The organism is Kitasatospora sp. NPDC058063 (assembly GCF_042885395.1).
Classification (GTDB): Bacteria; Actinomycetota; Actinomycetes; order Streptomycetales; family Streptomycetaceae; genus Kitasatospora; species Kitasatospora lactacystinica.
Map to the genome: position 1 here is coordinate 58,811 of NZ_JBHVSD010000011.1, position 113,216 is coordinate 172,026.

The 113,216-nt window shown below is 73.9% G+C and carries 101 protein-coding genes, 3 pseudogenes and 1 riboswitch (1 of these 105 cut by a window edge); of the genes and pseudogenes, 61 read left to right on the forward strand and 43 right to left on the reverse strand.

What is annotated here, in order from left to right; translation table 11 throughout:
• The 7 genes from ACFVUY_RS20495 to ACFVUY_RS20525 form a co-directional block, all read left to right on the forward strand.
• Positions 1-428 carry the 3' portion of a shikimate kinase gene (locus ACFVUY_RS20495; protein WP_387731707.1) on the forward strand. The gene continues 94 nt to the left of window position 1, outside the view, so 428 of the gene's 522 nt are visible here — the last part of the coding sequence; its start codon lies off the left edge, out of view; its stop codon occupies positions 426-428.
• A complete protein-coding gene (aroB, locus tag ACFVUY_RS20500; RefSeq protein WP_387691954.1) occupies positions 421-1,512 on the forward strand; it encodes a 3-dehydroquinate synthase in 1,092 nt (363 codons plus the stop codon). Before ACFVUY_RS20495 ends, aroB begins: the two co-directional genes overlap by 8 nt.
• Positions 1,513-1,520: 8 nt before the next feature.
• Positions 1,521-1,949, forward strand: coding sequence for a type II 3-dehydroquinate dehydratase (aroQ, locus tag ACFVUY_RS20505; protein ID WP_049653999.1), 429 nt, complete (start codon positions 1,521-1,523; stop codon positions 1,947-1,949).
• Between the two features lie 70 nt (positions 1,950-2,019).
• On the forward strand, positions 2,020-2,889 hold the full coding sequence (locus ACFVUY_RS20510) for an AAA family ATPase (protein ID WP_387731709.1): 870 nt from the start codon (positions 2,020-2,022) through the stop codon (positions 2,887-2,889).
• 132 nt (positions 2,890-3,021) lie between these two features.
• Positions 3,022-3,831: an Fpg/Nei family DNA glycosylase gene (locus ACFVUY_RS20515; RefSeq protein ID WP_387731711.1), complete on the forward strand. Its 810-nt coding sequence runs from the start codon at positions 3,022-3,024 to the stop codon at positions 3,829-3,831.
• Positions 3,832-3,968: 137 nt separating this feature from the next.
• Positions 3,969-4,295: a putative quinol monooxygenase gene (locus tag ACFVUY_RS20520; protein ID WP_387731714.1), complete on the forward strand. Its 327-nt coding sequence runs from the start codon at positions 3,969-3,971 to the stop codon at positions 4,293-4,295.
• Positions 4,296-4,365: 70 nt separating this feature from the next.
• A complete protein-coding gene (locus ACFVUY_RS20525; RefSeq protein WP_387731717.1) occupies positions 4,366-6,372 on the forward strand; it encodes an AAA family ATPase in 2,007 nt (668 codons plus the stop codon).
• Between the two features lie 8 nt (positions 6,373-6,380).
• On the opposite strand, the gene ACFVUY_RS20530 is transcribed toward ACFVUY_RS20525, so the two are convergent.
• On the reverse strand, positions 6,381-8,054 hold the full coding sequence (locus ACFVUY_RS20530) for a hypothetical protein (RefSeq protein ID WP_387731720.1): 1,674 nt from the start codon (positions 8,052-8,054) through the stop codon (positions 6,381-6,383).
• A gap of 58 nt (positions 8,055-8,112) precedes the next feature.
• Positions 8,113-8,496: a metalloregulator ArsR/SmtB family transcription factor gene (locus ACFVUY_RS20535; protein ID WP_359897441.1), complete on the reverse strand. Its 384-nt coding sequence runs from the start codon at positions 8,494-8,496 to the stop codon at positions 8,113-8,115.
• Between the two features lie 82 nt (positions 8,497-8,578).
• A riboswitch (cobalamin riboswitch) is annotated at positions 8,579-8,792 on the forward strand.
• A 30-nt stretch (positions 8,793-8,822) separates the two neighbouring features.
• On the opposite strand from ACFVUY_RS20535, the gene ACFVUY_RS20540 reads away from it, so the two are divergent.
• The 6 genes from ACFVUY_RS20540 to ACFVUY_RS20565 all read left to right on the forward strand — a co-directional run bounded on the left by ACFVUY_RS20540 (position 8,823) and on the right by ACFVUY_RS20565 (position 14,538).
• On the forward strand, positions 8,823-9,938 hold the full coding sequence (locus ACFVUY_RS20540) for a HoxN/HupN/NixA family nickel/cobalt transporter (protein WP_387691963.1): 1,116 nt from the start codon (positions 8,823-8,825) through the stop codon (positions 9,936-9,938).
• A gap of 392 nt (positions 9,939-10,330) precedes the next feature.
• Entirely contained in the window at positions 10,331-11,437 is a 1,107-nt protein-coding gene (locus tag ACFVUY_RS20545; protein WP_387731722.1) for a M24 family metallopeptidase, read from the forward strand.
• A 77-nt stretch (positions 11,438-11,514) separates the two neighbouring features.
• On the forward strand, positions 11,515-12,078 hold the full coding sequence (efp, locus tag ACFVUY_RS20550) for an elongation factor P (RefSeq protein WP_359897438.1): 564 nt from the start codon (positions 11,515-11,517) through the stop codon (positions 12,076-12,078).
• Between the two features lie 4 nt (positions 12,079-12,082).
• Positions 12,083-12,520 (forward strand): transcription antitermination factor NusB, encoded by a 438-nt coding sequence (gene nusB / locus ACFVUY_RS20555; protein WP_359897437.1) that lies wholly within the window; start codon positions 12,083-12,085, stop codon positions 12,518-12,520.
• A gap of 142 nt (positions 12,521-12,662) precedes the next feature.
• Positions 12,663-13,487, forward strand: a complete 825-nt coding sequence (locus tag ACFVUY_RS20560) for a thioesterase family protein (RefSeq protein ID WP_387731727.1) — start codon at positions 12,663-12,665, stop codon at positions 13,485-13,487.
• Positions 13,488-13,620: 133 nt separating this feature from the next.
• Positions 13,621-14,538, forward strand: a complete 918-nt coding sequence (locus ACFVUY_RS20565) for a hypothetical protein (protein WP_387691968.1) — start codon at positions 13,621-13,623, stop codon at positions 14,536-14,538.
• A 154-nt stretch (positions 14,539-14,692) separates the two neighbouring features.
• On the opposite strand, the gene ACFVUY_RS20570 is transcribed toward ACFVUY_RS20565, so the two are convergent.
• Positions 14,693-15,196 (reverse strand): transcriptional regulator, encoded by a 504-nt coding sequence (locus ACFVUY_RS20570; protein WP_030056198.1) that lies wholly within the window; start codon positions 15,194-15,196, stop codon positions 14,693-14,695.
• A 330-nt stretch (positions 15,197-15,526) separates the two neighbouring features.
• On the opposite strand from ACFVUY_RS20570, the gene pyrR reads away from it, so the two are divergent.
• The 14 genes from pyrR to ACFVUY_RS20640 all read left to right on the forward strand — a co-directional run bounded on the left by pyrR (position 15,527) and on the right by ACFVUY_RS20640 (position 32,215).
• Complete coding sequence (gene pyrR, locus ACFVUY_RS20575; RefSeq protein ID WP_359897432.1) at positions 15,527-16,150, forward strand: bifunctional pyr operon transcriptional regulator/uracil phosphoribosyltransferase PyrR; 624 nt, start codon at positions 15,527-15,529, stop codon at positions 16,148-16,150.
• A 5-nt stretch (positions 16,151-16,155) separates the two neighbouring features.
• Entirely contained in the window at positions 16,156-17,133 is a 978-nt protein-coding gene (locus ACFVUY_RS20580; protein ID WP_387691970.1) for an aspartate carbamoyltransferase catalytic subunit, read from the forward strand.
• Positions 17,130-18,434, forward strand: coding sequence for a dihydroorotase (locus ACFVUY_RS20585; protein WP_380542689.1), 1,305 nt, complete (start codon positions 17,130-17,132; stop codon positions 18,432-18,434). Before ACFVUY_RS20580 ends, ACFVUY_RS20585 begins: the two co-directional genes overlap by 4 nt.
• Positions 18,434-18,997, forward strand: coding sequence for a hypothetical protein (locus tag ACFVUY_RS20590; protein ID WP_387691973.1), 564 nt, complete (start codon positions 18,434-18,436; stop codon positions 18,995-18,997). The genes ACFVUY_RS20585 and ACFVUY_RS20590 overlap by 1 nt, the downstream gene beginning before the upstream one ends.
• Positions 18,994-20,151: a glutamine-hydrolyzing carbamoyl-phosphate synthase small subunit gene (gene carA / locus ACFVUY_RS20595; RefSeq protein WP_387691975.1), complete on the forward strand. Its 1,158-nt coding sequence runs from the start codon at positions 18,994-18,996 to the stop codon at positions 20,149-20,151. The genes ACFVUY_RS20590 and carA overlap by 4 nt, the downstream gene beginning before the upstream one ends.
• Entirely contained in the window at positions 20,144-23,452 is a 3,309-nt protein-coding gene (gene carB / locus ACFVUY_RS20600) for a carbamoyl-phosphate synthase large subunit (RefSeq protein ID WP_387731731.1), read from the forward strand. Before carA ends, carB begins: the two co-directional genes overlap by 8 nt.
• A 141-nt stretch (positions 23,453-23,593) precedes the next feature.
• Positions 23,594-24,697 (forward strand): quinone-dependent dihydroorotate dehydrogenase, encoded by a 1,104-nt coding sequence (locus ACFVUY_RS20605; protein ID WP_359897420.1) that lies wholly within the window; start codon positions 23,594-23,596, stop codon positions 24,695-24,697.
• A 32-nt stretch (positions 24,698-24,729) separates the two neighbouring features.
• On the forward strand, positions 24,730-25,563 hold the full coding sequence (gene pyrF, locus ACFVUY_RS20610; protein WP_380453397.1) for an orotidine-5'-phosphate decarboxylase: 834 nt from the start codon (positions 24,730-24,732) through the stop codon (positions 25,561-25,563).
• 349 nt (positions 25,564-25,912) lie between these two features.
• Positions 25,913-26,239 (forward strand): integration host factor, actinobacterial type, encoded by a 327-nt coding sequence (gene mihF / locus ACFVUY_RS20615; RefSeq protein WP_030056187.1) that lies wholly within the window; start codon positions 25,913-25,915, stop codon positions 26,237-26,239.
• 49 nt (positions 26,240-26,288) lie between these two features.
• Positions 26,289-26,846 (forward strand): guanylate kinase, encoded by a 558-nt coding sequence (gene gmk, locus ACFVUY_RS20620; protein WP_359897418.1) that lies wholly within the window; start codon positions 26,289-26,291, stop codon positions 26,844-26,846.
• Positions 26,847-26,883: 37 nt separating this feature from the next.
• The gene (gene rpoZ / locus ACFVUY_RS20625; RefSeq protein WP_030240625.1) at positions 26,884-27,150 is read left to right on the forward strand and encodes a DNA-directed RNA polymerase subunit omega; all 267 of its coding nucleotides are present in this window, start codon (positions 26,884-26,886) and stop codon (positions 27,148-27,150) included.
• 241 nt (positions 27,151-27,391) lie between these two features.
• A complete protein-coding gene (gene coaBC, locus ACFVUY_RS20630) occupies positions 27,392-28,621 on the forward strand; it encodes a bifunctional phosphopantothenoylcysteine decarboxylase/phosphopantothenate--cysteine ligase CoaBC (RefSeq protein ID WP_387691981.1) in 1,230 nt (409 codons plus the stop codon).
• 152 nt (positions 28,622-28,773) lie between these two features.
• Positions 28,774-29,982, forward strand: a complete 1,209-nt coding sequence (gene metK / locus ACFVUY_RS20635; RefSeq protein WP_359897416.1) for a methionine adenosyltransferase — start codon at positions 28,774-28,776, stop codon at positions 29,980-29,982.
• A 148-nt stretch (positions 29,983-30,130) separates the two neighbouring features.
• Positions 30,131-32,215 carry a primosomal protein N' gene (locus ACFVUY_RS20640; protein ID WP_387731735.1) on the forward strand — a complete coding sequence of 695 codons (2,085 nt, stop codon included), beginning with the start codon at positions 30,131-30,133 and terminating at the stop codon, positions 32,213-32,215.
• A 491-nt stretch (positions 32,216-32,706) separates the two neighbouring features.
• Here the strand turns inward: ACFVUY_RS20640 and ACFVUY_RS20645 are convergent.
• Positions 32,707-33,052 (reverse strand): annotated as a pseudogene (locus ACFVUY_RS20645) (hypothetical protein); the annotation flags it as partial.
• 254 nt (positions 33,053-33,306) lie between these two features.
• On the opposite strand from ACFVUY_RS20645, the gene def reads away from it, so the two are divergent.
• The 5 genes from def to ACFVUY_RS20670 all read left to right on the forward strand — a co-directional run bounded on the left by def (position 33,307) and on the right by ACFVUY_RS20670 (position 38,106).
• Positions 33,307-33,852 (forward strand): peptide deformylase, encoded by a 546-nt coding sequence (def, locus tag ACFVUY_RS20650; protein WP_359897412.1) that lies wholly within the window; start codon positions 33,307-33,309, stop codon positions 33,850-33,852.
• Between the two features lie 124 nt (positions 33,853-33,976).
• Positions 33,977-34,915: a methionyl-tRNA formyltransferase gene (gene fmt, locus ACFVUY_RS20655; protein ID WP_387731738.1), complete on the forward strand. Its 939-nt coding sequence runs from the start codon at positions 33,977-33,979 to the stop codon at positions 34,913-34,915.
• A gap of 113 nt (positions 34,916-35,028) precedes the next feature.
• Positions 35,029-36,462 carry an RsmB/NOP family class I SAM-dependent RNA methyltransferase gene (locus tag ACFVUY_RS20660; protein ID WP_387731741.1) on the forward strand — a complete coding sequence of 478 codons (1,434 nt, stop codon included), beginning with the start codon at positions 35,029-35,031 and terminating at the stop codon, positions 36,460-36,462.
• Positions 36,463-36,824: 362 nt separating this feature from the next.
• Positions 36,825-37,088 (forward strand): hypothetical protein, encoded by a 264-nt coding sequence (locus tag ACFVUY_RS20665; protein WP_387731744.1) that lies wholly within the window; start codon positions 36,825-36,827, stop codon positions 37,086-37,088.
• Positions 37,089-37,131: 43 nt separating this feature from the next.
• Complete coding sequence (locus ACFVUY_RS20670; RefSeq protein WP_387731747.1) at positions 37,132-38,106, forward strand: MerR family transcriptional regulator; 975 nt, start codon at positions 37,132-37,134, stop codon at positions 38,104-38,106.
• A 71-nt stretch (positions 38,107-38,177) separates the two neighbouring features.
• On the opposite strand, the gene ACFVUY_RS20675 is transcribed toward ACFVUY_RS20670, so the two are convergent.
• The 11 genes from ACFVUY_RS20675 to ACFVUY_RS20725 all read right to left on the reverse strand — a co-directional run bounded on the left by ACFVUY_RS20675 (position 38,178) and on the right by ACFVUY_RS20725 (position 46,777).
• Positions 38,178-38,624 carry a hypothetical protein gene (locus ACFVUY_RS20675; protein WP_387731750.1) on the reverse strand — a complete coding sequence of 149 codons (447 nt, stop codon included), beginning with the start codon at positions 38,622-38,624 and terminating at the stop codon, positions 38,178-38,180.
• Between the two features lie 41 nt (positions 38,625-38,665).
• On the reverse strand, positions 38,666-39,649 hold the full coding sequence (locus tag ACFVUY_RS20680) for a ChbG/HpnK family deacetylase (RefSeq protein ID WP_387731752.1): 984 nt from the start codon (positions 39,647-39,649) through the stop codon (positions 38,666-38,668).
• 140 nt (positions 39,650-39,789) lie between these two features.
• Positions 39,790-40,113, reverse strand: coding sequence for a sulfurtransferase TusA family protein (locus tag ACFVUY_RS20685; protein ID WP_387731754.1), 324 nt, complete (start codon positions 40,111-40,113; stop codon positions 39,790-39,792).
• On the reverse strand, positions 40,110-40,796 hold the full coding sequence (locus tag ACFVUY_RS20690; RefSeq protein ID WP_387731756.1) for a class I SAM-dependent methyltransferase: 687 nt from the start codon (positions 40,794-40,796) through the stop codon (positions 40,110-40,112). Before ACFVUY_RS20690 ends, ACFVUY_RS20685 begins: the two co-directional genes overlap by 4 nt.
• 185 nt (positions 40,797-40,981) lie before the next feature.
• The gene (locus ACFVUY_RS20695; protein ID WP_387731759.1) at positions 40,982-41,527 is read right to left on the reverse strand and encodes a MarR family winged helix-turn-helix transcriptional regulator; all 546 of its coding nucleotides are present in this window, start codon (positions 41,525-41,527) and stop codon (positions 40,982-40,984) included.
• Between the two features lie 74 nt (positions 41,528-41,601).
• The gene (locus ACFVUY_RS20700; protein ID WP_387731764.1) at positions 41,602-41,958 is read right to left on the reverse strand and encodes a DUF6204 family protein; all 357 of its coding nucleotides are present in this window, start codon (positions 41,956-41,958) and stop codon (positions 41,602-41,604) included.
• 141 nt (positions 41,959-42,099) lie between these two features.
• A complete protein-coding gene (locus ACFVUY_RS20705) occupies positions 42,100-43,029 on the reverse strand; it encodes an aminoglycoside phosphotransferase family protein (protein ID WP_387731767.1) in 930 nt (309 codons plus the stop codon).
• A 66-nt stretch (positions 43,030-43,095) separates the two neighbouring features.
• Positions 43,096-44,283 carry a serine hydrolase domain-containing protein gene (locus tag ACFVUY_RS20710; RefSeq protein ID WP_387731770.1) on the reverse strand — a complete coding sequence of 396 codons (1,188 nt, stop codon included), beginning with the start codon at positions 44,281-44,283 and terminating at the stop codon, positions 43,096-43,098.
• Between the two features lie 319 nt (positions 44,284-44,602).
• Positions 44,603-45,292, reverse strand: a complete 690-nt coding sequence (locus tag ACFVUY_RS20715) for an alpha/beta hydrolase (protein ID WP_387731773.1) — start codon at positions 45,290-45,292, stop codon at positions 44,603-44,605.
• A 32-nt stretch (positions 45,293-45,324) separates the two neighbouring features.
• On the reverse strand, positions 45,325-45,654 hold the full coding sequence (locus ACFVUY_RS20720) for a hypothetical protein (protein WP_387692014.1): 330 nt from the start codon (positions 45,652-45,654) through the stop codon (positions 45,325-45,327).
• 325 nt (positions 45,655-45,979) lie between these two features.
• The gene (locus tag ACFVUY_RS20725; protein ID WP_387731776.1) at positions 45,980-46,777 is read right to left on the reverse strand and encodes a hypothetical protein; all 798 of its coding nucleotides are present in this window, start codon (positions 46,775-46,777) and stop codon (positions 45,980-45,982) included.
• A 128-nt stretch (positions 46,778-46,905) separates the two neighbouring features.
• Between ACFVUY_RS20725 and ACFVUY_RS20730 the strand changes: the two genes are divergently transcribed.
• Together ACFVUY_RS20730 and ACFVUY_RS20735 are read left to right on the forward strand one after the other, a co-directional pair.
• The gene (locus ACFVUY_RS20730; protein WP_387731779.1) at positions 46,906-47,538 is read left to right on the forward strand and encodes a TetR/AcrR family transcriptional regulator; all 633 of its coding nucleotides are present in this window, start codon (positions 46,906-46,908) and stop codon (positions 47,536-47,538) included.
• Entirely contained in the window at positions 47,535-48,938 is a 1,404-nt protein-coding gene (locus tag ACFVUY_RS20735; protein WP_387731782.1) for a carotenoid oxygenase family protein, read from the forward strand. The genes ACFVUY_RS20730 and ACFVUY_RS20735 overlap by 4 nt, the downstream gene beginning before the upstream one ends.
• 118 nt (positions 48,939-49,056) lie before the next feature.
• On the opposite strand, the gene ACFVUY_RS20740 is transcribed toward ACFVUY_RS20735, so the two are convergent.
• On the reverse strand, positions 49,057-49,833 hold the full coding sequence (locus ACFVUY_RS20740) for a class I SAM-dependent methyltransferase (RefSeq protein WP_387731785.1): 777 nt from the start codon (positions 49,831-49,833) through the stop codon (positions 49,057-49,059).
• 316 nt (positions 49,834-50,149) lie between these two features.
• Between ACFVUY_RS20740 and ACFVUY_RS20745 the strand changes: the two genes are divergently transcribed.
• Together ACFVUY_RS20745 and ACFVUY_RS20750 are read left to right on the forward strand one after the other, a co-directional pair.
• Positions 50,150-51,661 (forward strand): PQQ-binding-like beta-propeller repeat protein, encoded by a 1,512-nt coding sequence (locus ACFVUY_RS20745; RefSeq protein ID WP_387692024.1) that lies wholly within the window; start codon positions 50,150-50,152, stop codon positions 51,659-51,661.
• 310 nt (positions 51,662-51,971) lie between these two features.
• The gene (locus ACFVUY_RS20750; RefSeq protein ID WP_387692026.1) at positions 51,972-52,781 is read left to right on the forward strand and encodes an alpha/beta fold hydrolase; all 810 of its coding nucleotides are present in this window, start codon (positions 51,972-51,974) and stop codon (positions 52,779-52,781) included.
• Positions 52,782-52,943: 162 nt separating this feature from the next.
• On the opposite strand, the gene ACFVUY_RS20755 is transcribed toward ACFVUY_RS20750, so the two are convergent.
• Complete coding sequence (locus ACFVUY_RS20755; protein WP_387731787.1) at positions 52,944-53,510, reverse strand: hypothetical protein; 567 nt, start codon at positions 53,508-53,510, stop codon at positions 52,944-52,946.
• Complete coding sequence (locus tag ACFVUY_RS20760; RefSeq protein WP_387731790.1) at positions 53,498-54,640, reverse strand: serine hydrolase domain-containing protein; 1,143 nt, start codon at positions 54,638-54,640, stop codon at positions 53,498-53,500. The genes ACFVUY_RS20755 and ACFVUY_RS20760 overlap by 13 nt, the downstream gene beginning before the upstream one ends.
• Before the next feature lie 141 nt (positions 54,641-54,781).
• Here ACFVUY_RS20760 and ACFVUY_RS20765 point away from each other — a divergent pair, with 141 nt between their 5' ends.
• The 3 genes and pseudogenes from ACFVUY_RS20765 to ACFVUY_RS20775 all read left to right on the forward strand — a co-directional run bounded on the left by ACFVUY_RS20765 (position 54,782) and on the right by ACFVUY_RS20775 (position 57,972).
• Entirely contained in the window at positions 54,782-55,342 is a 561-nt protein-coding gene (locus tag ACFVUY_RS20765; protein WP_387692032.1) for a hypothetical protein, read from the forward strand.
• Between the two features lie 118 nt (positions 55,343-55,460).
• Positions 55,461-56,171: pseudogene (locus ACFVUY_RS20770) on the forward strand (vWA domain-containing protein); the annotation flags it as partial.
• Between the two features lie 421 nt (positions 56,172-56,592).
• On the forward strand, positions 56,593-57,972 hold the full coding sequence (locus ACFVUY_RS20775) for a pyridoxal-phosphate dependent enzyme (protein WP_387731791.1): 1,380 nt from the start codon (positions 56,593-56,595) through the stop codon (positions 57,970-57,972).
• 7 nt (positions 57,973-57,979) lie between these two features.
• Here the strand turns inward: ACFVUY_RS20775 and ACFVUY_RS20780 are convergent, their stop codons facing one another.
• Positions 57,980-58,762, reverse strand: a complete 783-nt coding sequence (locus tag ACFVUY_RS20780; RefSeq protein WP_387731794.1) for a TetR/AcrR family transcriptional regulator C-terminal domain-containing protein — start codon at positions 58,760-58,762, stop codon at positions 57,980-57,982.
• Between the two features lie 104 nt (positions 58,763-58,866).
• Between ACFVUY_RS20780 and ACFVUY_RS20785 the strand changes: the two genes are divergently transcribed.
• From ACFVUY_RS20785 to ACFVUY_RS20805, 5 genes and pseudogenes are all read left to right on the forward strand, one after another.
• Positions 58,867-59,838: an ATP-binding cassette domain-containing protein gene (locus ACFVUY_RS20785; protein WP_387731797.1), complete on the forward strand. Its 972-nt coding sequence runs from the start codon at positions 58,867-58,869 to the stop codon at positions 59,836-59,838.
• Positions 59,835-60,656, forward strand: coding sequence for an ABC transporter permease (locus tag ACFVUY_RS20790; protein WP_387692041.1), 822 nt, complete (start codon positions 59,835-59,837; stop codon positions 60,654-60,656). Before ACFVUY_RS20785 ends, ACFVUY_RS20790 begins: the two co-directional genes overlap by 4 nt.
• Before the next feature lie 70 nt (positions 60,657-60,726).
• The gene (locus ACFVUY_RS20795; protein ID WP_387692043.1) at positions 60,727-61,713 is read left to right on the forward strand and encodes an aldo/keto reductase; all 987 of its coding nucleotides are present in this window, start codon (positions 60,727-60,729) and stop codon (positions 61,711-61,713) included.
• A 212-nt stretch (positions 61,714-61,925) separates the two neighbouring features.
• Positions 61,926-62,435, forward strand: a pseudogene (locus ACFVUY_RS20800) (DUF4188 domain-containing protein); the annotation flags it as partial.
• A gap of 202 nt (positions 62,436-62,637) precedes the next feature.
• Positions 62,638-63,312, forward strand: coding sequence for a C39 family peptidase (locus ACFVUY_RS20805; RefSeq protein WP_387731800.1), 675 nt, complete (start codon positions 62,638-62,640; stop codon positions 63,310-63,312).
• 13 nt (positions 63,313-63,325) lie between these two features.
• Here the strand turns inward: ACFVUY_RS20805 and ACFVUY_RS20810 are convergent, their stop codons facing one another.
• Entirely contained in the window at positions 63,326-64,177 is an 852-nt protein-coding gene (locus ACFVUY_RS20810; protein WP_387731803.1) for a hypothetical protein, read from the reverse strand.
• A 265-nt stretch (positions 64,178-64,442) separates the two neighbouring features.
• On the opposite strand from ACFVUY_RS20810, the gene rpe reads away from it, so the two are divergent.
• Together rpe and ACFVUY_RS20820 are read left to right on the forward strand one after the other, a co-directional pair.
• The gene (gene rpe / locus ACFVUY_RS20815; protein WP_359897365.1) at positions 64,443-65,126 is read left to right on the forward strand and encodes a ribulose-phosphate 3-epimerase; all 684 of its coding nucleotides are present in this window, start codon (positions 64,443-64,445) and stop codon (positions 65,124-65,126) included.
• A gap of 167 nt (positions 65,127-65,293) precedes the next feature.
• Positions 65,294-66,253 carry a pirin family protein gene (locus tag ACFVUY_RS20820; RefSeq protein WP_387731806.1) on the forward strand — a complete coding sequence of 320 codons (960 nt, stop codon included), beginning with the start codon at positions 65,294-65,296 and terminating at the stop codon, positions 66,251-66,253.
• A gap of 54 nt (positions 66,254-66,307) precedes the next feature.
• On the opposite strand, the gene ACFVUY_RS20825 is transcribed toward ACFVUY_RS20820, so the two are convergent.
• From ACFVUY_RS20825 to ACFVUY_RS20845, 5 genes are read right to left on the reverse strand one after another with little or no spacing between them, the layout of a single operon-like run.
• A complete protein-coding gene (locus ACFVUY_RS20825; protein WP_387731809.1) occupies positions 66,308-67,714 on the reverse strand; it encodes an MATE family efflux transporter in 1,407 nt (468 codons plus the stop codon).
• A 24-nt stretch (positions 67,715-67,738) separates the two neighbouring features.
• Entirely contained in the window at positions 67,739-68,770 is a 1,032-nt protein-coding gene (locus tag ACFVUY_RS20830) for a cysteine synthase family protein (protein WP_380542783.1), read from the reverse strand.
• 46 nt (positions 68,771-68,816) lie between these two features.
• Entirely contained in the window at positions 68,817-70,148 is a 1,332-nt protein-coding gene (locus tag ACFVUY_RS20835; RefSeq protein ID WP_387731812.1) for a Y4yA family PLP-dependent enzyme, read from the reverse strand.
• Complete coding sequence (locus ACFVUY_RS20840) at positions 70,139-71,128, reverse strand: ornithine cyclodeaminase family protein (RefSeq protein ID WP_387731814.1); 990 nt, start codon at positions 71,126-71,128, stop codon at positions 70,139-70,141. Before ACFVUY_RS20840 ends, ACFVUY_RS20835 begins: the two co-directional genes overlap by 10 nt.
• 43 nt (positions 71,129-71,171) lie before the next feature.
• The gene (locus ACFVUY_RS20845; protein WP_387731817.1) at positions 71,172-72,161 is read right to left on the reverse strand and encodes a TauD/TfdA family dioxygenase; all 990 of its coding nucleotides are present in this window, start codon (positions 72,159-72,161) and stop codon (positions 71,172-71,174) included.
• Positions 72,162-72,544: 383 nt separating this feature from the next.
• On the opposite strand from ACFVUY_RS20845, the gene ACFVUY_RS20850 reads away from it, so the two are divergent.
• The 4 genes from ACFVUY_RS20850 to ACFVUY_RS20865 are packed head-to-tail and all read left to right on the forward strand — an operon-like array spanning position 72,545 to position 77,437.
• The gene (locus ACFVUY_RS20850; RefSeq protein ID WP_387692059.1) at positions 72,545-74,104 is read left to right on the forward strand and encodes an ABC transporter substrate-binding protein; all 1,560 of its coding nucleotides are present in this window, start codon (positions 72,545-72,547) and stop codon (positions 74,102-74,104) included.
• 14 nt (positions 74,105-74,118) lie between these two features.
• Entirely contained in the window at positions 74,119-75,099 is a 981-nt protein-coding gene (locus ACFVUY_RS20855) for an ABC transporter permease (protein WP_387731819.1), read from the forward strand.
• Positions 75,096-75,944 (forward strand): ABC transporter permease, encoded by an 849-nt coding sequence (locus ACFVUY_RS20860; protein ID WP_387731822.1) that lies wholly within the window; start codon positions 75,096-75,098, stop codon positions 75,942-75,944. Before ACFVUY_RS20855 ends, ACFVUY_RS20860 begins: the two co-directional genes overlap by 4 nt.
• On the forward strand, positions 75,941-77,437 hold the full coding sequence (locus tag ACFVUY_RS20865; protein WP_387731825.1) for an ABC transporter ATP-binding protein: 1,497 nt from the start codon (positions 75,941-75,943) through the stop codon (positions 77,435-77,437). Before ACFVUY_RS20860 ends, ACFVUY_RS20865 begins: the two co-directional genes overlap by 4 nt.
• A gap of 19 nt (positions 77,438-77,456) precedes the next feature.
• On the opposite strand, the gene ACFVUY_RS20870 is transcribed toward ACFVUY_RS20865, so the two are convergent.
• The 4 genes from ACFVUY_RS20870 to ACFVUY_RS20885 form a co-directional block, all read right to left on the reverse strand.
• Positions 77,457-78,032 carry a MarR family winged helix-turn-helix transcriptional regulator gene (locus ACFVUY_RS20870; protein WP_387731828.1) on the reverse strand — a complete coding sequence of 192 codons (576 nt, stop codon included), beginning with the start codon at positions 78,030-78,032 and terminating at the stop codon, positions 77,457-77,459.
• Positions 78,033-78,145: 113 nt separating this feature from the next.
• Positions 78,146-79,087 carry a M48 family metalloprotease gene (locus tag ACFVUY_RS20875; protein WP_387731831.1) on the reverse strand — a complete coding sequence of 314 codons (942 nt, stop codon included), beginning with the start codon at positions 79,085-79,087 and terminating at the stop codon, positions 78,146-78,148.
• A complete protein-coding gene (locus ACFVUY_RS20880; protein ID WP_380542813.1) occupies positions 79,084-79,503 on the reverse strand; it encodes a BlaI/MecI/CopY family transcriptional regulator in 420 nt (139 codons plus the stop codon). The genes ACFVUY_RS20875 and ACFVUY_RS20880 overlap by 4 nt, the downstream gene beginning before the upstream one ends.
• A 161-nt stretch (positions 79,504-79,664) precedes the next feature.
• Positions 79,665-80,120 carry an SsgA family sporulation/cell division regulator gene (locus tag ACFVUY_RS20885; protein ID WP_387731834.1) on the reverse strand — a complete coding sequence of 152 codons (456 nt, stop codon included), beginning with the start codon at positions 80,118-80,120 and terminating at the stop codon, positions 79,665-79,667.
• A gap of 565 nt (positions 80,121-80,685) precedes the next feature.
• Between ACFVUY_RS20885 and ACFVUY_RS20890 the strand changes: the two genes are divergently transcribed.
• The 3 genes from ACFVUY_RS20890 (at position 80,686) to ACFVUY_RS20900 (ending at position 83,987) form a co-directional block, all read left to right on the forward strand.
• On the forward strand, positions 80,686-81,969 hold the full coding sequence (locus ACFVUY_RS20890; RefSeq protein ID WP_387731836.1) for a PucR family transcriptional regulator: 1,284 nt from the start codon (positions 80,686-80,688) through the stop codon (positions 81,967-81,969).
• Between the two features lie 227 nt (positions 81,970-82,196).
• Positions 82,197-83,027 carry an alpha/beta fold hydrolase gene (locus ACFVUY_RS20895; protein WP_387731838.1) on the forward strand — a complete coding sequence of 277 codons (831 nt, stop codon included), beginning with the start codon at positions 82,197-82,199 and terminating at the stop codon, positions 83,025-83,027.
• Between the two features lie 99 nt (positions 83,028-83,126).
• Positions 83,127-83,987, forward strand: a complete 861-nt coding sequence (locus ACFVUY_RS20900; RefSeq protein WP_387731840.1) for a helix-turn-helix domain-containing protein — start codon at positions 83,127-83,129, stop codon at positions 83,985-83,987.
• 83 nt (positions 83,988-84,070) lie between these two features.
• Here ACFVUY_RS20900 and ACFVUY_RS20905 read toward each other — a convergent pair whose 3' ends face one another.
• Together ACFVUY_RS20905 and ACFVUY_RS20910 are read right to left on the reverse strand one after the other, a co-directional pair.
• A complete protein-coding gene (locus ACFVUY_RS20905; RefSeq protein ID WP_387731842.1) occupies positions 84,071-85,027 on the reverse strand; it encodes a VOC family protein in 957 nt (318 codons plus the stop codon).
• A gap of 170 nt (positions 85,028-85,197) precedes the next feature.
• Entirely contained in the window at positions 85,198-86,034 is an 837-nt protein-coding gene (locus ACFVUY_RS20910; RefSeq protein ID WP_387692083.1) for an alpha/beta fold hydrolase, read from the reverse strand.
• Between the two features lie 297 nt (positions 86,035-86,331).
• On the opposite strand from ACFVUY_RS20910, the gene ACFVUY_RS20915 reads away from it, so the two are divergent.
• Positions 86,332-86,886 (forward strand): Dps family protein, encoded by a 555-nt coding sequence (locus ACFVUY_RS20915; RefSeq protein WP_387692085.1) that lies wholly within the window; start codon positions 86,332-86,334, stop codon positions 86,884-86,886.
• Positions 86,887-87,100: 214 nt separating this feature from the next.
• Here ACFVUY_RS20915 and ACFVUY_RS20920 read toward each other — a convergent pair whose 3' ends face one another.
• Positions 87,101-87,583 carry a DoxX family protein gene (locus ACFVUY_RS20920; protein WP_387690947.1) on the reverse strand — a complete coding sequence of 161 codons (483 nt, stop codon included), beginning with the start codon at positions 87,581-87,583 and terminating at the stop codon, positions 87,101-87,103.
• Between the two features lie 25 nt (positions 87,584-87,608).
• Positions 87,609-88,271, reverse strand: coding sequence for a hydrolase (locus ACFVUY_RS20925; RefSeq protein ID WP_387690949.1), 663 nt, complete (start codon positions 88,269-88,271; stop codon positions 87,609-87,611).
• 320 nt (positions 88,272-88,591) lie between these two features.
• Between ACFVUY_RS20925 and ACFVUY_RS20930 the strand changes: the two genes are divergently transcribed.
• The 5 genes from ACFVUY_RS20930 to ACFVUY_RS20950 all read left to right on the forward strand — a co-directional run bounded on the left by ACFVUY_RS20930 (position 88,592) and on the right by ACFVUY_RS20950 (position 96,411).
• Complete coding sequence (locus ACFVUY_RS20930) at positions 88,592-90,472, forward strand: amidohydrolase (protein ID WP_387732156.1); 1,881 nt, start codon at positions 88,592-88,594, stop codon at positions 90,470-90,472.
• Positions 90,473-90,578: 106 nt separating this feature from the next.
• Positions 90,579-91,265: a YoaK family protein gene (locus ACFVUY_RS20935; RefSeq protein WP_387690951.1), complete on the forward strand. Its 687-nt coding sequence runs from the start codon at positions 90,579-90,581 to the stop codon at positions 91,263-91,265.
• A gap of 183 nt (positions 91,266-91,448) precedes the next feature.
• On the forward strand, positions 91,449-94,175 hold the full coding sequence (locus tag ACFVUY_RS20940; RefSeq protein WP_387731844.1) for an AAA family ATPase: 2,727 nt from the start codon (positions 91,449-91,451) through the stop codon (positions 94,173-94,175).
• Between the two features lie 152 nt (positions 94,176-94,327).
• Entirely contained in the window at positions 94,328-95,299 is a 972-nt protein-coding gene (locus tag ACFVUY_RS20945) for a helix-turn-helix domain-containing protein (RefSeq protein WP_387690955.1), read from the forward strand.
• 95 nt (positions 95,300-95,394) lie between these two features.
• The gene (locus ACFVUY_RS20950) at positions 95,395-96,411 is read left to right on the forward strand and encodes an alpha/beta hydrolase (RefSeq protein ID WP_387731846.1); all 1,017 of its coding nucleotides are present in this window, start codon (positions 95,395-95,397) and stop codon (positions 96,409-96,411) included.
• Between the two features lie 50 nt (positions 96,412-96,461).
• On the opposite strand, the gene ACFVUY_RS20955 is transcribed toward ACFVUY_RS20950, so the two are convergent.
• Together ACFVUY_RS20955 and ACFVUY_RS20960 are read right to left on the reverse strand one after the other, a co-directional pair.
• Positions 96,462-96,638, reverse strand: coding sequence for a hypothetical protein (locus ACFVUY_RS20955; protein WP_387731847.1), 177 nt, complete (start codon positions 96,636-96,638; stop codon positions 96,462-96,464).
• A 68-nt stretch (positions 96,639-96,706) separates the two neighbouring features.
• Complete coding sequence (locus tag ACFVUY_RS20960) at positions 96,707-99,886, reverse strand: BTAD domain-containing putative transcriptional regulator (protein ID WP_387731849.1); 3,180 nt, start codon at positions 99,884-99,886, stop codon at positions 96,707-96,709.
• Positions 99,887-100,317: 431 nt separating this feature from the next.
• Here ACFVUY_RS20960 and ACFVUY_RS20965 point away from each other — a divergent pair, with 431 nt between their 5' ends.
• Positions 100,318-100,746 (forward strand): Ohr family peroxiredoxin, encoded by a 429-nt coding sequence (locus ACFVUY_RS20965; RefSeq protein ID WP_387731852.1) that lies wholly within the window; start codon positions 100,318-100,320, stop codon positions 100,744-100,746.
• 318 nt (positions 100,747-101,064) lie between these two features.
• Here ACFVUY_RS20965 and ACFVUY_RS20970 read toward each other — a convergent pair whose 3' ends face one another.
• The 5 genes from ACFVUY_RS20970 to ACFVUY_RS20990 form a co-directional block, all read right to left on the reverse strand.
• Entirely contained in the window at positions 101,065-101,628 is a 564-nt protein-coding gene (locus ACFVUY_RS20970; protein ID WP_359897339.1) for a CGNR zinc finger domain-containing protein, read from the reverse strand.
• Positions 101,625-103,340, reverse strand: a complete 1,716-nt coding sequence (locus tag ACFVUY_RS20975; RefSeq protein WP_387731854.1) for an ABC-F family ATP-binding cassette domain-containing protein — start codon at positions 103,338-103,340, stop codon at positions 101,625-101,627. Before ACFVUY_RS20975 ends, ACFVUY_RS20970 begins: the two co-directional genes overlap by 4 nt.
• A gap of 76 nt (positions 103,341-103,416) precedes the next feature.
• The gene (abc-f, locus tag ACFVUY_RS20980) at positions 103,417-105,051 is read right to left on the reverse strand and encodes a ribosomal protection-like ABC-F family protein (RefSeq protein ID WP_387731856.1); all 1,635 of its coding nucleotides are present in this window, start codon (positions 105,049-105,051) and stop codon (positions 103,417-103,419) included.
• 360 nt (positions 105,052-105,411) lie between these two features.
• Positions 105,412-105,840, reverse strand: a complete 429-nt coding sequence (locus tag ACFVUY_RS20985) for a hypothetical protein (RefSeq protein ID WP_387731859.1) — start codon at positions 105,838-105,840, stop codon at positions 105,412-105,414.
• Positions 105,841-105,965: 125 nt separating this feature from the next.
• The gene (locus ACFVUY_RS20990; protein ID WP_387731862.1) at positions 105,966-108,764 is read right to left on the reverse strand and encodes an ATP-binding protein; all 2,799 of its coding nucleotides are present in this window, start codon (positions 108,762-108,764) and stop codon (positions 105,966-105,968) included.
• Between the two features lie 553 nt (positions 108,765-109,317).
• Between ACFVUY_RS20990 and ACFVUY_RS20995 the strand changes: the two genes are divergently transcribed.
• Positions 109,318-109,512 (forward strand): hypothetical protein, encoded by a 195-nt coding sequence (locus ACFVUY_RS20995; RefSeq protein ID WP_387690970.1) that lies wholly within the window; start codon positions 109,318-109,320, stop codon positions 109,510-109,512.
• Between the two features lie 183 nt (positions 109,513-109,695).
• On the opposite strand, the gene ACFVUY_RS21000 is transcribed toward ACFVUY_RS20995, so the two are convergent.
• The 3 genes from ACFVUY_RS21000 to ACFVUY_RS21010 form a co-directional block, all read right to left on the reverse strand.
• Positions 109,696-110,424 carry a DUF4097 domain-containing protein gene (locus ACFVUY_RS21000; RefSeq protein ID WP_387731865.1) on the reverse strand — a complete coding sequence of 243 codons (729 nt, stop codon included), beginning with the start codon at positions 110,422-110,424 and terminating at the stop codon, positions 109,696-109,698.
• Between the two features lie 515 nt (positions 110,425-110,939).
• Positions 110,940-111,566 (reverse strand): hypothetical protein, encoded by a 627-nt coding sequence (locus ACFVUY_RS21005; RefSeq protein ID WP_387731867.1) that lies wholly within the window; start codon positions 111,564-111,566, stop codon positions 110,940-110,942.
• Between the two features lie 127 nt (positions 111,567-111,693).
• Positions 111,694-112,992, reverse strand: coding sequence for an MFS transporter (locus tag ACFVUY_RS21010; RefSeq protein ID WP_387690976.1), 1,299 nt, complete (start codon positions 112,990-112,992; stop codon positions 111,694-111,696).
• Between the last annotated feature and the right edge of the window lie 224 nt (positions 112,993-113,216).

A 113,216-nucleotide genomic window follows, 5' to 3' on the forward strand; every position in this document is an offset into this window, starting at 1 on the left:
GGGACACCGACGCCGACATCGAGGCGACCGTCGGAAAGCCCATCCCGGACATCTTCGTCGACGAGGGCGAGCCGCACTTCCGCGCGCTGGAGGCGGCGGCCGTGCGCGCGGCCGCCGAGGGGCACGACGGGGTCCTGGCGCTCGGCGGCGGCGCGGTGCTGGCCGAGGCCACCCGCGCGCTGCTGCACGAGCTGCCGGTGGTCCTCCTGGAGGTGCCGCTCGCCGACGCCGTCAAGCGGGTCGGCCTGGACGCCCCGCGCCCGCTGCTGGCCGTCAATCCGCGGGCCCGCTGGCGCGAGCTGATGGAGGCCCGCCGCCCCCTCTACCTGGAGGTGGCCACCGCCGTGGTCGACACCGCCGGGCGCACCCCGGAGCAGGTCGCGGACGCCGTACTGGAAGCACTGGAGCTGAAGACCCCCCATGACTGACACCACCGTCAGGATCCACGTCGGCGGCAGCGCCGGCCACGACCCGTACGACGTGCTGATCGGGCACCAGCTGCTCGGTGAGCTGGCGCCGCTGATCGGTACCCGGGCCAAGCGGGTCGCGATCATCCACCCGGAGGCGCTGGCCGCCACCGCCGACGCGATCCGCGACGACCTGGTCGGCGAGGGCTACGAGGCCATCGCGCTGCAGGTGCCCAACGCCGAGGAAGCCAAGAGCGTCGAGGTCGCCGCGTACTGCTGGTCGGTGCTCGGGCAGACCGGCTTCACCCGCAGCGACGTGGTCGTCGGCCTCGGCGGCGGGGCCACCACGGACCTGGCCGGCTTCGTCGCCGCCACCTGGCTGCGCGGGGTGCGCTGGATCTCCATGCCCACCACGCTGCTCGGCATGGTCGACGCGGCCGTCGGCGGCAAGACCGGCATCAACATCGCCGAGGGCAAGAACATGGTCGGCGCCTTCCACCCGCCGGTGGGCGTGCTGGCCGACCTCGGCACCCTGGAGACCGTGCCCAAGCACGACTACGTCTCCGGCCTGGCCGAGGTCATCAAGTGCGGCTTCATCGCCGACCCGGCCATCCTCGACCTGATCGAGGCCGACCCGGAGGGCGCGAGGACGCCGGCCGGGCCGCACACCGTCGAGCTGATCCGCCGGGCCATCCAGGTCAAGGCCGACGTGGTCTCCGGGGACCTCAAGGAGTCCGGCCGCCGCGAGATCCTCAACTACGGCCACACCCTCGGCCACGCCATCGAGCGCAACGAGCGGTACAAGTGGCGGCACGGCGCCGCGATCTCCATCGGCATGGTCTTCGCCGCCGAACTCGGCCGCCTGGCCGGGCGGTTGGACGACGAGACGGCCGACCGGCACCGCACCGTGCTGGCCTCGGTCGGCCTGCCGCTGAGCTACCGGGCGGACGCCTGGCCGAAGCTGCTGGACGCGATGAAGATCGACAAGAAGTCGCGCGGCGACCTGATCCGCTTCATCGTGCTGGACGGCCTGGGCAAGACCTCGGTGCTGGAGGGCCCCGACCCGTCGCTGCTGGTCGCCGCGTACGCGGAGGTCTCGGCGTGACCAGGGTGATGGTGCTCAACGGCCCCAACCTGGGCCGGCTGGGCAGCCGGGAGCCGGACGTCTACGGCGCCACCTCGTACGCCGGACTGGTCGAGCGCTGCACCGCGCTGGGCAAGGAGTTCGGCTTCGAGGTCGAGGTGCACGAGACCAACTCCGAGCAGCAGATGGTGGAGTGGCTGCACGAGGCGGCCGACGGGCAGGTGCCGGTGGTGATCAACCCCGGCGCGTTCACCCACTACTCGTACGCGATGCGGGACGCCGCGGCCCAGCGCACCGCGCCGCTGATCGAGGTGCACATCTCCAACCCGTACGCCCGGGAGACCTTCCGGCACACCTCGGTGATCGCCGCGGTCGCCTCCGGCACCATCGCCGGCTTCGGGCTCGGCTCCTACGAGCTGGCGCTGCGCGCGCTGGCCGAGCGGCTCACCACCCGCTGAGGGTACGGGCGGTGGCCCGGCGGCGGACTGTGCCCGCCGCCGGGCCGCCGTGTAGTGTCCCCGCTGAGAGGTGTCGGGAGGTGCCGTGACGCAGTACGCCGGAGGTGGGCAGGTCCCGCCGCGTCCCGTCGCTCCACCGGTGCCGCCGGGGGGCGGGACACGGGGGACGTCGCCGGGGGCGCCGCTCGCCCCTCCGTCCCCGCCGGTCCGGCCGGCACCCGCGGCCCCCGCCGCTCCCGGGCCCGTCGCCCGTTCCGCTCCGGCCCCCGCGGCCGCACCCGTGCCGAGCGCCCCGGTGCCCGCCGGCGGCACCGGGCACTTCGTGCTGCCGTCCGGCGCGCCCGTCCAACTGCCCACCCACCCGCCGCGGCAGCACGCGGCCACCGGGCCGATCGCCGTCCTGCTGATCGGACCGGCCGGGGCCGGCAAGACCACCGTCGCCCGCCACTGGGCCGAGCGGCGGCCCACCCCGACCGCGCACATCAGCCTGGACGACGTCCGCGAGTGGGTGCAGTCCGGCTTCGCCAACCCGCAGTCCGGCTGGAACAACGCCTCCGAGGCGCAGTACCGGCTGGCCCGCCGCACCTGCGGCTTCGCCTGCCGCAACTACCTGGCCAACGGCATCTCCTGCATCATCGACGACGCCGTCTTCCCGGACCGCCCGGCGATCGGCCTCGGCGGCTGGAAGCGGCACATCGGCCCCGGCATGATCCCGGTCGTCCTGCTGCCCAGCCTGGACTCCGTCCTGCACCGCAACGCCCGGCGCAGCGGCAACCGCCGCCTCGGGGACGAGGAGGTCGCCCGCATCCACGGGCGGATGGCCGGCTGGTACAACTCCGGGCTGCCGATCATCGACAACTCCTCCCTGGACGTGGCCGGGACGGCCGCCGAGCTGGACCGCGTCATCCTGGCCCGGCTGATGGGCATCCCGGTCCGCTGAACCGCCGCCCCGGCCCGCGGAGCCGCGCCCTTCCCGGCCCGCCGGGCCGCCGGCCTGCGGCGTCGCGGAGCTGTCGGAGCCGGCTGCGATGATGGACGGGTCATGTCGCCGCGCCCGGAGGAGCCGACGCCCGTGCCCGAAGGCCACATCATCCACCGCCTCGCCACCGAGAACCGGAAGGCCTTCGGCGGCCGCCCGGTGCGGGTCTCCAGCCCGCAGGGCCGGTTCGCCGACGAGGCCAAGGTGATCGACGGGCAGCTGCTCACCGGCGCGGCGGCCACCGGCAAGCACCTCTTCCTCGGCTTCGAGGAGGGCGCCTGGGTGCACGTCCACCTCGGCCTCTACGGCGGCTTCACCTTCGGCACCGGCCCGGCGCCCGAGCCGGTCTGGCTGATCCGGCTGCGGCTGGAGAGCGAGGACGGCTACGCCGACCTGCGCGGTCCCAACACCTGCGCGCTCGTCACCGAGGGGCAGAAGGCCGCCGTCGCCGCCCGGCTGGGCCCCGACCCGCTGCGCGCCGACGCCGACCCGGAGGCCGCCTGGCGCCGGATATCGGGCAGCCGGACGACCGTCGCGGCGCTGCTGATGGACCAGAAGGTGCTGGCCGGGGTGGGCAACGTCTACCGGGCCGAGGTGCTGTTCCGCCACGGCATCGACCCGCACCGGGCCGGGCGCGACCTCACCCGCCGGGAGTGGGACGCGGTCTGGGCCGACCTGGTCGCCCTGATGCGCGAGGGCGTCACCGCCGGCCGGATCGACACCGTCCGCCCGGAGCACACCCCCGAGGCGATGGGCCGCCCGCCCCGGGTGGACGACCACGGCGGCGAGGTGTACGTCTACCGGCGGGCCGCCATGCCCTGCCTGGTCTGCGGCACCGACGTGCGGACGGAGGAGCACGCCGCCCGCAACCTCTTCTGGTGCCCGGGCTGCCAGTCGGCGTGACGGGCGCCCGGTCGTGACGCGTGTTGCCCCCGTGTCGTGGACAGCCCTTCTGAGCTGCGACGATGGACGTCGAGCGCGCCGCGTCGCGCGCCCCTGTCCGCACGGCCACGTGTGAACGTGGAGCGAAAGGAAGTCCCATGATCTTCATCACGGTCAAGTTCCCGGTCCGCCCCGAGCGCGCCGAGGAGTGGCTGGGCCTGGTCGACGAGTTCACCCGGGCCACCCGCCAGGAGCCCGGCAACCTCTTCTTCGAGTGGTCCCGCAGCGTCGACGACCCCAACGAGTTCGTCCTGGTCGAGGCGTTCCGCGACGGCGACGCGGGCAAGGAGCACGTGGAGTCCGCGCACTTCGCCAAGGCCATGGAGGACCTGTCGTACGCGGTGGCCGCCAAGCCCCGGATCGTCTCGACCGAGATCCCCGGCCTGGACGGCTGGGCGGAGATGGGCGAGATCACCCCCCGGTGACGTCCGAGTGCCCCTCCGGCCGGGTGCCCAGCCCGTAGGCTGGGGCCGACCGGCCGGAGGGAGCAGGCGGATGGAGCGGCACGAGGTGGCCAACACCGTGTCGGGGGCCACGGTGGGCGGCCACGTGGTGCAGGCCGGGAGCATCGGGGCGCTGCACCTGCACCAGCCGCGGGCGGTGCCGAGGCCGCATCAGATCCGGTCCCCGCACGGCCCGTTCGTCAATCGGGAGCCGGAACTCGCCGCGCTGACCGAGGCCTTGGGCCGGGTCGTGGAGGGCGGACTCGGGGTCGTGGTGTTCACCGGCCTCGGCGGGGTCGGGAAGACCGAGCTGATCGCGAGGTTCACCGAGGAGCACCGGGAGCACTTCCCGGGCGGGGACCTCTACGCCGACCTGAAGGCCTACCGGCACCAGGGCGGGGTGGACCTCCCCGAGCTGCTGGCCGGATTCCTGCGCGCCCTCGGCACCGAGCCCCCGGCCGCGGAGGCCGAGCGGTTCACGGCGTTCCGCACCGCCACCGCCGAGCGCCGGTGCCTGTTCTTCCTGGACAACGTCGAGCACGCCGCGGAGGTCCGTGCGCTGCTCCCGGCCTGTGGGCTGGTGGTGGTCGCGAGCCGGCGGCGGCTGCCGGCGCTGCGGACGGACGGCGCCGTGGTGCGCCGGCTCGGCCCGCTGAGCGCGAGGGCGGGTGCCGAGCTGGTGCGCGGCTGGGTGGGCCCGGGGCGGGGCACCGACGGGGAACTGGCGGAACTGGTCGAGCTGTGCGGCGGGCTGCCCCTCGCGCTGAACGCGGTCGGGAGCCAGCTGCTGGACCGGGACCACCTGCCGGTCGGCCGGGTGGTGGCCGAACTGCACGACCGGGAGGGCAGGTTGGCGATGCTGGAGGACGAGGAGAGCGATCTCGGCGCGACCTACGACCTGGTCTACGAGCGGCTGTCGGCGCCGGGCCGGGCGCTCTACCACCTGATCGGCGTGCACCCCGGCCCCTTCGTCTCCGCCGAACTGGCGCGTGCGGTCGGCGTCGAGCGGGCCGGGCAGGCGATCGGGGAGCTGCGGGGCGTCCACGTGCTGGACGAGGTGGTGGACGGCGACCGCGAGGACCGCTTCCGGGCCCACGACGTGGTGCGGCTGCACGCCTACGGCCGGACCCGGGAACTGGCCGACCGCGGGGAACTCCTCGCCGCCGTCGTGGCGTACTACCGGGGCCGGGCCTCGGTCGCCGACCGTGCGATGGCCGGGAGCAGGCTCCGCCTGCAGGACCCGAGCGGCGACGAGCTGCCCCGCTTCGCCTCCGACACCGCGGCCCTGGAGTGGCTGTACGCGGAACGGGCCAACTTCCGCGCGGTGGTGGAGGAGGCGGCCCGGCAGGGGTGGCACGGCGAGGTGTGGCGGCTGTGCGAGTCGCTCTGGCTGCTGTACCACGACCGGAGGCTCTACCAGGACTGGATCGCCACCCACCGGCTCGGCATCGAGTCGGCCCAGTGGGACAACCAGCCGGCCGCCGTGGTCCGGATGCGCAACCAGCTCGCCCGGGCCCACTTCGACCGCAAGGAATACCGGCTCGCCGCCGAGCAGTTGGCGCTCGCCGCGGAGCAGGTCCCGCTGGTGACCGACCGTCGGGTGGTGGGTGTGCTCCACGAGACGGACGGTCTGCTCTGCCTGGCCGACGGCCGCCCGGGCGACGCGGTGCGGCGGTTCACGCTGGCCCTGGCGGCGAACCGGGGCGACGAGCACGGTGAGATCGTCCAGAGCTACAACCTGGCGCAGGCGCTGATCGCCGACGGCCGCGCGCAGGAGGCGCTGGCCCGGCTGGCCGAGGCCACCGCGCAGGCCGAGCGGACACGGGACGAGGACATGCTGATGAAGCTGCCGCTGGTCCGCGCCCGGGCCCACCGGGCGCTCGGGCAGCCGGAGCTCGCCGCCGCCCACGCGGGCGATTGCGCCCGGCGGGCCGAGGAGCGCGGCCAGTACGCGAAGGAGGCGCAGGCCCACACCCTGCTGCTCGCCCTCGCCGAGGAGCTGGACGACGCGGAGCTCGCGGAGCGCAGCCGGGCGCGGCTGCGGGAGCTGCCGGAGTAGCGCCCTTCTCAGGGGCCGGTGCGGAAGGACACCCGGGTGCGGTGCTCGCCGGTGCGGACGGTGAGGCCGTGCCGGGGGAGGCCGGCCGGGTCGCCGCCGTCGGCGAGCCAGCAGGCCACGGCGGAGCCGAGCAGCAGCGGGTCGACGGCGGGGTCGGGGCAGGTCCAGTCCGGTTCGGCGCGGGCCTCCAGCAGCAGGCCGGTGCGCAGTCGGAGCAGGTGGCGGGCCGGGCCGAGGGCGGCCACCGCGACGGCGAGGCCGGGGAGTTCGGCGGCGGAGTCGGCGAGCCAGCGGGCGGCGGGGAGTTCGGCGTGCACCTCGGTGCGGGCCAGGACCTCGGCGGTGTAGCGCAGGGCGTCGCCCGGGTGCTCGTCGGTGAGGGCGTGGAAGCCGCGCGGAGCGTGGTCGTGCGGGTCGAAGGGGTAGCGCCGCAGGCCGACCTCGGTGCCCTCGCTCCGGCCCTCGACGTCGTACGCGGTGGGCCGGTCGACGGTGCCGGGGCACGGGGCCGGCCTGGGGTAGGGCGGCAGGGCCGGTTCGTCCCCGGGCTCGTCCAGCCCGGCCAGGAAGGAGTGCAGCAGCGGGCGCAGCAGCCGGGCGGATTCGCCGCGGTGGGCGAGCGAGCGGTCGGTGATCGCGCTCAGGTCGGCCGGGTCCCGGGCGAGGGCCTGTTCGACCTGGGCGGCGAGGTCCCCGTCCGGGTCGAGGACGGGCGCTGCCTGGCCGAAGGCGTAGCCGGGGGAGCGGGGGTCGAGTTCGGCGGCGCCGGTGGCGACGAGCAGGGTGCGGTGGTTCAGGGCGGCGCCGTAGACGGTGACCGAGCCGTGGTCGCCGATCACGCAGTCGGCGGCGACGAGCGCGGCCTGCCAGCCCTGGTGGGGCGGGATCAGGCGCAGGCCCATCCGGCGGGCGTCGTCGAGCAGCGCCTCGGGGTCGTGGCGGCTCCACACGTTGGGGTGCAGGACGACGGCCACCGTGTACTCGTCGGCGGGGAGCCGGCGGACCAGCCGCCGGGGGAGGTCCGGGCGGCGGCCGAACAAGGAGTGCTCGCTCCAGGTGGAGCTGACGACGACGAGCCGTCGGCCGCCGGTGGCACCGAGCGCGGCGCGGTAGCCGTCGCGGGAGCGCCGGCTGCCGAGCATCCGGTCGAAGCAGGGGTCGCCGACCACCCGGGCGACGTCCAGCGCCTCGGGGCAGGAGACCCGCAGCCGGTCCAGCTGCTCGGGGTGGGAGAGGCCGAGGACGTCCACGAATACCCGTCCGCGGTGGGTGAGTTCGTTGCGGGAAAGGCCCGCGGCGGTGACCGTGTCGCCGGTGGACTCGGTGACCAGCCGGTTGTAGCCGACGCCGTGCGGGAGGACGACGAGGCGGGCGTCCAGCCGGTGCATGGAGGAGTGGACGGCGCAGGCGACGGCCAGGTCGAAGCGGCGGCTGACGGCGTCCTCCCAGTCCAGCACGGTGAAGCCGGGCAGGCCGTGCAGGTACTCGTCCAGGGCGCGGTCGGCGAAGGCGGAGCCGGGGTTGACGGTGAAGTACCGCTCGATGCCGTCCGGGTTCAGCAGGGTCAGGACGTCCAGGACCCGGGTGGCCGAGGTGAGGGTGCGGGCGACCGCCAGCACGCGGGCCCTGACCGGTCGGGTGTTCCACCGGTCGGCGGGCCAGGCGTGGGGGCGGGACGGCACGTCATGATCGTACTCATCCGCTCCGGCCGCGGCGCGGTTCCGGGGCCGGGCCGGTGGGTCAGCCCGTGGCCGCGGTGGGCTCGTGGTGTTCGCCGGCGGCGCACTCGTCGAGGAGGGGGCGCATGGCCTCGTCCACGAGCTGGTAGCGCACCACGCGTCCGTCCCGGTCGCCGGTGACCACGCCGGCCGTGCGGAGCAGCCGCAGGGCCTGGGAGACGGCGGGGTCGCGCATGCCGGTGGCGACCGCGAGGTCGGTGACGGCGAGCGGCCCGGCCCGGTGGAGGGCGAGCAGCAGGGCGAGCCGGCCGGGGTCGGCGAGCAGGGAGAACCGCTCGGCCCAGGACCGGACGTGGGCCGGGTCGCCGATCGCGGCGATGGCCTCGCAGACCCGGTGCCCGTCGATGGTGCGGTGGCCCGCGCGGTCGGCCGGTACGAGATGCATGCGGACATTCTCGCAGGCGGCGGTCTGTGATCCTGGACACCTGCGCAGGTGCGCAACCTTGCACGGGTCGGGGCGTGGCCCCTACGGTGTTCCCCGCCGTGGTGCTCGGGAAGACCGGTGACGGACCCTCAGGGGTCCCAGCCCGGAGCGGCCCTCGCCACTGTGATCGGGTCGTTCCTCCGTCCGCGGAGGAACGTCGTCCGTACCCATGGAGCCACTGGGCGCCTCGCGCGCTTGGGAAGGCGGGTACGGGCGTCCCGTCAGCCAGGAGACCGGCCACGGCATCTCACGAGGTTTTCCACGAGGTGCTGGAGCGTGATCCGCAGATGACCCTGCCCGAAACCGTTGCCGCCGGGGCCGAACCGGCCCCCTCCGCGCTGCCCAGCTTCCAGTGGCGGCGCGAGGACACCGTCCGTACCGCCGGGCTGATGGCGGTGATCGTGGCCATGCACGTGGTGGCCTTCGGCACGCTGATCTTCCTGGTCGCACCCGAGAAGTACGCGGTCGGTACCCAGGTCTTCGGGGTGGGCCTGGGTATCACCGCGTACACCCTCGGGATGCGGCACGCCTTCGACGCCGACCACATCGCGGTGATCGACAACACCACCCGCAAGCTGATGGCGGACGGCAAGCGCCCGGTCTCGGTGGGCTTCTGGTTCGCCCTCGGGCACTCCTCGATGGTGGTGGTGATGGCCGCCCTGGTGGCGGGCGGCGCGCAGCTGGCGAACACCCTGATGGACGACGAGTCGACCACCCACAAGTGGCTCGGCGTGATCGGGACGACCACCTCCGGCGTGTTCCTCTACCTGATCGGCGCGCTCAACCTGGCGGCGCTGCTCGGCATCCTCAGGGTGTTCCGCTCGATGCGGGCCGGAAAGTTCGACGAGAAGGAGCTGGAGGCGCACCTCGACTCGCGCGGCTTCATGGCCCGGGTGCTGAACCGGGCGACCCGTTCGATCACCCGGCCCGGGCAGATGTTCCCGGTGGGCATGGTGCTGGGGCTGGGCTTCGACACCGCGACCGAGGTCACCCTGATGGTGATGGCCGGCTCGGGCGCCGCCTCCGGGCTGCCCTGGTACGCGATCGTCTGCCTGCCGCTGCTGTTCGCGGCCGGGATGAGCCTGTTCGACACCCTGGACGGGACGTTCATGAACTTCGCGTACCAGTGGGCCTTCGCCAACCCGGTGCGGAAGGTGTACTACAACCTGACCATCACCGGTCTGTCGATCGCGGTGGCCTTCGTCATCGGCACCATCGAGCTGGTCGGGGTGCTGCACGAGAAGCTCGATCTGACCGACCCGGTCACCGGCTTCATCGCCGACATCTCGCTGGACAACGTCGGCTACGCCATCGCCGGGCTGTTCGTGGTCGTCTGGGCGATCGCGATCGGGTACTGGAAGCTCGCCGGGGTCGAGAAGCGCTGGACACCCGAGGGCTCCTGAGCCGCCCGGCCGCGAGCAGCGGCCTGCCCGCGCACGCCGGAACGGCGCCTCCCCGCGGTGGGGAGGCGCCGTTCGCGTTCCGGGGGCCGGGTGCGCCCCGGGTCGGCGCTCCTCGCGGAAGTCGACGTGCCGGCCGGCGACCGGGTCGCACTCGCACAGGACCGGCAGTGACAGATTCGTGACGGAGCGTAGCGGTCGGTCGGGTCCGAGGGGCCGCCGGGGGGTGCGGGGCCCCTCGGCGGCACGCTGCGTGGGCGGCGGGCGGCGGGCGGCGGGGCGTGGGTCCGAGGGGACGGTGCCGCGGTCGCGCAGGGGGGCGTGCAAGGGGTATTGGGGGTTCTGCCGGGGGTGCTCGGCGGGCGCTTCGGGCCGGGGGTTCGTAGGCTCGACGCATGGCGGATGCGTACGCGGGGCGGCGGGAGCGGGTGAGGGAGCACTGCAGTGCGGCCGGGGCCGATGCGGCGCTGATCACCCGCGCGGCGAACGTGCGGTACCTGACGGGCTGCGCGCCCTGCGGGGCGAGCCTGCTGCTGACCAGGGAGCGGGCGCTGCTCGCGCTGCCGGACGACCTGCCGCCGGACGACACCGGGGAGCACCTGATCGCCCCGGACGTCACCCGGCTCCCGGTGGCGGCCGGGGCGGACTCCGCGCTGGCCGTCGCGGCCGTCGCCGCGCGGTCCGGGGTGTCGGGACTGGCGGTGGAGGAGCACGACCTGACCGTCACCCGGCACCGGGCGGTGGGCGGCCTGAGCGAAGGGGCCCGGCTGGTGGACCTCGGCCAGACGGTCGAGCGGCTGCGGGTGATCAAGGACGAGCACGAGATCGCCGACCTGCGGATCGCCGCCGAGATTGCCGACCAGGCGCTGGGCGAGCTGCTGGAGTCGATCCTGGTCGGCCGCACCGAGCGGCACCTGGCGATGGAGCTGGAGCGCCGGATGATCGACCACGGCGCCGACCGGGCCGCCTTCCCGGTCTCGGTCGGCACCGGCAGCCACTCCGGCCAGGCCGCCCACCAGCCCACCGACCGCCGGGTGGAGGAGGGGGACTTCCTGACCGTGGTGATGGGCGCCCAGTACCGCGGCTACGGCGTCTCCACCGCCCGCACCTTCGTGATCGGCGCGGCCCCCGCGCCCTGGCAGGTGGAGCTGCACCGGCTGGTCTTCCGGGCCCAGCGAGCCGGGCGGGAGGCGCTCGGACCGGGCGTGGAGCAGTGCGTGCCCGACCGGGCCGCCCGGCAGGTCCTGGAGGCGGCCGGCCACACCGAGGCCTCCCCGCACCCGGTGGGCCACGGCGTCGGGCTGGAGATCCGGGAGGCGCCGCGCCTCGGTCCGTCGGACATGGGTAAACTGGACAGCCGCGTGCCGGTCACCGTCGGTCCGGGGGTCCACCTCCCGGGCAGGGGCGGCGTCCGGATCGAGGACACGCTCGTCGTGCGCCCCCTCGAAGAGGGCGGGCCCGAGCTGCTCACCATCACCACCAAGGAGCTCCTCGCCCTGTGACCGCGGCCCCCCGGGGCCGTGGGAGGCAGGACGCAATCCCTTGGTTCCTTGACAGCTATACAGGAGTTAGTGCGCCCGTGGCTTCCACGAACGATCTCAAGAACGGCATGGTCCTCAAGCTGGAGGGCGGCAAGCTCTGGTCCGTCGTCGAGTTCCAGCACGTCAAGCCCGGCAAGGGCCCGGCCTTCGTGCGTACCAAGCTCAAGGAGGTCCTGACCGGCAAGGTCGTCGACAAGACCTTCAACGCGGGCACCAAGGTCGAGACCGCCAACGTCGACAAGCGCGGCATGCAGTTCTCGTACAAGGACGGCGAGAACTTCGTGTTCATGGACATGGACACCTACGACCAGCTGACCATCGAGCCGTCGGTCGTCGGCGACGCCGCCAAGTACCTGCTGGAGGGCTTCGAGGCCCTCGTCGCGCAGAACGAGGGCTCGGTCCTCTACATCGAGCTCCCGGCCGCGGTCGAGCTGACCATCGCCGAGACCGAGCCGGGCGTCCAGGGCGACCGCTCCACCGGTGGCACCAAGCCGGCCACCCTGGAGACCGGCGCCGAGATCCAGGTGCCGCTCTTCGTCACCAAGGGTGAGAAGGTCAAGGTCGACACCCGCGACGGCAGCTACCTCGGCCGGGTGAAGTAAGTCCGTGTCGGCCGCACGCAGCAAGGCCCGCACCAGGGCCTTCCAGATCCTCTTCGAGGCCGACCACCGCGGGGTCGACCCGCAGCAGGTCCTCGCCGACTGGGTGGCCCGCGCCCGCGAGCCCAGGCCCGACGAGGGCACCCCGCAGGTCGGTGAGTACACCATGGAGCTCATCGAGGGGTACGTCCAGCACGCTCGTCGCATCGACGACCTGATCGAGCAGTACTCCGTCGGCTGGTCGCTCGACCGGATGCCGATCGTGGACCGCAACGTCCTGCGGCTCGGTGCCTACGAGCTGATCTGGGAGGACGGCGTCCCGGACGCCGTCGTCCTGGACGAGGCCGTCGAGATCGCCAAGGAGTTCTCCACGGACGACTCCCCGGCCTTCGTCAACGGCATGCTCGCCCGCTTCCTGGAGCTGAAGCCGAGCATCCGCCGGTAGACGGGTGGACCTCGCGGACGGCCGTCGGACCCGAACAGGTGTCCGGCGGCCGTTCCGCGTTTCACCCGGTCGGCGTAGGGTGGGGACCTACTTGTCAGTAACTTGACGTCCGGAACCACGCGTGAAGGGCAGGTCCCCCCAGATGACCACCGCGATCCGCAGCGAGTTCGACCAGGGCATCGCCCTGACCAGGCACCCCGAGGAAGCCGGCCGCTACGACGCCGAGCTCGGCGCCGGCTGGCAGATCGGCGGCGGGGTGAACGGCGGACTGCTGCTCGCGGTGGCCGGACACGCGCTGTCGCTGGAGCACGGCACCCACCCGGACCCGGTGTCGATCAGTGGTTACTACCTGTCCGCCTCCACCCCCGGCCCGGCCACCGTCCGCACCGAGGTGCTGCGCACCGGCCGCGGCCTGTCCACCGGCACCGCCTCGCTCAGCCAGGACGGCGTCGAGCGGCTGCGGGTGGTGGCCAGCCACGGCGACCTCGCCACCGCCGACGGCGAGGTGCGCACCAGCGCGCGGCCGCCGCAGCTGCCGCCGCCGGACGAGTGCATCGGCGTCGAGCACGCGCCCAAGGAGCTGATCGCCCAGGCCGCCCTGCTGGAGCGGTTCGACCTGCGGCTGGACCCGGCCACCATCGGCTGGGCGCTCGGGCAGCCCTCCGGCAACGGGCGGATCCAGGGCTGGTTCCGGCTCGCCGACGGCCGCGAGCCCGACCCGCTGCTGCTCCTGCTGGTCGCCGACGCGCTGCCGCCGGTCACCTTCGACCTCGGCATGCCGGGCTGGGCGCCCACCATCGAGCTGACCGTCCACCTGCGCGCCAGGCCCGTGCCCGGCTGGCTGCGGGTCACCCACGCGACCCGCAACCTGGCCGGCGGCTACTTCGAGGAGGACGCGGAGGTCTGGGACGAGTCCGGCCGCCTGGTCGCGCAGTCCCGCCAGCTGGCCCGGGCGCCCCGCCCCTGACCCGGCGGCCCCGCATTACCGGTGGTTACATTCCTGTGACACGCCGTACGTGTGCGGCGCGCGCGGATGGGGAGGAAGACGGTCAGCGGCGAGCGTGCCGCGGACCGTCAACCCCCGAAGCCAGGAGCCACCGATGAGTCAAAAGGGTCGCGCCCGCCGTAACTCCGACTGCACCGCCGGCGGCTCGCGGCCCGCGGTGCGGGCGTCGCACCGGCCACAGCGGGCCGGCGGCGCCGAGCAGGCTTTTGTCATCGGGGTGCTGACCAACGCCGCGGACTTCGCCCGGGCCCGTGCCTGGGGGATCTCCGACGCCCCCGACCACGAGCGCTACCTGGCCGACACCGCCGAGCTGCTGGCCGAGGCGCTGGAGCGGTTCGACACCGTCCGGGCCCGGATGTTCCACCCGCAGGACTTCGAGGAGTTCTGCGTGCTGCACGGGCTGGACCCGGCCGAGCCCGCCGCCCGCGACCGCTACCTGGTCAACCCGGCCCTGCAGACCCAGCTGATGGCCTATCAGGGCGAGGAGCTGGCCGGGGACTTCGTGCCCCGCCTGGTGCGCGCCCGGGAGAACGGGCTGACGCTCTGCCACGCCGACCTGCTGCTCGACGGGGGCCTGTACGGGGGCGCGGGCGCGCCCGACGAGGAGCACGCCGCCTGGGTGCGCGCCGCCTACCAGCGCGGCGGCGAGGTGTTCCGCCGGATGCTGGTCGGCGCGGGGGCCGGCGTGTACGAGCTGCGCCTGCGGGTGGACGCGCCCGGCGGGAAGCTGACCGCCGCGGCCCGGGTCCTTCAGTGGGAGGACGGCGTGGTCCGGATCAACGACGAGGACCTGGAGCTGGTCTGCGCGGTGCTCTGCACCGGGCTGGCCCTGGAGCTGCCGGGCGTCGCGGTGCTGCACGGCTCGCAGGGCTCGGCCGCCTCCTGCGGGGAGTACCTGCAGGCCTCCTGGGCCTGGTCGAGCGGCGGGCAGGAGTGGGCGCCGGCCGAGCGGCCGGTCCGGCTGGACGGCGTGGCGGCGCAGCCCGGCTACAGCCTGGGAACGGTCTGCTGACGGCTCCGCCGCGGGGCCCCGTCCCGGGGCCCCGACACCGCGGCGCGGCCCCCCGGTCAGGGGAGCCGCGCCGTGACGTTTCTGCTTGCGGGTACGACCGGAAATCAGGCCGGGTCGTCCCTGGATCCGCCGGCGGGAGCCGGTGCGGCGAGCCTCAGCTCGCGTCCTCCTCGCGCACCGCGCGGCGCGCGTCGGGGTTCAGCACGCCCCAGGAGATCAGCTGCTCGGTGAGGATCGACGGCGACTGGTCGTAGATGACGGCCAGGGTGCGCAGGTCGTCCTGACGGATCGACAGCACCTTTCCGTTGTAGTCACCGCGCTGGCTCTGGATGGTCGCCGCGTAGCGCTGCAGCGGGCCGGCCTTCTCGGAAGGGACCTGGGTCAGTCTCTCCAGGTCGAGGACCAGGCGCGGCGGCGGCTCGGCCGCGCCGCCGGGCGTACCGCCGGGCAGCAGCTCCTGCACCGGGACGCCGTAGAACTCCGCCAGTTCGGCCAGCCGCTGCACGGTGACCGCACGGTCACCGCGCTCGTACGAGCCGACGACGACTGCCTTCCAGCGCCCCTGGGACTTCTCCTCGACACCGTGCAGGGAGAGACCCTGCTGAGTGCGGATCGCTCGGAGCTTGCCTCCGAGTTGCTTCGCGTAGTCGCTGGACATTGATCTCCCCGGACGAGATTGCTTCGCGTTCAGTGGTGGGTCACGGGCGATTGCCGACGCCGTTACCGGTGGGTCCGACGTCCGTCTCGTAACTCACTGTGAGGTTACGTAGAGTAAGGTAGTTGCGTCAAGCCGAATGGGGCAGTCGTGCGAATGGCCCGCATCGTCGGCGCGTCCGGAGTGTTAACCCCGGGAAGCGGAATGATGGCCGTCTGTTTGCGATCCGGCGCGCTGCTAGGATGGCCCGAAGCCCGCGCCCGGTCGGCGGGGGCAGTCCCAGACATCCTTTAAGACCCGTCCCGTGAGGCGGGGAAGGAGGTCCGCTTCGGCATGACCACACACCATGAACCGACGCCCCGGGCACCGCACCAGGTGCTGGACGGCACGGACATCGCCCGGGTCCTCACCCGGATAGCGCACGAGATCGTCGAGCGCGCCAAGGGCGCGGAGGACGTCGTGCTGCTCGGCATCCACACCAGGGGCGTCCACCTCGCCCGCCGCCTGCACGGCCGGCTGGCCCAGATCACCGGGCGCGAGATCCCGCTGGGCACCCTGGACATCACCATGTACCGGGACGACCTGCGGCTGAAGCCCGCCCGCGCCCTGGAGCACACCGAGATCCCGCCCGGCGGCATCGACGGCAAGCTCGTCATCCTCGTCGACGACGTGCTCTTCTCCGGCCGGACCATCCGCGCCGCGCTCGACGCGCTGAACGACATCGGCCGCCCGCGCGCCGTCCAGCTCGCCGTCCTGGTCGACCGCGGCCACCGCGAGCTGCCGATCCGCGCCGACTACGTCGGCAAGAACCTCCCCACCTCGCTGCGCGAGGCCGTTCAGGTGCGCCTGTCCGACAGCGACGGTGTGGACGCCGTCCTGGTCGGCGACCGCGACTTCGCCGCCCGCAGCTCGCAGGCCCTGGCACCCCAGTCTTCCGAACCGCACCTCCCGGAGTAACCCGCGTGAAGCGCCACCTCGTCTCCGCCGCCGATCTCAGCCGCGACGACGCGCTGCTGATCCTGGACACCGCCGAGGAGCTCGCCCAGCTCTCCGGCCGGGCCGTGAAGAAGCTGCCCACGCTGCGCGGCCGCACCGTCGTCAACCTCTTCTTCGAGGACTCCACCCGGACGAAGACCTCCTTCGAGGTCGCCGAGAAGCGCCTCTCGGCCGACGTCATCAACTTCTCCGCCAAGGGCTCCTCGGTCTCCAAGGGCGAGAGCCTCAAGGACACCGCGCTGACCCTCCAGGCGATGGGCGCCGACGCGGTGGTCATCCGCCACCACGCCTCCGGCGCGCCGGCCCGGCTGGCCCAGTCCGACTGGCTGCACGGCAGCGTGATCAACGCCGGTGACGGCACCCACGAGCACCCCACCCAGGCGCTGCTCGACGCCTTCACCATGCGCCGCCACCTCAACCCGGGCAGCGCCAACGACCTGGCCGGGCGCCGGGTGACCATCGTCGGCGACGTCCTGCACAGCCGGGTCGCCCGTTCCAACGTCCACCTGCTGAACACCCTCGGCGCGCAGGTCACCTTCGTCGCCCCGCCCACGCTGCTGCCGATCGGGGTCGAGAACTGGCCCTGCGAGATCAGCTACGACCTCGACGCCGTGCTGCCCAAGACGGACGCGCTGATGATGCTGCGGGTGCAGCGCGAGCGGATGAACGCCGCGTTCTTCCCGACCGAGCGCGAGTACAGCCGCCGCTACGGCATGAACGGCCGCCGGATGGCCCAGCTGCCGGACCACGCGATCGTGATGCACCCCGGCCCGATGGTCCGCGGCATGGAGATCACCGCCGAGGTCGCCGACTCGCCGCGCTGCACCGCCATCGAGCAGGTCGCCAACGGCGTCTCCGTCCGGATGGCCGTCCTGTACCTGCTGCTCGGCGGAGCCACCCTCGCCGACACCGCCCGCACCGACTCCGTGGAGACCGCCCAGTGACCAGCTACCTGATCCGCAACGCCAAGATCCTGGGCGGCGCCCCGCAGGACCTCCACCTCGCCGACGGCGTGATCCAGGAGATCGGCACCGGCCTGACGGTCGAGGCGGACATCGAGATCGACGCCACCGGGCTGATCGCCCTGCCCGGCCTGGTCGACCTCCACACCCACCTGCGCGAGCCCGGCCGCGAGGACGCCGAGACCGTGCTCACCGGCACCCGGGCCGCCGCGATGGGCGGCTTCACCGCCGTGCACGCGATGGCCAACACCACCCCGGTGGCCGACACCGCCGGCGTGGTCGAGCAGGTCTGGCGGCTCGGCCAGGAGTCCGGCTACTGCGACGTGCAGCCGGTCGGCGCCGTCACCGTCGGCCTGGAGGGCAAGAAGCTCGCCGAGCTCGGCGCGATGCACGAGTCCGCCGCGGGCGTCCGGGTCTTCTCCGACGACGGCAAGTGCGTGGACGACGCGGTGCTGATGCGCCGCGCCCTGGAGTACGTCAAGGCCTTCGACGGCGTCGTCGCTCAGCACGCCCAGGAGCCGCGGCTGACCGAGGGCGCCCAGATGAACGAGGGCCAGGTCTCCGGCGAGCTCGGGCTCGGCGGCTGGCCGGCCGTCGCCGAGGAGTCGATCATCGCCCGCGACGTGCTGCTCGCCGCGCACGTCGGCTCCCGGCTGCACGTCTGCCACCTCTCCACCGCCGGCTCGGTCGAGATCGTCCGCTGGGCCAAGTCCAAGGGCTGGGACGTCACCGCCGAGGTGACCCCGCACCACCTGCTGCTCACCGACGAGCTGGTCCGCACCTACGACCCGGTGTACAAGGTGAACCCGCCGCTGCGCACCGCTGAGGACGTCCAGGCGCTGCGCAAGGCGCTGGCCGACGGCACCATCGACGCCGTCGCCACCGACCACGCGCCGCACCCGGCCGAGGACAAGGACTGCGAGTGGGCCGTGGCCGCGATGGGCATGGTCGGCCTGGAGACCGCGCTGTCGGTCGTGCAGCAGACCATGGTCGACACCGGCCTGCTGAACTGGGAGGCCGTCGCCGACCGGATGTCGCACCGCCCGGCCCGGATCGGCCGTCTCAGCGGCCACGGCCGGCCGATCTCGGTGGGTGAGCCCGCCAACCTGGTGCTGTTCGATCCCGCGTACCGTGGAGCCGTGAACCCGGACAGCTTCGCCACCCGCAGCCGCAACACCCCCTACAAGGGCCTGGACCTGCCCGGACGGGTGCACGCCACCTTCCTGCGCGGGCGCGCCACCGTGCTGGCCGGGGAGCTCGCCGAGCAGGGCGGCACGGAGTGATGCTCCACGCCACGCTCGCCCAGGAGCAGGCGAAGGTCACCGACTGGCCCGGCTACATCGGCTGGTCCGTCGGCCTGCTGATCGTGATCGGCCTGATCTACTGGCTGATGCGCCAGGGCTGGAACTGGCGGCGCACCCTGCAGTCCGGCATCCCGCCGCTGCCGGCCGTGCCGGACCGCGCCGGGCGCACCATCCTGGAGACCAGCGGCCGGTACCACGGCACGACCACCGCCGGGAACTGGCTCGACCGGGTCGTCGCCCACGGCCTGGGCACCCGCAGCCGCGCCGACCTCACCCTCGGCGAGAACGGCCTGCTGGTGCAGCGCCCCGGTGACGTCGACTTCTGGATCCCGGCCGAGCACCTGACCGGTGCCCGCACGGACTCCGGGATCGCCGGCAAGGTCGTCCCCTCCGGACTGCTCGTCGTCAGCTGGGCCCACGAGGGCACCGAGCTGGACTCCGGCTTCCGGGCCGACCACCCCGACGAGCACGCCGCCTGGGTCGAGGCGATCGCTCAACTCGCAACACGTACGAAGACGAAGACGGAAGAGGCCGCGCAATGACCGCACCTGCCCCCACCACGCAGCGCCAACGGCGGGAACGAGTGCCTGCCGTGCTCGTCCTGGAGGACGGCCGGACCTTCCGCGGACAGGCCTACGGCGCCATCGGCGAGACCTTCGGCGAGGCGGTCTTCAACACCGGCATGTCCGGCTACCAGGAGACCCTCACCGACCCGTCGTACCACCGCCAGGTGGTCGTGATGACCGCCCCGCAGATCGGCAACACCGGCTGGAACGACGAGGACGACGAGTCCAAGCAGATCTGGGTCGCCGGCTACGTCGTGCGCGACCCCGCCCGGGTCGCCTCCAACTGGCGCTCCCGCCGCTCGCTCGACGAGGAACTCGTCAACCAGGGCGTCGTCGGCATCAGCGGCATCGACACCCGCGCGCTGACCCGCCACCTGCGCGAGCGCGGCGCGATGCGCTGCGGCATCTTCTCCGGCGAGGCGCTGGCCGACCCGGCCGCCCTGCTCGCCCGGGTGCAGCAGTCGCCCGAGATGAAGGGCGCCGACCTGTGCGCCGAGGTCGCCACCACCGAGCCGTACGTGGTGCCCGCGATCGGTGAGAAGCGCTTCACCGTCGCCGCGCTGGACCTCGGCATCAAGGCGATGACCCCGCAGCGGATGGCCGAGCGCGGCATCGAGGTGCACGTGCTGCCGGCCAACTCCACCCTGGAGGACGTCTACGCCGTCAACCCGGACGGCGTCTTCTTCTCCAACGGCCCGGGCGACCCGGCCACCGCCGACCACCAGGTCGCCGTCGCGCAGGGCGTGCTGGAGCGCAGGACCCCGTTCTTCGGGATCTGCTTCGGCAACCAGATCCTCGGCCGCGCCCTGGGCTTCGGCACCTACAAGCTCAAGTACGGCCACCGCGGCATCAACCAGCCGGTGCAGGACCGCACCACCGGCAAGGTCGAGGTGACCGCCCACAACCACGGCTTCGCCGTGAACGCCCCGCTGGACAAGGTGAGCGACACCCCCTACGGGCGGGTCGAGGTCTCCCACGTCTGCCTCAACGACGACGTGGTCGAGGGCCTGCAGGCGCTCGACGTCCCCGCCTTCAGCGTGCAGTACCACCCCGAAGCGGCCGCCGGTCCGCACGACGCCGCCTACCTGTTCGACCGCTTCGTGAAGCTCATGGAGGGCCAGCGTGCCTAAGCGCAGTGACATCAAGTCCGTCCTGGTGATCGGCTCCGGCCCGATCGTGATCGGCCAGGCCGCCGAGTTCGACTACTCGGGTACGCAGGCCTGCCGGGTCCTCAAGGCCGAGGGCCTGCGGGTCGTGCTGGTCAACTCCAACCCGGCCACGATCATGACCGACCCGGAGATCGCCGACGCCACCTACGTCGAGCCGATCACCCCGGAGTTCGTCGAGAAGATCATCGCCAAGGAGCGCCCCGACGCGCTGCTGCCGACCCTGGGCGGCCAGACCGCGCTCAACACCGCGATCTCGCTGCACGCGGCGGGCACGCTGGAGAAGTACGGCGTCGAGCTGATCGGCGCCGACGTCGAGGCGATCAACAAGGGCGAGGACCGCGAGCTCTTCAAGGGCGTCGTCGAGGCCGTCAACGCCAAGATCGGCCACGGCGAGTCCGCCCGCTCGGTCATCTGCCACACCATGGACGAGGTGCTGGCCGGCGTCGACACGCTCGGCGGCTACCCGGTCGTCGTGCGCCCCTCCTTCACCATGGGCGGCGCCGGCTCCGGCTTCGCCCACAACGAGGAGGACCTGCGCCGCATCGCCGGCCAGGGCCTGACCCTCTCGCCGACCACCGAGGTGCTCCTGGAGGAGTCCATCCTCGGCTGGAAGGAGTACGAGCTGGAGCTGATGCGCGACAAGAACGACAACGTCGTGGTCGTCTGCTCCATCGAGAACTTCGACCCGATGGGCGTGCACACCGGTGACTCGATCACCGTCGCCCCGGCGATGACCCTCACCGACCGCGAGTACCAGATCCTGCGCGACATCGGCATCGCCGTCATCCGCGAGGTCGGTGTCGACACCGGCGGCTGCAACATCCAGTTCGCGGTCGACCCCGAGGACGGCCGGGTCATCGTCATCGAGATGAACCCGCGGGTCTCCCGCTCCTCGGCGCTCGCCTCCAAGGCCACCGGCTTCCCGATCGCCAAGATCGCCGCCAAGCTGGCCGTCGGCTACACCCTGGACGAGATCCCCAACGACATCACCGAGCAGACCCCGGCCTCCTTCGAGCCGACCCTCGACTACGTCGTCGTCAAGGTGCCGCGGTTCGCGTTCGAGAAGTTCCCGAGCGCCGACGCCACCCTGACCACCACCATGAAGTCCGTCGGCGAGGCCATGGCCATGGGCCGCAACTTCCCCGAGGCGCTTCAGAAGGCGCTGCGCTCGCTGGAGAAGAAGGGCTCCCAGTTCTCCTGGACCGGCCCCGTCGGCGACAAGGCGGAGCTGCTGGCCAAGGCGGTCGTGCCGACCGACGGCCGGATCAACACCGTGATGGACGCCGTCCGGGCCGGCGCCACCCCGGAGGAGGTCTTCGAGTACACCAAGATCGACCCGTGGTTCGTCGACCAGCTCTTCCTGCTGGACGAGATCGCCGGCGAGCTGGCCGAGGCCGCCGAGCTCACCCCCGACCTGCTGCGCCACGCCAAGCGGCACGGCTTCTCCGACCAGCAGATCGGCGAGATCCGCGGCCTGAAGCCGGACGTGGTCCGCGAGGTGCGCCACGCCCTCGGCATCCGCCCGGTGTTCAAGACCGTCGACACCTGCGCCGCCGAGTTCGCCGCCAAGACCCCGTACTTCTACTCGTCCTACGACGAGGAGAACGAGGTCGCCCCGCGCACCAAGCCCGCCGTGATCATCCTGGGCTCCGGCCCGAACCGCATCGGCCAGGGCATCGAGTTCGACTACTCCTGCGTGCACGCCTCCTTCGCGCTCGCCGAGGCCGGGTACGAGACCGTCATGGTCAACTGCAACCCGGAGACCGTCTCCACCGACTACGACACCTCCGACCGGCTCTACTTCGAGCCGCTCACCCTGGAGGACGTGCTGGAGATCGTCCACGCCGAGCAGCAGGCCGGCCCGCTCGCCGGTGTGATCGTCCAGCTCGGCGGCCAGACCCCGCTGGGCCTGGCCCAGGCGCTCAAGGACAACGGCGTGCCGATCGTCGGCACCCAGCCCGAGGCGATCGACCTCGCCGAGGAGCGCGGCGCCTTCGGCCGCGTCCTGCGCGACGCCGGCCTGCCGGCCCCCAAGCACGGCACCGCCTTCTCCTTCGAGGAGGCCAAGGCGATCGCCGACGAGATCGGCTACCCCGTGCTCGCCCGCCCGTCCTACGTGCTCGGCGGCCGCGGCATGGAGATCGTCTACGACGAGGCCTCGCTCGCCTCCTACCTGGAGCGCCACGCCGGCCTGATCTCCGAGCACCCGGTGCTCATCGACCGCTTCCTCGACGACGCGGTGGAGATCGACGTCGACGCGCTCTACGACGGCACCGAGCTCTACCTCGGCGGCGTCATGGAGCACATCGAGGAGGCCGGCATCCACTCCGGCGACTCCGCCTGCGCGCTGCCCCCGATCACCCTCGGCGGCCACGACATCAAGCGCCTGCGCACCTCCACCGAGGCCATCGCGCGCGGTGTCGGCGTCCGCGGTCTGATCAACATCCAGTTCGCCCTCTCCGGCGACATCCTCTACGTGCTGGAGGCCAACCCGCGCGCCTCCCGCACCGTCCCGTTCACCTCCAAGGCGACCGCCGTGCCGCTGGCCAAGGCCGCCGCCCGGATCTCGCTCGGCGCCACCATCGCCGAGCTGCGCGCCGAGGGCCTGCTCCCGGCCGAGGGCGACGGCGGCACGCTGCCCGCCGACGCGCCGATCGCGGTCAAGGAGGCCGTGATGCCGTGGAGCCGCTTCCGCGACATCCACGGCCGCGGGGTGGACACGGTGCTCGGCCCGGAGATGCGCTCGACCGGCGAGGTCATGGGCATCGACAGGGTGTTCGGCACCGCCTACGCGAAGGCGCAGTCCGGCGCGTACGGCGCGCTGCCGACCAAGGGCAAGGTCTTCGTCTCGGTGGCCAACCGGGACAAGCGCAACCTGGTCTTCCCGGCCCGCGCGCTGGTCAACCTCGGCTTCGAGGTGCTCGCCACCGCCGGCACCGCCGAGGTGCTCCAGCGCGGCGGCATCCCGTCCACGCTGGTGCGCAAGCACAGCGAGGGCGAGGGCCCGAACGGCGAGCGGACCATCGTCCAGCTGATCCACGACGGTGAGGTCGACCTCATCATCAACACGCCGTACGGCACCGGCGGCCGCCTCGACGGCTACGAGATCCGCACCGCGGCCGTGGCCCGCGCGGTGCCCTGCCTGACCACCGTCCAGGCGATGGGCGCGGCCGTGCAGGGCATGGACGCGCTGCTGCGCGACGAGGTCGGGGTGATGTCGCTCCAGGAGCACGCCGAGCTGATCAACGCCGGCCGCAAGTAGCACCACCGCAGTGGGGGGCACCGGAACAGCCGGGTGCCCCCCACTGCCATGACCGCCCCGCCCGCCACCCACCGCCACCCTTCCTCCGACGGGCGGCGCCCGCGCCCGTCTGCTCTCTCCGCTCCGGGAGTTGAACCACCCTTGTACAAGCTTCTGTTCGACCTGGTCTTCAAGAAGATGGACCCCGAGAAGGCCCACCACCTCGCCTTCTTCTGGATCCGCCTCGGCTCCTCGGTGCCCGGCCTGCGCACCCTGGTGCGGCTGGTGCTCGCCCCGCGCGACCGGGCCCTGCGCACCCGTGCCCTCGGCCTCGACCTGCCCGGCCCGTTCGGCCTGGCGGCCGGCTTCGACAAGAACGGCGTCGGCATCGACGGCCTGTCGATGCTCGGCTTCGACTACGTCGAGATCGGCACCGTCACCGGCGAGCCCCAGCCCGGCAACCCGGCGCCCCGGCTGTTCCGCCTGGTCGAGGACCGCGCGCTGATCAACCGGATGGGCTTCAACAACCAGGGCTCGGCCCGGGTCGCGGCCCGGCTGGCCGCCCGCCCGCACACCAGCTCCACCCCGGTGATCGGCGTCAACATCGGCAAGACCAAGGTGGTCGAGGAGGCCGACGCCGTCGCCGACTACGTGAAGTCCACCGAGCGGCTGGCCAAGTACGCCGACTACCTGGTGGTCAACGTCAGCTCGCCGAACACCCCCGGGCTGCGCAACCTCCAGGCCGTGGACCACCTGCGGCCGCTGCTCGCCGCCGTCCGCGAGGCCGCCGACCGCAGCACCGCCCACCGGGTGCCGCTGCTGGTCAAGATCGCCCCCGACCTGGCCGACGAGGACGTCGACGCGGTCGCCGACCTCGCGCTGGAGCTGGGCCTGGACGGCATCATCGCCACCAACACCACGATCGGCCGCGAGGGCCTGCGCACCGACGCCGGGCGGGTCGCGGAGATCGGCATGGGCGGCCTGTCCGGCGCCCCGCTCAAGGCCCGTGCCCTGGAGGTGCTCCAGCGGCTGCGCGCCCGCACCGAGGGCCGGCTGACCCTGGTCTCGGTCGGCGGCATCGAGACCGCCGAGGACGCCTGGCAGCGGATCGTCCACGGCGCCGACCTGGTCCAGGGCTACAGCGCCTTCATCTACGAGGGCCCGTTCTGGTGCCGGCGGATCCACAAGGGCCTGTCCGCCAAGGTCCGCGCGGGCGGCTTCCGCAGCCTGGCCGACGCCGTCGGCAGCGCCGTGCGCAGCTCCTGAACCCCCTCCTCACCCCTCCGGAAAGAGACGACATGACCCTCGCCCCGTTCGGCGCCCGGCTGCGCCAGGCCCTCGACACCCGCGGCCAGCTCTGCGTCGGCATCGACCCGCACGCCTCCCTGCTCGCCGCCTGGGGGCTCGGCGACGACCTCGCCGGGCTGGAGACCTTCAGCCGCACCGTGGTCGAGGCGCTGGCCGACCGGGTGGCCGTGCTCAAGCCGCAGGCGGCCTTCTTCGAGCGCTTCGGCAGCAAGGGCGTCGCGGTGCTGGAGAAGACCGTCGAGGAGGCCCGGGCGGCCGGCGCGCTGGTCCTGATGGACGCCAAGCGCGGTGACATCGGCTCCACCATGGCCGCGTACGCCGAGGCCTTCCTTTCGCCGGGCAGCCCGCTGTTCTCGGACGCGGTGACGGTCAGCCCGTACCTGGGCTTCGGCTCGCTGCGCCCGGCCCTGGACCTGGCCCGGGAGCAGGGCTGCGGCGTGTTCGCGCTGGCGCTCACCTCCAACCCGGAGGGCGCCGAGGTGCAGCGCGCGGTGGGCGCGGACGGCGAGCCGGTCGCGGCCTCGGTGCTGCGCCAGCTGGCGGCCGAGAACGAGGGCGCCGCGCCGCTCGGCTCCTTCGGCGCGGTGGTCGGCGCGACGCTGGCCGACGCGGGCGTGGAACTGGCCATCAACGGCCCGCTGCTGGCCCCCGGGATCGGCGCCCAGGGCGCGACCATGGCCGATCTGCCGCGGGTGTTCGGCGCCTCGGTGATCAACGTGGTGCCGAGCGTCAGCCGGGACGTGCTCAAGCACGGCCCCTCGGTGCCGGCGCTGCGGGAGGCGGCGGAGCGCTTCGTCGGCGAGTTCGCGGACGCCGTCAAGTAGCGGAACCCGTCCTTCAGGTAGCCGTGCGGTGACCCTGCGGAGTGTCCGCAGGACCGCGCGGTGGCCGCGGAAGAGACGTGAGCGCCGTCACATCGGCACCGCCAAAGTCTCGCAATCGCGGTCATTTTGCCCTGGAAAGTCCTGGTCGGCCTTGGCTGACCAGGACTTTTCGTGTTCTTTTCCTGACGTGGCGCCGCAATCCGGGTAGTGTCCGGCGATAGGTCATCGGCGAGCCGCTATTTCCGTGGCTCCCGCAGGTCAGGGCCTTGTGGTTCCCCTTGCGGACGGTGTCCTCGGTACCGAACCAGTCCTAGCTCAATCCATCCATCCACACCCTGAGGTGAACGGCGTGGCCCTTCCGCCCCTTACCCCTGAACAGCGCACCGCCGCGCTCGCCAAGGCCGCCGAGGCTCGCCGGGAGCGCGCCGAGGTCAAGAACCGGCTCAAGCACTCCGGCGCCTCCCTGCACGAGGTGATCAAGGCCGGAAAGGCCGACAACGACGTCATCGGCAAGATGAAGGTCTCGGCTCTGCTGGAGTCCCTTCCGGGCGTCGGCAAGGTCCGTGCCAAGCAGATCATGGAGCGCCTCGGCATCAGCGAGAGCCGGCGTGTCCGCGGCCTCGGTACGAACCAGATCGCTTCCCTGGAGCGGGAGTTCGGCGGTGGCGCCGCCTGACCGTGCCCCCGTGGTCCCAGGATCCTCCGCGATCCGGGATAATCGGTGCATGAGTGAGCGTCCGCGGCTGACCGTGCTCTCCGGCCCTTCGGGGGTCGGCAAGAGCACGGTCGTCGCTCATATGAGGAAGATGCACCCCGAGGTCTGGCTCTCGGTGTCGGCGACGACCCGGCGCCCGAGGCCGGGCGAGAAGAACGGGGTCCAGTACCACTTCGTCGACAACGACGAGTTCGACAAGCTGGTCGCCAACGGCGAGTTGCTGGAGTGGGCCGAGTTCGCCGGGAACCGTTACGGGACCCCGCGTGCGGCCGTGCAGGAGAAGCTGGAGCGCGGTGAGCCGGTGCTCCTGGAGATCGACCTCCAGGGCGCCCGGCAGGTGCGCGAGTCGATGCCCGAGGCGCAGCTGGTCTTCCTGGCTCCGCCGAGCTGGGACGAGCTGGTCCGCCGGCTGACCGGCCGGGGCACCGAGCCGCAGGACGTGATCGAGAAGCGGCTGGAGGCGGCCAAGGTCGAGCTCGCGGCCGAGCCCGAGTTCGACACGACCCTTGTCAACACCTCCGTCGAGCAGGTAGCGGCCGAACTGCTAGCCTTGCTCGGTGTAGCCTGACCTGTCTGTCTTTTCCACCCTTTCGGAAGGTTTTAGCGTGTCCTCTTCCATGACCGCGCCCGAGGGCATCATCAACCCGCCGATCGACGAGCTGCTCGAGGCCACCGACTCCAAGTACAGCCTCGTGATCTACGCCGCCAAGCGCGCGCGCCAGATCAACGCGTACTACTCCCAGCTCGGCGAGGGCCTGCTGGAGTACGTCGGCCCGCTGGTCGACACCCACGTGCACGAGAAGCCGCTGTCGATCGCGCTGCGCGAGATCAACGCGGGCATGCTGACCGCCGAGGCGATCGAGGCTGCCTGAGGCAGTCGCAGAATTTCGGAAGGGCCCGGCGGAATCGTTTCCGCCGGGCCCTTCGGCATTCCCGGTGGTCCTCGGGTGTTCCCCGACGGCCCGCCCTTCGGCGCTCGCCGGCGACCCTCCGGTGTTCGCCGGAGGGCAGGGCGCGGTGCGGGGGTCGACCGGGGGGCCGTAGGGTGGGCGCGTTCGCGGCACGGCCGCGACGCGTTCCCGATGCGTTCCCGAGGCGGAGAGAGGCCGGTAGATGACCCTGAGTGCGGACGCCCCCCGCGTGGTCCTCGGCGTGAGCGGCGGGATCGCCGCGTACAAGGCGTGCGAGCTGCTGCGCCGCTTCACCGAGTCCGGCCACCAGGTCACCGTCGTGCCGACCGCCGCCGCGCTGCACTTCGTCGGCGAGGCGACCTGGGCGGCGCTGTCCGGCCGCCCGGCCGCCACCGAGACCTGGGAGCGCGTGCACGAGGTGCCGCACGTGCGGATCGGGCAGCAGGCCGACCTGGTGGTGGTCGCCCCGGCCACCGCCGACCTGATCGCCAAGGCCGCCCACGGCCTCGCCGACGACCTGCTCACCAACACCCTGCTCACCGCCCGCTGTCCGGTCGTGGTGGCGCCCGCCATGCACACCGAGATGTGGGAGCACCCCGCCACCCGGGAGAACGTGGCCACGCTGCGCCGCCGGGGCGTGATCGTGCTGGAGCCGGCCGTCGGGCGGCTGACCGGCAAGGACACCGGGAAGGGCCGGCTGCCCGAGCCGTCGGCGATCTTCGAGGCCTGCCGGGCCGTGCTGCGCCGCGGCGGGGCGGTGCCGACCGACCTGGCGGGCCGGCACGTGGTGGTCTCGGCCGGCGGCACCCGCGAGCCGCTGGACCCGGTGCGCTACCTGGGCAACCGGTCCTCCGGCAAGCAGGGCTACGCGCTCGCCGTGACGGCCGCGGCGCGCGGGGCCCGGGTGACGTTGCTCTCGGCCAACGCCGAGCTGCCGGACCCGGCCGGGGTGGACGTGGTGCACGTGTCGACCGCGCTGGGGCTGCGCGAGGCGGCGCTGAAGGCGGTCCAGGACGCGGACGTCGTGGTGATGGCCGCGGCGGTGGCGGACTTCCGGCCCGCCGAGTACGCGACCGGCAAGATCAAGAAGGTCGAGGGCGTCGAGCCGGCGCCCGTCGCCCTGGTCCGCAATCCGGACATCCTGGCCGAACTGTCGGCCCACCGGGCCCGTTCGGGTCAACTCGTGGTGGGTTTCGCGGCGGAGACCGACGACGTGCTCGCCAACGGTCGGGCCAAGCTCGCCCGCAAGGGCTGTGACCTGCTCGTGGTGAACGAGGTGGGCAACGGCAAGGCCTTCGGCGCGGACGTCAACGAGGCCGTGGTGCTGGGCTCGGACGGCAGTGAGACGGCCGTTCCGGTGGGCCCGAAGGAGGCGCTCGCGGACGTGGTCTGGGATCTGGTCGCAAAGCGGCTGGAAACGGGCGGCAACTGATCGGAACCGCTCGCGCGGCGGTCGAGAATTCCTGAAGCGGGTGACGTTCGGCGGAACCAGACCGTTAGACTCCAGGAATCAAGTCTTTCCGGAGTTCCCCGGGTCGCCCCGGGGAACTTCAGTCAGCAGCCGCTGCAACCCCAGGGAGCGCTGTGTCTCGCCGCCTGTTCACCTCGGAGTCCGTGACCGAGGGACACCCCGACAAGATCGCTGACCAGATCAGCGACACCATCCTTGACGCTCTCCTGCGGGAGGACCCGACGTCCCGGGTCGCCGTGGAGACGCTCATCACCACCGGCCAGGTGCACGTGGCCGGCGAGGTGACCACCAAGGCGTACGCGCCGATCGCCCAGCTCGTCCGGGACAAGATCCTGGAGATCGGCTACGACAGCTCCAAGAAGGGCTTCGACGGCGCCTCCTGCGGCGTCTCGGTGTCCATCGGTGCCCAGTCGCCCGACATCGCGCAGGGCGTCGACACCGCGTACGAGGCCCGTGTCGAGGGCGACGAGGACGACCTGGACAAGCAGGGCGCCGGTGACCAGGGCCTGATGTTCGGCTACGCGTCCGACGAGACGCCCGAGCTCATGCCGCTGCCGATCACCCTGGCGCACCGCCTCTCCCGCCGCCTGACCGAGGTGCGCAAGAACGGGACCATCCCCTACCTGCGCCCCGACGGCAAGACCCAGGTCACCATCGAGTACGACGGCGACAAGGCCGTCCGCCTGGACACCGTCGTCGTCTCCACCCAGCACGCCAGTGACATCGACCTGGAGTCGCTGCTCACCCCGGACATCCGCGAGTTCGTGGTCGAGCCGGAGCTGAAGGCGCTGGCCGAGCAGGGCATCAAGCTGACCACCGAGGGCTACCGCCTGCTGGTCAACCCGACCGGCCGCTTCGAGATCGGCGGCCCGATGGGCGACGCCGGCCTCACCGGCCGCAAGATCATCATCGACACCTACGGCGGCATGGCCCGCCACGGCGGCGGCGCCTTCTCCGGCAAGGACCCGTCCAAGGTGGACCGCTCGGCCGCGTACGCGATGCGCTGGGTGGCGAAGAACATCGTCGCCGCCGGCCTCGCCCGCCGCGCCGAGGTGCAGGTCGCGTACGCGATCGGCAAGGCCGAGCCGGTCGGCCTGTTCGTGGAGACCTTCGGCACCGAGACCGTGCCGGTCCTCACCATCCAGAAGGCCGTCTCCGAGGTCTTCGACCTGCGTCCGGCCGCGATCATCCGCGACCTGGACCTGCTGCGCCCGATCTACTCGCAGACCGCGGCGTACGGCCACTTCGGCCGTGAGCTGCCGGAGTTCACCTGGGAGCGCACCGACCGGGTGGAGCAGCTGAAGGCCGCCGTCCAGGACTGACGTCCGCGGCTCGTCGCCAGTGGCGCGCGCCCGTGGCCCGTGCGCCCGCGGCCCGTGCGCCCGTAGCGCCCGAAGCGGCGCCCGCCCCCGAACGGGGGTGGGCGCCGCTTCGTGCATTGTCGGTGTGACCTGGTAGTACTTGGTGGCGATGAGCAGCACAGGGGAGAACGGGGCCGCCGAGCCGGAGCAGCTGGCGTTCATCCGGGAGACGGTCAAGCGGGCCAAGCCGCGCACCTGGCACGGGGCCAAGCGGGCCGAGCACCTGCCGGTGGCCCGGGTCGTGGTGGACAAGGGCGTGCTCACCATCGACAAGCTCTTCGACTACGAGGTGCCGGCCGCCATGGCCGAGGAGGCCCAGCCCGGGGTGCGGGTGCGGGTGCGGTTCGGGGCACGGGTGGTGAAGGGCCAGCGCGAGGGCGGGGAACTGCACGACGGGTTCATCGTCGCCCGGCTGGAGAAGAGCGACTTCGCCGGACCGCTCGCCCCGCTGGCCCAGGTGCTCTCGCCCGAGCCGGTGCTCACCCCGCAGCTGCTGCGGCTGTGCCGGACCGTCGCCGACCGGTACGCCGGGACGCTGGCCGACGTGCTCCAGCTGGCCGTCCCGCCCCGGCACGCCAAGGCCGAGGCCGAGCCCTCGCCGCCGCCGCTGCCACGCCCGGCCGCCCCGGCCCCCGGCGGCTGGCAGCGCTACCCGGCCGGGCCCGACTTCCTCGCCGCGCTCGCCGGGGGCGGCGCGCCGCGCGCGGTCTGGGCGGCGCTGCCCGGCCCCGGCTGGCCGTACGAGATCGCCCGGGCGGTGGCCGCGACCCTCGCCGGCGGGCGCGGCGCGCTGGTCGTGCTCCCGGAGGGGCGCTCGGTGGCCCGGGTCGATCAGGCGCTGACCGAACTGCTCGGCCCCGGGATGCACGTGGCGCTGGAGGCCGACCTCGGCCCGCGCGAGCGCTACAAGCGCTGGCTCGCGGTGAGCCGCGGCTCGGTGCACGCGGTGATCGGGACCAGGGCCACCATGTTCGCGCCGGTCCGGGACCTCGGGCTGGTCGTCGTCTGGTCGGACGGGGACGGCAGCCACAGCGACCCGCGCGCCCCGCACCCGCACGTGCGCGAGGTGGCGCTGCTGCGCGCCGCCGAGGAGGGCGCGGCGGTGCTGCTCGGCGGGCACGCGGTGACGGTGGAGGGCGCCCAGCTGGTCAGCACCGGCTGGGCGCGCCCGCTGGTCGCGGACCGGGAGACGGTGCGGCAGGTCGCGCCCCGGGTGCGGACCGTCACCGACCAGGACCAGCACCGGGACGCCGCCGCCCAGGCCGCCCGGCTGCCCTCGGTGGCCTGGGAGGCCGCCCGGGAGTCGCTGGCCGCCGGGCACCCGGTGCTCATCCAGGTGCCCCGGCGCGGCTACGTGCCCCGGCTGGCCTGCGGGCGCTGCCGGACCCCCGCGCGCTGCCGGCGCTGCGAAGGGCCGCTGGAGGCGCCCTCGGCGGACGCCCCGCTGTGCTGCGGCTGGTGCGGGGAGGCGGAGAACGACTGGCACTGTCCCGAGTGCGGGTCCTTCCGGCTGCGGGCCCAGGTGGTCGGGGCCCGGCGGACGGCCGAGGAACTCGGCAAGGCGTTCCCGCGCCTCCCGGTGCGGACCTCGGGCCGGGAAGCGGTGCTCACCACCGTGCCCGACGAGCCCTCACTGGTGATCTCCACACCCGGTGCGGAGCCGGTCGTGGAGGGCGGCGGCGGGTACGGGGCTGCGCTGCTGCTGGACGGCTGGGCGCTGCTCGGCCGGCCGGACCTGCGGGCGGGGGAGGAGACGCTGCGGCTCTGGCTCGCGGCGGCCGCGCTGGTGCGGCCCTCGACGGACGGCGGGACGGTGGTCGTGGTGGCCGAGCCCTCGGCCCGTCCGGTACAGGCGCTGGTGCGCTGGGACCCATTGGGGCACGCCGGGCTGGAGCGGGACGAACGGGCCCAGCTGCACTTCCCGCCGGTCTCCCGGATGGCCTCGGTGAGCGGGACCCCCTCGGCGGTGACGGACCTGCTGAACCTGATCCGGCTGCCCGAGGGGGCGGACGTGCTCGGGCCGGTGCCGGTACCGGCGCTGCGGGGGGAGGAGCAGGAACGCGCGCTGCTGCGGGTGCCGCCCGGGCAGGGGGCCGCGCTGGCGGCGGCGCTCAAGGCGGCGCAGATCGCGCGGATCGCGCTGCGGACGGCGGAGCCGGCGCGGGTGCGGGTGGATCCGACGGACATCGGCTGAGCGGCGTCGGCCGGGGGCTGGTCGGGGCCTGGTCGGAGGCGGGGGCTTGGTCGGGGGCGAGGGTGGTGGGCGGGTGGGGCGGGGTGAGTGGGCCACCCCGCCCCGGACGGCCCGGCTGCGGCGGCTCGGTCAGCCGCGCAACGGGATGCCGGGTCGGTCCGCCTGGGGGCGGTCGGCGGGGGTGCCGCGGTCGGGCGTGCCGCGGTCGACGGGGGTGCGCTCCATCGGGCCGCGGTCGATCGCCGTCCGGTCGATCGTTGCCCGCTCGATCGCGGTCCGGTCCATCGTTGCCCGCTCGATCGCGGTGCGGTCCATCGTGCTGCGCTCCAGGGCGCCGCGGTCCAGGCTGCTGCGGTCCAGGCCGCCCTGGCGGGCCGCCGGGACGGTCGTGGCCAGACCGGTGCGCTCGACGGCCGGGGGCAGCTCGTCGACGCGGTCCGGGCGGCTCTGGCCAGGGACGCCACCGCTCGCGGCGAGGAGCTCGCTGGTCGGGCGGCGCATGCCGTAGCGCCGGTGCACGGCCTGCTTGGTGACCCCGAGGGCGGAGCCCACCGAGTCCCAGGAGAAGCCCAGCGCCCGGTCGAACTCGACCGCCGCCGCCACCAGGGTCTCCACGCTTTCCCGCAGTTCCTGCGCCAGGCGCACGGTCGGCGCCGGCGCCCGCCCGTACACCACGAAGCCGGCCGAGGTGCTCGGTCGGCGCGGACGGTAGACGTTGCCCAGTTGAGCGGTGAGCGTCCGCAGCGCGTCGACCTGCCGCCTCACCCGCTCGATGTCCCGCACCAGCAGGTGCAGGCTCGCCCGCGCCCGTGCGTCGTGGTTGATCTGCTCGGCCATGGCCTACGTGCCACCTTCCGTACGGTTCGGCTCGGCCGGCACGCGGTGTCCCGTGCGCCCGGCCCGGTCAATCTCTCTTGACCAACGCCGAAGCGGGGGCCGGGGTAACGCGGCTGGGCACAGTCGGGCCGTGCCGACCGCCGATCCGGGCCCCGGGGAAGCCCCCGGCGGACGGCCGCAGGGGTTGCATAGACTGGCGGGTGAACCAGCGGCCGACCGCAGCCCGCGCCCCTACGGACAGGAGCCCGTACCCCGTGGCGATCCAGCCGATCCGTCTCTTCGGAGACCCAGTCCTGCGGTCCACCGCGAAGCCGGTGACCACCTTCGACAAGGAACTGCGCAAGCTGGTCCACGACCTCACCGACACCATGCTGGACGCTCCCGGAGCCGGCCTTGCCGCGCCCCAACTCGGCGTCTCCCTGCGGGTGTTCACGTACCACGTGGACGGCGTCACCGGGCACCTGATCAACCCGGACCTGTCGCTGAGCGAGGAGGAGCAGGACGGCCCCGAGGGCTGCCTGTCGCTGCCCGGCCTGCGCTACGACACCAAGCGCGCGTACGGCGTGGTGGCCAGGGGCTTCAACATGTACGGCGATCCGGTGACCTTGGAGGGCACACAGTTGCTCGCCCGGTGCATCCAGCACGAGACCGACCACCTGGACGGCATCATCTTCATCGACCGGCTCGACCGCGAGCAGCGCAAGGCCGCGCTGAAGGCGATCCGGGAGGCGGACTGGGACGGCGGGTCGGCTCCGGTGGTCAAGGTCTCGCCGCACAGCACCTTCGGTTCCGCCCGCTGACTTCCGCCGGTTCCGGCTGATTTCCGCTGACGTCGGCCGGGCTCGGCAGACGTCCGCCGGCTCCTCGCCGACTCCGGTCGGGTTCCGCCGGCTTCTCGAACTTCTTTTTGCAGAAAGGCCCTTGATGCGACTCGTTTTCGCCGGCACCCCCGAGGTCGCCGTTCCCGCCCTGGACGCCCTGCTCGCTTCGGACCGGCACGAGGTCGTCGCGGTGGTCACCCGCCCGGACGCTCCGGCCGGGCGCGGACGCAAGCTGGTCGCCAGCCCCGTCGCCCAGCGCGCCGAGGAGGCCGGGATCGAGGTCCTCAAGCCGGTGAAGCCGAGCGACCCGGACTTCGTCGCCCGGCTCACCGAACTCGCGCCCGACTGCTGCCCGGTGGTCGCCTACGGCGCCCTGCTGCGCCCCGGCACGCTGGAGATCCCCAAGTACGGCTGGGTCAACCTGCACTTCTCGCTGCTGCCGGCCTGGCGCGGCGCGGCCCCGGTCCAGCACGCGGTGCTGGCCGGCGACGAGGTCACCGGCGCGTCCACCTTCCTGATCGAGCAGGGCCTGGACTCCGGCCCGGTCTACGGCGTCATCACCGAGGAGATCCGCCCGGCCGACACCAGCGGCGAGCTGCTCACCCGGCTCTCGTTCTCCGGCGCGCGACTGCTCGCGGCCACCATGGACGGCATCGCGGACGGCTCCCTGCACGCCGTGCCGCAGCCGGCCGAGGGCGTCACGCTCGCGCCGAAGATCACCGTCGAGGACGCGCGGATCGACTGGAGCCACCCCGCGCTGCGGATCGACCGGGTCGTGCGCGGCTGCGCGCCGGCGCCGGGCGCCTGGACGGAGTTCCGGGGCGAGCGGCTGAAGGTCACCGGGCCGGTCCGGCTGCTGCCGGACTCCGCCGAGCTGGCGCCGGGCGAGGTCGCGATGGCGGGCAAGAACAGCGTCCGGGTCGGCACCGGCAGCCACGACGTGGAGCTGGGGGAGGTGCGTCCGCAGGGGAAGAAGGAGATGCGGGCCGCCGACTGGGCCCGGGGCGCGCGGCTGGAGGAGGGGGAGCGCCTCGGGGGCTGACGCTCCGGTTTGGCGCTACTGTTCGTTTGAGATCGATTGAGATCGCCCTTGTTCGTTCAAATCTGTTGTTCGTCCGAGTACGTCGATAACCACCGCAGCACCTTGAGGCACCTGTGACCACCCCCAGCGCCAACCGCGCCCCCCGCCCGCACCGCCGCCCGAAGAAGGACCCGGCCCGGATCGTCGCGTTCCGCGCCCTGCGCGCCGTCGACGAGCGGGACGCGTACGCCAACCTGATCCTGCCCTCGCTGCTCCGCGAGGCCGAGCAGAAGGGCATGGACCGGCGCGACGCCGCCCTCGCCACCGAGCTGGTCTACGGCACCCTGCGCCTGCAGGGCACCTACGACGCGATCATCGCCGCCTGCATCGACCGGCCGCTCGGCAAGGTCGACCCGCCGGTGCTGGACGTGCTCTCGCTCGGCGCGCACCAGCTGCTCACCACCCGCATCCCCAGCCACGCGGCCGTCTCGGCGACCGTCGAACTGGCCCGGGTGGTGCTCGGCGACGGCAAGGCCAAGTTCGTCAACGCCGTGCTCCGCCGGATCAGCGCCAACGACCTGGACGCCTGGATCGAGAAGGTCGCCCCGCCGTACGACAAGGACGCCGAGGACCACCTGGCCGTCGTCCACTCGCACCCGCGCTGGGTCGTCTCCGCGCTCTGGGACTCGCTCGGCCGCTGGCAGCCGGACGCCTCCGGGCGCACCGCGATGGAGGAGCTGCTGCGGGCCGACAACGAGCGGCCCGAGGTCACCCTGGTCGCACGCCCCGGCCGGGCCACCGTCGGCGAGCTCGCCGAGGCGCTGCCGGAGGCCGAGCCGGGCCGATGGTCCCCGTTCGCGCTGAGGCTCGCCGAGGGCGGCGACCCGGGATCGATCGCGGCGGTGCAGGAGAACCGGGCGGGCGTTCAGGACGAAGGCAGCCAGCTGGTCGCGCTGGCGCTGGCGGCGGCGCCGCTGGAGGGGCCGGACCGGCTCTGGCTGGACGGCTGCGCCGGCCCCGGCGGAAAGGCCGCGCTGCTCGGCGCGCTCGCCGCCGAGCGGGGCGCGGCCCTGGTCGCGAGCGAGAAGCAGCCGCACCGGGCCCGGCTGGTCGCGCGGGCGCTGGCCGGCAACCCCGGCCCGTACACCGTGATCGCGGCCGACGGGACGCGCCCGGCCTGGCGGTCCGGCGGCTTCGACCGGGTGCTGGTCGACGTGCCGTGCTCCGGCCTCGGCGCGCTGCGCCGCCGCCCGGAGGCTCGCTGGCGGCGCCGGCCGGCCGACGTCGCGGCCTTCGGCCCGCTCCAGCGGGACCTGCTGCGCTCGGCGATCGAGGCCACCCGGGTCGGCGGCGTGGTCGGCTACGCGACCTGCTCGCCGCACCTCGCGGAGACCCGCGCGGTCGTGGACGACGTGCTGCGGGCCGAGGACGGCCGGGTCGAGTGGATCGACGCGCGCCCGCTGCTGCCCGGCGTCCCGGCGCTCGGCGACGGGCCGGACGTGCAGCTGTGGCCGCACCTGCACGGGACCGACGCGATGTACCTGGCGCTGCTGCGCCGCACCACCTGAGGCCCTTCCGGGGTCGCCTCCCCCCGGCGGGGAGGCGACCCCGGCGGCTCGTTCCGTCAGGGATCCGCCGTCGGCCCGGGGCGGGTTGACACCGCGTCAGGCGTCGGTTTCCATGGTTCTCGTGTAGCCGCTCGGCTGCATGATCTTTGGGGGGCAGGCTTCGTCGCGTCGCGCGGCGGAGCCGGGGAAGCAACCCCACGAGACATGCGGCGCGATGCGGCTGTTCTGCGTGCTGGGCGCGTTCCCCGGCGGCTGCCCTCCCGGACCCTGGGAGACGCGCAGTGTCATCGGAGATTCAGCGGCCGCAGCGGGAACCCGCCGGCTCGGGGAACGGTGCCCGGGGATCCGGGGTGCGCCGGGTCGTGACGGACGGCCGGAAGCTCGACCTGATCGCGCTGATGGCGATCCTGGCGGTGTGCACCCTGATCTGCCTGACGGCCGGTGCGGGGGCGCTCCAGGCGGTCATCGGCGCGGCGGGCGTGCTGTTCGCCGCCTGGCGGACGCCCCGGCGGTCCGGGCGCTCCGGGCGCTCCGGGCGGGAGGGCGAGCACCGGCGCGGGCCCGACGGGCCCCACCGGTCCCAGGGGCCTCGCAGGCCGCGCGGGCCTCGCAGCCCTCGCGGGTGAGGGGGCTTGCACCTCCCGTGGGGGGAGGCAGCAGGGTGGTGCCATGAACGGCGACACGACCTACACCATCGGTGAGCTGGCCCGGCGGACGGGGCTGACGGTCAAGACCGTCCGCTTCTACTCGGACCAGGGGGTCGTGCCGCCGGCCGACCGCAACCCGGCCGGCCACCGGCGGTACGGCGCCGACGCCGTCGCCCGCCTGGAACTGGTCCGCACCCTGCGGGAGCTCGGGCTCGGACTGCCCGCGATCCGGCGGGTGGTGGAGCGCGAACTGACGCCGGCCGATGTCGCCGCCGCGCAGGCGGAGGCGATCGACGTCCAGATCCGGGTGCTGCGACTGCGGCGGGCCGTGCTCGGGACGGTGGCCAGGCTCGGGTCGACGCCTGAGGAGTTGACGCTCGTGCACCAGTTGGCCCGGCTCACGGAGGACGAACGGGGGCACCTGATCGGGGAGTTCCTGGCGGGGGTGTTCGGCGGGATCGGGGACGGCGGGATCGGGAACGGCGGGCGGTTCGCCGGCGTGGCGCGCTCGTTGACGCCGGAGCTGCCGGAGGAACCGTCGGTCGAACAGGTCGAGGCCTGGGTGGAGTTGGCGCGGCTGGCGGGGGACACCGGGTTCCGGGCGCTGCTGCGCGGGCTCGCCGAGGCCGAGGCGGCCGAGGCGCAAGCGGCGGAGGAGGTGGCCGGGGCGGTGCGGGCCGCTGCGCATGTGCCGAGGCCCGGACTGGCTGTGGCAGTGAGGGAGTTGGCCGGACCGGCGGTCGCGGCCGGGGTGGAGCCGGAGTCGGTGGAGGCGGCGGCCGTCGTCGCGGAGTTGGTGGAGCGGTACGGGCGGTGGTGCGCGGGGGCGGTGCCGGGAGATGCCGGGGCGCTGCGTGGCCGTTTGGCGGAGCGGCTGGGGGCGATGGCCGATCCGCGGTGGGAGCGGTACCTGGAGCTGCTGGCGGTGGTCAACAACTGTTATGCACCGGAGAGTTGGGCGGCCGAGGTGAACTGGGCGGTGCGCGCCGTGGCGTGAGACGGTGCGGGGGTCGGGGGCGGGTGACGGGGGTGCGGGTGCGGCTGGGGGTGCCGGAGGGTGGGGTGGGGCTATCGGCGGGCGGGGCCGGGGAAGGTGGTGAGGAAGGCGTGGGCCTGGGCGCGGAGGTGGTCGACCGGCGGGTCCTCGCAGATCACCTCCAGGCCGATTCCGGTCGCCCGGCCCAGGTCGTAGTAGGACTGGTAGGCGAGGTAGGGGCGGTGGTCGTCGGTGGGGTCGAGGCCGACGGCGAAGGTCGCGAAGTGCGGCTGCTTGTCCTCGGCCGGGGCCGAACCGGGCCGGGAGAGCTGCCATTCGAACTCGTACGGCTCGGGGTCGGCGGGCAGGTCCAGCAGCGCCTGGGCGAGCCGGCGGACCTCGTCCGGGTTCGAGAAGGGGATCGACTCCGACCAGGAGGGGGCGGAGGCGAGCAGTTCCCAGTCGTCGCCGTTGTGGCCGACGGTCAGGGCCCACTCGCCGTTCGGGTCCTGCCAGCGGCAGCTGATGATCGGGTCCACGGCGGTCAACCTCCCTGTGGCGCTGGATCGTTCGTACCTCCTCATCGTGGCACACCGGGCGGCCCGGGGGTCTCGGCCGTGAGCCGTCCTCGGGCCCGCTGCCAGGCCTCCTGGAGCGTGCGGTAGCCGAGGACGGTAATGCCGAGCTCGGTGAGCAGCCGGCGGGCCTCGGGGGAGACGAGGAACGCGTGGTCGGTGTGCCGGACGCGCCAACCGTCGTCCGGGGCGTGGCGGTTCGGGTCTTCCGTCGCGTCTGTCCTCGGGTCTGTTCTCGGGTCGGCCGTGCTGGGGTGCAGGGCCCACTCGGTGAGGCCAGGGCGGAGGGCGGCGAGCAGGCGGGCGTAGTGGGCGGGCTTGTCGTCCAGAGGGACGGTGAAGCTGTCGAGGAAGTCGTGGTCCACCACCGGCAGGCCCTGCGCGCGCAGCCTGGCGAGTGCGGGCGGCAGCCAGACCCGGACCGCCAGGCCGTACTCGGCGCCGAGGGCGAGGGTGAGGTCGAGGACGTCCTCGCGGCCGCCGTCGGCCAGGCAGTGGAAGTCGAGGTGGGTCGGGGCGAGGCCGGCCACCGCGACCGCGTCGATCTGGGCGCGGAACTCGCGCTCGACGTCGTCGAGTCGGGCCCGGGCGAGCAGTGCGGCGCGTCCGGCGGGGGTGGGGGCGAAGAACCCTCCGGAGGCGTCGAGGAGGGAAGGCACCCGGTCACGGGCGGCGAGCGGCCCCCAGCGGCGGTCCGCAGACTCGCAGACCAGCGTGAGGTGGACGCCGAAGGGGACCTCCGGGTGCCGGCGCAGCAGCCGGAGCGCGTGCGGCGCGGCGGCGCAGGGCGTCATCAGGCTGCAGGAGGCGGCGATGCCGTTCCGGATGGCGTCGACCACGGCGAGGTTGACGGACTCGTCCAGGCCGAGGTCGTCGCAGTTGAGCAGCAGGAGGCGGGCGTCGGGCGGGTGGCCGAGAAGGTGGTTGGCGGTGGGGGGTGCGGGTGAGTGCGGGGGTGCGGGTGTGGGTGTGGCGTCGGCTGCGGGCATGGACGCAGTCTGTCCCGCCGGTGGGGATGGATGCGCGGGGTTTCCGGACGACGCGGTCGGGCGGGGTGGGCGTCCGGCGGGACGGTGCGAGCGGCGGCGTGGGGCGAGCGGAGGGTGGGGCGAGCGGAGGGTGGGGTCGGTCAGTCGGTGGTGGGTGCCGGGTGCCAGGGGCGGTCGGGGCGGGTGCGGACCGGGGCGGAGGTGAGCCGCAGCGCGTACACCTCGCGGTCGGTGGCCTCGTACGGGACCTGGCCGAGGTAGGCGTGGCCGGTCAGATGGCACCAGGCGGGGAGGTCGAGCGGGGCGGCGGGGTCGGTGGTGTGGATGTGGACCACGGCGTCGGCCGGGAGGTGTGCGATCTGCGCGCGCAGCCGGAGCAGCAGCTGGACGCAGAGCAGGCCGGTGCCATCGACGGTGAGGTCGGGGGCGGCGGCGTCGGGGGTGGCGGCGTCGGGTGCGGTCATCGCGGGGTCTCCTGGGTGATGCGCCAGAGGCGGCGCGGCAGTTCGCCCTCCTCGAAGGGATGGACGTCGGTCAGGCGCCAGCCTTCGGCGAGCGCGTCCACCAGCTCGCGGGGGAAGAAGTGGACGGCGAAGCCGCCGTGCTCCCAGATGTCGTCCCCGTGGCCGGTGCCGGCGCCGTAGTGGGCGTCGCCGGTGTGGCGGACGGTGTGGACGAAGGTGCTGCCCGGGCGCAGGACCCGGCGGACCTCGGCGACGAGCGCCTCGATCTCCTCGGTGGAGAGCGCCATGCAGAGCAGCATGTGGGCGAAGACCGCGTCGACGGAGGCATCGGGAAGGGGCAGCGGGTCGCGGACGTCATGGGCGAGGACCGAGAGCCGGTCGGCCAGTCCCTGGTCCGTGGCGGCGGTGCGCAGCTGGTGCAGGGTGGTCGGGCTGAAGTCGGCGGCCAGCACGCGGAAGCCGGTACGGGCGAGGTGCAGCGCGTCGCGCCCGTGGCCGGCGCCGAGTTCCAGTACGTCCCGGGCCCCGGCGGCGGCGAACACCTCGGCGGCGTACTCGGCGGGGGCCGAGGGCCGCTCGCCGTACATGCCCGGGTTAGCGGCGTAGGTCTGCTGCCAGTGCGCGCGTTGGGCGTCGGCGAGGGCGCTTTCCAGGCCGGGCCCGGTGCCGGGGGTGTCGGTCATGGTGCTGCCCTTCGCGGGGTGGTGCGGTGCGCGCGGTGCTGTCGGTGCGGGTGGTGCTGGTGGTGCGGGCGGTACGGGTCGTGCGGGGCCAGCCTAGGAGGTGGGGCCCGACGGCGGGACTGGCGGGGGTGGTGGCGGTGCGTGCGGGCAGGGTGGGCGGGTGGTGGGTGCGCGGTCCGGGCGGATCAGGTGAGGCGCTGGCCGGGGGCGGTGCCGCCGAGGCGGGTGAGCAGGGTGGACAGCCGGCCGAGGTCCTCGGGGCTCCACTGCTCGGCCGCGAAGTGGTCGGCGGCGACCTGGCGGGCGGTGTGCAGCATCTCGGCGAGACGCTCACGGCCGGTCGGGGTGAGGGCGGCGTAGGCGACCCGGGCATCGCGGGCGGCGGCCTCGCGGGCGACCAGGCCGATCCGCTCCAGCGGCGCGAGGCCGCGGGTCACGCCGGAGGCGGTGAGCCCGAGGGCTTCGGCGAGGTCGACCCGGCGCATCCGGCCGCCGGGGGCCTGGGAGAGGTGGAGCAGCATCGTGAAGTCGGCCAGGCTGACGCCGTGCAGGCCGCTGAGGCTCGCGTCGAAGCGCTTGACCACGGCCGTCTGGGCACGGACCAGCCGCAGGGCGGTGTCCAACGGGTCGGGGCTCGGGCCCGGCGTGGCCGGTGCGGTCTCGGTCTGCTGCACGGGCCCCACCTGCTTCGATCGGTCCGGCTGCTCGGGCTGGACCGGCTGGTCTGTCATTGCCACCTCCTTGACTGCTCAAGTATATCCCGGGAGGAAGCCGTCAAGGAGGTGGCGGAGGGGGAGGGGTCGGCTCAGCTACCGGTGGCGGCGGCGCGGCGCTGACGCTTGCCGAGCGGCGCCTGGGAGAGGTCCTCGGCCTGGGAGCGGAGGTTCTTGCAGCCGTAGCCGCGTTCGGTCAGCCAGTCCCGCGCCGACTGCTCGGCCCGCTCGGTGGCCTCCAGGATGTCCTCCTCGGCCTCGCCCTCGTCGAGGAAGCGGAAGGTGAAGGCGGCCCGTGCGGAGAGGTCGTAGCTGAGGTGGCCCTCGCGGGTGAAGGCGGCGTGCAGCACGTCGTGCGCGGGTGCGGCGGCGAGCAGTTCGGCGCGCTGTTCGTCGGTGAGGCCGTCGAAGACGCCGCGCACCATGATGCGGAAGGTTCGAGTGGTCATCCCCCGACCATAGGCAGTGCGGGCCGCCGGCCGCCAACGTGATTCCTGGGCCGGGCGTCTTTCGGTGGCGGTCGGTGGTCGCGGGCCTCCGTGGGTGCCCGTAGGCGGTCGTCGGTGGTGGTCGGTGGTGGTGTGCGCCGGTCAGTCGGGGGTGAGTGCTTCGGCGAGCCCGTCCGCGTACCGGGTGAGCCGGTCGAGCCCGGGGCCTTCCCGGGCGCGCCGGAAGCCGTGCCGCCGACCGTGGAAGGCGGCTTGGAAGGCGTGGAGTTGGGCCCAGCGGCGGAGGCGTTCGCGGTCCAGCTCGGCGGCCTCGGAGAAGACGTCGAGCGCGCGGAGGAGTGCGCGCTGCCGGTCCGGCGCGTCGAGCAGGGTCAGGGCGTGGACCTTGAGCAGGGTGCCGCCGTCGTAGGCGCGGTCTCCCACGCAGCCCTTGGGGTCCACGGCCAGCCAGGGTTCGCGCTCCGCCCGCAGGATGTTGCGGGGGTGGAGGTCGCCGTGGACGAGCACCTCCGGCTGGACGCGGGCGAGTTCGCGGACGGTCGCGAGGGCGGCGCCGACCGTGCGGGCCGGCAGGGTGTGGGAGAGGGAGCCCGCGTCGGTACGCAGGCCGGCCTCCCATTCCGCGGCCTGCCCGCTCAGCCGGGGCAGGCCCGGGGGCGCCGGGACGGCGAGCCGCCGGCTGAGCCGCCCGGCGACCGTCAGCACCTCGTCGCCGTCCCGGACCTCCGCGAGCGTGGTCGGGCTCGCCCGTTCGAGCAGCATCGCGAAGCGCTCGTCGTCCCGTTCGTAGAGCCGGACGGCGCCCCGGCCCGCCCACACCGCGAAGGCGTCCGGCTCGTGCACGTTGCCCGGGTGCGGGAACGAGATCTTCAGTACGGCCGCGCGCTCGGCCGCCTGCCGGACCGGGAGGATCAGGCCGACCCCGCCGCGGGTGGCGGCGCCGTCCGGCACGCAGCCCCAGCGTTCCAGCAGCTCGGCGGCGAGGCCGGGGAGTTCGGCGATCCAGGCCGCGCCGGGGGCTCCCTCGCGGTCGACGGTGGCGCGGGCGAGCCCGCCGGGAATGCTGATCATTCGGTTCCCTTCGATGGTGGGGGAGGAGGGGGCGGTTAGGTTCGGTCGTCGCTGGTTCGGTCGGGCTCAGGGCGCGAAGGGCCCGAAGGTCGTGGCGGCGAGGCGGAGCGCCGGTGCCGGGGTGCCGTCCCCGGTGCCGACGGAGTAGACCAGCCTCCTGCGCAGGTCCGGGGTGGTGAAGAGGCCGTCGGAGTACCCGAGGTCGTGCCCGGTCTTGCCCCAGAGCACCGTGCCGTCCTGCAGGGGGATGGCCATCAGCCCGGCGCTGTAGCAGGCCCGTCCCTTGTCCGGACCGAACCGGCACTCGCCGGCTCCGCGTACGGGCAGCAGCCGGCCGGAGGCGTCCCGCGGCAGGGTGAGCAGGTCGTGCAGCTGCTGGGGCGGCAGGAGATCGCCGTCCAGCAGGGCGCGCAGGAAGACGTCCAGGTCGGCCGGGGTGGACACCATCGACTCCGAGTTGCCGCCCTGCTCGGAGACGTCGACCGGGGTGCCGGCCCTGTCGGCGAAGTAGCCGGTCAGGTGGGGCTCGGGCATCGTGGGCCTGCCCTCCGGCACCTCGGTGTGCCGCAGGCCGAGCGGCTTCAGGATGCGGGCCGTCACCTCCTCCCTGATCGTGTGCCCGGTCACCTGCTCGATGATCCGGCCCGCCAGCCGGTAGTTGAAGTTGTTGTACTCCTGGGCGGCTCCCGGGGCGAAGGACGGAGTGACCTCGTGCCCGTCCTCGGGGTGGAGCGTCTTCCGGACGACCTGGTCGAGCGTCTCCAGCCCGAAGCGGCGCGCTATCAGTTCGTCGGGATCCTGGGTGTCCGGACCCTCGACGGCCTGTGGCAGTCCGCTGGTGTGGTCGAGGAGTTGGCGTACGGTGATCGGCAGGGTGAAGCCGGCGGGCAGCGTGCCGGGCAGGTACTGCTGGACGGTGCCGTCCAGGGAGATCCGCTGTTCGGCGGCGAGCTGGAGCATCACGGCGGCGACGAAGGTCTTGTTGATGCTGCCGATCCGGAACGCGGCGTTCGCTGCCACCGGCCGTCCGCTCACCGGATCGCCGGCACTGCCGCGCCAGGCCCGGCCGTCGACCGTCACCCGGGCGATCACGCCCGCCGCAGGGTCTCCCGGCCGGGCGGCGATCGCGGCATCGAGGACGGCCGGATCGGGACCGCCGGGCGGCGCCTGGCCGAGGGCGGGTGCGGCAGGCACGGCCGCGAGGAGCAGGGCGGCGAGGCCGAGCGCGAGGGCGGCGGGCTTGGTGACGGGCATGGGTTCTCCGGTGTCGTGAGGACGAGTGAGGGGCGGAGTGATCCGCCCCGGAGAACACGAAGCTGACGGATGTTCAGTTGCATCCGATCGGTGCGGAGGCGGAGATCGTGGTCGTGGAACACGGTGGAGACTCCCTTCCGCGGCGGCCCGGGTGGCCGCCGTCGCGGTGACTCCAAGACTGATCGCCGGAACCCCGTTCGCGCATGTGCCGATCGGCAGGAATCCTGCCGGAAAGCGACCGGGCCTCCCCTGCCGATCGGCAGGGGAGGCCCGGGGCGCTGGACGGCGCGGGGCGCGGCGGGGTGCTCCCGGCCGGGGCCTACACCCGGGCCGGGAGCCGGGTGCAGACCGCTCCCGTCATCAGCGGTGCGGGCTCGGCGCCCAGGGTGGCGAGGGTGAACGCGGTGGTCAGCGCGCTGATGTCGCGGGACTCGCGGATCAGCAGGTGGTTGGCGCCCGGGGCCTCGTACCGCGCGAGGTCCGGGACGACCCGGCGGGCGCGCAGCGCGTACTCCAGGGACTGGGTGGCACTGGCCGAGCTGTGGTCCCCGGTGCCGTGGACGATCAGCACCCGCCGCCCGGCCAGCTGGTCGACCGGGTCGCCGCTGGGCAGCCAGGGGGCGATCCCGGCGACGCCGACCACGGACGGGTGCCCGGCGCACCAGAAGGCGGCGCGCCCGCCCAGCGAGTTGCCGATCAGGACGACGGGTACGCCGGGGTACAGCCGGGCCAGTTCGTCGAGCGCCCACAGGGTGTCGACGGCGGTGTCGGCGTCCGCGCCGTTCCAGCCGCCGTGGCGGTAGCGCAGCAGGTGCACCGCGAGGCCGTGCGGACGGCCGCGGTCGGTGAGCTCGGCGGCCAGGTCCCGCAGGCCCAGCTCGGCGACCTTCATCGGTGCGCGCCGGCTACGGAGGAATCCGCCCGGCAGCAGCAGGGCGACGCCGGTGACCGGCTCCTCGCCCGGTCGTGGGGTCAGCTCTGCGGTGCGCGGACGCTGCGCTCGGAACACGCGAAATCCCTCCTGATGTGTACAGGCGGATTCTACGGTTCCGAGGACGGGTCCCGGTGCGCGAGGAGGGACCACAGGACCCAGCCGGAGTCCCGGGTGCGCACCACCATGACCTTCGCCCAGCGGGCGCCGAGCGGTGAGGTCCAGGTGTCCACGACCTCGACCCGGTCACCCGAACGGGCTAACCCGATGACGGTCTCCTCGCCGAAGTGGTCGACCCGGACGTTGGCGGCGTTGGCCGACACCTCCCACCAGCCCGCGCCGAGCTCGGGCGGCAGGTCGGTGCCCGCCGTGACGGCCGCCGGGATGAGCAGGATGCCCAGCGCGACCACGGTGGCCGCCGCACGGCCGATCACGGCCACGGGAACCTCCGAGCGGCGTTCCGTGCGGTGCTGTGTGCGGGCAGCGGTGGTGGCGTCGGGATCGGGGGAGGCATGTACAGCAGAACGAGCCGACCGGGCGTCCGCGTACAGTCCGGTGCCGAGGTTGACCCGGTCGGCGCAGCACGGCGCGCGGACCCGGTGCCGCCGGTGCCGCGACGGATGCCCGGCGCATGTCAACGGTCGCACCGTGGCGCGGGGTTGGCGCGCCCTGGCGAACGGCCGTCGAGTCGACCGGTGCGCTCGGGGTGGGGCCGTGGCCCCGGTTGCGCGGCTCCGGTCGCGCGGCCCCGGTCGCGCGGCCAGGTCACTCGGCGTGCTGCTCCGGCAGGAGTTTCTCCCGGGTCTCCCGGAGGAACGCCGCGACGACGTCCGCATCGGTGAGGACGCGGGTGACGACCCGTCCGCCCGGGCCCGGTTCGGTGCGCGCCGTGATCCGGAGCTCGCGCGTGTCCTCGGCGGTGACGTCCTGGAGCTCGCTCCACGGCAGCGGGGCCGCGCGGTGGTCGCTGCCGGGGTCGAGGAGGAGCCCCGCGGGCAGCACGGCGAGCACCGTCCCGAACACGACGTGCCCCTCCTCCTCGAATCGCTCGTGCAGCGGCGCGGTACGGCGCGGCATCAGCCCCGCGCGGATGGCCTCGGCCAGCCCCGGTTCGTAACGGCCCGCCAGTTTCGAGACCACGAAGGGGGTTTCGCGACCGCGCGCCAGGATGACGACGCGGCCGAAGTGCTCGATGCCCAGGTTGCCGCGGAACTCCATCCGGGAGGGTATGTACTCGTAGCTCTCGATGGCCTCCCAGGGCAGGGCGCGGAAGTCGCCGCCGGCGTGGTGGAGGACGAGGCCGCCCTCGTAGCGCGCCACGGCGACCAGCCCGGAGCGCGGCGGCACGTTCTTGTAGGCCCAGGCGGCCGCCACTACGGCGGCGACCGCGAGGACGGCGCCCCACCAGGTCCAGCCGGAGGCGGCGACGACGAGGATGCCGGGCAGTCCCAGGCCCCATTTGCCCATTCCGTCGCCGATCCGGCGGCTCGTCCGGTACAGCCGTCGCCGTTCACCCAGGCCCGCCTCGGCCGCGACCTGGTCGCAGCGGGTGGCACCGCTCATCGCTGACTCCCTCGGCTTCGAGCGCGCCAGTCTAGTCGGGGTGGCCGCACGGTCGGGCCGGGTGGGTTTCGAAATCCGTTGCACGCAAAGGCTGGTAACACTGTTTCTCCTTGGTTACGTTGTTACCCATGAGCACGCCCTACCAGGACGCGCAGCGGGTCGGCCAGGATGCCGTGCGCGCCGTGATCCTCGACCGCGCCATCGCCCTCCTCGTCGCCGAAGGCCCCGCCGCACTGACCGTGCGCCGGATCGCCGCCGAGATCGGCTCCTCGACCAAGGTGCTGTACACGATGTTCGGCGGGAAGGAGGGGCTGCTGGACGCGCTGTACCGGGAAGGCTTCGCTCGGCTGCGCCGGGCGCAGGAGCAAGTCCCGCGCGGGGACGACCCGTTGGCCTTTCTGACCGCGCTCGGCCGGGCCTACCGGGAGCGGGCGATCGCCGAACCCGCCTACTACCGGGTGATGTTCGAGCAGCCGGTCCCCGGATTCCGGCCGGGCGCCGAGGCGTTGGCCGTCGCGGACAGCGCGTTCGGTGCCTCGGTGGCCGCCGTGGAGGCCTGCATCGCGGCCGGGGTCTTCCGGCCCGGCGACGCCCACGAGGTCTCGAAGCTCTTCTGGGCGGCCACCCACGGCGCGGTGAGCCTGGAACTCGCCGGCCACTTCGCGCCGGCCGAGGCCGGGGCGCGCTACGAGGCGCTGATGGCCGCGCTGGGACGGGCCTTCGCCGCCTCCCCATCACCTGACGAGAGGTCGACACCATGAGCACCGACGGTCCGGACCGTGACGGCACGAGCCGCAACCGCTTCCTGTGCGGGAACTTCGCCCCGGTGACCGAGGAGACCACCGCCCACGACCTGCCCGTCACCGGCCGCATACCGGCCCACCTCGACGGGCGCTACCTGCGCAACGGCCCCAATCCGCTGGGCATCGAGGACCCGGCCGCGCACCTGTGGACCCTCGGCGCGGGCATGGTGCACGGCGTCCGGATCCGGGACGGGCGCGCCGAGTGGTACCGCAACCGCTGGGTCCGCTCCGGTGCGGTCGCCGACCGGCTCGGCGAGCCCCGGCGCGGCACGCCCGTCGACGAACGGCTGGACATCTCCCCCAACGTGCAGGTCGCGGGCCTCGCCGGGCGCACCTACGCGCTGATCGAGGGCGGCATCCGCCCGTACGAACTCACCTACGAGCTGGACACGGTGGGGCCGTGCGAGCTGGGCGCCACACCGGAGGGGTTCAGCGCCAACGCCCATTCGATCCTCGACCCGAACAGCGGGGAACTGCACTCGCTGGCCTTCCGGTACGGCTCCGACCAGGTGCAGCACATCGTGATGGACGCCGCCGGCGCCGTCCGGCGCAGCACGTTGATCGAGGTGCCCGGGAACCCGTACATGCACGACTTCGCACTCACCGAGCGGTTCGTGCTGCTGTACGACACGCCGGTGGTGTTCAGTGCGGCGCACCTGGCCACCGGGGTGCCCTTCACCTGGGACGGGCGGCGCGCCGCGCGGATCGGGGTGATGCCGCGGGAGGGCGGCGCGGTGCGGTGGTTCGAGCTCGCGCCGCACCTGGTCGGCCACACCCTCAACGCGTACGAGCGGACGGCGGATTCACTGGTGGTCGACGTCGTGCGGCACCCACCGGGCATCGACCTGCGCGACATCGGCGCGAGCCGGCCCACGCTCGACCGCTGGACGATCGACCTGGCGGCGGGGACGGTGCGGGAGGAGCGGCTGGACGACCGGGTCCAGGAATTCCCGCGCGTCAACTCCCGTCACACCGGACGCCCTTACCGCTACGGCTACGCGGCCGCCGTCGAGCTCTACGCACCCGCGGCCGGCCCCGGGGGCGGCCGCCCGGACGAGGGTTTTCGCAACGCCCTGCTCAAGCACGACCTGAGCCGGGGGACCGTCGAGGTCCACGACTTCGGGCGCGACGGGGCGGTGGGCGAGGCGGTGTTCGTGCCCGCGGAGACGCCGACGGCGGAGGACGACGGCTATCTGATGGCCTACGTCCACGACCCGGACCGGGGCGCGGCGGACCTGGTGATCCTCGCCGCCCAGGACTTCACCGGCGAGCCCCTCGCCCGTGTCCACCTGCCGGTGCGGGTACCGCTGGGCCTGCACGGCAACTGGGTGCCGGGCGGGGAACCGGGCCGAGGCTGAGGGGCCAATATGTGCCCGCCGGGGAGGCCGTTCAGGGCACGCCCGTGGGCAGGCCGCTGGGAAGGCCGGTCGGCCGGGCGGGGGACCGGGCGAAGAGCCGGGCGCGGCCCGGGAGGGGTCAGCGGGGCCGGGTGGCACGCAGGGAGTAGGACTGCGGCGCGGGGGAGCCGGCGGGGACGCGGAAGTGGGCGTGGGCGTGCTCGTGGAGGAAGTCCAGACGGAGGCCGGCCTCGGCCAGCGCGGTGACGACCTCGCCCAGGCCGTGCTGCCACTGGACGGTGACGGTGGCGTCGAGCCGGGCGTCCGGGTCGGCGTAGGTGCCGGGGTGGTCGACGAGGATCGGGGTGCGCTCGAAGTAGTCCTCCTCGAAGCTGCGCCCGTCGTCGGAGAGGACGTCGGCCACCGGGTGGTGCTCGGCGAGGTAGAGGAAGCCGCCGGGGGTGAGGAGCGCGGCGACCGTCCGGGCCCAGCGGGCGAGGTCGGGGAGCCAGCAGAGCGCGCCGAAGCCGGTGTAGACGATGTCGTACGTCCGTCCGTCGAGCGCCTCGGCGGCCTCGTAGACGTCGGAGGTGACGAACCGGGCGTCGTCGGCGCCGATCCGGGCGGCGAGGTCGGCGGCGGCCGCGACGGCCGGGGCGGAGAAGTCCAGCCCGGTGACGACGGCGCCGCGGCGGGCCCAGGAGAGGGTGTCGAGCCCGAGGTGGCACTGGAGGTGGAGCAGCGTGCGACCGGTGACGTCGCCCACCTCGGCGGGCTCGTAGTCCTGGAGGGTGTCACGGCCCGCGACGAAGCCGGGCAGGTCGTAGAACGGGCCGGTGGCGTGGACGGGCACGCGCTCGTCCCAGTTCGCACGGTTGGCGGTGCGCCAGTCGGGGATGGCGGGGGTCGCGGTCATGTCGGGAAACGCTAGCCAGCGCCCCAACGGCGGGCAATCGATTTCCGGCGGTCGGACGGCGGTCGGACGGCGGTCGGACAGGGGCAGGACGGGGTCGGACAGGGGCCGGACAGGGCCGACGGTGGACGGGGCGCGGACGGGCGGCCGCCGGCGCGCGGGGGAGGGTTCGTCACGGTCCCTGCGCTCGGGGCCTGGTATGTGCGGGTCATGGCCGGGGTTTTCCCTGCTCTTTGTTCCGGATCATGGCGCGCTCTGCGACGATCCGATGATCGTCGCCCCGACGCGGTGGGCGGCGCGTCGCAGGGGAGAGACCGGCATGGCCGTTCGGCCCGAGGACACTGTCGTCCGGGCGAGGTGGGGAGCCAGGTTCGCCTGGGACAAGGAGACCTGGATGGTGGTCTCCGGCGGGGTGCTGGGGGCGATGTTCGCGAGCATGGGGCTCGCGGTGCTGTTCGGCCCGGCGAACGGGTTCGGCGGCGAGAGCCTCGCATACATGGGGATCATTAGCATCCTCGGGCTGATGCCCTGCGGTGCGGGCTTCGTCTGGGCGCTGATCCACCCGAAGGCCGGGTTCCCCTCGGCCGCGGTCGGGGCGCTGCTGGGGCTCACGATCTTCGTCGGCTTCGCCGGCGACGGCCTCAACGACTCCTGGAAGGCGCCGCTGGACCGGCCCTCCACGGTCCGTGCGGTGGGCAGCTGGACCAGCGGGGACCTCGTGGTGCGGGTCCGCCCGGACCTGGTGGTGGCCTACCGCAGCACCACCGGGGCCGTCGCCTGGAGCTGGTCCCCGCCCGGGCAGGACACGGTGTGCGCGATGAGCCGGGGCACCGGGCCCGACGGGACGGCCCGCGGCGACGCCCTCGGCCTGATCGGCCACTCGCCGCACGACGGGCCCTGCTCCGCCGTCACCGCACTCGACCTCGCCGACGGCCGGGAGGGCTGGACCGCCACCGTGGACGCGCCCGCCCGGGACGGGGACGACGCGGCGCCGGACGTGGTCGCGGTGGCCGGGCAGCAGGCCCTGCTCCAGGAGAAGGCCGGCTGGCGCGCCGTACGGCTGGCGGACGGCCGGGACGTCTGGCACAGCGCGGCCGATCCCGGCTGCACCCCGCTGCAGGTCGCGGGCGGCCCCGCGGACGCCGTCACGGTCGCGCAGTGCGGCGACACCGCTCCCGTGCTGCGCTCGCTGGCCCCGGCGGACGGCCGGGAGCAGCAGCGGATCGCGCTGCCCGCGGTTGGCGGGCTGAAGAACCTCGCGGTGGTGTCGGTCGACCCGCTCGCGGTGTGGGTGGACGCCCAGGCCGAGCGCGGCACCCACGCGGTGCTCAGCTACGACCGGACCGGCCGGCAGCGGGCGGCGATACCGGTCGCCGGGGACGAGTACGACCTGGACGTGATGCTGGGCGGGCTGCACGCCTTCGACGAGTTCACCGCCCGGCCGCTGTTCGGCGGGGTGGTGGTGGGGGACCTGTTCGTCGTGCCGGGGGAGAAGCCCGGCGACATCGGCATCAGCGGCGGCAAGCACCCGAGCCGGACCGCCACCGGCCGGCTGCTGGCGTACTCGCTCACGGACGGCGGCAGGCGCTGGACGGCGGGGCTGGACGACCAGGTGACCGGCCTGGTGGTGGACGGCGGCTCGGTGTGGGCGATGACCCGGGGCCGGGTGACCAGGGTGGAGGTGGCGACCGGGCGGCAGAGCGCCGTGCTGGACGTCAACGACACCGCGTCGCTCTACCCGGTGGACCTGTCGGTGTCTGGCCCGGAGCGGTTCACGGTGGTCGCGGAGGACGGGACCCGGGACGAGCCACCGGTGCGGGTGCTGAGCTGAGGCCCGCGCCCGGGAAACCGGTAACGGACCGTCACCGCAATGGGCGGTGGCGGGGCGGCCGGTGACGCCGGGTGACCGCTGCGGGCGGGGCGCCGGGCGACCGCGCCGGCCGGGGACGGCGGTCCGGCACGGCCGCGCGGCGCCCGATTCACCAGCGGAGGCGGCCCTCGCGATCCGCCCGACCACCAGCGGAGGCGGCCCTCGCGATCCGCCCGGCCGCCCTCGACGGACCCGCCACCGGAGGACCTGAGCCTTCCGGGCGGTTGTGTCACGCTGGTGGGGGAGCACCGCCGAGATCGGGAGACTCGTGATGGCCGAGATCAGGGTGAACGGGGTGGCGCTGCACTACGAGGCCCGTGGTGAGGGCCCCGGCGTCGTCCTGGTGCACGGTTCCTGGAGCGATGCGGACTCCTGGGCGCGGGTGCTGCCGGGCCTGGCCGAGTCCACCACCGCGGTCGCCTACGACCGCCGGGGGCACAGTCGCAGCGAGGACCCGCTCACCCAGGGTTCGGTGCACGAGGACGCGGCCGACCTGGCCGGGCTGATCCAGGAGCTGGGCCTGGCGCCCGCCTTCGCCTACGGCGACTCCTACGGGGCGCTGGTCACCCTCCGGCTCGCCGCCGCCCGGCCCGACCTGCTGCGCGGGATCGCCGTGCACGAGCCGCCGGGGACCGGCATCCTGCTCGCGGACCCGGACCTGCGCCCGATCGGCACCGCCTTCGCCGGCCGGATCGCCGCCGTCCGGGAGCTGCTGGAGCAGGCGGAGTCGGCCGCCGCCGCCGAACTGTACGTGGACAGCCTCGCCCTCGGCCCCGGCGCCTGGGAGCAGCTGCCCGCGCCGGTCCGGCACACCTACATCCGCAACGCGCCCACCTACCTGGACGAGCTGCGCGACCCGGACGCGCTCGACCTCGACCTCACTGGGCTCGCGCGGTTCGGCGAACCCGCGCTGCTCACCCAGAGCGACGACAGTGCCCCGATGTTCGGCGAGGTGCTGGACCTGATCGACCTCGCCCTGCCCAAGCCGGAACGCCATCTGTACGCGGGCGCCGGGCACGCCCCGCACCTCTCGCAGCCGGAGGAGTGGGTGCGCGTGGTGCTGCCGAGGGCGCTGGGCTGAGGCGCGCCGTCGTTGCGGCGGGCCGACCGTCCGCCGGGAACGGGACTTCCTGCTGAAGTAGCGGACGGTCGGCGGCGGGCCGTTGCGCACAGGGGACGGAACGGCCCACCGCGACCCGCGCGGCCCGGGCGGTCGGTGCCGCCCTACCGGTCGGCGGCGGCCTTAGCGGTCGCCGGCGCCCCAGCCGTCGTCCGGCAGGTCGCCGTCCGGCGCGGGGCACTCGACGTGCTCGAAGCCCCACAGCACCGCCTTGTGCAGCACCCACTCCGGAAGCGGCGGCTGGTCGTAGCCGTCGCGGTCGGTGAGCACCAGCTCGACCCGGACCTCCTCGGCCGGCGAGAACTCCAGGTTCCGCTGGCCCGGGAGGTTCTCGTACGTCACCGTCCGCCAGCTGCGGCCGGTGGCGGTCAGCGCCGCCATCAGGTCCCGCTCGGAGACGTGGGTGTCGAGCGTCACCGAACCGCCGCCCGGCCGGGGGAGGTCGAGCTCGCCGTGCCAGACCGGCAGCGACAGCGCGTGGAGCCGGCGGCAGCGGCAGAACACCGTCTGCACGTCGCCCCAGCCGAAGGCGTGCGGCCACCGGTGGCCGCGGTGGACGCGGCCGCCGTCCCACGGATCGCCGTAGTGGGCGGCGAGTTCGGGCAGCGAGGCACCGTAGCGCAGCTCGCCGAGGCCGCCGGTGGTGGCCAGGCCGGTGACGAGCGGGAGGAAGCCCGTCAGCCCAGGCACCCGCGCACCGCCTCGATCAGGCGGTTCGCCCGGGCGTCGCCGTGGCCGATCATCCGGTTGGCGACGTAGCCGAAGCCGACGCCGAACTCGTCGTCCCCGAAGGCGAACTGGCCGCCGGCGCCGTCGTTGCCGAAGCTGCGCGCGCCGAGCAGCGGTCGGAAGGCGGGGGAGTCCAGCAGCAGGCCGGAGCCCCAGCGGGCGCCCAGGTCGAAGCCCAGGAAGCCCGCGCCGGAGGAGACTTCGCGCACCGCGTCGGTCACGGTGTCGGCGGAGAGCAGCCGCTCGCCGCCGTCCAGGCCGGTGGCCGCCGCCGCGTAGAGGCCCGCCAGGCCGGTGGCCGAGGCGACGGCGCCCGCGCCGGGCAGCTCGATCGCGTGCAGGTCCGGGTCGTTCCAGCCGTGCGGCACGTCCAGGCCGGGGAAGACCAGGGCGCCGTTCATGGTGACGATCCGGGTGAGCAGGTGCTCCGGGCCCGGCATCGGACGGCGGCCCTCGGCCTCCACCAGTCGGGCCAGGCGCGGCAGTTCGCTCTCCGGCAGACCGATCCGGACCGGCAGCCCGAGCGGCTCGGCGATCTCCTCGCGCAGGAACACGCCCGGGGTCAGCCCGGTGATCCGGCGGATCACCTCGCCGACCGCGAAGCCGAACACATGGCCGTGGTACTCGTGGGTGGAGCCCGGCTCCCAGAGCGGCCGTTGCGCCTCGATCGCCCGGATCACCGGATCCCAGGCGGCGACCTCCTGGAAGGAGAGCGCCGCGTCCAGGGCCGGGAGGCCGGCGCGGTGGCCGAGGATCATCCGGGCGGTGACGGCCTGCTTGCCGTTCCGGGCGAACTCCGGCCAGTAGCGGGCCACCGGCGCGTCCAGGTCGAGCCGGCCCTGCTGGGCGAGCAGGTGCGCGGAGATGCTCACCGGGCCCTTGGCGCAGGAGAACACCGGTACGACGGTGTCCTGCGTCCAGGCCCGGCCGGTGCGGTCGTCGGCCGTGCCGCCCCACAGCTCGACCACCTTCCGGCCGCCGGAGAACACCGTGACGGCGGCGCCCAGTTCGGGGAACTCGGTGAAGTTGGCGGCGAAGGCGTCCGCGACGGCGCCGAAGCGCTCGTCGGCCCAGCCGTGGTGCTGCTGCATGATGTGGTGCCCCGTTCTGCCCTCAAGATCGACCGAACCACGCTACGGGAGCCGGGCGGCCGTGACGAGGGGATTTCACCAGGCCGGGGCTGGTGGGACGGATGTGGCAGACTCGCCCGTCGGAACGGAGGAGGGAACCAGGTGGATCGCGAGGCGCTGACCGCGCTCTGGGAGCGGCGGTGGCCCGGTACGGAGCCCGTCGGGCACGAGATCGACAGCCGGGCGCGGGACGTCTGGGTGCGCTTCCACAGCCTGCCGGAGTCCAAGCGGTACCCCGACGACGAGCGCGAGTACGCGATCGTCCTGGAACGCCACAACACCGTGCTGGACGAGCTGTTCGCCGGCGCCGAGGTGTACGTCCTCACGCCCCGGTGGACGAGCAGGACGAGCGTCCCCCGCATGCACCGGGACGCCAGGCACTGGCGCACCTGGCTCCAGAGCGACGACCCCGAGCCGGAGTTCCGCACCTACTGCCACGTCTTCGTGGAGCGGCGGCAGTGGCGGCGGGGCGGCCTGGACCGGCTGCTGCGCCGGGTCGCCGACGAGCGGGAGGCCGGGGTGATCATCACGGACACCGGGATGCGGCGGCTGTACCACCCGTACGACGGCGGTGCGGACGTCCACCTGGCCACACCGCAGGAGCGCGACCGGTTGAAGGAGCGGCACGCCGACTGGCTGTCGCGGCACCCGAACGGCTGGTGAGCGGCGGGTCGGGGCGAAGGCTTGCCGCGGCCGCCGTCCGCCCCGCAGAGTGTCGGGAGCGCGTTGACGATCACGCGCGCCGGCAGCTCTGCTGCCGCGGTGGGCAAGGGAGTGGGACATGGCCGTCAGTCTGAGCAAGGTCGAGCGGAGCGCGCCAGGGCTGGTGAGCCTCTACAAGACGGCCGGCGCCTCGGTGGAGCGGCGCGGGCTGAACGGCCAGCGGGTGGCGGTGTACCTGGTGGTCGACTACTCCGGTTCGATGCGGCCCTACTACAAGGACGGCAGCGTCCAGGCGCTCGCCGACCGGGTACTGGGGCTGTCGGCCCACCTGGACGACGACGGGAGCGTACCGGTCGTCTTCTTCTCCACCGAGGTCGACGCCCAGGCCGAGATCGCCCTGGCGGACCACGCGGGCTGGATCGACCGGATCGTCGCGGGCCTCGGGCACATGGGGAAGACCAGCTACCACCTGGCGATGGACGCGGTGATCCGGCACTACCGGGAGAGCGGGGCCACGGCGCCGGCCTTCGTCCTGTTCCAGACGGACGGCGGCCCGATCAGCAAGAGCGCGGCGGAGAAGCGGCTGTGCGAGGCGGCGACGCTGCCGATCTTCTGGCAGTTCATCGGCTTCGGGGACCCGGCCGGCAGGCAGTTCGACTTCCTGCGGAAGCTGGACGAACTGCCCGTCCCGGAGAAGCGGCCGATCGACAACGCGGGCTTCGTCCACCTGGGGCGCGATCCCCGGACGGTCTCCGACGAGGAGCTGTACGACCTGCTGCTCGCCGAGCTGCCGAGCTGGCTCGCGGCCGCCCGGGCCCAGGGCATCGTCCCGGAGCAGCCGGCGCCGCAGCCGCAGCCGCAGCCGACGGCGGCCCCGGCGGCCCCGCCGTCGGAGCGCCGGGGCTTCTGGGCCACCCTGACCGGGGGCCCGGGGAGGCGGAGCCGGCGCGGTTAGGCCCTCTCTTTCGGATCACGTCGGACCGGTGGGCGTCGTTGGAGTGCGTGCATCGGCGGTGCGGAGGAGGGAGTCCATGCGGAGCATCGGCGACCGACGACAAGCCGGCGAGGTGCGTGCTCCGGCGGCGACCGCCTGGCGTGATCCGAAAGAGAGGGCCTAGGCGGTGAGGCGGGGAGGGGCGGGCTTCGACGGCCCGGCCGGAGGCGGTCCGTGAGGAACGGTGTCGCTGCCGTCTACCGGGCCCCTGGCCTGGGCAGGCTCGGACGGACAGCGCCAGCGAAAGGGGCCGACGATGGCCGCAGTTCACGAATCCGTCCTCGACGCGATCGGCGGGACTCCGCTGATCCGCCTCGCCCGGCTCGGCGCCGGGATCGCCGCGCCGATTTACGCCAAGGCGGAGTTCCTCAGCGTCGGAGGCAGCGTCAAGGACCGCGCCGCACTGTCGATGGTGCTGGCCGCCGAGCGGGACGGCCTGCTGAAGCCGGGCGGGACGATCATCGAGGCGACCTCCGGCAACACCGGCATCGGCCTGGCGATCGTCGGCCGGCAGCGCGGGTACCGGGTGATCGCCGGGGTGGCGGACAAGGCGGCGGCCGAGAAGGCGGACATCCTGCGCGCGTACGGCGCCGAGGTGGTGCTCGCGCCGACCCTGGTGCCCCAGGAGGACCCGAGGCACCTGTTCAAGGTGGTCCAGCGGCTGGCCGAGGAGATCCCCGGTGCCTGGCTCGCCAACCAGTACGACAACCTGGCCAATCCTGACGCGCATGTCCGGACCACCGGCCCCGAGATCTGGGAGCAGACCGGCGGCCGGGTCACCCACTTCGTCGCGGGCGTCGGTACCGGCGGCACCGTCACCGGTACCGGCGGATACCTGAAGGAGGCCTCCGGCGGCACGGTGACCGTGGTCGGCGCGGACCCGGAGTCCTCCTCGTACGGGGGCGGGGACGGCAGCCCGTGGTTCGTCGAGAGCATCGGGCACTTCCTCCACCCCGAAACCGTCGAGGACCGCTGGCCGCAGGCCTACCGGTCGGAGGTGATCGACTCCTTCGAGCGGATCCGGGACCGCGAGTCGCTGCTGACGGCGCGCCGACTCGCGCGCGAGGAGGGCCTGCTGGCCGGCCCGTCCTCCGGCACGGCGGTCGCGGCGGCGCTGCGGGTGGCGCGGACGCTCGGGCCGGACGACCTGGTCGTGGTGGTGCTGCCCGACTCGGGCCGCTCCTACCTGTCCAAGGTGCACAGTGACGCCTGGATGCGGGAGTGGGGCTTCCTGGAGGAGGAGGCGGAGGGCCTGCGCCCGTTGCTGGAGGCGGCCGGGCCGCTGGTGACGGTCGACGCCGGCGCCACCGTCGGCGAGGCGGCCCGGGCGCTGCGGGACGCGCCGGGCGGAGTCGCCCCGGCGGTGCTGGCGCGGCCGGCGCGCCCGTTCGGGGTGAACGCGACCGAGGTGGCGGGCTCGGTGTCCCGGGAGGTGCTGACGGCGGCGCTCGCGGACGGCAGCGCCGAGCCGGGGGACCCGCTGGGCGCGCTGCTCGGTCCGGCACTGCCGACGGTCGGCGTCGGGCAGTCGGCGGCCGAGGCGCGGGCGGCGCTGGCGGGCGGGCGCCCCGCGGTGCTGGTGCTGCTGGACGGCCGGGTGGCGGGGCTGCTGACCAGGGAGGTCCTCGCGGGCTGACGGTACGTCAGTTGTCGCCCGTCGGCATCAGGATGGCGGAGATCACCCGGTCCAGGGTGCGGTCGAACGCCCGGTCCGGGTCGGCGGGCGGGCCCGCGGCGGCGAAGGCCTGGGCCAGGTGCGGGAATTCGCCGCTCGCCGCCGCCCGGCCGAGGTAACCGACCAGCTCGGACTGCCACTTGGCGCCCGCGGCCGCCGTCCGCTCGTACTGGGCGAACTGGACGATGAAGCCGTTGATCAGGGCCATCGCCTCCATCCGGTCGCTCCCGCCGAGGCCGGTGGGGGCGGTGGCGGCGAGGAAGTGGTCGGTGTAGCGCAGAGCGTTGGGGCCGATCCCGGGGCGGGCCAGCACCAGTGCGGGCAGCCAGGGGTGGCGGCGGAAGATGCCGAGCTGCTGGTGGGCGAGGTCGGCGAGGTCGGCCCGGACGTCGCCGCTCGGCGCGGACGGGAATTGGTACTCGGCGGTGGCCGCGTCGAGCATCAGGTCGAGCAGGTGCTCCTTCTTCGGCACGTAGTTGTAGAGCGACATGGTGCCCGCGCCGAGCGCCGCCGCGACCCGCCGCATGGACACCGCGTCCAGGCCCTCGGCGTCGGCGATCCCGATGGCCGCGGCGGCGATCGAGTCGCGGCTGTGGGCCGGGCGCGGGCCGCGTCCGGCGCGCTCGGGGCGCAGCCAGATCACTTCGGGGGCCTCGGGGGGCGTGGGCTTGCTGGACGCCGGTGCGGACCCGCCCGATGCGGACCCGCCCGGTGCGGGCGTGCTGGACGGTGTGGGCTTGCTGGACGGCACTGGAAGATCACCTCGCTGCCCCCATCTTAGATACGTACGGCGTACGTAGTAGGATGCGCCTGCGCGCGCTTCTACGTACGCTGTACCTAGAGAGGGGCAGAGCCATGTCCGACACCGCCCGACCCGCCATCGAGATGGCGGGCGTGGAGAAACGCTTCGGCGCCACCGAGGCCCTGCGCGGCCTCGACCTCGCCGTCCCGGCCGGCACCGTCTGCGGCCTGCTCGGCCCCAACGGCGCCGGCAAGACCACCGCCGTCCGCGTCCTCGCCACCCTGGTCGCCCCCGACCGCGGCACCGCCAGGGTCGCCGGACACGACGTCGTCCGCGCCGCCGAGGACGTCCGCCGCGCCATCGGCCTCGCCGGGCAGCACGCCGCCGTCGACGAGGGCGTCACCGGCCGCGACAACCTCCGCCTGCTCGGCCGGCTGCACCACCTCGGCGCCCGCCGGGCCCGGGAGCGCGCCGACGAACTGCTCACCCGCTTCGGCCTCGCCGAGGCCGCCGACCGGCTCGTGCGCACCTACTCCGGCGGCATGCGCCGGCGCCTCGACCTCATCGCCAGCCTGGTCACCAGCCCGCCGGTGCTCTTCCTGGACGAGCCCACCACCGGACTCGACCCGCGCAGCCGACAGGCGATCTGGGACACCGTCAAGGAACTCGCGGACGGCGGCACCACCGTGCTGCTCACCACCCAGTACCTGGAGGAGGCCGACCGGCTCGCCGACGACATCGTGGTGGTCGACCACGGCGCCGCCATCGCCACCGGACCGCCCGACCGGCTCAAGGCGGCGATCGGCAGCCAGGTCTCCGTCACCCTGGCCAACCCCGGGCAACTCGCCGCCACCGCCGTCGTGCTGTCCTCGATGACCGGGAGCGACGCCCGGGTGGACGTCGCCGAGCGGACCGTCACGGTGCTGACCACGCCCGGCGTGTCCGTCCTGCTGCCGTCGCTGGTCCGGGAGTTGGATGGCGCCGGGGTCGTCGCGCAGGACGTCGCGGTGCGGGCGCCCTCGCTGGACGACGTGTTCCTCGCACTCACCCAGGAGTCCGCCGACGCCGGGAGGGCCGCCCGGTGACCACTGCGCACATCGCCCCGGCGCGACCGTCCGGCATCGGCCGGCTCGCCACCGGCACCTGGACCTCGGTGCTCCGCATCTTGCTCAACTACCGCCACTCACCGGGCCTGTTGGCCGCCTCCCTGGGCGTGCCGGTGGTGATGGTGGTGGTCTTCGGGTACGTCCTCGGCAGTGCCATGCAGGTACCGGGCGGCGGCGACTACCGGGAGTTCCTGATGCCAGGCCTGTTCGCCATGGTGGCCACCAACGGCATCATGCCGACCATGGTCGGCGCCGCCCGCGACGTCTCGCGCGGAGTCACCGACCGGCTGCGCTCCATGCCCGTCTCCCGCACCGGGCTGCTGCTCGGGCAGACCCTCGCCGACCTGCTGGTCAGCACGGTCGTCCTGGCCCTGCTGGCCCTGGTCGGGCTGGCCACCGGCTGGCAGGCCCGGAACGGACTCGCCGACGCGGCAGGGGCGTTCGCGCTGCTGCTGCTCTTCCGATTCGTGATGACCTGGGTCGGCACCCTGCTCGGCCTGGCCGTCGGCAAGGAGGAGGCGGCCGGTCAGCTGTCCGTGGCGGTCTTCCCGCTGGCGATGATCACCAACGCGTACGTGCCGACCGGCGGCATGCCCGGCTGGCTGCGGTTCCTCGCCGACTGGAACCCGGTCAGCTCCGTCGTCCAGGCCTGCCGGGAACTGTTCGGCAACCCCTCGGCGGCCGGTTCCGCCTGGCCCACGCAGCACGCCGTCCTCGCCGCACTGCTCTGGAGCGCCCTGCTGCTGGCAGTCTGCATGCCGCTCGCCGTACGGAAGTTCGCCACCCACGGGCGGTGATCCGCCGGGTTCCGGCACTCCCGCCAAATGTGCTGGACAGCGGAGCCGGTGTGGTCTTGGGTGGGGCGCCATGGAGTACACCCACCTCGGCCGCACCGGCCTGACCGTCTCCCGCCTCTGCCTCGGCACCATGAACTTCGGCCCCCACACCGAGGAGGCCGAGGCCCACCGCCTCATGGACACCGCCCACGAGCGCGGCATCAACTTCTTCGACACCGCCAACACCTACGGCCGCGACAGCGAGGGCCGGCTGCGGGGGCGGACCGAGGAGATCATCGGCCGCTGGTTCGCCAAGGGCGGCGGCCGCCGCGAGCGCACCGTCCTCGCCACCAAGGCCTACGGCGACATGGGCGACTGGCCCAACGAGAGCAAGCTCTCCGCGCTCGCCGTCCGCAAGGCCGTCGAGGCCAGCCTGCGCCGCCTCCAGACCGACCACATCGACCTCTACCAGATGCACCACATCGACCGGGCCACGCCCTGGGAGGAGATCTGGCAGGCGATGGAGGTCCTGGTCGCCCAGGGCAAGGTCGTCTACGTGGGCTCCAGCAACTTCGCCGGCTGGCACATCGCCCAGGCCCAGGAGACCGCCCGCGCCCGCCACTTCCTCGGCCTGGTCAGCGAGCAGTCCCTCTACAACCTCCTCGACCGCGCCATCGAGCTCGAAGTCGTCCCCGCCCTCCAGCACTACGGGCTCGGGCTGATCCCGTGGTCCCCGCTGCGCAGCGGCCTGCTCGGCGGCGTCCTGCGCAAGGAGCGCGAGGGCACCCGCGATCGCAGCGCCATGCCCTACGCCAGCGAACTCCTCGCCAAGCACCGCGACCGCATCCAGGCCTACGAGGACTTCGCCGCCGAACTCGGCGCCGACCCCGCCGACCTCGCCCTCGCCTGGCTCCTCTCCCGCCCGGCCGTCACGGCCCCCATCATCGGCCCCCGCACCCCGGCCCACCTCGACGCCGCCATCGGCGCGTTCGACCTCAAGCTCGACCAGAAGACCCTCGACCACCTCGACGAGCTCTTCCCGGGCCACCGGCCCGCCCCGGAGGACTACGCCTGGTAGGCCGTCCGCGTCGGCCCCGGCCCCTTCGTCGGGGGCCGGGGCCCCGCGCGTACCCGGGGGAGCCGGCCGCGGACCGGCGCCCCCGGCCCCCGGCGGCGTCAACCGGCCCGCACAGTAGCCGAATTGTGAGGGTGGCGAGCCTTGACCGGGCCGTCCGGCACTGGTCTAGTCACCGCTTACATGGGCAAGGGTACGGGGAGGCACAATTGGCCTTGTTCGCCAAGCCGCAGCCGGGCTACACCACCGCCGCCGCCACCGGCGACACCGTGGTGCTGCTGATCGGCATGCGGATCAACCGCTTCTGGGCCGTGCACCACTGGGGCCCGGTGATGTTCTCGATGCTCCGGATGCTGTACGACCTGCGCCGCGCCCCCGAGCGCGGCCTGCGCGGCCGCATCCTGCTGACCGCCTCGCCGCGCACCTACTACGTGGTCCAGTACTGGGAGTCGAAGGAGAAGCTGTACGGCTACGCGAGCGCGCCGGACGGCTTCCACCACACCGTGTGGGGCATCGCCAACCGCAAGCTGCGGGAGGGCAAGGCCCGCGGGCACGTCGGGCTCTGGCACGAGACGTACATCGCGCCGCCGGGCGGGTACGAGTCGATCTACTTCGACATGCCGCCGTTCGGCCTGGCCGGCGCCACCGGCTCGCTGCCGGTGGAGGCGCGCGGCCGGCACGCGGCGCAGCGGCTGGCCTACCGGGAGCCGGCCCCGGCCCCGGAGCCGGCACCGGGGCCGGAGACCGTCGGGTCGCAGTCGCAGTCGCTGGCGGGCCGGTCGGAGCCGGATACCGGTGGGGCGCGGACGGCGCCGGGCGGGGCGGGCGAGTCCGAGGTCGGGGCCGCGCCGGCCCCCGGTGCCTGAGTACGGCTGCGCCGGGAGTGTCGTGGGCCGCCCGGCCGCCGCACCGTGAGAGCGTCGGGGAATGGTGGATCGGGGCGACGCGCGGCCGCAGGCGCCGGCGCGGTCGGTGCGGGTGGTGCACGAGGTGCCGTACCACGCGCAGTGGGAGTCGGCGGAGCTGGTGCGGGAGATCGTCGACGGGCGGCTGGAGGCGTCCGCCGATCCGCGCTGGGGGCAGTCCGGCGCGGCCACCGCGGAGGAGTACGCGTGGTGGTCCTGGCGGCTGTGCGGGGTGGCCTGTCTGCGGATGGCGCTGGCGCACTGGTGGGGCGTGACCCCGGCGGCGCTGGCGCTCGCGGGCGAGTGCGTGGCGGCCGGCGCCTACCTGCGGGACGGTGACAGCCTGCGCGGGCTGATCCACGCGCCGTTCGCCGAGTACGTCGAGCGGCGCTGGGGACTGGCCGCGCGGGCAAGGGAGTTGACGCCCGAGGAGGTGTCGTCGGAGGTGGCCGACGGCCGGCTGGTGATGGTCTCGGTGCACCCATCGATCCGGGAGCCGTACGGGCCGGAGCCGGTGCGGCGCGGCGGGCACCTGGTCCTGGCGGTGGGTGCCACGGACACGGCGCTGCTGATCCACAACCCCTCCGGGTTCCCGGGGGAGTCGCAGGCCTTCGCGCGCGTGCCGTGGCGGTCGTTCGGGCGGTTCTACGCCGGACGCGGGATCGTGCTCGGCCCGCCCCGGATCTCCTCGCCCTGACGTCGCGGAGCGGTCACTGGTTGTCCGGCAGTCCCATCGGGTTGATCGGCAGCCGGCCGCGACAGAGCGCCGAGATCGGCTTCAACGCCGCGGCGAGCCGGTCGAGTTCGCTCCGCGGGTAGTCGTCCCAGACCCGGGCCGCGGCCAGGTCGGTGGCGGCCTCCAGGGTCTGGTGACGGATCCGGCCGAGCTCGGTGACCGTTCCCTCGGCGGTCAGCCAGCCGCGCTCGACCAGGCGGTCGGCCGCCGCCTCCCACTCGGCGTCCGTCCACCCGCGCAGCGGCTGGAGCATCTCGCGCCGCATGTCCATCGCGCAGCGGACCACCAGGGCCTCGCAGCCGTCCAGCCCGGCCGCCACCAGGGCGGCCACGTGGCCGTCGCCGCGGTGCTCGCGCATCACGGTGGCGGCCTGCCAGAGCCGCTCGTACAGGCCGCTCGGGCGGGGCAGCGCGGCGTTGGCGGCGGCCAGCACCCGCCCGGCGCAGTCCAGCCGGGTGGCGGCCTGCTCCAGGGTCTCGGCGACCAGCTCGACCTGCTCCTTGTCCACGTGCTCCAGCAGCGCCTCCAAGATCGTCGCGGAGGCCTTCAGTCGGGCGGTCAGCGCCTCCTCCGGGCTCGCGTGGTTCCACACCTCCGGCAGGGCGCGCTCGACCATCGAGGGGGAGAAGTTGAAGAAGGCGGCGGTCACCGGCGGGGCGTCCACCGCGCCGAGCGGGGCCGATCGGGTGGCGAAGTAGCCGTGCAGTCGGCCGTGCAGGCCGGCCTCCTCGAAGGCGGCGCGGCCCTCGGGCAGGAAGTAGGTGACGGCGTGCACCGGCTCGAAGAGCCACCACAGCGCGCGGGCGGGGTGGACGAGATCGGTCATCGGGAGACCTTCCTCGGACGGAGCTCCGGGCGGGCCGGGGAGCTCGGCGGTCGGGACGGCCCGGCGGGAGCCGCGGCGGGCCGTGGCCCGTTCAAGGGCTGATGACCACGGCGGGGGCCCCGGTAATCCTGCCGGGGGTGTGATGACGGTCACGCCGGGGCGGCGCTGTGCGCCCGGCGGCGGTACGGCGCGGGATGATGGGATGAGGTGCCCGCTCCCGGGGGGCGCCCAGCCCCCGCAGGTCCTCGTACGAAGGTAGTCGGTCATGGCCCAGATCAACCCCAGCATCCTGTCCGCGGACTTCGCCCGGCTCGCCGACGAGGCCGAGGCCGTCCGGGGTTCCGACTGGCTGCACGTGGACGTCATGGACAACCACTTCGTGCCCAACCTGACCCTCGGCGTCCCGGTGGTCGAGTCGCTCGCCCGCGCCACCGACACCCCGCTCGACCTCCACCTGATGATCGAGGACCCGGACCGCTGGGCCCCGCAGTACGTCGAGGCCGGCGCCGGCTCGGTGACCTTCCACGTCGAGGCCGCCGCCGCGCCCGTCCGGCTCGCCCGCGAGATCCGCGCCAAGGGCGCCCGCGCGTCGATGGCGCTCAAGCCGGGCACCCCGATCGAACCGTACGAGGACCTGCTGCCCGAGCTCGACATGGTGCTGATCATGACCGTCGAGCCTGGCTTCGGCGGCCAGGCCTTCCTGGACATCATGCTGCCGAAGATCCGCCGCACCCGGGAGCTGATCGCCAAGCACGACCTGGAACTGTGGCTGCAGGTGGACGGCGGCGTCGCGGCGAACACCATCGAGCGCTGCGCGGAGGCGGGCGCGGACGTGTTCGTGGCCGGCTCGGCGGTGTACGGGGCCGAGGACCCGGCCGAGGCGGTCCGCAAGCTGCGGGACCTCGCCGACAAGGCGACGGCGGACGCCTGGTGGGCCTGCGGGCACTGAGGCCCGCCGGGCCTTCGCCGAGCCGTTGAACCGCCGGGCCGCCGGCGGTGCCGGCACCGCCGGATGGCCGGGCGCGGGTGGAGGAACGCCGCACCGTGGCGGATGATCGGTGACGACGTCCTCCGAGGACCGTGCCCGGCCCCTCTCCGTACGGTGGTGGAACCGCGATGAGCAACCTCGACCTCAGGCCCGCCCCGGCCGGCTGCGGCCGCGAGGCCAGCGCCGGCCCGGTGAAGGATCTGCTGACGGCCCGTCAATTCCCGCTCGGTGGCAGCACGGTGGTCCGGCGCCTGCTGCCCAACCTGGGCCGCCGGATGGTGGGCGCCTGGTGCTTCGTGGACCACTACGGGCCCGACGACATCGCCGACGAGCCCGGCATGCGGGTCCCGCCGCACCCGCACATGGGCCTCCAGACGGTCAGCTGGCTCCACCAGGGCGAGGTGCTGCACCGCGACAGCCTCGGCAGCCTCCGGACCGTCCGGCCGTACGAGCTGGGCCTGATGACCTCCGGCCGGGCGATCTCGCACTCCGAGGAGTCCCCGCGCCCGCACGCCCGCCACCTGCACGGCGCCCAGCTCTGGGTGGCCCTCCCGGAGGCCGGCCGGAACATCGCCCCCGCCTTCGAGCACCACCCCGACCTGCCCGTGGTCACCGGCCGGGGCCTGCGCGCCACCGTCATCCTCGGCACCCTCGACACCGCCATCTCGCCCGGGACCGTCCACACCCCGCTGGTCGGCGCCGACCTCGCCCTCGCCGACGGCGCGGACCTCCGCCTCCCGCTCGTCCCCGACTTCGAGTACGCCGTCCTCGCCATGTCCGGCCGCGTCGACGTCGACGGCGTCCCGGTCGAGCCCGGCTCCATGCTCTACCTCGGCTGCGGTCGCCCCGACCTCCCGCTGCGCGCCCACGGCGACGCCGCCGTCCTGCTCCTCGGCGGCGAGCCCTTCGACGAGCGGATCGTCATGTGGTGGAACTTCGTCGGCTGCTCCACCGAGGAGATCGCGCGGGCCCGGGCCGACTGGATGACCGGCGACCGCTTCGGCGAGGTGCACGGCTACGACGGCGAGCGGCTGCCCGCCCCGGAGCTGCCGGCCGTCCCGTTGAAGGCGCGGGGGCGCGAGCGCTGACCCGCGGGCCGGTGTCGGCCCGCGGGACGGGTGCCAGCGGCCGGCTCGCCCGGCTCAGCCGGCGACGGCCGCTTCGGGTGAGGTGACCGCCTTGGCCGAGAGGGCGCGGCCGTAGCGGCGCAGCAGGAGGACGGCGGTGGTGGCGAGGCCGACGAGCAGGCCGAGCCAGAGGCCGCGGGTCTCGCCGCCGAGGGGGTAGGCGAGGAGCCAGGAGGCGGGCAGGCCCACGAGCCAGTAGCCGATCAGGGTGATGCGGAAGCCGCTCCTGGTGTCGTCGAGGCCGCGCAGCAGGCCGACGCCGATGTTCTGGGCGCAGTCGAAGAACTGCAGCACGGCGACGACGGCCAGGAGTCCGGTGGCGATCCGCAGGCCCTGCTGGTCGGCGGCCGCGCCGGGGTCGAAGTAGGGCCGCAGGACGAGGTCGGGCACGGTGAGGTAGGCGATGCCGACGAGGGTGGTGACGGCGGCGCCGCAGGCGAGTGCGGTGTTCTTGATCCGCCGGGCCGCGGCGTACTCGCCGAGGGCGAGTTCGCGGCTGACGTTGATGGAGGCCGCGTGGGAGAGGCCCACGGCGACCTGGAAGACGATGTAGATCAGCTGGTTGACGGCGGTGTGGGCGGCGAGCGCGGCGGCGCCGAAGCTGCCGGCGAGCAGGGCGGTGACGGAGAAGAAGCCGGCCTCGGAGCCGTAGGTGGCGGCGATCGGGGTGCCGAGGCCGAGCAGGCGGCGCACGGTGGGGGCGTCGGCGCGCCAGAAGTCCGGGCTCAGCAGGGGTGCGAGCTGCGGGTCGCGGCGGGCCGAGGCGTAGAGGGCGAGGAAGGAGAGCAGGTAGACGCTGCTGGTGGCGACGCCGATGCCGGTGAGGCCGAGTTTGGGCAGACCCCAAGTGCCGTGGATGAAGAGCCAGTTGAGTCCGGCGTTGATGGCGACGGAGGCGATGGTGATCTGCAGCAGGGCCTGGGGGCGGCGCATGCCGACGGTGAACTGGCGGATCGCCTGGAACCAGAGGCAGGGGAGCAGGCCGGGGGCGAGGGCGGCGAGCATGCCCTGGGCGCGGTGGGCGACTTCCGCGTCCTGGCCGAGCCAGGTGGCGGCCTGGCCGATGAGCACCATCAGGACGGCGCCCGCGAGGCCGGCCAGGGTGGCGACGGCCATCGCCGCCCGGACCAGGCCGCGGACCTCGTCGCCGTCGTCGGCCGCGTCCTCGTCCCGTTCGGCGCGCGCGGCGGCGGCCGCGACCTGGTTGCCGACGGAGGTGACGAGGCCGACGCCCATGGTGCGCAGCTGGTTGAAGACGACCAGGGCGAGGCCGCCGGCCGCCAGGGCCTCGGTGCCGAGCACGCCCATCATGATGGTGTCGGTGGTGGTGAGGGCGACCTGGGCGAGCTGGGTGAGGGCGAGCGGGACGGCGAGGGCGGCGAGTGCGCGGCTGTCGCGGGCGAGGGTGGCTGGCTGCTGCATCGTGGGTGTCACGTTTCTCGGAAGTCAGGGCCGGCGGAGTTTGGTGAGCGTCTCGTCGATGTCGGCCTCCACGGCCTCGTCGAGCAGTGCGCGGGCGTTCATCCAGTCGTCGTTGAAGACGGTGTCCATGTACTTCTCGCCACCGTCGTTGATGAAGGCGACCATAACGGCATCCGGCGCCAGGGCCGGCAGGCGGTTCAGGGCCTCGTGGACGACGCCTCCGGCGGAGCCGCCGATGAGCAGGCCGGTGCGGCGGGCGACGACGCGGGCGGTCGCGAAGGCCTCGATGTCGCCGACCTTCACTCCCTCGTCGATGAGGTCGTAGTCCACCAGCAGGCCGATGGTGGCGCCCTCGGGGGTGCCGGTGCCGGACTGGTAGTAGTCGTGGGCGGGCGGCCCGAAGGCGATCGAGCCCTTCGGTTCGACGCCCACGACGGCGACGCCGGGCACGGAGCGCTTGAGCTCGCGGGCGGTGCCGCACAGGCCGCCGCCGGTGCCGACCGCGCCGATCAGCACGTCGACCCGGTTGTCGAGGGCCTGGGCGATCTCGCGGCCGACGGCGTGGTAACCGACCGCGTTGCTGGGGTTGTTGTGCTGCTCGGTGAAGAAGGTGTTGTCCTTGCCGCGGGCCATCTCCTCGGCGAGTTCCTCGCGGGCTGCGGTGTGGAGTTCCTCGCCGTCGGTGTCGGCGTCGACGAAGACGAGTTCGGTGCCCATCGCCTTCATGCCGCGCAGTTTGTCGGCGGCGGCGTGGTTGTCGACGACGGCGGTGAAGCGGTAGCCGCGTTCGGCGGCGACGACGGCCAGGCCCAGGCCGGTGTTGCCGGAGGTGGACTCGATGATGTGGCCGCCTTCGCGCAGGTCGCCGCGTTCCTCGGCGTCGAGGACCATCTGGCGGGCCATGCGGATCTTGGCGCTGCCGGTGGGGTTGAACATCTCCAGTTTCAGCAGCAGCCGGGCGCCGTTGTCGGCGCGGGCGAGTTCGAACAGCGGGGTGCGGCCGATGAGGTCGGACATCCGGCTGACCACCGGGGGGCGGTTCAGGGCGTCGGTCATGGTGGAGCTCCGTGGGGACGGCGGGGCGGGGAGGTTCGTGCGGGGGTCAGCGGTCGAGGCGCCAGCGCGGGCGGTCGCGGTGGTGGTCGATGACGACCTTCGGCGGCAGCGGCAGTTCGTGGAAGGGGGACTCGTTGGAGTCCATCTGGTAGCCCGCGGTGTTGGGGTAGACGAGCAGGTCGCCCACCCGGGGCCGGGCGGGGAAGGCGATCTTGCGCCAGGTGAGCAGGTCGGAGTCCAGGCAGCTGGCCCCTCCCACGCACGCCCGGTACGGCTGTTCCGGGGGTCCGGTGCGGTCGCCGAGCAGGACCGGGTCGGGCAGGTACTCGCTGTTGAACCACTGCTCGGACAGGCTGAGGCTGGTGCCGTCGACGGTGACGATGCCGTACCCGGCGCGGTCCTTGACGCCCTGGACGGGGAACACCGACGACCCGGCGCGGTCCAGCAGGGCGCGGCCGGGCTCCAGCAGGAGCGTCACGCCGGCCTGCCGCAGCCGCTCGGCGAGGCTCGGTCCGGTACCGCCGGGTCGGGCGGCGAGGATCGCGCGCAGCGCGTCGGCGCCGGCGACGGGGGAGTGGTACGGGTAGAAGTCGCCCGCGGCGAAGGCCTTCTCGCCGTGGTAGTGCCCGGGGCCCTGTTCGGTGAGGAAGGTGTCCCAGGCGTCGGCGGCGACGTAGTCGACGGGGAAGCCGCCGCCGATGCTGATCCGGTCCGCCGGCAGGCCCGACGACCGGGCCTTGAGGCAGAGTTCGACGAGCTCTCCGGCGAGGTCGGCGCGTGGCTGGACCGCGTAGCCGGAGAGGTGGAAGCTGAAGCCCTCCATCCGTACGGTGTCCCCGGCCTCGGCGCAGCGTCGCAGGGCCTGGTGCAGTTGCGCGTCGTCCAGGCCGAACCGGCTGCGCGGCTGGGCCGGCGGGTGCCGGCGCAGCAGGACGCGGACGGGACGGTCGGTGTCGAGGCCGAGCAGGCGCTCCAGTTCGTCGAGGGCGTCGACGGCGATCAGTGCGCCCTGCCGGGTGGCGACGCGCAGCAGTTGCTCGTTCTTGGCGGGGCCGGTGACGACGAGGTCCTCGCCGCGCACGCCGTGGCCGAGGGCGTCGCGCAGTTCGCCGAGGGAGGCGACGTCGATTCCGGCGCCGGCCGCGGCGCAGCGCTCCACGAACACGGAGGCCTTGTTGGCCTTCTTCGCGTAGTGGACGCGGCCCTCGACCCCGGCGTCGGCCAGGGCGGCGCGGAACGCGGCGAGGTTGTCGTCGAAGCGTTCGGGCAGCAGGTAGTGGAAGGGGCCGTCCAGGCCGTGGGCGAGTTCCTGGAGCAGCCCGCTGCCGTGGATCCGGTCGGTGAGCGGGTCGGGGTGGGCGGGCAGGCTCAGCGCCACAGGGCCACCTCGGTTCCGAGGCCCTGGGCGGCGGCGAGTTGGGCGAAGCGGTGGCCCAGCGCGATGTCGGTGACGACGAGTCCGCTGTTGTAGGCGAAGATCCGCTGCCCGGGGGCGGTGCGGGCGGCGGCGGTGCCGGAGATGACGACGGGCAGCTCCAGGTCGACGGCCGGGAGCTTGCCGTCGGCGTCGGCCATGTCGGTGCCGGTGACGCGCATCTGGGCCTCGCTGGTGGCGATCACCCGGTCCGCCCGGTGGAGGGTGGAGGGGGCGAGGCCGTGGCCGACCAGGATCGAGACCGCGCCGGCCTTCAGCCAGTCGGCCTCGACGGCGGCGGGGGTGTGGCCGCCGGCGGTCGCGACGATGACGTCGGCGTCGCGGGCGGCGGCCCTGAGGTCGGTGACCAGTTCGAGCTCGCGGTCGGGGAAGTGCCGGGCGAGTTCGGCGCGGACGGCGGCGATGCCGTCGGGGTGGGTCCCGGACAGGAGGAGACGCTGCAGCCCGGGCAGGGCGGTGAGCAGGAACGGCAGTGCCAGGCGGCCCTGGGTGCCGGTGCCGATCACCAGCGCGGTCGAGGCGTCGGGGGCGGCGCACTCGCGGGCCAGCAGGGCGGAGACGGCCGGGGTGCGCAGGGATCCGATGCGGGAGCAGTCCATCATGGCGACGGGCAGGCCGGTGACGTCGTCGTAGATGGTCAGCGTCGTGTAGTAGTGCTGGTTCTCGCGGCTCCGGTCGAGGCCGTGCTTGTAGGAGGTCTTGACGGCGACGACGTTGCGCACGCCGTCGCGGCCGAGCATGGCGTAGGAGACGGAGTGGCCGTCGGCGGGCTTGACGGTGAGTTTGCGCGGGTTGTCGGACTGGCCGGCGGCCAGGGTGCGGTAGGCCTGTTCGACGGTGTCGACGACGTCGGCGAGGGTGATGTCCAGGCCGGCGAGGTCGCTGGTGGACAGTACGCGCAGGGTGGTGTCGTCCCGGTCCATGAGGGTGCCCTTTCGAGGTGGTGAGGCGGCGGCAGTGGTGGGTTCAGGCGGCCCGGGCGGTGAGGGCGGCCTGGCCGTAGCCGTGTTCGTCGTGCTCGGCGAGCGGTCGGGTGGGGCGGTCTTCCACGCGTACCGAGGCGCGCTTGAGCCAGCGGTCGGTGCCGTCGTAGCGGGCCCGGAACGGCACCCGGCCGTGGACGACGACGTCGTTGTCGACGACCAGGACGTCACCCGGTTCCAGGCTCACCGCGACCGAGACGCGGGCCAGTTCGTCACCGAGGCGCCGGTACGCCGCGCGCCATGCCTCGTCCGCCTCGTCCAGCGGGGTGTAGGCGGGGTCGTAGCGCATGGTCAGGCCCTCGGGGGCCTCGAAGAGGGTGGGGACCGGCGCGGGCCGGCCGCCGAACTTCCGGGCCTGCTCGTAGGCGTCGTCGGGCAGGATCGGTGCGACGGGCCGCTTCAGCTGCTCGACGTCGGCGTCGGTCAGGTCGGTCAGGCGCACGCTGGCCGCGGTGGTGGCGATGGCGTCGTGGTTGCGCATGCAGCACAGCAGCAGCAGGTGCGCGCGGCCGGGGTGGAAGGCGTCCTCGGTGTGCGGGGTGAGCAGGACGGAGCTGGAGGCCCCGGTCTGCTCGCTCTCGTGGCCCGGCGTCGGGACGATGTTGTGCACGAACCGGCCGTCCTGCTGGCCGTCCCAGGCGATCGGGGTGCCCATCGCCGTGGAGACGAGCAGCAGCACCACGTCCCAGAGCGCGCCGGAGTCGCCGACGGTCGACCAGTGGCCGGGGGTGGGCCCGAGGCGGGTGTCGTCGATCTCCAGTCCGCGCAGTACGAACAGGCCGTCGGCGGTGTCGGCCGGACGCAGTCGGTGGCGCAGCGGTTCGCCGAGCCGGGCGCACTTCACGGGCAGGTCGGCCAGCAGGGCGGGGCTGGTCGCGGAGCCGTGGAGGGCCAGCAGTTCGGCCGCGGTGGAGGTGAGTTCCGCGACGGCGTCGGCGTCGAGACGGCGTACCGGGGCAGGGCAGGTGGGCACGGCGGGACCTTCCGGGGACAGGGGGAGGAGAGGTGCGGGGTGCGGGCACGTGGCGTCACCTCGCCGGTGCGGGACGGCGACGGGAGCTGCGCGTGGGGCATCGGTCCGGGGCGGCTCGAACGGCCGGACGACAGGAAACGTAACAACGACTTTTAGGTAAGGCAAGCCTTACCCGGCTGGATGTCTACATTTACGTAGTCTCGGCTCCGGGCGGCGGCGCACGCGCGGCGCAGGGACAACTTCCCTGCTCGCGGGCCGGATTGGGGCGCGGGGGCGCATGGCCGGAAGTCGAGTGCGCCCCGCCGGACGGCTTGCGACTTGTCTTGAATTTAGGGTAGGTAACCCTAAGCAAATCGAGCGCGGAACCGAGACGAGGATCGAACGTGGGCGTCACCAGACGACAGCTGCTGTGGGCCGGAGCCGGAGCCGGGGCGATCGGCGTGCTCGCCGCCTGCGGTGGCGGCAAGGGTGGCGCCGGGGAAGCCGCGGCCTCGGGTGGGACCGGTCAACAGCCCCGCCCCGGAGGGACGCTGAAGGTCGGTGCGCTCGGCAAGGCCTCGGCGGTCACCCGGGACCCGCACGGCACCCAGGCCAACGAGAGCGACTACCTCATCATCAGCCTGATCCACGACACGCTCGCGATACCCGGGGCCACGGCCAACACCGCTCCCCGCCTGGCCGCCTCCTGGAAGCCGTCGGACGACCTGAAGACCTGGCGCTTCACCCTGGCCGACGGCGCCACCTTCCACGACGGCACCCCGGTCACCGCCGACGACGTCGTCTGGTCGCTGAAGCGGCTGCGCAACACCCCGGCGGGCAAGAGCCGCCTGCCCGGCATCCAGCCCGAGGGCATCACCGCCGAGGACGCCAGGACCGTCGTCCTGGTCTCCGACTACGCCAACGCCGACCTGCCGCTGCTGACCCGCCTGACCACCTTCGTCCTCAAGAAGGACACCAAGGACGACGCGGTCGCCGGCGCCCCGGGCACCGGCCCCTTCAAGCTCGACTGGTACCGCGACGGCAACGCCCGCCTGGTGCGCAACGACAACTGGTACGGCGGCAAGGTCCTGCTGGACGCCGTCGAGGTCCGCCTGTTCGAGAGCCCCCAGGCCATGGCCAACGCCCTGCTCGCCGGACAGATCGACGTCGCCTCCAACGTCGGTGCCGTCGCCGCCCGCACCGCCGAGGCCCGCAAGGACATCCAGATCGTCCGCCGGCCCAACGACATGGCGATGCCCGTCGTCATGCGCACCGCGGACGGCCCGTTCGCCGACGTACGGGTGCGCGAGGCCCTCAGGCTCGCCGTCGACCGCGACGCCATGGTCAAGCAGGTCCTCTCCGGCTACGGCAGCGTCGCCAACGACGTCCTCGGCACCGGCGACCCCGCCTTCGCCAAGGACATCCCGCAGCGCACCCGCGACCTCGCCAAGGCCAGGCAGCTGCTCGCCGACGCGGGCTTCGACACCTCCAGGACCTACGACCTGACCACCACCGAGGACATCGCCGGACTCGCCGAGTCCGCGACCCTCTTCGCCACCCAGGTCCGCGAGGCCGGCGTGAGGATCAACGTGGTGAAGCAGGACTCCAAGGTGTTCTGGGACGACACCTGGCTCAAGGGCACGCTCTACACCAGCTACTGGGGCACCAACGACTCCGTCGTCTTCTTCGCCTCCAAGACGATGCTCTCGGACGCGGGCCAGAACGAGTCCGGCTGGAACGAGCCGAGCTTCGACGAGACCTACCGCAAGGCCATGGGCACCGCCGACACCGCCGAGCGCGGCAAGCTGCTCCACCAGCTCCAGGAGATCGAGTTCGCGAAGTCCGGCTACCTGCTGTGGGGCATGGCCGACGGCATCGACCTCGCCGGCGCGGCCGTGCGCGACCTGCCCAAGCTCCCCGGCTACGGCCGCGTCCAGCTCGAGAAGACCTGGCTGGCGCGTTGACCACCCCTCGCCCGGTGGACGCGAAAGCGTCCCGCAGCCTCCCGGCCCGCATCCTCCCCGGTGCGGGCCGGGTCGCCCGGCAGGCCGTACGGCGCCTGGTCCTGCTCGTCGTCCTGCTCGCCGCCGTCTTCGCGGCCGTCGAACTCCTCCCGGGCGACGCCGCCGGCGCGAGCTCCGACCGGGGCGTCACCGCCGCCGACCTCGCCGCCCGCCGCACCGCCATGGGCCTCGACCGCCCGGTCGCCGAGCGCTTCCTGGACTGGATGACCGGCCTGCCCACCGGCGACCTCGGCACCACCGCGCGCGGACAGCACGTCACCGACGTCCTGGCCGGCCCCTTCCCCAACACCCTCCTGCTCGGCACCCTCGCCCTCGCCCTCAGCACCGCCGGAGCCCTCGCCCTCGGCGGCTGGGCGGCGCTGCGCCCCGGCGGGCGCGTCGACCGCGCCGTCGACACCCTGTCCACCGCCGCGTTCGCCCTCCCGGAGTTCGTCGTCTCGGTCGCCCTGCTCCTGCTGCTCTCCCAGTGGACCGGCTGGCTGCCCGCCGTCACCCTCACCGGCGCCGACGGCAGACCCGAGTCATGGACCATGATCGTCCTGCCGCTGCTCTCCCTGGCGGTCCCCCAGATCGGCTGGAACACCCGCATCGTGCGCGGCGCACTCGCCGACCAGGCCGCCCTGCCGCACGTCCAGGCCGCCGTCCTCGACGGCCTGCCCCGCCGACGCATCCTCAGCCACCACATGCTCCCCGGCGCCCTGCCCGCCGTCGCCGTCGGCATCGCCACCTCCGCCGGCATGCTCCTCGGCGGCACCGTCGTCGTCGAAACCCTCTTCAACTACCCCGGCGTCGGTGCCGTCCTGGCCGGCGCCATCACCGACCGCGACACCCCGCTCGTCGCCGGAGTCGTGGCCGCGGCCGGCGCCGCCATCAGCCTGCTCCTGCTGCTCGCCGACCTCGTCCGCACCACCACCCTCGGAGAAGAGCGACGATGACCGCCGACGCCCCGACAGCGGCCCCCGCGCCCGCCACCCGAGGGAAGCGACGGGTGCTCGTGCGCGCGGTTCCCGCCCTCGCCCTCGTCGCCCTCGCACTCGCCGGGCCGCTCCTCGCCCCGCACCCGATCGACACCCCGGTCACCTTCCCCTACGCCGAAGCGGGCAGCGACGCGCCGCTCGGCGGCGACCAGCTCGGCCGCGACGTCTTCAGCCGACTGCTGACCGGGGGCGCGCCCCTGATCGCCACCGCCCTGGCCATCGCCCTCGTCGTCACCGCGGCGGCCACCGCCATCGGCATCCTCGCCGTGCTGCGCCCGGCCCTCGGCCGGTGGATCGAACGCGCCGCGGACCTGACGATCCTGCTCCCGTCCGTCCTCGCCATCATGCTGATTGCCCTGGCCTGGCCCGGCGGCGGACGCCTCGCCGTCGCCGCCGCGGCCACCCTCCTCGGCATCCCCTACGCGGTCCGGATCGTCGCCGCCGCGGCCGCCCCCCTCGCCACCGCCGGCTTCGTCGAGGCCGCGGCCGCGGGCGGCGAGAACCTCTGGCACCTCACCGTCCACGAGGTCCTCCCCAACCTGCGCTCCACCGTCCTCGCCCTGTTCGGCCTGCGCTTCGTCGAGGGCGTCTACATCGTCTCCGTCGCCGCCTTCCTCCAACTCGGCCCCCAACCCCCGGAAGCCGACTGGGCGTTGATGATCCGCGAGAACGCCGCCGGCATCACCCTCAACCCGTGGGCCGTCGGAGCGCCCTGCCTCGCCATCGGCCTGCTCGCCATCGGCGTCAACCTCGCCGCCGAAGCCCTCGCCCCCGCCCGGCCCACCCCGGAGACCCCGCTGTGAGCACCACCGACCCCGCTGCCCGTGCCGCCGCCCTGTCCGTCACCCTCGGGGACACCCCGCTGCTCACCGACGCCACGCTCACCCTCGCCCCGGGCCGCGTCACCGCCGTCACCGGGCCCTCCGGCGCCGGCAAGACCACCCTGCTGCGCGCCCTCGTCGGCGCCCTCCCGCCGGGCGCGCGCGTCACCGCCGGCAGCCTCACCGTCCTCGGCCACGACATCCTCGCCCTCCCGCCCGAGGAACTGCGCCGGCTGCGCCGCCACAAGCTCGCCTTCGTCGGCCAGGACCCGGGCTCCGGACTCAACCCCCGCATGCGCGTCGACCGCCTCGTCACCGAGACCGCCGCCGACCGCCGCGGCACCTCCGTCACGGACCTGCTGCGCACCGTCCGCCTGCCGGTCGGCGAAGGCCTCGAACGCCGCCGGACCGAGCACCTCTCCGGCGGACAGCAGCGGCGCGTCGCCCTCGCCCGTGCCCTCGCCCGCCGCCCCGCGATCCTCCTCCTCGACGAACCCACCGCCGGCCTGGACGCCGCCCTGCGCGACGACATCGCCGACCTGCTGCACGACATCGCCGACCGCGACGGCATCGCCATCGCTCTCACCAGCCACGACCCCGACTTCGTCGCCCGCTGCGCCGACGACGTCCTCGCCCTGTGGCCGGACCGTCCGGTCACGGCCCCGGGCACGCCCGCAACGCCCCCGGCGCCTGCCCCGGCCCGCGTCGGCGCCGACGCGGTGCCTGCCCCGGCCCGCGTCCGCGGCGACGCGGTGCCCGTCGTCGAGGTGAAGGCACTCGACGCCCGGGTCGGCACCGGCCGCGGCCGCCACCGGGTCTTCGCCGGCCTCGACCTCGCCCTGCGGCCCGGCACGCTGACCGGGATCACCGGCCCGTCGGGGTGCGGCAAGACCACGCTGCTGCGCGCCCTCGCGGGACTCCACCGCCCCGAGGCCGGCCGGATCACCCTCGGCGGCGAACTCCTGGCGTCCTCCTACCGGCGGCGCACCCGCGACCAGCGCCGCCGCGTCCAACTCGTCCCGCAGAACCCGCTCGGCGCCCTCAACCCCACCCGCACCGTCGGCGCCACCCTCACCCGCCCGCTGAGGCTCCACTCCGTACGGCCCGCCGACCGGTGCGACGCCCGCGTCGCCGAACTGCTCACCGCGGTCGGCCTCACCCCCGGTCACGCCGACCGCCACCCCCACGAACTCTCCGGCGGGCAGCGCCAGCGCGTCTCCATCGCCCGTGCCCTGGCCGCCGAACCCGACGTCCTGCTCTGCGACGAGGTCACCTCCGCCCTCGACGCCGACACCGCCGAGGGCATCATGGAACTCCTGCGCGGCCTACGGACCGACCAGGGCCTCGCCGTCGTCCTGGTCAGCCACGACCTGCCCCTGCTCTCGGCCCACGCGGACCTCCTCCTCGCCCTCGACGGCGCCGACGGGGTGCCGCTCACGGAGCACCGTGCGGCCCCGAGCCCGGTGCCGAACTGAGCTCTCCGCGCAGGGGGGGTCAGCCCGGCGTTCCGACGTCCGGCCCCTCGGCGGGGCCGACGCCCTCCCGGACCCTGGCCCAGGTCCGCCGGGAGCCGCGGGTCAGCGTCCAGCCGCTCGTCCCGCGGGGCCGCGGCCGCTGCCCGGCTCCGCGGGCGGCGGCCGCGCACACGCGCCGGAGAAGGGAGTTGAGCTCGACGCGCTGCCCCTTCGTCAAGGACGCCAGCAGGTCGTCCTGCGTCGCCGACGCATCGGTGTGGAGCACGTCCAGGGCGGACTCGCCCGTGGGGGTGATGGTCAGAACCTCCTGGCGACCGCCGACGTGGACGACCATCGACTGCACCAGGCGTGCCGACAGGAGATCGTCGAGGGCCTGGTCCACCTCGGCCGCGGGCGCCGTGGCACGGGAGGTGAGGTCGTGCCGACCGTGCGGTCCCAGCTGCGCCAGCGCCGACAGCAGCGCGTGGTGGACCGGGGTCAGCCCGCGGTGTTCCAGCCGCTCCGCCAGCAGGCGGTCGACGGCCCGCCCGGCCTCCGACAGGAGGTAGACGGACTGCTCGAACGGACTCGACGAGCCCTGCCGTCCGTCGTACAAACCGTGTCCCCATCATCGGAAGAGCGCGACGCCCTCGGCGTCGAAAGCGGCAAACCGAGGCTCACCATACCTACGCTTCCGATCGTTGGTCTACATCGATGTCGTCAGATCGGTCAGGGGCCGACGATCCTCCTCGCCGCATGCTCCACGTACTCGTGCAGGCCGTAGGCGAGGCCGAGCGCCAGCAGCGCCGACACCACCACCGCGGCGACGAGACCGGACACGGCCGCACGTGGCCCGCGCCCCCTGGGCCCGGCGGGCGCCGGCTCCAGCAGGGCCTGAACCCGCCGGGGGACCGGTCCCGTGCTGACGGACAGGAGCCGGCTGCCGCGCACCCCCGTCCCGGCCGAGCCGGCCAGTGCGGCGCGGGCGATGGCGGTCGCGGCGACCCTCCGGTCCCCCACCGCCGTCGCGGCGGCCTCGTCCGCCCACCGCTCCAGGTGGAACTCCAGCGCGGGCCCCAGGCGCGCGAGCGCCGGATGCACGGCCGAGGCCAGGTCGACGACGGCCGAGAGCACATGGTGCCGTCCGCGGAGATGGGCCCGTTCATGGGCGAACAGCACCGTGCGTTCCGACGGCCCGAGCGCCCCGAGCATGCCCTCCGACACGACGACGCGGGCGGCACGGCCACGGAAGCGCGGCAGGGCGAAGGCCTCCGCCTCCTCACCCGGGACGACGAGCACGTCGCCCTCGGCCGTCCCCCCGCCGGTCAGCGCCCACGCGCGGGACAGCAGCGCACGCTGCCGGCGAGCGGCCAGCACCAGCCGCACCGCCTGCACGGCGAGCAGGACCCCGGCGGCACCGGACACCGGCACCACCGCCGGCCAGTCCGCCGTCACCCGGGCGAACCGCAGGTGCTCCAGCCCCGCCAGGAACGGCACGTGGAAAAGCCCCGTCAGCGCGGCGACCGTGCCGCCCGCGAGCAGCACGGCCGCCCCCGCGAGGGTCAGGGAGGCCTCGCGCGGCGGGAGCAGCCCGGCCAGACGACGGGCCGCGGGCGCCGCTCCCCACGGAAGGACGACGGTGAGGGCGACGGCCACCAGGAACAGCGTCACGCCCCGCCCTCCAGCACGGCCTCGCCCCCGGCCGGAGCCGGTGCGGCCTCCGCCTCGATCAGCAGGCGCCGCAGGACGTCCCCGTCGTCCGTGGACAGCGAGGACACGAACCGCTTCAGGACGAGGTCCCGTTGCGGCTCCTTCTCCAGCTCCCGGCGCATCCGCCCGGCCGCCAGACCGGCGGCGTCCGCGACCGGCGCGTAGGCGAAGGAACGCCCTGGCCGCGTGCGCTCCAGGGTCCCCTTCTCGTGCAGGCGGGTGAGGATCGTCGCCACGGTCGTCCGGGCGAGGTCCTGGTGCAGCGCCGCCTTGACCTGCTGTGCGGTCATCGGCTCACCGGCCGCCCACAGCACCGCCATCACGTCCGCGACCAGTTCCCCGTGCGGACGCCTGGCCTCCTGACCGTCCCTCGCCATCTCTCTCCCTGTCCCGAAGCGTTCGCCCGGCACACCCCGACGCCGACCCGGTCGGGGACGAGGGCCGCCCGCGCCGGTGCGGCGGGAAGGGGTACGGCCTGTGTGACTTAGGTGTGCCTCAGCTAACTTTACGGGGCGTGCGGATCGCCGCCGAGCCGGCGTCAGCCGGTGAGGTCGTCGAATTCGGCGGCCCAGTCGATGAGGGTGTGCTCGGTGCCCTGGGGGACGAGGGCGAAGCTCTCGCGGCGGAGCCAGCGACGGACCTGGCGGGTGGGGAGATCGAGGAGGGCGATGTCCGCCTGGTTCCTGAGCATGACGCGCAGGGAGGTGCGGGCGTGGCAGGTGCAGGGGGGCCAGATGCGGACGTCGCCGAGGCCGGTGGGCCGGTGGAGGCCTTCCCAGAGGAGCTCGCGGGCGAAGTGCCAGGTGCCCGCTTCGGTGGCGTGGCCGAGGAATTCGAGTGTGACGGCGAACGGGTCGTCGCCGCGGTAGGCGAGGCGTACCGGGACGTCGACGCTCTGGTGCTCGCCGAGGACGAGTCGGGCGTCGAGGGTCAGGTCGGTGGCGGCGGCTTCCGGGCGGGGCTGGGGGTCGGAGAGGGGGTGGTGGGCGGGCACGGGGTGTCTCCTGGGCGGGTTCGGGGCGGCGCGGGACGGGAGGGGCCGTCCGGGCCGGCGGGGTGAGGTGCGGTGTCCGGTCGGGACACGGAGCGCCGGACGACCGGGGCGCCGGTGGCGGTGCGGCGCTCCCGCCTCGGGCCCTGGGAGCTGCCGGGAGCAGGGGGAGGCGGAAGTGCTCCCAGGCTAGGAGGCGGTGCCGGGGTGGATGTTCCGGCCGTGCACCGCGAGGTGATGATCCGCGCACCGTTCGCCCGGCGGGCATGGCCGGGCGCGGGCTCCTCGCTGTCGCGGCTCTGCGGTCCGGCGGTCGGGGGGCGGTGCGGCCGGCGGTGGCGCCGCCGCTTGCCGTGGCGGCAGGGGTGAGTTCAACTGCCGCACGCCGGAAGGGATTTGGCGGGGAGTAGCGATTTCGCGGCGTCGCGCGCAGAGCCTCCTCCGGCGGTCGGTGCCGCCCGGGGCGGCAGTCGTCCGGCTCCGGCGGAGTCGTCGGATCCTCGGTTTGTTGAACGTTTGTCCATCCCGTTTCGCTCCTTGTATGAATGGCGCCGGGAGGCTTTTGATCATGAAGAGGTGGATCCAGCGCTCGCGTTCCGGAGGCGAGGCGCTGCAGACGTTGGTGGACGGCCTGGCCGAGGAACTGGGGCGTTCGGTCGTTCTCGACGACCCCTTGGTGCGGCTGATCTGCACCAGCCGGCACTTCGGCGACGAGGACCGGGTGCGGGTGCGCACGCTGCTGCAGGGCATCGCGGACGACGAGACCATCCGCTACGTGCTGTCGCAGGGGGTCGCCCGGTGGACCCGTCCAGGTGTCCTGCCGGGCCGCGACGACCTGGGGATGCAGCCGCGCTACTGCGCCCCGGTCCGCGAACGGGGCCACGTGCTGGGCATCCTGATGGTCGTGGCGGCGGGCGCGCCCCTCACCGAGGCCGAGCGGGGGGCCATCGACGAGGTGACCCGCGCCGTGGCGGTCGAGATGTACGCCGAGCGGCTGGCCTCGGACGACGACGAGGAGCACACCCGGCGGCTGGTGAGCCGGCTGATCGGCTCGGACTCGGCGCAGCGCTGCGCCGCGCACCAGCGCCTGGTGGACGACGGCCTCCTGCCGGCCGGCCCGCACGTCGTGGTGACCAGCGTCGCCGTCAGCGGGCAGCCGGGGCCCACCGGCCAGACCGAGGTGGCGCTGCGCGGTGCGCTGGAGCCGTTCCGGCAGACCCGGACGGCCCGCGGCCTGTCGATGGTCGACCAGGAGCGGGCGGTGCTGGTGCAGGTCTTCGAACGGGAGCCCGCGGAGGAGGACCTGGACCTGCAGGGCCGGGGCATCGTCCGCTCCCTGACGACCTTCCTGGGCCCGGGCCCGGTCGTGTCGGTGGGCGTGGGCGGGCGCCGGACGGCACTGGCCGACGCGTGGATCTCCTACGACCAGGCCCGGGTGGCGGTGCGCGCGGCCCGCCGGCTGCCCCGGCTGGAGGGCATCGGCGACTGGGAGCGGCTCGGGGAGTACGCCGTCCTCCTCCAACTGCCCGAGAGCGCGCTCAACGACTCCCTCCTGCCCAAGCCGCTGCGGCGCCTGCTGGCGACCGGCGGTGGCAACTCCCGGCTGGAGGAGACCCTGCGCTGCTTCCTGGACAACGCCGGTTCGGTGCCCAGGACCGCGGAGGTCCTGGAGCTGCACCGCACCTCGCTGTACTACCGCCTGCGCCAGATCCAGGAGATCACCGGCCTGGACCTGGACGTCGGCGCGCACCGCCTGGAGCTCCATTTGGGGCTGCGGCTGTGGGACCTGCTGCGGGCTCCGGCGGAGCCGGCCTCCCCGTGGACGGCCTCCCAGCAGACCGCCTTCCCGTAGCCGGCCTCCCCGCCGGCCGCGCGCGGCCGGGCGCGGCGTCACCCCGGAGCGGTGTTGCTACAGAGCGATGAAGCTTCGTCGGGCAATCCCTACGTCGGTCGGTGGTCAGCGGGTTCGGCCCACAGCGAGAATTCTCACGACGAGCTGCCGCTCATCCCCCCGGCGACCTGCGGGTTCCGGCCCCCCCCGGACCCGCGAGCCGACACGAACGGACAAGAACGAGCACCATGCACCGACTGATCACGAACGACGGCGTGCGCCTGGCCTACCGCGACAGCGGTGGCGACGGGGTCCCGCTGGTGATGCTCCACGGCTGGGGGCAGACGCAGGAGATGTTCCGCCACCAGTTCGAGGGGCTGGCGCCGGGCCGGCGCGTCGTGACGGTGGACTTCCGCGGTCACGGCCGCTCCGGCAAGCCGCGCCACGGCTACCGCGTCGCGCGTCTGGCCCGTGACGTCCTCGGCCTGCTCGACCACCTGGGCCTGGACGCCTTCGACGCGCTGGGCTGGTCGATGGGCGCCTCGGTGTGGTGGAGCTTCATCGACCAGCACGGCACCGGCCGCATCCGCCGGCTCGTCCTGGTCGACCAGCCCGCCGCCGTGGCGGCGGTGCCCTGGACGGCGCCGGCCGAGCAGCGCGACTCCGGCGCCATCTTCGACGTGGCGGGGCTCCTGGAGCTGGGCGCCGCGCTGGCCGGCCCGGACGGTGCCGAGGTCCGGGAGGGCTTCGTCCGCTCGATGTTCAGCGGCGACACCGACCCGGACCTGCTGGCCTTCGTGACCGAGCAGATCCGTGCCACCCCGGCGTACGCGGGCGTCCCGCTGCTCTTCGACCACTGCGCCCAGGACTGGCGCGACGTCCTCGACTGCATCGACGTGCCGACCCTGGTGCTCGGCTGCGAGGGGAGCCACGTGGACCCGGAGTCCCAGCGCTTCATCGCCGAGCGGATCCCCGGCGCCGGCCTCCACGTGTTCCCGAGGACCGTGGCGAGCTCGCACTTCCCCTTCCTGGAGAACCCCGGCGAGTTCAACGCCGTCGTGGAGGCGTTCCTCTCCTGAGGCGGCCCCGCCGCCGGCGGTGCCACCACCGGGCGCCGGACGGCGGGCGATCCTTCCCAACACCCTGTACCGAACCCCTCCAACCGGTCGGAGCCTCCTGTGATCCCGTCGGATCCCTCACCCCTGCCCGAACCCGAGTACCACCGGCCCGATCAGACCGTCGATGCCTGCATCGAGGTCCTGTCACCGCCGCCCGGGGTCGATCCCGAGGACTGCCTCTACGTTGCCCTGCACGTCGACGGCGCGGCCTCGGTGCGGCGTCACGGGGTCAGCACGGCGCTGGCTCCGGGCGATCTGCTGATCGGCACGTCGCCGTATCCGGCGGGGCTGCTGCGCGATGCGGGGTGCCGGATGGTCCGTTTCCGTGTCCCGTGCTTCTACCTGGGGGTGCGGCACTCCGAGGTGCGGCGTACGGGTGGGCTGGTGGCGCGGGGGAGTGAGGGGGTGGGCCTGCTCGCTTCGCAGTTCCTGCGGACGCTGGCGGCTCGGGGCGGGGGGCACCGGGCGCGTCCTGGTGATCATCTGGCGCGTGGTGTGTCGGACATCGTGGCGATCCTGGTGTCGGAGCTGCTGGAGGAGGAGGGGCCGGAGGGTCCGGGTGGTTCGGCGGAGTTGTTGGCGCGGATCCGTGGCCACATCGAGGAGAATCTCGCGGATCCGGATCTGGGGCCGGAGGCGATCGCCCGGGCGCAGCACATCTCGGTGCGCTATCTGCACAAACTGTTCCAGCAGGACGGGACGACGGTGGGGCAGTGGGTGCGTCGGCGTCGCCTGGACGCGTGCCGACGGGAGCTGGAGCGTCCCTCCCGTCGGCAGGCCAGTGTGTCTGCGGTCGCGCACCGGTGGGGTTTCGTCAGCCACTCCCACTTCAGCCGGGCGTTCCGTGACGCCTACGGGGTCTCGCCCCGCGAATGGCAGGCCTACGCCGCCCGGACCGACAGTCGGGACACGGTCTCCTGACTCCTCCGCCGCGGCCGCTTCCACACGCTTCCACACGCTGCCGGTCCCGCCGGTCCCGTCCTTCGCCGATCGCGGCGGGCCGGTCAGCGGTCGGTGTGGATCTCGGCGATGTAGCCGCCGGGGAACTGCACCGTCGCGCTGTCCCGGCCGCCCGCGCGGACGGGTCCCGACAGCACCGTCGCGCCGGCGGCCCCGGCCCGGTCCAGGGTGGCGCCGAGGTCGGGCACGCCGTAGCCGGTGAGTTCCCGGCCGTACGGGTGGGGCAGGTGGCCGTCCGTCACGGCGACGGTGGTGGTGCCGAAGCCGGAGGTGAGGCGGACGAGCCGGTACGTGGTGCCGGGCAGGCCGATGGCGGCGCCGTCGGCCCTCCGGTCGTCGGAGACGATCCGGCCCCGGGTGAAGGCGAGGTAGCTGTGCAGGAAGGAGCCGACCGCGTCCGGCGACAGGTAGAGCCGGTTCTCCGGCACGCTGACCAGGGCGGGGTAGGACGGCGGGGTGGTGTGGACGTACAGCTGGGCGTTGATCCCGCCCGGGAACTGGACGACGGCGTCGCGGCCGATCGGGTCGGCGAACGGTGACACGGTGACGGTCGCGCCGTCGGCACGGGCGGCGCGGACGGCCTGGTCGAGGTCGGTCACCAGCCAGCCGGTGCGTTCGGTGCCGAAGGGGTACGGCACGGGCGTGGTGTAGTCGAACACCGACAGTGTGCCGACCGGGGACACCACCAGCTCGGAGAGCGTCCGGCTGGGCGTCGGCGTCACCTGGGTGGAGACCGGGCCGATCGTGGTGCCGCCGAAGGTGGACGTCCAGCTGGTCACGAAGGCCTGCTCGGTGCCGGGCGCGACGTAGACGTGGGTGGAGTCGTACTGCGGGCCGACGGCGAACTGCTGCTGGGTGCCCGGCCGTTCGGCCGGCGTGCCCTGGGCCGCGCTCCGGGACGTGCCCTGGCCGGCGGAGGCGGCCGAGGCGGCGGGGGCCGCGGTCAGGGCGGCGAGTGCCGCCACCAGCGGGACCATGCGGCGGGCCGAGCGGAGCTTCATGGGTGACCTCCTGGTCGTGGCGAACGCCCGGCGTCCCTGGAAGGGGATGCCGGGCGTGGGTGTGGGGCCGGTGTGGCCGGTACCGCCGTCGCCGTTCGGGCCTGGGGCGGCGACGGCGGTACCGGGGTCGGGCGGACGGCCGCGGGTCGAGGGTTTCGCGGCCGTCCGGGTCACTTGGCGAGGAAGGCGAGCAGCGCGGAGTTGACCTCTTCGGCGTGGGTCCAGAGCAGACCGTGCGGGGCGCCCTCGATCTCGACGTACTCGGCGGAGGGCAGGGCCTTGTGGAAGGGACGGGCGGTGTTCTCGATGGGCAGGGTGCGGTCGCCGGTGCCGTGCAGGATCAGGGCGGGCACGTCGATGCGGGCGATGTCGGCGCGGAAGTCGGTGTACCAGGTGGTGGGTGCGGCCGAGGCGGCGAAGGCGCCGCCGGCGGTGGCGACGTTCCAGCTGTTGCGGACGGCCTCCTCGCTGATCCGGGTGCCGAGGTTCTCGTCCAGGTTGTAGAAGTCGTTGAAGAAGCCGGTGTAGAAGGCGAACCGGTCGGCCTTCACGGCGGCGACGATGCCGTCGAAGAACTCCTGGGGGGCGGCGCCGTCCGGGTTGTCGTCGGTCTTGAGCAGGTACGGCTCCAGCGAGGCGAGGAAGGCGACCTTGGCGATCCGCTCGGTGCCGTAGGTGCCCACGTAGCGGGCGGTCTCGCCGGTGCCCATGGAGAAGCCGACCAGGACGGCGTCGCGCAGGTCGAGGGTCTCCAGCACGGTGTGGAGGTCGGCGGTGAAGGTGTCGTAGTCGTAGCCGGTGGTGGGCTGCGAGGACTGGCCGAAGCCGCGGCGGTCGTAGGTGATGACCCGGTAGCCGGCCTCCAGCAGGGCGGCGCTCTGGCGCTCCCAGGACTTGCCGTTCAGCGGGAATCCGTGGATGAGGACGACCGGCTGGCCGGTGCCGTGGTCCTCGTAGTAGAGGTCGATGGAGGCGGAGTTCTCCTGGCCAACGGTGATGTACGGCATGGGTTTTCCCTTTCGTGCGGCAGCTGCTCGCGGCAGCCTCTTACTGCGGTGCTCGGCTGCGACGGGTTCCACGCTAGGCGCGGTGACCGGGGGCCGGTTGACTCCGAGAGCACCCCGAGTCGTCCGAGAGTGCTACGACCGGGCGCACCGGTGGAGCGGACGGGGACAGCGGCTCGACTCCGGCACCCGGTGCGCTGACCGACCGCAAGCAGTGCGCGGTCGGAACACGTGCCCGGCCCGCGCGTTCCTAGCCTGATGGCCGCAGATGTCACCGACCCCGCACGAAGCAGGAGCACCATGAGCAGCCAGCCGCGCCTCCACCAGCACGGTCCCGAGATCCAGGAGTTCGGCACCGTCACCCAGCTGCCGATCGCGCTCTCCCACGACGCCCGGCAGTACTCGTGCCAGCGGCTCAACCGCGTCCTCGCGGACACCCAGTTCCTGTACGGGCTGTACAAGAAGTACCACTGGGGCATGCGCGGGCCGACCGCGTACCAGCTGCACCTGCTCTTCGACAAGCACGCCCAGGAGCAGCTGGAGCTGGTCGACGCGCTCGCCGAGCGGGTGCAGAGCCTCGGCGGCGTCGCGGTGGGCGACCTCCGTCACGCCGCGCAGATCACGGGCGTTCCGCGTCCGCCGGACGGCATCGAGGGGGTGCGGTCGATGCTCTCGCGACTTCTCGACGCGCACGAGACCGTCCTCGCCGATGTCCGGGACGCCGCCGGCCGCACGGCCGAGCTCGGTGACGACGGCACCCAGGACCTGCTGGTCTCCCAGATCATCCGCACCGGTGAGGCCCAGGTCTGGTTCCTCGCCGAGCACTTGGTCGTCACCCCCGAGACCGGGGAGTGACCGCGGACCGGGCCCGTTCGTCGGCGGGCCCGGCTCCGCTCAGTGCCGGGCCCTTCGTCGGGGGCCCGGCACTTTTTCGTGCCGCTCGTCCTGTCGTACCGCTCGTCGTACCTCCGTGCCGTTCCTCGGCGTCGGTGCGGCGGCACGCGAACGGGCTCGGGCCCCTGGAGGGTTTCCCTTCCAGGGGCCCGAGCCCGTTCGTGTCGCGCGGGTGTCAGGTGCGGTGCAGGGCGAGGCGGGTGGCGAGTCCGCCGCCCACGCCGGCGAGGACGGCGGCGGGCAGGCACCACAGCGGCCAGGCGGCGAGGCCGAGGGCCCCGTCGAGCGACCACTGGCCGGGGCCGGTGGCGGTCAGTGCCGCGGCGGTGACGATCAGGACGAGGGGGAACTCGTACCCGTCGTGCTGGACCCACAGGCCGTGGGGCCACTTGACCGTCAGGGCGACGGTCATCACGCCCATGACGCCCGCGGCGGCCAGCGGGGTGAGCAGGCCGAGGGCGAGCATCAGCCCGGCCCCGACCTGGGTGACGCCGGCGGCCAGCGCGGTGAGCCTGCCGCCGCGGAAGCCGTCGCCCCGGAACTCGGCGGTGCCGCCCTCCAGTCCGCCGCCGCCGAGGTGGAAGCTGACCTTCTGGACGCCGTGGCCGGCGAGCAACAGGCCGACGACCACGCGCAGCAGGAGTAGGCCGGTGTTCATGTCGGACTCCGTCGGGTGGGTTCGGTCAGCCGGCGGCGTGCGGGTTGATCATGGACTGGGCGTAGACGAGGCCCATGCCGTAGGCGCCGCCGTGCTCCTTGACGAGCTCGGTGACCGCGACGTAGGTCTCGGTGCGGGCCCAGTCGCGCTGGAGCTCCAGCAGGACCTGGATCCAGGTGACGGGCACGGCGCCGGCGGCGGTCATCCGCTGCAGGGCGTGCTCGTGGGCCAGCGGGCTGACGCCGCCGGAGGCATCGGCGACGACGTAGACCTCGTAGCCCTGGTCGAGGGCGGACAGGGCGGGCAGGACGAGGCAGACCTCGGTCCACAGGCCGGAGAGGATGATCTTCTTGCGGCCGGTGGCCTTGACGGCCTCGACCAGGGCCTCGTCCTCCCAGGCGTTCATGCTGGTGCGGTCGACGACCTCCTGCTCGGGGAAGACGGCCTGCAGCTGCGGCAGGATCGGGCCGGAGAAGGACTCGGCGGCGACGGTGGACAGCACCGTCGGAACACCGAAGATCTTCGCGGCCTTGGCCAGGCCGACGGTGGCGTTGATGATCGCGGTCCGGTCGCCACTGCCGGTGCCGAAGAACATCTGCGGCTGGTGGTCGACGAACAGCATCATCGCGTTGTCGGGGGTCAGCAGGTCCGGGCTCGGAGCGGCGTGAACGTTCGCGAAGTCAACCATGACGGCTCTCTCTTCTCGTGAATGCGGGGAACGACACAGGAACATGACACTGCGTCAGGCGCCCGGCCGGATCGGCGGGGCGGTACGTCGACGACACTAGCCCGCGGCCCGTGCGGGGTTCTGCTCGCTGCGTGCCCGGGACTGTTCCCACAATGCACGGCCACGGGCGGATCCACGGGAACCGGACCGTCGGACGGTGAAGTGCGCTGCCGGGCAACTGGCGATGCGCTGCGGAGAACCTCGCCCGCCGCGGTCCGCCTAGGTTCGCTGCGAGGCCTGCGCCGAAACACCACCCAACGAAGGGACTTCCCTTGTCCACCATGCCCGTTGCCGGGGTGCGCCCCGGTGCTCCCGAGCAGCCCGCCGACCTCGTCGTGCGCAACGCCAAGGTGTTCACCAACGATCCGCGCCGCCCCCGGGCCACCGCTGTGGCCATCCGGGACGGTCTGATCCGGGCGGTCGGCGACGACGCGGACGTCGCTCCGCTGGTCGGGCCCGGCACCCGGGTGGTCGACGCGCTCGGGCGCCGGGCCGTCCCCGGACTCAACGACGCGCACCTGCACGTCATCCGCGGCGGCCTCAACTACGTGATGGAGCTGCGCTGGGACGGCGTCCCGACGCTGCGCGAGGCCCTGGCGATGCTGCGCCTGCAGGCCGAGCGCACCCCGCCCGGCCAGTGGGTGCGGGTGGTCGGCGGGTGGTCCGCCGACCAGTTCGCCGAACGGCGCCTGCCCACCCTGGCCGAGCTCAACGCCGCGGCGCCCGACACCCCCGTCTTCGTCCTGCACCTCTACCAGTCGGCGCTGCTCAACAAGGCGGCCCTGCGCGCGGCCGGCTTCACCCGGGACACCCCCGACCCGGCCGGCGGCCAGATCGTGCGCGGACACGACGGCGAGCCCACCGGCCTGCTGATCGCCGCCCCCGGCGCCCTGCTGCTCTACTCCACCCTCGCCAAGGCTCCCACCCTGGACGAGGCCGACCGCATCGGCTCCACCCGCCACTTCCTGCGCGAACTGAACCGTTTCGGCCTCACCTCCGCGATCGACGCCGCCGGCGGCTTCCAGAGCTTCCCCGAGAACTACGGCACCGTCATGGAACTCGCCCGCCGCGGCGAACTGAGCCTGCGCATCGCCTACCACCTCTTCCCGCAGACCGCCGGTCAGGAGCTCGACGACCTCACCCGCTGGGTCAACACCGTCCGCCCCGGCGAGGGCGACGAGTGGCTGCGCCTCAACGGCGCGGGGGAGAACCTCACCTGGGCCGCCGCCGACTTCGAGAACTTCACCGAGCCCAGGCCGCAACTGGGTGCCTACGAGAGCGAGTTCGAGAAGGCCGTCCGGATCCTCATGGAGAACGGCTGGGGCTTCCGCCTGCACGCCACCTACGACGAGACGATCCGCCGCGACCTCGCCGTCTTCGAGAAGCTCGCCGCCGAGGGCCTCTTCCCCCAGGGCAACCGCTGGCTCTTCGACCACGCCGAAACCGTCAGCCCCGAAAGCCTCGACCGCATCGCCGCCCTCGGCGGCGCCGTCTCCGTCCAGAACCGCCTGTCCTTCCAGGGCGAGGCCTTCGTCTCCCGCTACGGCGCCCCCGCCGCCGCCGAAGCGCCCCCGCTGCGCGCGATGCTCGACCGCGGGCTGACCGTCGCCGCGGGCACCGACGCCACCCGCGTCTCCTCCTACAACCCGTGGGTCGCCCTGCACTGGCTGGTCTCCGGCCGCGCCGTCTCCGGGCGGCGGCTCGCCGCCGAGCACAACCGCCTCAGCCGCGAACAGGCCCTGGAGCTCTACACCCTCGGCGGCGCCCGCCTCACCGGCGAGCAGGACGTCAAGGGCCGTCTGACGGTCGGCAGTTACGCGGACCTCGCGCTGCTCGACGCCGACTACTTCACCGTGCCCGAGGCCGACATCCCGCACATCGAGTCCGTGCTGACGGTCGTCGGCGGACGCATCGTCCACGCCACCGGGGAGCACGAGGGCCTGGCCCCGGAGCTGCCCGAGGTGACGCCCTCCTGGAGCCCGGTCACCCGCTTCGGCGGCTACCACGCCACCCCCGCCCCCAGCCTGGCTGCCGGGGTCCGCCAGGCCGAGGGCGTCCTGGAGGCCGTGGCGGCCTCCGGCGAGCAGCACGCCTGGCGCGCGGCCCGCGGTCTCGTCCTGCCCGGACAGTCCCAGCTGCCGACGGACCCCTGCTTCCTCTGATTCCCCGAGGCGCCGTCAGTTCCGCAGCGGGGCGACGCCCCGGGCCGCTCGCCGAGGCCCGGGGCGGCGCCCCCGCCCGCAGCCCCCTTCCGTACGAGGAGCCGTCGTGACCACACCCCCGCCGCCGCAGCCGTCCGGACCGCAGATCCACGACCGCCACCCGCTGGCGCTGGCCCTGTTCGCCCTCACCCTGGTCAGCGGCCTGATCGACGCCGTCAGCTACCTCGGCCTCGGCCACGTCTTCACCGCGAACATGACCGGCAACGTCGTGGTCGTCGCCTTCGCCCTCGCCGGAGCGCCCGGCTTCTCCGTGGTCGGCTCCCTGACCTCCCTCGCGGCCTTTCTCCTCGGCGCCGGGGTGGCCGGCCGGATCGCCACCCGCCAGGGCGCGACCCGGCGACCGGCACGACTGCGCGCGGCCTTCGCCCTGGAGGCCGTGCTGCACGCCGCGGCCGCCGCCGTCCTCTTCGTGCGGAGCCCCGAGGGGTTCGCGCAGTACGCGGTGATCGCCCTGCTCGCCCTGGCGATGGGCATCCGCAACGCCACCGTGCGGGGCCTGGGCGTACCGGACCTCACCACCACCGTGCTGACCCTCACCCTGACCGGCCTGGCCGCCGACTCCCGCCCGGCCGGGGGCGCCGCCCCCCGCCAGCGCCGCAAGATCCTCTCCGTCGTCACCATGCTCGCCGGCGCCGTCCCCGGCGCGCTGCTGGTCCTGCACGGGCAGATCGCCTGGGCCCTGGTCGCCAGCGCCGTGCTGGCCGCGCTCACCGTGCTGCTCTACCGCGAGTGACCGGGACGGCTCCGTCCCCGCCCCGCCCCGGCGGCAGCGGCGCGGGGACCGCCGGCGACGGTGCCCGTCGAGGGGCCGGGCCGCCGGGGTCCGGGGCCGTACCGGCAGCGGAACGGTGGTTCCGGCGGGCGGTAGCCTGGGACGCCCGGTGAGCGGATCGGCCGGCCCGAGGGAGAGGAACCAGTGGCGGAGGACAGACGGTTTCCGGTCCTGGTCGGGCGGCAGCGGCAGACGGGACTGCTGACCGCGGCGCTGGTCCAGGCCGTGGACGGCGCGAGCGGGTCCACCGTCCTGCTGCGCGGCGACGCCGGTGTCGGGAAGAGCACGCTGGTGGCCTGGGTGGAGCGACTGGCGCGCGAGCGCGGGTTCACCGTCCTGCGCGCGGTCGGCACGGAGGCGGAGACGGACCTCGCGTTCGGGGCCCTCCACCAGGCGTTCTGGTCGCTGCTCCAGCACTCCGACGCGCTGTCCGCGCATCAGCGCGAGGCCCTGGACAGCGCCTTCGGCATCCGCTCCGGCACTCCGAGCGGCTTCGCCGTCGGCGCCGCGACACTGGCCCTGCTGGAGCGGGCGGTACGGACCGCCCCCGTGCTGCTGGTCCTGGACGACCTGCACTGGATCGACTCGTCGAGCGCGACCGTCTTCGCCTTCCTGCACCGGCGGTGCGCCGAACTGCCGGTGGTGATCGTCGGGGCCAGCCGCGCGAACGGACCGGCCGCCCAGACCTGGTCGGCCGAGGCCGTCGACGTCCCGGCCCTGCCCCGCGAGGACGCGGCCCTGCTGCTGGGCACCCGCTACCCCGAACTCGCGGTGCCCGCCAGGGAACGCGTCCTGGCCGAGGCGGCCGGGAACCCGCTGGCGCTGGTCGAACTGCCGCGCCAGCTGGCGGACGCCCAGCAGCGGGGAGCCGCCCCGCTGCCCGAACGGCTGCCCCTGGGGCGGAAGCTGGAACGGATGTTCGCCGAACGGCTCGGCACGGTGACGCCGGAGGTCGGCCGCCTGCTGCTGCTCGGCGCCCTGGCCACCGGCCCGGACTCCGGCAGCGCCGAGTGGCTCCGCGCCCTCGCGGACGAGAACGCGCGGGAGATCCTGGAACGGATCGAGGCCGAGGGCCTGGCCCGGCTCGACCAGGCCGGACAGCTCGTGTTCCGGCACCCCCTGGTACGCACCGCCGTCGTCTCCGCCGCCTCCGACACCGCCCGCCGGGAGGCCCACCGCGCGCTGTCCGAGGCCCTCGCACCGGAGGACCCCCGGCGACTGGTCCACGAGGCGGCCGCCGCCCTGCTGCCCGACGAGGACCTCGCGCACCGCCTCCAGGAGGCCGGCCACGAGCTGGCCCGCCGGGGCGGCGAGGCGGAGGGCGCCCTCCTGCTGGAACGCGCCGCCGTCCTCAGCCCCAGCTCCTGCGACCGCGTCCGCAGGCTCACCCGGGCCGCCGTGATGTCGGCCCGCGGCGGGCAGCTGCGCCACACCGCGGCCCTGGTGGAGGAACTGAGGAGCAGCACGGTCCCGCAGGACATCGCCCCACTGTTCTCGTACGCGGTGGTCTACGCCGACCAGAGCCACCGCGTCGACTTCGAGTCCTCCGCCGCGCTGCTGCCCGCGGCCCTCGACGCGCTGACCGCGCCGGGCGCCGACACCTTCGGCGGGCTGGTCGAACAGGCCTGGTTCAAGCTGCTCCTCGCCGCCACGTACACGGACGACCCCTGGGCCTGGCGCGCCCTGGAACGGCACCGGGACGACGTCTCCGACGTGGGCCGGCTCTGTCTGCGGGCCTGGACCGAGCCGGGCCCGGACGCGGCCGCCGCCCTGCTGGCGACCGCCGACGGCATGACCGAGGAGCAGGAGGCCGGCGCGGCCTGGCTGCTGCTCTGGACCGCTTCGGCGCTCGACAGCCCCGACAGCGGTCTGTGGCGGCGCTTCTCCGGGCTGCACGGCTACGCCACCCAGGGCTCGGTCGCCAAGGCCAAGGCCCACCAGGACTACCTGCTCGGGCACTGGGACCGGGCGGCCGTCTGCCTGCGCGAGGCCGAGGAGGCGGACGAGCTCGGCTACCACACGAACGGCCTGATGTTCCGCCAGTACTACGCCCACTTCCTGGCCGGCCGGGGCGACGTGGCCGGGCTCCAGGAGATCGAGCGGACCATCGGGCCGGTCGCCACGCGCGCCCGGATGCGGTACGTCCTCGACCGCCTGACCCATCTGCGCGGCCTGGCCGCGCTTGCCCACCGGCGCTACGAGGAGGCGTACGCGCACTTCTGCGAACTCACCCCGCCCGGGCGCCTGCCCGGCGGCCAGCCGTGGCACCACACGCTGGTCCTCGACCTGGTGACGGCCGCCGTGCACACCGGACGCCTCGACGAGGCCCGCGCCCACCTCGCGGCCGGAGCCGCGGCGCGCTCGGCGGAGATCTCCGGACGCCACGCCTTCCTGTGCGCGGCCGCCACCGCGCTGGCCGCGGACGACCCCGAGGCCGAGGCCGCCTACCTCGCCGCGTACGCGGTACCGGGCGCCGAGCAGTGGGTGTTCGACCTCGCGCGGCTCAGGCTCGCCCACGGCGCGTGGCTGCGCCGCCGCCACCGGCCCGGGGCCAGGGAGACGCTGCGCGCGGCCCACCACGTGTTCCGCCGGCTGCGGGCCACCCCCTGGGCGGCGCAGTGCGAGGAGGAACTGCGGGCCGCGGGCGACTCCGTGGCGCTGCCGCAGGACGGACCGGCCGCCGACCCGTCCGGGCTGACCGGCCAGGAGCTGCGCATCGCCCGGCTGGCCGCGACCGGCCTGACCAACAAGGAGATCGGCCGGCAGCTCCGGCTGTCGCCCCGAACCGTCGGGGCTCACCTCTACAAGATCTTCCCCAAGCTCGGCATCACCTCGCGGGCCGCGCTCGCCCATGCCCTCGATGGCGGCTGACCTAGGGAAACGTCCGCCCGGCCGGCTTGCCCCGGCCACCCCGCCGGGTTTCCCGGCACACCGCCCCGGGACGACAGTCAGATGACCTACCGGCCCGCCGCGCCCGCGGGCCACGCTGAGAGTGCGCAGGACTCCGGCGGAAGGACGGTCAGATGGGCTTGCGGGTGACGACGGCGTCGGTCGCGGACCGCGACAAGGCGGCCTTCTGGAGCGGGGCGGTGTCGCGGTCGCTGGTGCCGCTGGAGGTGCGCCCGCTCACCGGGCGGCCGTTCGACGGACTCCTGGAGTCGCACCGCCTCGGGTACGTGCGGATCTCCACGCTGGAGGCCGACGCGGCCCGGCTCTCCCGCACGGCGGCGCTGATCGCGCGCACGCCGCACAGCGAGCCGCAGGTCGGGGTCGGCGTGCAGGTGTCGGGCCGGGCCGTCCTGGAGCAGGACGGGCGCCGCGCGGAGGTGCCGCCGGGCGGGCTGGTCCTCTACGACACGGCGCGCCCGTTCGCGGTGGACTACCCGGAGCGGTTCCGCACCCACCTGTTCCACGTGCCGCGCCGCCTGCTGGGGGTCCCGGAGCGCGACCTGCGGCACGCCTCCGCGACGGCCGTCGGCCCGACCGACGGGTGCGGACCGGTGATCCTGCCCTTCCTGGGTGTTCTCGCCGCCTCCGCGCACTCCTATCCCGACCCGGTCGGGGACCGGCTGGCCGGCAGCGTCGCCGGCCTGTTCAGCACCCTCATCGCCCAGCTGGTACCGGCCGGGGAGGCCGACGGACCGGGTGCCCGGAACGCCCACCTGGTCCGGCGGGTGCGGGAGTACATCGACCGCCACCTGGGCGACCCGGACCTGTCGCCCGAGCGGATCGCCCGGGCCCACCACATCTCCGTGCGCTACCTGCACCGGCTCTTCGAGGGCGAGGGCGTGACGGTGAGCCGCCTCGTCCAGCGGCTCCGCCTGGACGCCTGCGCCGGCGAGCTGGCCCGGCGCGGCCGCACCGCGCCCACCGTGTCGGCCGTCGCCCAGCGCTGGGGCTTCGCCAACCCGGCGCACTTCAGCCGGGCCTTCCGCGCCGCCTACGGCGTCCCGCCGCGCGAGTGGCGGGCACGCCCGTACGACGAAGCCGGCTGAGGAGCCGGCCGCCCGCCGCAGGGCACGACCAGGCCACCACGGCCGGGGCACACACGGAGCCACCGTGCCCGTCGACCGAAGCCAGGAGCAGAGAGTTGTCCGACCCCACCCCCCTGTCCGACCGGCGACCGGTGCTCGACCGGGCGCTCCAGGAGTTCCTGGACACCCGGGCCGGCCGGTCCGCCGACGAACTGCCGGACCTCTCGTTCGCGGTGTCCGACAGCGCCCCGGGCGACGGCGCGTCCGGGGGCGGCGGCGGGACGGGGAGCGGGGACCCGGACGATCCGTACGGCACCACCTCGGAGTGGCTCGCACTGCCCTGCGGGCCGACCGGGCGGGTGCACGTCCAGGTGACCAGACCGGTCGGTGCCGCCGAGCCGAGTCCGGTGGTGCTGTTCCTGCCCGGCCTCGGCTGGTCGCTGGGCGACGCCGCCTGCTACGCCCGGCTGATCCGGAAGTTCGCCCTCGGAACCGACGCCGCCGTCGTCTACGTCGACTACGCCCGGGCGCCCGCGGCGCGCTATCCGGTGGCGGTCGAGCAGTGCCACGCGGTGGCCCGCTGGATCCAGGAGCACGGCCACGAGATCGGCCTCGTCGGCAGCCGGATCGCCGCCGTCGGTGATTCCGCGGGGGCCAATCTGGTGGCGGCGCTGACGCTGCTGGCGCGTGAGCGCGGCGATGTGCGACTGGCACAGCAGGTGCTGCTGTACCCCGTCACCGACGCGGACTTCGACACCGCCTCGTACCGTCGTTTCGCCAGCGGTTACTTCCTGCACCGTGACCACATGCGCCGGTTCTGGGACGACTACCTGCCCGAACCGCGGCTGCGTACGCGGGCCACGGCGGCGCCGTTGCGGGCGTCGTTGGAGGAGCTGGTGGGGTTGCCGCCGGCGCTGGTGGTCACGGCGGAGGCCGATGTGCTGCGGGACGAGGGCGAGGCCTATGCGGCCAGGCTCCGGGCGGCCGGTGTGCCGGTGGTGTCGACGCGCTACCAGGGTGTGATGCACGGCTTCCTGCTCGTCGGCGGGATCCATCCCACGGGCACCACCCGGGCCGCGCTGATCCAGGCCGTCGACACCGTGCACATGGCGCTGCACCGCCGCTTCTGGTGAACCCCGCCCGCCGCCTCGTCGTAGGCGGCGGGCCGGGTCACCAGGGTGCCTCAGGCGGCCGTACCGGCAGCGGGGACGTCGACCGCCGCGCGGAGCGCCCAGATCGGAACCCAGGCCCGAGTGGTCGACGCCGTTTCCGGTTCGTCAGAACGGCCGGAGGCGGGCGTGGCCATGGCAAACAGACCTATGGTCAGAGCGATTGTCGCGTACAAAGCAATCTTGCGCACGTAATTTCATCCTAGCGGTCGATCTAACGATGATCGCAGGATTGCATCGAGGTTGACCTGGCGCCAAATTACGTTCGTGGGGAGTCGATGTTCGACTGATGCGGCGAGTTTTGTTCGCTTGGATGATCGAATGCTTTGTGAAGATTGCGAAGTGTTTTCGATTCTGGCGTGTGCGTCGACTCGGAGAGTTCGATGGCGCGCTGAAGTGTCGCGCGAGCCGCATCCAGGTGTCCGGTCCGCAGCTGCAGCTCTGCCAGTGCCTCGCAGGCGGCGGCCTCCTCCTCCGTCGCCTCGATCTGTCGGGAGAGGGCGACGGCCTGCTGAAGGTGGGCGAGCGCGTCGGATGTCCTGCCGAGGGCGTGCTCGGCTCGACCCAATCCGCGCAGCGCACCGACGGCCTCGCGCTGGGCGCCGATCGATCGGGCGAGTTCGAGGGCGCGCGCGTACTGGTCGAGGGCGGCGTTCTGCTGTCCCGTCTCCAGGTAAACGGTCCCCAGGCCGTTGAGGGCGTCCGCTTCAAGCTGTCGGTTCCCTGTCTGGCGGAACGTGCGGAACGCGGACCGGAAGAGTTCTGTGGCGCGGTCGGCCTGGGCGGGGAGCGGCAGGGACTCCGCGAGGTTCATACGGATGGTCGCCAGGTCGTTCGGCGACAGGATGTTCTCCCCGAATGTCAGGATCTGCTCGAAGACCTTGCGCGCGGCACTGGAATTCCGGGCGTTGAGGTGCATTCCGCCGAGATTGCTGAGAATTTGCAGCCGGAGGCGTGAATCGCCAAGGAATTCGGCCAGGGGCAGGGCTTCGGTGAACGACTCCAGTGCTGCCCGATTGTCGCCGAGATACATGAGAATCGCGCCGAGATTGTTCAGGCAGCGCGTCCTGTTCCACTCGTCCCCGGATTTCCGGTGAATCTCGACGACCTCGCGCTGGGTCGCCAGCGAAGCCGACAGATCGCTCTGGTTCCAGCGGATCTTCGCGATTCTCTCCAGCGCCTCGGCGGTGCACTGGGCGTCGCCCCGCGACTCCGCGATCGCGAGAGCGCGTTCGGCGGCCGGTCCGGCAGCGGCGTATTGGGCGGTGCGGATCCGGATCGAGGCCAGGGCCAGGAGGGCGTGGCTCTCGGCCAGGTCCTCCCCGCGGTCGTGCCAGCGGTGTGCCGAGGCCCGGTGCATCTCGTCGGCCTCGCGCCACAGCCCCTCGGTTTCGAGGTGGTCGGCGAGGACGTGGGCGAGCCAGGCCGCCTCCTCGGTCAGGCCGGTGGCCCGGGCGTGGGCCTCCACGGCGACCAGGCCGGGGAGTTCCACCCCCAGCCAGGCCCTGACGGCCGTGTCGTCGGGCCAGTCGAGCCCGTCCGCCAGCGCGTCCACGGGGGCGGGTTGCGGCAGTTGGGGGAGGGCCAGCCGGAATCGCCGGGGATTGAGCGTGCGGTCGGCTCGATCGGCTGCCCGCAGCGCGAACCCGATGAGTCGTCGTACCGCCTGCCGCCGTTCCTCGGCCGTGACGAGATCGACGGCGAACTCGCGCAGGAGGTCGTGCAGCACGTACCGTTCCGGCGAGTTCTCCTGGAGCATGTGCAGGTCGTGCAGGCTCTCCAGGATCCGGTCGGTCTCCCGCAGGGGGCGTCCGATCAGGGCGGCGGCGGTGTCGGGGCCGAGGTCGGGGCCGGGGTGCAGGCCGAGGCGGCGGAACGCCTCCTGCTGGGTGCGGGAGAGCGAGCGGTACGACACGTCGAAGGCCAGGGCCACGCTTTCGAGCCCGTGGCGGAGTTCGTTGAGCCGGCCGCTGCGGCGGGACAGCCGCCGCACGAAGTGTTCCAGGGACCAGGTGGGGTGGGCCTTGAACCGGCTGGCCGCCAGGTCGACGGCGAGCGGGAGCCCGCCGCACCGCTCGACGAGCGCATCGACCTCGGCGGGATCGCCGGTCCGTTCCTTTCCGGCCAGTGCGACGAAGAGTCCGGCCGCGTCCTCGGGCGACATGGGGTCGAGGTAGAGCGGACTGCAGGGGAGTTCGGCGAGCCGGTGACGGCTGGTGACGAGGATGCAGGAGGCGGGATTGCCCGGGAGCAGGGGGCGGACCTGTCCGGGCCCTCGGGCGTCGTCGAGCACGACCACGGCCCGGCGTTCGGCGAGCAGGCCGCGGCACCGGGAGGCCAGCTCGTCCCGGTCGGTGGGGATCGAGGCGGCCGGGACCCCGAACTGTCTGAGCAGCAAGGTCGCCACCGCCTCGGTGTCCAGCGGCTGTTGGGCGCCGCCGTTGGCGCGGAGGTCGACGTAGTACCGGCCGTCCGGGAAGCGGTCCCGGAGGAGGTGCGCGGCGGTGACGACGAGGCTGGTCTTCCCGGTGCCGGCCATGCCGGAGACCGCGCGGATGCAGCCGCCCGCGCTGTCCGGCGAGCCGCTCGTGGGCGCCGACAGCAGGTGCCGGAGTTCGGCGTCGCGGCCCACCATCCGGTGCCGCACGGGGAGGTAGTTGCTGCGCGCGGGGCCGTGCTCGGCGGCGATGGGCGCAGCGACGGGCCGTCCCGGGCGGGTCAGGATCTCGCCGATCGGGGCCCGGCGGAGGATGCGCTGCTGAAGTGCCCTGAGCTGTTCGCCGGGTTCGGCGCCGAGGTACTCCAGCAGTTCCCGCCGGGTCCGCCGGAACACGTCCAGCGCCTCGGCGAACCTGTCGCAGCCGTAGAGCGCGGTGATCAGGTGGCCCGCCACCCGTTCGTCGGTCGGTCGCTGTTCCGCCAACGCGGCCAGTTCGGGGACGAGTTCGGCGAAGTGCCCGAGTCTGAGCTCGACCTCGCAGCGGGTCAGCATGGTGGCGAGCCACTGGTCGCGCATGGTGCTTCTGGTGGCCCGGGCCCACTGGCCGGGCAGGCCGGCGAGGGGCTCGCCCCGCCAGGTGTCGTCGGCGCGCCGCAGGAGTTCGAGCGCCTGGCGGTCGTTGCCCGCGTCGGCGAGCGATCGGGCGCGTCGCCCGAGCCGCACGTACCGGGGCCAGTCGACCCGGTTCGGATCGGTGTCCAGGGCGTAGGCGTGCGACTTGCGGTTGATCACCGCGGGCGGCGCGCCGTCGTCGGCGTGCTGTGCCTTCCGGAGCGCGGAGCGCAGCCGGGAGACGTAGGAGTGCACGGCCTCCCGGGCTTTGGCCGGGGGCTCGTCGCCCCAGAGCCGGGTGATCAGGGTGTCCAGTGGCACCGGTCGGCCGACGTCGAGTGCGAGTGCCGCGGCGAGACAGCGCAGCTTGTTGGTCCCGAGCGCCACGGGCCTTCCGTGGACGGACAGTTCGACTGCTCCGAGCACATGGAACTCCACGGTACCCCCGCCGGTCGGTCCCCATCCGTCGCCTCGGAGAGCATGGCATGTGTGCGGCCGGTCGGCCATAGCACGTACCGGCCTCGGGGCGGTTCGGCTTCGGCATGTTCTCCGGCTTTCCGCCTGCTGTGTGGTATCTGCCCCGGGCCCGCCGTCGCTCGGGCCCGGCATCGCTCGGGCCTGGCGTCGCGTCAGGGCCGGTCTCCCGCGGGCGGTTCGGCGGCGGGTGCGGAGGCCGTCGAAAAGCGTCACCGGCTTGACTGGTGACGCATGGGGTTGCCATCATTGCGTCACCGGCTCGACCGGTGACGCTGCGAAGGTGTGAGTGCGTCACCGTGACGGGTCGGACACCGATTCGATCCAGATGGGGAGCACCAGTCATGGCAGTCAGCCACACCGCCGTTGTCGACGTCGACGGTGAGGGCCGCAACGGCGGCCGGGTCCGTTCCTCCGACGGGCTGCTGGAGACCGGTCTCGCCATTCCGAAGGAGTTCGGCGGCGGCGGTACGGCGACCAACCCGGAGCAGCTCCTCGCGGCCGGCTGGGCCGCGTGCTTCCTCGGGGCCCTTCGCCGGGCGGCCGGCGACCGCGGAATCCGGCTCACCAGCACCACCATCACCGCCGAGATCACGCTGACCCACGGCGACGACGACGAGTTCGCGCTCTCCGCGGTCCTCCGTCCCGTGCTCGGCGGCGTGGACCGGGCCACCGCCGAGGAGCTGGCGCACGCCGCCCACCGGATCTGCCCGTACTCCAAGGCCACGCGGGGCAACATCCCGGTCGTCATCCACGCCGGCGTCGCCGCCTGAGCCGCACCCCCTGACGGTGGGTCCCGTGCCTGTTCCCCCGTCCCGCACGGGACCCGCCCACATTCCCGCATCGCATCGCACCGCGCCGCACGGCCCGGGGCCTCGGGGCGGCGCGCTTCGGGTGCTTCTCCATGAGTTCGTCCCGCAGTTCCTTCGCCGGGCACGGTTCGTCGTGCCGGCCCAGGAGTTCCGCGAGCGGGTCACCGGGCAGAGGCCGGTCCGGACGGCGGGTCACAACCGTTCACCCCCTCGGGGTGGATGGTGCTGCACGGCACCCATGCCGGGGTCCGGCCGCCGAGGCGTGCGGTCGTGGAGGGACTACCGGGCGCCCGCGGTGGACGGCGTCTTCTTCCGCGCGCGGTAGGCGGCGGCCTTGATCTTGTTGCCGCAGGACTCCATGCCGCACCACTGGCGGCGCATGCCCCGGGAGCGGTCGATGTAGACCCGGGTGCACTCCGGATTGCCGCACTCCTTCATCAGGGGGACGTCCGGGCCGCTGAGGAGTTCGACCGCCTGGCGCGCGACGGTCGCCAGCGCCTGCTCGGGGGTCGCCTCGTTGTGCCGCCCGGTCATGGTGAGCTGCGGTGTCACGGGCGGCTTGCGCGCGGCGGCGTTGAGCACGGCGAGCGCCTCGCGGTCGAAGGCCTCGTCGAGCCGCCGGTTGGTGACGAGCCGGTAGATCGCCTCGCGGACGGTCGTCGCCTCGCGGACGTCGTGCTCGTCACCAGGTGTGATCGTGTCCACCAGCCCGCAGTCCAGGTACCAGGCGTTCAGGCGCTCCGGCGTCACGAACATCTCGAACCGGACCGTGCGTCGTGCACGGAGCGTGGCCGCGAAGTCCAGAGCCGGGTGCCCGCAGACGAAGACATGGTCAAGGTTCACATCACCATGCTGACAGGTGACTGCGTCGAGGTGCAATAACGCGTGGCGCCGGCCGGGTCCAGCCTCAGCTCGCGGCCCCGCCAGCGCCGGCGCAGCCAGCGGTCGTGGCTCGCGAGGACGATCGCGCCGGGACCGGCGCCGAGGGCCTCCTCCAGTTCGTCGCACAGCCGTGGGGAGAGGTGGTTGGTGGGCTCGTCGAGCAGCAGCAGTCCGGGCGGGTCGGCGACCAGGAGCGCCAGTGCGAGCCGTCGGCGCTGCCCGACGGACAGCCGGCCGACGGGCTCGTCCAGGTCCGCCGCGGGCAGCAGCCCCAGCGAGCCGAGCGGCACTTCCTCGGCGCGTGCCGCTCCCAGCGCCAGCCGGTAGGTGGCGCGGGCGGTGCGGTCGGGCCGGTCGAACACGGTGTCCTGGGTGAGCAGCCCGACCGTCAGCCCGGGGCGCCGGCGGACGGTGCCCTCGGCGGCGAGGTGCCCGGCGAGGACGGCGAGCAGCGTCGACTTGCCCGTCCCGTTGCCGCCCGTGACCAGCAGCCGGTCGGTCGCCGCCACCTCCAGTGCGTCCAGTACGAGCCGGCCGGGTACCCGGACGTCCCGGAGCGACACCAGCGGCCGCGGGTCCTCCCCGGTGCCGGCGATCGCCGCCTCGGCCTCCGCACCCGGCGCCTCGACCTCCGCCGCCAGCGCCCGGACGGCGAACCGCAGCGGGCGCGGCGGCGCGGGGACCTGTGCGCGCTCCAGCTCCTCCAGCCGTCGGGTGGCGTTGCGCACCCGGCGGGAGACCTGGCTCTGCACCCGGCCCGCCCGGTGGCCGTAGCCCATCTTCTCGTGGTCGCGCGGCCCCCGGTCCGGTGCGACCAGGTGGGCGGTCACGCCGGCGGACTGGCGCAGCCGCGCCAGTTCCTGCTGCTCCTCGGCGTGGCGCCGCTCCCAGCGCTCCCTCTCGGCGCGCTGCTCGCCCAGGTAGGCGCGGTAGCCGCCGCCGTAGCGGACCGGTCCGTCCACCGCCGGGTCGAGGTCGACCAGATCGGTGCAGACGGCGTCGAGGAACGCCCGGTCGTGGGTGGCGACGACGACGGTACCGGGCAGTTCGCGGACCCGCTCCTCCAGGAAGGCGGCGGCGCCGTCGTCGAGGTGGTTGGTCGGCTCGTCCAGCAGCAGCGCGGCCGGCCGTCGCACGAGCAGCGCGGCGAGCGCCAGCCGGCCGCGCTGCCCGCCGGACAGCGAGCCGAGCGTGCGGTCGTGCCCGAGCGCGTCCAGGCCCAGCCCGTCGAGGACCAGTTCGGCCCGGCGGTCGGCGTCCCACGACTCCCGGTACCGGGCCTGTTCCAGGCGCCTGCCGTAGGCGTCCAGGAGGTCCGGGTGGCCGGGGTCGGACTCCGGGAGGCGGGCGATCTCCGCGCCGAGCCGGTCCAGCTCCGCGAGGTCCTCGCGGGCCTCGCGCAGCGCGTCGTCCAGGACGGCGGCGACGGTGGTGCGGGGCTCGAAGGGCATCTCCTGGTGGAGGAAGCCGAGGTCCGCGGGGCGCGAGACGCTTCCCGCGTCGGGTTCGTCCACGCCGGCGAGCACCCGCAGCAGGGTGGACTTGCCGGCGCCGTTCTCCCCGATCAGGCCGATCCGGTGGCCGGGGGCGGCGGTCAGGCCGACGCCGTCGAGGACGCGTCGGCCGCCGAGGTCGCGGACGAGGTCGTGGGCGATCAGGGCGTGCTGGAGCACGGGGAACCTTCCGAGGTGGGGGGTGGTGGGCCCGCCGGGCACGGTGCCTCGGCGGGCCGCGTCGCACGTCGGCGGATCACACCGCGGGCGCCCCGGTCTCCTTCAGCGTGCCGTCGGCCAGCCGGAGCCAGCGGTTCACCCCGATCTCGGTGAGGAAGCGCTCGTCGTGACTGACCACCAGGAAGGCGCCCTGGTAGGAGTTCAGGGCGCTCTCCAGCTGGCCGGCGCTGACCAGGTCGAGGTTGTTGGTCGGCTCGTCGAGCAGCAGCAGGTGCGGGGCCGGCTCCGCGCACAGCACGCAGGCCAGGGTGGCGCGCAGCCGCTCGCCGCCGGAGAGCACCCCGACCGGCAGGTGGGCCCGGGCCCCGCGGAAGAGGAAGCGGGCGAGCAGGTTCATCCGCTCCGTCTCGGGCCGCTCGGGGGCGAACGCGGCGAAGTTCTCCGCCACGGTGCGGTCGAGGTCCAGCAGGTCCAGGCGCTGCGAGAGGTAGGCGATCCGCCCGTCGTTGCGCTTGATCTCCCCGCTGTCCGGGGCGAGTTCGCCGGTGACCAGGCGCAGCAGGGTGCTCTTCCCGGCGCCGTTGGGCCCGGTCAGCGCGATGCGCTCGGGGCCGCGGACGCTCAGGTCGACGCCGCCCTCGGCGAACACCGGCCGGCCGGCGTGGCGGACCTGCAGGCCCTCGCCGAGGAAGAGGTTGCGCCCGGCGGGCACCTGGGTGTCGGGCAGTTCCAGGGAGAGGCGCTGCTCCTCGCGCAGGGCGCGCCCGGCCTCGTCGAGCCGGGCCTTGGCCTCGCCGACCCGGGCCGCGTGCATCTGGCCGGCCCGGCCCGCGGACTCCTGGGCGCCGCGCTTCATGTTCCCGGCGAAGATGCGGGGCAGGCCGGCGCTCTTGAGGTTGCGGGCGGCGTTGCTCTGGCGGCGATCGGCGCGTTCGCGGGCCTGCTGCATCTCCCGCTTCTCCCGCTTCAGCTCCTGTTCGGCGTTGCGGACGTTCTTCTCGGCGACCTCCTGCTCGGCCCGGACGGCCTCCTCGTACGCGGTGAAGTTCCCGCCGTAGAAGCGCAGTTCGCCGTTGCCGAGTTCGGCGATGTGCTGCATCCGGTCGAGCAGCGCGCGGTCGTGGCTGACCAGCAGCAGGCAGCCGTTGAAGTCCTCCAGCACGTCGTAGAGCTTGTGCCGGGCGTGTGCGTCGAGGTTGTTGGTCGGTTCGTCGAGCAGCAGCACGTCGGGGCGCTTGAGCAGTTGGGCGGCGAGGCCGAGGGAGACGATCTGGCCGCCGCTGAGCGTGCTCAGGCTGCGGTCCAGGGTGAGGTCGGCCAGGCCGAGACGGTCGAGCTGGGCGCGGGTGCGCTCCTCGATGTCCCAGTCGTCGCCGATGGTGGTGAAGTGCCGCTCGTCGACGTCCCCGGATTCCACGGCGTCGATGGCCCGGATGATCCCGGCGATGTCGAGCACCTCGGCGACGGTGAGGCCGGAGGTCAGGGGCAGGCTCTGGCGGAGGTACCCGAGCCGTCCGGTGGACGTCACCGAGCCGGTGGCGGGCTTGAGTTCGCCGGCGATCAGCTTGAGCAGGGTGCTCTTGCCGGAGCCGTTGGGGGCGACCAGGCCGGTCCGGCCGGCGGGCACGGTGAAGGACAGGTCGTGGAAGACCGGGGTGTCGTCGGGCCAGGCGAAGGAGATGTTGGAGCAGACGACGGCAGCGTCGGACATGGGGATGACCTCGAAGGGAATGAGGGCAGGAAGATGGACCTCTGCCCTGGGCAGACGTGCGGAAAAGGGGTACGACGAAGCCGACCACTTCGGCGGCGCTCCTGAAGCACCGGCCGGTGGCCGTCAGATCCGGGTCTCACCCGGAGATGTCGTCGTCACCCGCCACGTCTGCCACTCCTCGATCACACGACTACAGGTCACGGCCACTGTAGCAGGGGCCGCCGGCCGGCCGGACGGCCGGACGGGTGTGCGCCCGGGTGGGTGTCGACCGCAACTGTCCTTCGCGGCAGCGGCCTTCGCCCCGGCCGGGGCATGCCGAAGGGGCCGAAAGCCGGTGCTGTCGGCCCCTTCGGTGCGGGGTCACTTGACCCGAAGGGGTCCCGCGAAGGACTTGCGCAGGGCCGGGGGAGCGGCGACCGGGAGCAGCGCGGCGAGCATCCGTCCCTTGAGCGTGTTCGGCTGTCGCGTCAGCTGGACGTCGACCCGGGTGCCGTCCTCCTCGGGGGTCATCCGGAAGACCCAGCCGCCCCCGGGGCCGAAGAGCTTGGAGTCGAGGGTGGTGACGGTGACGGTGTCGCCGCCCGGTTCCCACTCGTAGCGGGCGCGCTCCCAGGCGGCGGAGGTGCCCTCGGTGACCTCGGCCCAGGTGTCGCCGAGCGCGTGGACCTCGAAGTGCTCGGCGTCGATGCTCGGCCAGGCCTCGGCGCGGGACGGGCCGAAGTCGGTCAGCACCGCCATGACGTCCTCCGTGCCGAGCGTGGAGACGAGATGGAACCGTACGACTGCCATGGTGGATGTCCTCATCAAAAGTAACTGCTCTGACCGGTGACGCAAGATTTCCATGAGCCTCCGTCACCTGTCAAGGTGGTGACGATTCATGGGGGAGTGCCCGGGGCCGCCGCCGTCCGGCGGGGTCACGCGTCCGGGGCGGCGGGCATCCGGTCGAGGGCGTCGCGCAGGGCGGCGCGGGAGGTGATCCCGAGCTTGGGGAACGCCCGGTAGAGGTGGGAGCCGACGGTGCGCGGGGACAGCCGCGTCCGCAGGCCGATTTCCTTGTTGGTCAGACCGCCCGCGGCGAGGTCCGCGATCCGGCGCTCCTGCCAGGTCAGGGCCGCGACACGGGCCGCGCCGCGGGCGGGGGAGGCCGGCGGGCAGGCGCCGGTGGCGTGCAGTTCGGCCCGGGCCCGCTCGGCCCAGCCGGCCGCGCCGAGCCGCTCGAACGCCTCCGCGGCGGAGGTCAGCGACGACCGTGCGGCCTTCCGCTCCCGGGCCTGGCGCAGCCGGACGCCGTGGGCGAGGCGGATCCGGGCGAGCTCGAACGGGAAGGCGCCGGCCGCCGGGTGGCCCTCGGCGCGGCGGCGCCACTCGGCGGCCTCCGCCGGGTCGGTGGCGGTCATGGCGAGCGCGCCGTACGTGACCAGGGCCAGGCGCGGGGAGAGGCCGGGGAGGCCGGCCTCCCGGGCGGCCAGCGCGTGCCGGCGGGCCTGCTCGCGGCGGCCGGTGTGCAGGGCCGCCTCGACCAGGTCGAGCAGCGTCCGGGAGGCCTGCTGCGCGCAGGGCGCGAAGGAGCCGGGCGGCGTGATCGCGGTGGCGTGCAGGTAGGCGGATTCGTAGTCGCCGGCCGCGAGGGCGGCGGCGGCGCCGACGGCGTCGGCGAGCTGGGTGAGGAGGCCGACGCCGCGGGGGCGGGCCCAGGCGTCGACGTCGGCCCGGAGCTCCCGCGCGCGGTCGGCCCGGCCGCGCATCGCGGCCAGCAGGCCGAGGTGCGCGCGGGTCTGGTGGGCGAGCAGCGGGTGCTGGTGGACGGCGGCCAGTTCCAGGCCGCGCTCCCCGGTCCGCTCGGCCTCGTCCCACTCCCCGGCGGCCAGTTGGTCTTGCATGATCAGGTGCAGCATGGTCAGACCGGCCGTGGCGGCCCCGGTCCGCAGCTCGCGCTCGACGCCGCGTCGCAGGTGCGGCCGGAGCCGGCCGAGGGCGTCCACGTGGTGGGCGGCGACCGACAGCCGGGCCAGGTCCCAGGGCTGCGGCGTGTCCGGGCCGGCGAAGGCGCGTTCCACCCGCTCCCGCACCCCGGCGCCGCGCCGGACCACGTCGCTCCAGGCGTCCTGGCAGAGGCGGGAGGTCGGCGGCACCAGGTCGCCCAGGGAGGCGAGGAGCTCGTGGGTCCGCTCCCACCCGGCCTCGTCGGCGGCGTACCGGTTCACGGTCAGGAGCAGGTCGACCAGCCGGGTGAGCGCCTCGGTCGGCTCGTGCCCACCGCTGTCGCGGATCCCCTCGATCGCGGCGAGGACCTGGCGCCGCGCGGACCGGACGTCCCCGTCCTCGTGGAGCGCGCCGTACGCCGACACGAGCACCGCGGCCGGGGAGGCGCCCGCGCCGGACCCGCCGTCGCAGCGTGCCAGCTGCCGCGCCCGGTCCAGCAGGCCGGCGTGACCGGCCACGAAGGCCGCGTCGCCCAGCCGCCGGGACCGCTCCGCGCGGCTCCCGCTCAGCTCCGCGGCCCGGGTCAGCCAGGTCACCGCGGCCACCGCCCCGCCGCGCCGGGTGATCGAGCCGGCGGCGCTCTCCAGCGCGGCCGCGACCGCCTCGTCCGGGCCGACCGTCGAGGCCGCCAGGTGCAGGGCGCGCCGTTCCGGGTCCTCGCGGTGCACCCGCGCGAGCACCGCGTGCGCCGACCGCCGCTCACCGGGAGTCGCCAGCTGGACGACCGTCGACCGCACCAGGGGGTGCCGGAAGACGAACTCGCCGCTGGACGGGTCGACGTCCAGCAGCCCGCTGTCCGCGGCCGCCTCGGCGCCCGTCATCCGGTAGTGCGCGCGGAGGGTGCGACCGGGCGCCGCGCCCGCGGCGACGCCGTCCAGGGCTCCGCGCAGCAGCTCCGCGCGGACGGCCTCGCCGAGCGCGCCGATCCGGGCGCCGTACACGTGCCGCAGCCGGCGGGGCAGCGGGACGCCCGCGCACCCCGGCAGCTCCGGCCGGCCGCCCGCCGCCCGGCCGTCGGGCAGCGCGGGGGCCGTGCGCAGGACCTGCGGCGGCAGTTCCACCAGGGCCAGCGGGTTCCCCCGGGCCTCGTCCAGGACCAGCCGCCGGATCCGGGGGTCCAGGCCGGGATGGCGCAGGGCCAGGAGCTGCTCCGAGGCCGGCCCCGACAGCGCGCCGACCGGCAGCGGCGGCAGCGCGGCCCGGTCGAAGCCGCAGGGCACGTCGGAGCGCAGGCCGACCAGCAGCTTCACCGGGCTCACGGTCAGGCGCCGCCCGACGAACCCGCACACCTCGGTGCTGGGGCCGTCGAGCCACTGGCCGTCGTCGAGCACCAGCAGCAGGGGTTGCCGCGACGCCGCGCGGGAGAGCAGGCCGAGGACGGCGACGCCGAGGGCCATGACCGAGGGCGACGGGCCTCCGCCGCGGCCGAACACGACGTCGAGGGCCGCCCGGTCGACGGCGTCCAGCCGGCCGAGGTCGACCAGCAGCGGGTGCAGCAACTGGTGCAGGCCCGCGAACGGCAGCTCCCGTTCGGCCTCCGCGCCGCACGCCCTGATCACCCGGTGGTTCCGGTCGGCGGCGAGCCCGGCGGCGTGCCCCAGCAGGGTGCTCCTGCCGACACCGGCGTCGCCCCGCAGTACGAGGGAGCGGCCCTCGGGGGCCGTCACGAATCCGGACAGCACCCGCTGCTCGTGCTCGCGGCCGACGATCCTCCCGTTGATCGGTTCCACGTGGCTCCGCGTCCTCTTCCTGTCGGTCCGTCCGGCGCGTCGCGCCCCGCGGCCGGCTCCTGTGCAGGGCCGTGTGCAGGCCCGTGTCCGGCACCGCCGGGTGACGGTGCCGGGCGGCGGGTGCGGGGCGGGTGCGGGCGGGTCGTCGGCGGGCGGTGGCGCGGACGGCGGCCCGCAAGGGGCGGTCGGCAGCGCCGAAGTCATCACCGCTCTGACAGGTGATGAGACTGCCGTGTCCGATCGTCACCTGTCAAGATGGTGACACCTGAGGGCGGAAGGGCGCGGCGCCCGAGGGGGCACCGCACCGCGTCGTCACGCCGGGGCCACCCGACAACTCAGGGCAGCCAGCGAGAGGTTGGAATGGGCCGGGGGAGGATCCTTGCATCTTCGACAAGGTGTCGGGAGTGCGTAATCGGCCAGGCGCGTGTGCGGCGCGGATGCTTTGCCCGAATTTCATCACCGTCTTGACGGGTGACGATGCACGGTGCACCCTGAAAGTCGTCCCCGGCGCCGTTCGGGCGCCCGTCCTTGACCGCCGGTCTGGAGAGTGGCCATGAGCAAGCAGCCCGCGGGCGACCCCGCCGCCGAGGCGCGGCACGCCCGCTACGGCATCCTTCCCGAGCGCATCCGCTTCGAGGACATGACCGAGGAGGCGGCGGGCGGCCCGGGCGGCGCGGCGAACGCCGCGTACAACCCCGAAAGCTCCTGGAACTTCTACAACTGCCTGGCCGTCGACCTGGGCCTGTGACCCCGGTGGTCGACGGCCGGCCGGGGCGCCGGGCCGTGCGGGCGGCTCGGCACCGCTGCTGTCGACCTCGCGCGAAGGGGCCTCCTCGCGACAAGGACCGAAGCCCCCGCCGGATTCGCCCGGAACGCCGACAGCGTGCTGCCGCCCGGCGGACCGCCGGGCGGCAGCACGCTGCGGGGATCGTCAGGCCTGCTTGACCGTGATGCGCCCGTTGCTGGTGCTCAGGGTGAGCCGGTACCGGCCGGACGGGTCGTCGGTGACCCCGATGTCCTGGTGGCCGTTGTCGCTCTTCGCGGACACCTTGTACGCGGCGGCCGGCACGAGCAGGGTGATGGCGCCGTTGGAGGTCGACGCGGAGACGTCCTGCGGCCTGGTCGAGGTGATGTCGATTGCGCCGTTGTGGGTCTCGGCCTGGATGCGGTCGCCGTTCAGTCCGCGCCCGGTGATGGCGCCGTTGGTGGTCGTCACCTCGGTGCTGCCGTTCACCCCGTCAAGGTCGACCGCCCCGGAGTGGGTGGAGACCTGCACGGCGCCCACCCGGGAGAGGCTGACCGCGCCGGAGGAGGTCCGGCCGCTGACCGGCAGCCCCGCGGGGACGTCGACGGTGTAGGTGACCGAGCAGTGCTGGCCGCAGCCGCCGAGCACCAGCACGCCGTTCTCGACCCGACTGGTCGCGCCCGGCTTGTCGTCCTGGTAGCTGACCGACCGGTGCACGGAGACCTTGTCGAGGCCGTCCTTACCGCGCAGGGTCACGCCGCCGGAGGTGGTGTCGAGCTTCACCGCGGTGATCGTCCCGCTCACCGCGGCGTCGTCGTCGAAATTGTTGTCGGGAGCCAACCCGCAGGCACTGAGACCGCCCGCGGCGGCCGCGAGGACGACGAAGGACGCGAGACGGCCGGGCTGCTGGCGCATGTCATTCCCCAGATCTGGAGGGCGTTCCTGAACGGCCCCGTCGCGGGGCGGACCCGACGACGCTATCCCGGTGCGAAAGTCATCGGCCATGGGGCTAACCCCCGTCTCCCGATGGGGAGTTCCCCCACCTCGGGGGCGCCGGGCGGCTGCGGATCACCGGCGAACCGGCGCAGGGCGACGCCTCGCGGAAGCGGCGTCCGAAGCAAGCGCGGCGTCCGAAGCAAGCGCGACGTTCGAAGGAAGAGAAGAGGCCCTCGGAAGCGGCGGCGTGATCGCGGCCCCGGCGGGTGGTACGACGTGCCCCGAGCGCGACATTCGGGCGGAGGGGCGCCGGATCGACGGGGGAGCGATCCGGCGCCCGGCTCGGCGTCGGGGGCCGCGGCCTCGCCGCATCACCCGGTACGGGCCGACCGGGGCTGCGCCGTCACGGCCACCCAGATCTGTCGACCCGTCAGAAGAATTCTACGGACAACGACTTGACCTGTCCATGGGGAGTTCGGGGCGCCGGGCGGAGGTCACGCCCCGCGGGTGATGATCTCCTTCACGCCTTCCATGACGGCCTTGCCGGTCCGCCACTTCCGGAGGTGGCGGTCCGCCGCCAGTTCCTCGACGGCCGAGGTCAGCCAGGCGTCGTCACCGAGCCGTTCGACGTGGCCGAGGTCGACGATGTCCCCCAGCAGTTGGCGCAGCACCGTGAGCTCGGGCGCCGGGTACCACCACCCGTGGTGGACGAACCGGGGCCGCCACAGGTCGTAGGGGTGCCGGACCATGGCGCTGAGGCAGGAGCCGTGGGCGCCGATCGCGCCGTCGTACGTGTTGAGGAGGCCGCCGACCGGCGTGCTGGGGAACCGACCGCGGGTGAACCCGAGTTGCAGGCTCATCAGGCGGTCCCACGGCACCAGGAACGGATCCCGCCCGGCGACGCGGTGCTCGAATCCCCCGGGGAGGACGGCGAGGTGCGCCGTGCTCTCGTGGTCGCCGATGAACCAGCCGCCGTCGATCCGCACCAGGGGTCCGAGGCCGACGGGCGGCGCTTCGGCGCGGGAGGCCACGGGGGAGCCGGAGACGGCGGGGGAGTCGGAGGAATCGGAGGTGTCGGAGGCGGTCGACCGGTCCGCGGCGGTGGGGTGGTTGGCGTTCACGGCTCTCCTCAGGGCATGCGGTGCTGCGCACCGACCAGTCTTCCCGGCGCCACCCCTCGGGTCACCATACCGGCCGGCAGGGGCCGTTGAGCGGGAGGACGCGAAAGCCGTCCTCCCGGCGCCGGAGTTACTCGGCCTCGGACCCGGCCCCGACGCCGGCGCCGGAGTTCGACGCGGCGCCCGCCGGGACGGCCTCCAGCGCGGTCATCCGCGGGAGCAGGAGCAGCACCGCGACCAGCAGGACGAGCAGCAGGCCGCCGCCGATCAGCAGCGGGGTGCGGATGCCGACGGCGGAGGCGATCCAGCCGCTGAGGGCGGCGCCGGCCATGATGCCGAGGCGGCTCAGCAGCATGTAGCAGCTGTTGACCCGGCCGAGCAGCTCCTTCGGGACGGCCTGCTGGCGCAGCGAGATCGCCTGGATGTTCCAGGTGACGATCCCGAAGCCGACCACGCCGTACAGCGCGGCCACTTCGGCCACCGAGGTGCTCAGGCCCATCAGGATCAGCGAGACGCCCATCAGCAGGAAGGCGAGGGCGATCCGGGTGCCCCGGCCGAGCAGCCGGCTGAGCCGGCCGGCCAGCGTGCTCGCGGCGGTGCCGCCGATGGCGCCGGCCGCGAGCACGATGCCGTAGGCGGCGGCGGGTGCGTGGATGACCCTGGTGACCATCAGGACCATCATGGTGGTGCCCATGAAGCAGGCGAGCGCGCCGAGGGTGGAGAGCACGGCGAGCATCCGCACGTCGCGGTGGTGGAACAGCCAGTCGACGCCCTCGCGGATCTCGGTGAGCACCGGGCGGCGGTCGGCCCGGGTGCGCGGCGCGGTGGAGCGGCCGGTGGCGGCGACCAGGACGGCGGCGAGCGCGAAGGACACGCCGTCCACCGTGAAGGGGGCGGCGGCGGCCACGGCGAACAGCGCCGAGCCGAGCAGCGGGCCGATCAGGTTGCCGCCGACGAGCATGTTGGCCTGCATCCGGCCGTTGGCGGCGTCGAGCTGGTCGGGGCGGACCAGCTCGGGGACGGCCGAGGTGGCGGCGTTGGAGAAGACCGTCTCGCCGCAGCCGAGCAGGAAGGCCAGTGCGGCGAGCGCGACCAGCGGCGGGTCGGCGACGAAGATCCAGCAGGCGAAGCCCAGGACGACGGCGGCGCGCGCCGCGTCGATCGTCCACATCAGCCGTCGCCGGTCGGCCCGGTCGGCGAGCACGCCGCCGTACAGGGACATCAGCAGGAAGGGCAGGGACGCGGCGACGGAGACCACGGAGACCGCGCCGGGGGAGTCGGAGACGGCCACCGCCAGCAGCGGCAGGGCGGAGTCCCGCATGCCGTCGCCGACCGAGGATATCGCCGACGCGGACCACAGCAGGTGGAACTTCCGGCCCAGTTGAGGACGGCTTTTCGAGGGCTTCGCGGCCAGGTCGGCTGAGGTCACCGACGCAGTATGTCATGTCCGCGGAGGGTCGTTCGGGCGGTTTCCGAACTGCCTGAGGTGTCCCGAACTGTCCGTGTCGGGAGGGGTGTCGGGCTCATCCGCCGGTGTCCGGAGTGTCCGGTGGGCCTCGGTGGATCCGGCCGGGTCCCGGCCGCGTCCGCCCGGACCCGCCCGGACCCGCCCGGCTGGGGCGGGGCGGGTCGGGCACCGGCGGAGCGGGGCGG

What these genes read in the sequence shown, in the direction of transcription:
- ACFVUY_RS20590 (WP_387691973.1), top strand. Translation starts at nt 18,434, where the DNA reads ATGCTCCACGCCACGCTCGCCCAGGAGCAGGCGAAGGTCACCGACTGG.
- ACFVUY_RS20965 (WP_387731852.1), top strand. Translation starts at nt 100,318, where the DNA reads ATGGCAGTCAGCCACACCGCCGTTGTCGACGTCGACGGTGAGGGCCGC.
- ACFVUY_RS20705 (WP_387731767.1), bottom strand. Translation starts at nt 43,029, where the DNA reads ATGATCAGCATTCCCGGCGGGCTCGCCCGCGCCACCGTCGACCGCGAG.
- ACFVUY_RS20680 (WP_387731752.1), bottom strand. Translation starts at nt 39,649, where the DNA reads ATGCCCGCAGCCGACGCCACACCCACACCCGCACCCCCGCACTCACCC.
- ACFVUY_RS20700 (WP_387731764.1), bottom strand. Translation starts at nt 41,958, where the DNA reads ATGACCACTCGAACCTTCCGCATCATGGTGCGCGGCGTCTTCGACGGC.
- ACFVUY_RS20920 (WP_387690947.1), bottom strand. Translation starts at nt 87,583, where the DNA reads ATGAACACCGGCCTACTCCTGCTGCGCGTGGTCGTCGGCCTGTTGCTC.
- pyrR (WP_359897432.1), top strand. Translation starts at nt 15,527, where the DNA reads ATGACCACACACCATGAACCGACGCCCCGGGCACCGCACCAGGTGCTG.
- ACFVUY_RS20535 (WP_359897441.1), bottom strand. Translation starts at nt 8,496, where the DNA reads ATGCATCTCGTACCGGCCGACCGCGCGGGCCACCGCACCATCGACGGG.
- ACFVUY_RS20540 (WP_387691963.1), top strand. Translation starts at nt 8,823, where the DNA reads ATGACCCTGCCCGAAACCGTTGCCGCCGGGGCCGAACCGGCCCCCTCC.
- ACFVUY_RS20820 (WP_387731806.1), top strand. Translation starts at nt 65,294, where the DNA reads ATGAGCAACCTCGACCTCAGGCCCGCCCCGGCCGGCTGCGGCCGCGAG.
- ACFVUY_RS20830 (WP_380542783.1), bottom strand. Translation starts at nt 68,770, where the DNA reads ATGACCGACGCCCTGAACCGCCCCCCGGTGGTCAGCCGGATGTCCGAC.
- carA (WP_387691975.1), top strand. Translation starts at nt 18,994, where the DNA reads ATGACCGCACCTGCCCCCACCACGCAGCGCCAACGGCGGGAACGAGTG.
- ACFVUY_RS20735 (WP_387731782.1), top strand. Translation starts at nt 47,535, where the DNA reads ATGAGCACCGACGGTCCGGACCGTGACGGCACGAGCCGCAACCGCTTC.
- ACFVUY_RS20520 (WP_387731714.1), top strand. Translation starts at nt 3,969, where the DNA reads ATGATCTTCATCACGGTCAAGTTCCCGGTCCGCCCCGAGCGCGCCGAG.
- ACFVUY_RS20760 (WP_387731790.1), bottom strand. Translation starts at nt 54,640, where the DNA reads ATGCAGCAGCACCACGGCTGGGCCGACGAGCGCTTCGGCGCCGTCGCG.
- ACFVUY_RS20795 (WP_387692043.1), top strand. Translation starts at nt 60,727, where the DNA reads ATGGAGTACACCCACCTCGGCCGCACCGGCCTGACCGTCTCCCGCCTC.
- ACFVUY_RS20750 (WP_387692026.1), top strand. Translation starts at nt 51,972, where the DNA reads ATGGCCGAGATCAGGGTGAACGGGGTGGCGCTGCACTACGAGGCCCGT.
- ACFVUY_RS20785 (WP_387731797.1), top strand. Translation starts at nt 58,867, where the DNA reads ATGTCCGACACCGCCCGACCCGCCATCGAGATGGCGGGCGTGGAGAAA.
- ACFVUY_RS20910 (WP_387692083.1), bottom strand. Translation starts at nt 86,034, where the DNA reads ATGCCGTACATCACCGTTGGCCAGGAGAACTCCGCCTCCATCGACCTC.
- aroQ (WP_049653999.1), top strand. Translation starts at nt 1,521, where the DNA reads ATGGTGCTCAACGGCCCCAACCTGGGCCGGCTGGGCAGCCGGGAGCCG.
- ACFVUY_RS20685 (WP_387731754.1), bottom strand. Translation starts at nt 40,113, where the DNA reads ATGACCGCACCCGACGCCGCCACCCCCGACGCCGCCGCCCCCGACCTC.
- coaBC (WP_387691981.1), top strand. Translation starts at nt 27,392, where the DNA reads ATGACCCTGAGTGCGGACGCCCCCCGCGTGGTCCTCGGCGTGAGCGGC.
- ACFVUY_RS20925 (WP_387690949.1), bottom strand. Translation starts at nt 88,271, where the DNA reads ATGGTTGACTTCGCGAACGTTCACGCCGCTCCGAGCCCGGACCTGCTG.
- ACFVUY_RS20895 (WP_387731838.1), top strand. Translation starts at nt 82,197, where the DNA reads ATGCACCGACTGATCACGAACGACGGCGTGCGCCTGGCCTACCGCGAC.
- ACFVUY_RS20810 (WP_387731803.1), bottom strand. Translation starts at nt 64,177, where the DNA reads ATGACCGATCTCGTCCACCCCGCCCGCGCGCTGTGGTGGCTCTTCGAG.
- ACFVUY_RS20560 (WP_387731727.1), top strand. Translation starts at nt 12,663, where the DNA reads ATGACCACCGCGATCCGCAGCGAGTTCGACCAGGGCATCGCCCTGACC.
- fmt (WP_387731738.1), top strand. Translation starts at nt 33,977, where the DNA reads ATGCGACTCGTTTTCGCCGGCACCCCCGAGGTCGCCGTTCCCGCCCTG.
- ACFVUY_RS20730 (WP_387731779.1), top strand. Translation starts at nt 46,906, where the DNA reads ATGAGCACGCCCTACCAGGACGCGCAGCGGGTCGGCCAGGATGCCGTG.
- ACFVUY_RS20740 (WP_387731785.1), bottom strand. Translation starts at nt 49,833, where the DNA reads ATGACCGCGACCCCCGCCATCCCCGACTGGCGCACCGCCAACCGTGCG.
- ACFVUY_RS20570 (WP_030056198.1), bottom strand. Translation starts at nt 15,196, where the DNA reads ATGTCCAGCGACTACGCGAAGCAACTCGGAGGCAAGCTCCGAGCGATC.
- ACFVUY_RS20670 (WP_387731747.1), top strand. Translation starts at nt 37,132, where the DNA reads ATGAACGGCGACACGACCTACACCATCGGTGAGCTGGCCCGGCGGACG.
- ACFVUY_RS20545 (WP_387731722.1), top strand. Translation starts at nt 10,331, where the DNA reads ATGGCGGATGCGTACGCGGGGCGGCGGGAGCGGGTGAGGGAGCACTGC.
- ACFVUY_RS20825 (WP_387731809.1), bottom strand. Translation starts at nt 67,714, where the DNA reads ATGCAGCAGCCAGCCACCCTCGCCCGCGACAGCCGCGCACTCGCCGCC.
- abc-f (WP_387731856.1), bottom strand. Translation starts at nt 105,051, where the DNA reads ATGTCCGACGCTGCCGTCGTCTGCTCCAACATCTCCTTCGCCTGGCCC.
- ACFVUY_RS20860 (WP_387731822.1), top strand. Translation starts at nt 75,096, where the DNA reads ATGACCGCCGACGCCCCGACAGCGGCCCCCGCGCCCGCCACCCGAGGG.
- ACFVUY_RS20880 (WP_380542813.1), bottom strand. Translation starts at nt 79,503, where the DNA reads ATGGCGAGGGACGGTCAGGAGGCCAGGCGTCCGCACGGGGAACTGGTC.
- rpe (WP_359897365.1), top strand. Translation starts at nt 64,443, where the DNA reads ATGGCCCAGATCAACCCCAGCATCCTGTCCGCGGACTTCGCCCGGCTC.
- ACFVUY_RS20640 (WP_387731735.1), top strand. Translation starts at nt 30,131, where the DNA reads ATGAGCAGCACAGGGGAGAACGGGGCCGCCGAGCCGGAGCAGCTGGCG.
- ACFVUY_RS20905 (WP_387731842.1), bottom strand. Translation starts at nt 85,027, where the DNA reads ATGAAGCTCCGCTCGGCCCGCCGCATGGTCCCGCTGGTGGCGGCACTC.
- ACFVUY_RS20985 (WP_387731859.1), bottom strand. Translation starts at nt 105,840, where the DNA reads ATGGCAGTCGTACGGTTCCATCTCGTCTCCACGCTCGGCACGGAGGAC.
- ACFVUY_RS20840 (WP_387731814.1), bottom strand. Translation starts at nt 71,128, where the DNA reads ATGGACCGGGACGACACCACCCTGCGCGTACTGTCCACCAGCGACCTC.
- aroB (WP_387691954.1), top strand. Translation starts at nt 421, where the DNA reads ATGACTGACACCACCGTCAGGATCCACGTCGGCGGCAGCGCCGGCCAC.
- gmk (WP_359897418.1), top strand. Translation starts at nt 26,289, where the DNA reads ATGAGTGAGCGTCCGCGGCTGACCGTGCTCTCCGGCCCTTCGGGGGTC.
- ACFVUY_RS20695 (WP_387731759.1), bottom strand. Translation starts at nt 41,527, where the DNA reads ATGACAGACCAGCCGGTCCAGCCCGAGCAGCCGGACCGATCGAAGCAG.
- ACFVUY_RS20745 (WP_387692024.1), top strand. Translation starts at nt 50,150, where the DNA reads ATGGCCGTTCGGCCCGAGGACACTGTCGTCCGGGCGAGGTGGGGAGCC.
- ACFVUY_RS20890 (WP_387731836.1), top strand. Translation starts at nt 80,686, where the DNA reads ATGAAGAGGTGGATCCAGCGCTCGCGTTCCGGAGGCGAGGCGCTGCAG.
- ACFVUY_RS20945 (WP_387690955.1), top strand. Translation starts at nt 94,328, where the DNA reads ATGGGCTTGCGGGTGACGACGGCGTCGGTCGCGGACCGCGACAAGGCG.
- ACFVUY_RS20725 (WP_387731776.1), bottom strand. Translation starts at nt 46,777, where the DNA reads ATGAGCGGTGCCACCCGCTGCGACCAGGTCGCGGCCGAGGCGGGCCTG.
- pyrF (WP_380453397.1), top strand. Translation starts at nt 24,730, where the DNA reads ATGACCCTCGCCCCGTTCGGCGCCCGGCTGCGCCAGGCCCTCGACACC.
- ACFVUY_RS20930 (WP_387732156.1), top strand. Translation starts at nt 88,592, where the DNA reads ATGCCCGTTGCCGGGGTGCGCCCCGGTGCTCCCGAGCAGCCCGCCGAC.
- ACFVUY_RS20690 (WP_387731756.1), bottom strand. Translation starts at nt 40,796, where the DNA reads ATGACCGACACCCCCGGCACCGGGCCCGGCCTGGAAAGCGCCCTCGCC.
- ACFVUY_RS20805 (WP_387731800.1), top strand. Translation starts at nt 62,638, where the DNA reads ATGGTGGATCGGGGCGACGCGCGGCCGCAGGCGCCGGCGCGGTCGGTG.
- ACFVUY_RS20915 (WP_387692085.1), top strand. Translation starts at nt 86,332, where the DNA reads ATGAGCAGCCAGCCGCGCCTCCACCAGCACGGTCCCGAGATCCAGGAG.
- ACFVUY_RS20710 (WP_387731770.1), bottom strand. Translation starts at nt 44,283, where the DNA reads ATGCCCGTCACCAAGCCCGCCGCCCTCGCGCTCGGCCTCGCCGCCCTG.
- ACFVUY_RS20525 (WP_387731717.1), top strand. Translation starts at nt 4,366, where the DNA reads ATGGAGCGGCACGAGGTGGCCAACACCGTGTCGGGGGCCACGGTGGGC.
- ACFVUY_RS20995 (WP_387690970.1), top strand. Translation starts at nt 109,318, where the DNA reads ATGAGCAAGCAGCCCGCGGGCGACCCCGCCGCCGAGGCGCGGCACGCC.
- ACFVUY_RS21000 (WP_387731865.1), bottom strand. Translation starts at nt 110,424, where the DNA reads ATGCGCCAGCAGCCCGGCCGTCTCGCGTCCTTCGTCGTCCTCGCGGCC.
- ACFVUY_RS20775 (WP_387731791.1), top strand. Translation starts at nt 56,593, where the DNA reads ATGGCCGCAGTTCACGAATCCGTCCTCGACGCGATCGGCGGGACTCCG.
- ACFVUY_RS20565 (WP_387691968.1), top strand. Translation starts at nt 13,621, where the DNA reads ATGAGTCAAAAGGGTCGCGCCCGCCGTAACTCCGACTGCACCGCCGGC.